This is a genomic window from Streptomyces catenulae, from assembly GCF_000718015.1.
Taxonomy (GTDB): domain Bacteria; phylum Actinomycetota; class Actinomycetes; order Streptomycetales; family Streptomycetaceae; genus Streptomyces; species Streptomyces catenulae.
On the sequence record NZ_JODY01000040.1, the window covers coordinates 1 to 90295 of the forward strand.

The window sequence follows — 90295 nt, forward strand, 5'->3', positions numbered from 1 at the left end:
GCCCCCAACCGGCCCCGGGCACCGCCCCGTCCGCCGCACAGAAGGGCGCCGCACAGAAGAACGCCCCGCAGAAGGACGCCACGCCCCGCGCGGCCCCACCACCCGCACCGGCCGCATCCGGGTCGGCGCCGCCGCCCTCGCCCGCCGCGGCCACGCCGAAGGCGGCCGCACCCCCACCGTCCGCCCCCGGATCCGCCGCGCCCCGGGCCGTCCCCCCACCGGCGGCCCCGGCGCCGCACTGACGGGGAAACGACACCGGGCCCGCACCCCCGGAGGGGTACGGGCCCGGTGTCACCGGAAGGACTGCCGTCAGCCGACGAGGATCTCGCGGGCCAGGCGGGCGGTCTCCGACGGGGTCTTGCCGACCTTGACGCCGGCGGCCTCCAGGGCCTCCTTCTTCGCCTGGGCGGTGCCGGAGGAGCCGGAGACGATGGCACCGGCGTGGCCCATGGTCTTGCCCTCGGGCGCGGTGAAGCCCGCGACGTAGCCGACGACCGGCTTGGTGACGTTGGCCTTGATGAAGTCGGCCGCACGCTCCTCGGCGTCGCCGCCGATCTCACCGATCATGACGATCAGCTCGGTCTCCGGGTCGGCCTCGAAGGCCTCCAGAGCATCGATGTGGGTGGTGCCGATGACCGGGTCGCCACCGATGCCGACGGCCGAGGTGAAGCCGATGTCGCGCAGCTCGTACATCATCTGGTAGGTCAGCGTGCCGGACTTGGACACGAGACCGATCTTGCCGGGCTTGGTGATGTCGCCCGGGATGATGCCGGCGTTGGACTGGCCGGGGGTGATCAGACCGGGGCAGTTCGGACCGATGATCCGGGTCTTGTTGCCCTTGGCCTTGGCGTACGCCCAGAAGGCGGCGGAGTCGTGGACCGCGATGCCCTCGGTGATCACGACGGCGAGACCGATCTCGGCGTCGATCGCCTCGACGACGGCGGCCTTCGCGAACTTCGGCGGCACGAAGATGACGGAGACGTCCGCGCCGGTCTTCTCCATCGCCTCGACGACGGAGCCGAAGACGGGCACCTCGGTGCCGTCGAAGTCGACCTTCTCGCCGGCCTTGCGGGGGTTCACGCCGCCGACGATGTTGGTGCCGTCACCGAGCATGAGCTTGGTGTGCTTCATGCCGGTGGCGCCGGTCATCCCCTGGACGATGACCTTGCTGTCCTTGGTGAGGAAGATAGCCATGGTGGTGTCTGACCTCGTCCCTTACTTCGCAGCCGCGAGCTCGGCGGCCTTGTCGGCCGCGCCGTCCATGGTGTCCACGCGCTGCACCAGCGGGTGGTTGGCGTCGCTGAGGATCTTGCGACCCAGCTCCGCGTTGTTGCCGTCGAGGCGGACGACCAGCGGCTTGCTGACGTTCTCCCCCTTGGACTTGAGCAGCTCCAGGGCCTGGACGATGCCGTTGGCGACCTCGTCACAGGCGGTGATGCCACCGAAGACGTTGACGAAGACGGACTTGACGTCCGGGTCGCCGAGAATGATCTCCAGGCCGTTCGCCATGACCTCGGCGGAAGCGCCGCCACCGATGTCGAGGAAGTTGGCGGGCTTGACGCCACCGTGGTTCTCACCGGCGTAGGCGACGACGTCCAGGGTCGACATGACCAGACCGGCACCGTTACCGATGATGCCGACCTCGCCCTCAAGCTTGACGTAGTTCAGGCCCTTGGCCTTGGCGGCGGCCTCCAGCGGGTTCGCCGCGGCCTTGTCCTCCAGGGCCTCGTGCTCCGGCTGGCGGAACTCGGCGTTGGCGTCCAGGGACACCTTGCCGTCGAGGGCGATGACCTCACCGGAGGCGACCTTGGCCAGCGGGTTGACCTCGACGAGGAGCGCGTCCTCGGCGACGAAGGTCTTCCACAGGGTGACCATGACGTCGGCGACCTTGTCGGCGACCTCGGCCGGGAACTGACCCGCGGCGACGATCTCCTGGGCCTTCTCCTTGGTCACACCCTCGTTGGAGTCGACCGGGATCTTGGCGAGCTTCTCGGGCGTGGTCGCCGCGACCTCTTCGATGTCCATGCCACCGGCGACGGAGGCCATGGCCAGGAAGGTGCGGTTGGTCCGGTCGAGGAGGTACGAGACGTAGTACTCCTCGACGATCTCCGGAGCGGTCTCGGCGATCATCACCTTGTGGACCGTGTGGCCCTTGATGTCCATGCCGAGGATGTCGCTCGCGCGAGCGACGGCCTCGTCCGGGGTGGCGGCCAGCTTGACGCCACCGGCCTTGCCGCGGCCGCCGACCTTCACCTGCGCCTTGACGACCGACTTGCCGCCCAGACGCTCGGTCGCCTCGCGGGCTGCCTCAGGCGTGTCGATGACTTCACCGGCCAGCACCGGTACACCGTGCTTGGCGAAGAGGTCCCTCGCCTGGTACTCGAACAGGTCCACGCGCGTCCGTCCCTTGTCTTCTCAGAATCGCCGTAGTGATCGCGGGTCGTTCTCTGCGATGGGCGTGCCGCGAAGGGCAACGTGACGGCGCTGTCACAGGGGAGGCGTACACGGTTGACCGAATACGCGGCATGTCCGTCTCGCAGGTTATCGCCGCAGGCCGTGCGGCCCTAAATCACAGCTCGTGCTGGAGCGGTGATTACGGTCACAGAATCCCAGGCAGCACCCGTACGGAGGCCGTGGACCGGCGGTTTCCCGGCGCCCGGCCACGTCACTGTGGAACGCCTCACGTCACCGCCCGAACGGCCCCCGCCACGAATTCCGCACCCGATTCCGGCCACCCGCGCCCTCCCGAGGGGCGGACCGTAGGGCGCCCGGCGCGCGGGCCGGTGCGGACGGCGCACAACCGTCCGGTGCACTACCCGCCGCCCGCCTGGGTACAAGGGCAGTGCCCGGCCCGGGGCCGGGAGCCCGCGCCGTCCGGCCCTGTCCGTGACCGGCGCGTGGCCGCCGGAACCGGCCGCCGCACCTCGGCGCGGCGGCCCGGCGACGGCCACATCCACGGCATGGGGGAGATCGATGGCGACACCGCTGACCGCGTCCGACCTGCTCAAGGCGTTGCGCGACGAGGGTCTGACCGTCCACGAGGTACGCGACTGGCGCACCCACAACCGCAACGCGAAGGGCGCCTGGGGACCGCTGAACGGCGTGATGATCCACCACACCGCCACCAAGGGCACCGACGACTCCGTAGCCCTCTGCTACGAGGGCCGGTCGGATCTGCCCGGTCCGCTCTGCCACGGGGTGATCGACAAGAAGGGGGAGGTCCACCTCGTCGGCAACGGCCGCGCCAACCACGCCGGGCTCGGCGACGGCGATGTGCTGCGCGCCGTCGTCCGCGAGACCAGGCCGCCCCGGGACAACGCGTCCGACACCGACGGCAACCCGCACTTCTACGGTTTCGAGTGCATCAACCTCGGCGACGGCGACGACCCGTGGCCCGAGGAGCAGATCCGGGCGATCGTCCGGGCGTCGGCGGCGCTCTGCCGCGCCCACGGCTGGGGCGAGCGCTCCGTCATCGGCCATCTGGAGTGGCAGCCGGGGAAGGTCGACCCGCGCGGCTTCGCCATGGACACCCTGCGCGCCCGTATCCGCGCCCGGCTCGCCCTGCCCGCCCACGCCGACGACACGGAGGCGGGCGGGGAGACCGAGGGCGGCGGGCACCCCGCGTCCTACGAGCCGTTCCCCGGGGCGGACTTCTTCCGGTCCGGCACCCGTAGCCCGGTCGTCACGGCGATGGGCGAACGCCTGGTGGCGGAGGGCTGCGGCCACTACCGGCAGGGCCCGGGCCCGGAGTGGACCGACGCCGACCGCGACTCGTACGCGGCCTGGCAGCGGAAGCTCGGCTTCAGCGGTGACGACGCGGACGGCGTCCCGGGCCGGGTGAGCTGGGACCGGCTACAGGTTCCCGCCTCGTAACACCGGTGGCGGGACCGGCCGCGGGCCCGGTCCCGCACCGGGCGCGACGCCGGGGCCGGGCCGAACGTGTCGGCCCGGCCCCGGACATGACGATGCCGGGTGGCCCTCCCCCACAGAGGGCCACCCGGCTGTTCATGGTGCGATGTCACCCGCGCAGGGGCGGCATCGCGGTGTCACCGTGCCGTCAGACACCCTGGGCCGGGAGCGACGGCACGCCCGCCGGGACACCCGGGACGGAGGGCACGGCCGGGACGCCCGGCAGCGCCGGGATGGATGCCGGGTCGGTCAGGTCGGCGGGCACGGTACCGGCGGGCAGCAGCGTCACGACGACGTTCCGCACGGCGGCCGGGTCCACCCCGTCGACGGTCCGCTCGGCGGCCGGGAGGGCGAGGGTCAGCACACGGTCGAGGACGGAGCCGGAGGCACCGGGCAGCGCGGGCTTGCCGGGCAGCGCGGGCGTACCCGGCAGCGCCGGGACGGACGGCACGGTCGAGGTGGCCGGGACGGCCGGGATCGAGGGAACGGCCGGGACCTCGGGCAGGCCCGGAACCTTGGGCAGGCCCTGCTTCGCGGGCAGCGCCGGGACGGACGGCACCTGACCGGGCAGGTCGGTGAGGTCGGCGGCGTCGGCCACCTTGGCGAGCTTCGTGAGCTTGGTGAGCTTGGTGAGGTCGGCGGACTTGGTCAGCTCGGTGAGGTCGGCCGCGTCGGTCACCTGGGTGGCCTGCGCCGGGTCGGCCAGGTTGGTGAGCCGTGCCGGGTCGGCGGCGCGGGTCAGGTCCTCCTGGAGACGCCCGTACTGGTCACCCTTGGCGATCGTGGTGTGGATACCGCCCAGGGCGTTGAGCACCGGGCCCAGGCCGTCGGTGGCGGGCAGCGCCGGAACCTCGGGAACGTCCGGGGTGGCGGGCAGCGCCGGGACGCCCGGAACGGCGGGCAGGTCGGCGGCGGCCGGAACGCCGGGGGTCGCGGGGAGCGAACCCGTGGTCTTCTTCGCCGCCTTCGAGAGGTCGGCCGGGGCCTTCTTCGCCGCCTTCGACAGGTCGGTCGGGACACCGGGCAGCGCCGGGACGGAGCGCGGCGCCTTCTGCGCGGCGTCCGACAGCTCGGCCGGCACGCCGGGCTGCGCGGTCAGGGTGTCCTGGGCCTTCTTCGCCGCCTTCGACAGACCGGCGGGGAGGTCCTTCCCGGCGGGGACGGCCGGAACGGCGTCCGACACCTTCTTCACCGCGCCGGTCGGCGAACCGACGGCGGGCAGGTCCGAAGTGCCGGGCAGTTCGGCGGCGTTGGCGGAGACGGCGCCGAGAGCCAGCAGCCCGGTGGCGGTGGCGGCGACGGCGATGGAACGACGGATGGCGATACGCATGGAGGGTCCTTCGAATTCAGGGGTGTACGGGCAGACCTGTGCCGCCCCCGCGCGGCAGGTCAAAGACGCGGAACGGTCTGCCCTAGCCCGGGAATTCGAGAATGTCGTGGGGACGGTGACGCGTCGGCGCGCCCTCGGCCCGGTGCGCACCGCCGGGCATCCGCCCGGTGTACGCGGTCTCCGCCACGCAAGCGGCGTGCTGATCGCCACGGGGCCCATGACCGTCGCCGATGCTCGACGAGGCGGGGGCGAACGCCCCTCTGGGCAGCGGCGCCGAGGCACCGTCCGGGCTCGGCGCACCCGGCGCACGAGCGGCGCTGCGCGCCCCCTCGGCATCCTTCGCCCGCACCTCGCCGACGCCCGAAGCGTCCGCCTTCTTCGCAGGTCCGACGCGGTGCGCCGAGCCCTGCGGGGTGCCGTGCGGCGCCCCGCCGTGCTGCGGTCGGCCGCCGTCCCCGGGGTGCCCCGGGTGCGTCCCGGACGGCTGCGGCAGCACGGCACCCGCCGCACCACCCACCTGCCGTACGAGGCCGGTCACCGGGTCGGTGATCTGCCCGGCGCGCTCGGCGGCGGGCCGTACGGCGTCGGCGAGTTCACCGGCCGCGGCCCGTGCCTCACGTCCGGTCGCCGCACCCACCTGGGCCCCCTGCCGCGCGACGGCGGCTTCGGAGGGCGCCAGCCGGTCCGGCGACGCGGTCCGGGTGGCGGCCCGGACCGGTGCCCCCGCCTCGGCCGTGGCCTTGGCGGGCGAGGCCGTCGCGCGATCCACGGGCACGGCCCGGACCTGCGACGACGGCTGGTCGACGGTCGATGTGGCGGTTGCCGGGGAGAGCGTCCCCGGCAACCCCGCCGTGCGGTCGTCCGCGTGGGCGCCGGGGCCGAGGGCGAAGCCGAGGGCCACGAAGCCCACCAGGAAGAGCCCCGCCAGCAGCGCACGCCGCACGGCCACGGTGCGCGGCAGGCGCACGGCGGCAGGCGGAACGAACGCAGCAGACAACGGAGGAGACCTTCCCAGGGGGACGGGGACACCGGGCAGGGGCCACGGCGTCGCTCACGTCACGGGTGATCAAGCGATGAACTGATCCTTGCACGAGGGGCCAGGGCCCCCGCAAGTCCCCTCGGCGCTCCTGTCACGTTCCTCCGCCATGTCCGGTATGACGTGCGAACAGCTTTCGATTTACCGGTGAATGGGCGTCGAGCGCGGGGAAGCGGACGAGGCATGACGCGCGCTCAACATGACGCATGCTCACCTGTGGGTCGGAGCGCGGACCGGCGCCGCGGAGCGCCGGATGTCCGGGACCGGGCACACCGGCCCCGAGAAACGCCGGAGCCGGGTGATCCTCCCCCACAGAGGACCACCCGGCGGTTCGGGGCACCGGTACGCCCAGGCGTACCGGCGGCAGGGCGGCACGGTGTCACGGCCGTACCGCGGGTGGTGCCGCTACCGGCACCGTCGGCGGCGGAGCGCCTTCGCGGGAAGTCAGCCGAGCGGCTGGAGGTGGGAGGCGACGGCGGGGATCGGGTCGACGCGGTCCGTCCAGCAGCCGTCCGCGTCACAGCACGTGCCGTCGGGGTTGCAGACGACCCGGCCGGTGTCACCGGCGGCGGGGGCCGACTGGAAGACCACCGGGTTGCCCTTCTCGGTGGGGTACCAGTCGCTGTCGGCGTGGGCGGCGGTCGCGCCGAAGGCGACCAGGCCGAAAGCGGCGGCGGCGAGGCCCAGGGAACGGCGGACGGGATGACGCATGGTGACGGTCCTTCGCTTCTGAAGCTGACGGGGTGCCCTGCCCGTCCCGTGCACCGGATCGTCGGCGAGCGGGTGGTGCAGGTGCGCAACCGGCCTTCCTCAGCAGCCCGTTGGCGACGGCCACCGACGAAGTCGGATGTGCGTGGTGCGGGTGCGCCGCATCCGTTCGCGCGCCGCTCGCCCCGGCACCGTGCGGACACGGGCAGGGGTGACGGAGGGGACGGAGACGGGGAGTGCTTCCCAGGAGGACGGGGGCGGTCACGGCCCGGAACCGTGGTGCCGCTCACGTCGTGGGCGATACGGCGACCTTGCCCGCCCCGGCAGCCGGGCCGCAAGGACCCCCGGGGCGACCCGTCACCGTTGCTCCGGCATGTCCGGTATGAATAGGGGGCGCTTTTCGATTGCGGCGGCCATGACATCCGGGAAGCGATCAGGTGTGCAGGCGAAGGCCGGTGCGCCCAGGGCCGCCAACGCCGCCGCGTGCTCCCGGTCGTAGGCGGGCGCGCCCTCGTCGGAGAGTGCCAGCAGAGAGATGAACTGCACCCCCGACGCCTGCATCGCGGCCACCCGCCTGAGCATCCCGTCGCGGATCCCGCCCTCGTGGAGGTCGCTGATGAGGACGACGACGGTGTCGGCGGGGCGGGTGATGCGGGACTGGCAGTAGGCGAGCGCGCGGTTGATGTCCGTACCGCCGCCGAGTTGGGTGCCGAAGAGGACGTCGACCGGGTCGTCGAGTTGGTCGGTGAGGTCGACGACGGAGGTGTCGAAGACGACCAGCCGGGTGTCGAGGGACCGCATCGAGGCGAGCACCGCGCCGAAGACGGCGGCGTGGACGACGGACGCGGCCATGGAGCCGGACTGGTCGATGCAGAGCACCACTTCCTTCCGTACGGACCGCGCGGCCCGCCCGTAACCGATCAGCCGCTCGGGGACGACCGTGCGGTGCTCGGGCAGATAGTGCTTGAGGTTGGCGCGGAGGGTGCGGTTCCAGTCGATGTCGTGGTGGCGGGGGCGGGCGGTCCGGGCCGAGCGGTCGAGTGCGCCGGTGAGGGTGGCGCGGGTCCGCGTCGCGAGCCGCCGCTCCAGCTGTGCGACGGCCTTGCGGACGACGGTCCGTGCGGTCTCCCGGGTCGTCTCGGGCATGGCCTTGTGGAGCGTGAGCAGGGTGCCGACCAGGTGGACATCGGCCTCGACCGCCTCCAGCATCTCCGGCTCCAGCAGCAGCGCGGCCAGTCCGAGGCGGTCGATGGCGTCGCGCTGCATGATCTGGACGACCGGGGAGGGGAAGTACGTCCGGATGTCGCCGAGCCAGCGCGCCACCCCGGGCGCGGACGCACCGAGCCCGGCGGCGCGGCGGCCCCCGGCGGCCCGGCCCGCGCCGTCCCGCGCGGCGCCGTCCCGCGCGGCGCCGTCCCGCCCGTAGAGCGCGCCGAGCGCCTCGTCCATCGCCCGGTCCCGGCCCCGCAGTTCGCGCCCGGTGCCGTCCGCCGCTCCCCCGCCGAGCACCATCCGCCACCGCCGCAACCGCTCGTCGGCGGGGAGCCCGGAGGTGGAGGCGGTGTCGTCGGGTGCGGAGATCTCGGGTGCGGCGTCGGTGGGCGGCGGTGCGGTCGCGGGGGCCGGGGTGGTGGGCGGGGCCGTGCGGTCGGTGGCGTTCAACATGCCTTCCCCAAGGGGTCGTCGGCGGGTGGGGCGGGGTCGAGCAGCAGGTGGAGGGTGGGCAGGACGGCGGCGGCGCGGTCCCGGTCGAGGCCGGAGCCGAAGCCCGGCACCGGCACGGCGTCGTCCGGGTCCGCGCCCCGGCCGGGCCCCGCCTGCGGGGCGAGCGCGGCGGGGCCCCGGCGTATCTGCGCGCCGAGGGCGCGGCGCACCCCGGTCCCGTAGGCGGCGAACGTCCGGCGCAGCAACGGGAGTACGTCCGTGAACGCCTCGGGCGACACCCGTGTCAGCCAGCCGTCGACGAGCGCCAGCAGCCGCTCGTCGTGGACCAGCACCATGCCGTCGCCGTCCCCGCCCCCGGCGAACCCCTCGATCCACCCGGCCGCGTCCGCGGGCGGGGCGGCGGGCGACAGGGCGCGCCCCATCAGCCGCTCCGCGCCGTCGTCCCCGAGCCGCCCGTCGTCGCGCAGCAGCCGCACGGCCCGGCCCCGGAGCAGCCCGGGCACACGCTCCCGTTCGGCGACACCGCGCAAGGTCTGCGCCCAGCGATCCGCGGGAGTGGAAGCCGTGGTGCTCTGCCCGGTCCCGGCCCCCTCGGCGGTCTCCGGGCTGCCCTGCCCGGCCCCCGTCTGCTCGGTGATCTCCGGGTCGTCCTGCCCGGCCCCGGGCTCCTCAGCTGTTTCCGGGCTGCCTTTCCCGATCCCGGTCTCCGGGCCGCCCTTCTCAGTTCCGGGCTCCTCGGTGGTCTCCGGGCGGCTCAGCAGGGTGACCGCCCGGTGGGTGGCGTCGAGGTGGGCGCGCATCTCGGTGGCGGCGTCCGCGGCGAGACCGACGCAGGCGGGCGGCAGGCCGACGAAGATCCGCTCGGCCAGGCCCCCGGCCACCTCGCGCAGCGCCGCGGCGTCCGTGCCGCGGACGTCGCCGTAGCGGACGGCGCGGACGAGGGCGGGGAGCGCCCGGGCGAGGCGGCCGACGTCCGTGTCCAGTGCGGCGCGATCCGCCAGGACCCGCATGACCTGCGGCAACGCCTCCGGGAGCGCGGCGAGCAGACAGCTTTCCGCGACGGCGGTGACCTCGGCGAGCGCGGTGGCCGCCGCCGCGTCCGCCGCGGCCTTGGCGGTGGCCGCCGCCTCCACGGTCGTGCCCCAGATCCCGGCCTCGGCGACCTTCACCGACAGCTCGGGCTCCCAGCGCAGCCGCCAGGTCTCCCGGAACGTCCCGGTGGTCGTGCGCGACCGGACCGGCTCGCCCCAGGGGATGCCGAGGAGCCGCAGCCGGTGCAGCAGACGGCTGCGCCCGGCGTCGGTCTCCTTACGCAGATCCAGCTCCACCTCGCGCTCCGCCGCCTCCGGCTTGAGGCGCAGGCCGCGGGCGGTGCGGGTCAGGTCGCGGTGCAGGGGGACGGCCGGTGCGCCGTCGGGCACCTCGCCCAGGACGTCCCCGACCACGAGCCGGTCGTGGATCAGCGCGGCGGGGACGTCGGAGCCGTCGCCCAGTACGGCGCGGATCGCGTCCATGGTCTCGGCGAGCCCGGGAAGCGGACGGCCACGGACCGCGGCGAGCCCTTCGGCGAGGCGTACGGCCTCGATGACATGGGCCGGGGAGACCGCGTGATCCTCCTCCCGGAGCAGCCCGGCGGCCCGGGTCAGCCAGCGTTCGACCGGCCGGTCGGGCGCCCGGAAGAGGTGGCCGTACCAGCCGGGCGAGGCGATTCCGGCGCCGTACCCGCTGTGCCGGGAGAGGCGGCGGTGGGTCCAGGGCACCCAGGTCAGCTCGGTCTTGACCTTGGGCAGGCCGGACAGGAGCCGACGGTCGGCGGTGACCGTCGTCCGGCGGGTCAGCGCCGGGACGTGCCAGGCGCCGCAGACGACGGCGACGCGGTCCCCGAACTCCCGCCGGGCGGCCCGCAGCCGCAGCCGCATATGGGCCTCGCGGACCGGGTCGTGGGGGTGCCCGCCGTCGCCGTACGTCTCGCGGAGGGCGGCCATCGCCTCGGCGACCGCCGCGAACGGCGCCAGGGCGTCCGCCGCCCCGGGGCCGCCCGCCGTACGGTGCTCGACGACGTCCTCCCACCACGCCTCGGCGTCGTCGTACCCGGCCGCCCGGGCGAGCGCCCCCAGCGGATCGGTCCGCAGCGCGGCGCCCGGCGCACCCGGGGCGGGCCCGTCACCGGGTGCGCCCTCGGCGCCGGATTCCGGCTGTCGGCCCGGCTCCGGGCCGGGCTCCGGCTCCGGCATCGCCAGGGAGTGGGCGGCCGGGAGGTCGATGAAGCGGACCGGGAGCTCCCGCTCCAGGGCCCAGCGCAGCGCCACCCACTCCGGGGAGAACTCCGCCAGCGGCCAGAACGCCGACCGCCCCGGGGCGTCCCGGACATGGGCGAGCAGGGCGACCGGCGGACGCATCCCGGGATCCCCGGCGAGCGGCACCAGGGCGTCCGCCTCCGGTGGCCCCTCGATGAGCACCGCGCACGGGTCGGTCCGCTCCAGCGCGGCGCGCACCGCCCGCGCCGAGCCGGGGCCGTGGTGCCGCACCCCGAGCAGCACCGGCCCGGCGTCCCCGTGCGCGGCGCCGGACCCGCCCGCACCGCCGGGCCCGTTCCTTCCGCCGGTCCCGCTCATGCCGTCACCTCCCGGCAGGCGCGGTAGAAGTCCTTCCAGCCGTCCCGCTCACGGACGACCGTCTCCAGGTACTCCTGCCAGACGACGCGGTCCGCGGCCGGGTCGCGGACGACGGCGCCCAGCAGACCGGCGGCCACATCGCCCGGGCGCAGCACGCCGTCCCCGAAGTGGGCCGCCAGCGCCAGGCCGTTGGTCACCACGGAGATCGCCTCGGCCGTGGACAGCGTCCCGGACGGCGATTTGACCTTGGTGCGCCCGTCCTCCGTCACCCCGTCGCGCAGCTCGCGGAAGACGGTGACGACCCGCCGTATCTCGTCCAACCCCTCGGGCACGGGCGGGAGATCCAGTGAACGGCCCAGCTGCCCGACCCGGCGGGAGACGATCTCCACCTCGGCCTCGGGCGTCCCGGGCAGCGGCAGGACGACGGTGTTGAAGCGGCGGCGGAGTGCGCTGGAGAGGTCGTTGACGCCGCGGTCGCGGTCGTTGGCCGTGGCGATGAGGTTGAAGCCGCGGACCGCCTGCACCTCCTCGCCCAACTCCGGGATGGGCAGGGTCTTCTCGGACAGGATCGTGATGAGGGTGTCCTGGACGTCCGCCGGGATACGGGTCAGCTCCTCGATACGGGCGGTCGCCCCGTCCGCCATCGCCCGCATCACCGGGCTGGGCACCAGCGCCTCCCGGCCGGGTCCGTCGGCGAGGAGGCGGGCGTAGTTCCAGCCGTAGCGGATCGCCTCCTCGGGCGTACCGGCGGTGCCCTGGACGAGCAGTGTGGAATCGCCGCTGACCGCGGCGGCCAGATGCTCCGACACCCAGGTCTTCGCGGTCCCCGGCACCCCCAGCAGGAGCAGCGCGCGGTCGGTGGCCAGCGTCGTCACCGCCACCTCGACGATGCGGCGCGGCCCGACGTACTTCGGTGTGACGACCGTGCCGTCGGGGAGCGTGCCACCGAGGAGGTACATCGCCACCGCCCACGGCGACAGGCGCCAGCGCTCCGGCCGCGGCCGGTCGTCGGCGGCGGCCAGCGCGGCGAGTTCGTCCGCGAAGGTCTCCTCCGCGTGCGGTCGCAGCACCGCTCCCCCGGCGCCGCCGTCCGTCCCCTTCGACGCCTGCGCGCGCGGCTCCCGACGCGCTCCGCCCGGCGTCTGCGCCGCCGTCTCTTCCGCCGCTTCTTCCGTCGTCTTCCACCCGTCCGCGGACATGGCTCCCCCTCATCGAACGAACTGCCACCGACGCCCGGCAGGCGGTCGGCCGCTTGCGGATTCCACTCTGCACCCGACCACTGACAACGCCCCTCAAACCGCCTCTGACCTGCGCCTTCACTCCGCTCCCGGTCGATTGTCAGTGGCGGGTCGTAGCGTCGGTGACATGAATTCGCAGGGGGAACGCTGGACGACGGATCAGGTGCTCGCGCTCGCGCCTGACGAGGCATCACGCAGGGCGGGCGGCAGACTCGCCGGGCCCGGGCCGTGGTCGGGGGCGGGCGCGGACGGCGACGGCGTGTGGGGGCTGTGCGAGGGCAGCGGCCGAACGCCGTACCGCGCCGTCGTCGACCTCACCGGGCCCGCGTACCGGTGCAGTTGCCCGAGCCGGAAGTTTCCGTGCAAGCACGCGCTGGGGCTGCTGCTGCTCTGGTCCGGCGGCGGCGACGCGGTCCCGTCCGGCGCGCCGCCGCCCTGGGCGGACGAATGGCTGACGGGCCGCCGGGAGCGGGCCGGTCGCGAGGCGACCGCACCACCGGAGGGCGGGCCGCCCGCGCGCGCCACCGCCGATGCGGAGCCCACGGCCCGGCGGGCGGCGCGGCGGGCGGCCCGGATCGGCGCGGGCGCGACGGAGCTGGAACAGCGGCTGGAGGACCTGCTCCGCACGGGACTCGCCGCCGCGGACGGCGCCGGTCACCCCTCCTGGGACGAAACCGCCGCCCGGATGGTGGACGCCCAGGCACCCGGACTCGCCTCCCGGGTGCGCGAGTTGGGCGCCCTCCCCACTGCGGGCGACGACTGGCCCTCCCGTCTGCTGGCGGAGTGCTCCCTGCTCCACCTCCTCGACCAGGGCTTTCTCGCCGTAGAACGGCTGCCGCCGCCGCTCGCCGCGACGGTCCGCACCCGGGTGGGCCTGACGACGGACACCGCCGAGCTGCTGACCGGCCCCGAGGCGTCACCGGTACGCGACCGCTGGCTGGTGCTGTCCCAACATGACACCGACGAGGGCAGGTTGACCGCCCGCCGCATCCACCTGCGGGGCGAGCGGACCGGCCGGATGGCGCTCCACCTCTCCCACTCCGGAGGCGGCCGCCCCCTGGAGCCGACGCTGCCGCCCGGCCTCCTGCTCGACGCCGACCTCGCCTTCCACCCGGGGGCCCGTCCGCTGCGGGCCGTCCTGGGTGAGCAGCACGCACCGCCGGTCCAGGGCCCGATGCCGTCCGGATGCGGCATCGACGCGGCGCTGCGCGCCTACGGCGAGGCGCTCTGCGACGACCCCTGGCTGGACTCCTGGCCGGTGGTGCTCGCGGACGTCACCCCGATACCGGCGGACGGGGAGTCCGGCTGGCAACTGGCCGACGCGGACGGCGAGTCCGCGCTGCCGCTCGACCCGCGCGCCCTGCCCCGACCGGGCCTGTGGCGGCTGGCCGCGATATCGGGCGGCCACCCCGTCACGGTCTTCGGCACCTGCGGCCACCGCGGCTTCCTCCCCTTGACCACCTGGGACCCGGAGCCGGTCCCCCTGTGAGGCGGAGCCCCGGAGCCGCCCCGCCGTGAGCCGAGGCTCTCGGCCGGTCCCCGTCACGAGCCGGGAGCCCGGAGCCCGTACGGCTCAGGACGGGACGGCCCCGCGCCCGTACGGCGCATGCCCCGAGCACCCCGGACGGCCACCGCCCCGCTCCCCTCTCTCACCACCCGACGGCTCCGGCCCCACGCCACCCGACGACTCCTGGAGTACGGCATGACCTCCGTAAATCCCGCTCCTCCGGCCGCGCCGGTCGCCGCCACCGCCACCGCCACCGCCACCGAGGAGGCGGCCACCCCGCCGAGCGCCACCGCTCCCCCCGCCGCGCCCTGGTCCGCCCTGGTGAGCGCGGCGTTGTTGGGGACGGAGCGGCGGACGCCGCCCGTGGTGGTGCGGCCCGGGCGGAGCGCCGCCGCCGCGCTGCTGGATGCGGCGGCCGTCAGTACGGTGCGCCGCCGCGCCGGGCTGCGGCCCGCGCTCGCCGCCGACCGCCCCGCCCCCGCCCCGGACGACCCGCGGCCGGTGATACCTCCGGCCGCCCGCCGCCGTCTGGCGCTGCTGCTCGCGGACCGCGGCGGGACGGGCGGGAGCAGCCGCCGCGGCGCCGCGCCCGACCTCACCGAGCTGCTGCCCCAGTGGCTGACCGCCGCCCAGGCGCACGGCTACCGCGCCCCCGAGGCGCTGCTGCCCGCACTGCTCGACGCCGCCCGCGCCCGGACCGATCTGCGTCCGGCGGCGCTGGCGCTGGCCGGTCCGCGGGCCCTCTGGCTGGCGCGGTTCCACGCCGACTGGAAGTTCGCCCTGCGCGCCACCGACGCCAGGGCGGCGCCGGGCGCCGAGGACCCCGGGGCGGTGCGGCGCCTGTGGGACGAGGGACTGTTCGCCGAGCGGGTGGCCCTGCTGACCGCGGTACGCCGGAGCGCACCGGACGCCGGGCGGGAGCTGCTGGCCGACACCTGGCCGACGGAGCACGCCGAGGACCGACTGCTCTTCCTCGACGCGCTGCGCGAGGGCCTCTCTCCCTCCGACGAGGCTTTTCTGGAAGGGGCGTTGGCCGACCGCAGCCGCACCGTCCGGGCCACCGCCGCCGAACTCCTCTCCATGCTCCCGGAGTCCGCCTTCGCCGCACGGATGGCGGACCGCGCCCACGGCTGCGTCACCCTCGTCCCCGGGACGGCCGGCCCGTCCGGCCCGCGTATCGGCGTGGCGCCGCCGCGCACCTGCGACGAGGGGATGCGGCGCGACGGCGTGACCGCGAAGGCCCCCGCGGGGCGGGGCGAACACGCCTGGTGGCTCGGGCAGTTGGTGGAGGCCGCGCCGCTCCGCCGCTGGTCCGAGCGGTTCGGCGGACGTGCGCCGGAGGACATCGTGGCCCTCCCGGTGGCGGACGGCTGGCGCACCGAGCTGCACGACGCCTGGTGCCGCGCGGCGGTCCGGCAGCGCGACCCCGCCTGGGCGCGGGCCCTGCTGGGCGCTCCCGGGGCGGCGCCCGAGGACACCGGCGGCGCCTCGGGCGGCTCGTCCCGCGACCCGGCGAAGCTGCTGACCGTCCTGCCGTCCGGGGAACGCGCCGCCTGGGTGGCGGGGTTCATCGCGGCGCACGGTCTGGCCGACGCGTTCCGGATGCTGGGGGTCTGCGCGGTGCCGTGGGCCGAGCCGCTGGGCCGGTCGGTGGTCGACGCGCTGGACATCGCACGGGACGCGGGCAGCTATCCGTGGAGCTTCAGCGGTGTGATGGGCCTGGCCGAACGCTGTCTGGATCCGGCCGCGGCGGACCGGCTGGACATGCTGACGGCGGTCACCGACGAGCCGGAGGGCGCCTCACCGGGGGCCGGGGGTTACTGGGCCGAGGCGTTCCAACGCCTTGTCGGCACCCTCCGGCTACGCGCCACCATGCTCGCCGAACTCGCCGACCCCCCTGATCCCGGGAGCCCCGCCGAAGCCTCGGCCCCCGGTGTCCCGCCCGTCTCCGGAACGGGGTGAGCACCCGTGACGGACGCCCCGCGACGCCCCGCCCGGCGGCGGGCACACCACCCACCACCGCCGGGGCACGCCGTCCTACCTGTCGACGGGCCGGACCCGCGCGCCGTCTCAGGCCGAGAGGGACCGCACGTTCGCGGTCACCCACGCCACGATCTCGGTGGTGGTGGCGCCGGGGGTGAAGATCTCCGCGACGCCCTGTTCCTTCAGCGGGGCGATGTCCGCCTCCGGGATGATGCCGCCGCCGAAGACCTTGATGTCGTCCGCGTCGCGCTCCTTGAGCAGCGCGATCACCTTGGCGAAGAGGGTGTTGTGGGCGCCGGAGAGGATCGACAGACCGATGGCGTCGGCGTCCTCCTGGATGGCGGTGTCGACGATCTGCTCCGGGGTCTGGTGCAGCCCGGTGTAGATGACCTCCATACCGGCGTCGCGCAGCGCCCGCGCGATGACCTTGGCGCCACGGTCGTGTCCGTCCAGCCCCGGCTTGGCCACCACGACGCGGATCGGCCCCGACGTACCGGCCGTGCCGCGGGCGTCCGCCTGCGCCTCGTCATGCCGTGCCACACCCATAACCGCCTCCAAGTCATGCACGGCACGCCGTGTGTGCCGCCGAGCCGACAACCGATCGCGCGGCCGTCCGGTCCGGAGGCCGCAAGTGAACGAACGTTATCGCCAGCATCGCGCACCCGGCGGTCCCGGGACATCCGGGGAGGGGGAAATCACACGCGAACACCCCTTCCGCACCCCGGCATCCGCCCCCTGCCCCCATGCGGAACGGGCACACCACACGGCCCCGCGGCCCGCCCGCCCGCGCGCGATATCCGCATTCGATATCGCCACGAACGGCACGCCCGGTACGCGCCGGATACGGCAAGGGAATTCCGGCCCCGCGGGCCCGGTCACCGCGCGTGCGCCGGGTTCCGCTTCCGTGCGCTCTCGAACGGCATGCCAAGAGAAGGCATGGATGCCCCCGAAAGGCGACCAAATGCCCGCCCCGGTCCCGCCCGAAACCTGGGGAAGATTGTCGGCGTCGCGTACCGCCGGGTACAGTCGCCGCTAATTCTCCTGCTGCCGAGGCGAAAGAGAAGCTGGTGGTGAACGACCGTCACCCGTCGGAGGGTCCACTCCCGACAGGCCCCGCTCCCGACGCCTCGTACGGGCACTCCGCCACGTACGGCCCCTACGGGCAGCAGCACCCCGCGGCCGGATACACCGGTTACGACGGCGGTGATCCGCTCTTCGGTTCGCTGCCCGCCGATTACGGCACCGGGCAGTACCCGACGGCCGGTTACGGCGGCGACCCGTACGGCCCCGGCGCCTACGACACCGGCTCCTACGCCGCGTCCGCATACGGCGCGACCCCGCACGACACGGGTTCCTACGCCACCGGCGGGTACGGCACGACCGGCTACGACACCGGCGCGCACCACACCGCGGCCTACGGGACCGGCTACGGCACGGGCACCCAGGGCGGCGGTTACGACCCCTACGCCCACACCGGCCACGAAGCACCCGTCACCGGCACCCACGGATACGGCTACGACGACGGGTACGGCACCCACACCGGCGCCTACCCGACCGGCACCCACCACGCCGCCTACGGCACCGGCTCCTACGACACGCTCGCCCCCGCCGCGGACGCCCCCGGCGCTTACGACTACGCCGGTGACCCGCTCGGCAGCGGCGGCTTCTCCATCGGCACCGGGCACTACGACACCACCGGGTACGACGACCGGACCGCGTACGGCACCGGCGGCTACGAGGCGACCGCCACGGTCGTGCAGCCCGCCGTCACCGAGGACGCCGGGCACGACGCGTCCGGGCACGACGCCACCGCCGTGTGGCCGACGATCGACCAGGCGGCCACCGCGATCATCCCGGCGCAGAGCGGCCCCCCGGCCGTCGACTCGCTGCCGCACGGGCCCGCCGAACCGCCGCGGCCCGACGCCGGATCCCCGGGGTCCGGTTCGGGGGCCCGCGCCGCCGCGGTCGCCGACGCGATGACCCAGGCGGTCCCGGTCGTCCCGTCCGGCCCCGCCGACGACGCCCCCGACCACGGCCGGGCCGCCGCCCCCGCGGGGCGCGGTCGCAGCCGCCGCCGGACGGCGAAGCGGTCGGCGCTGCTGACCATCGCGGTGCCCTCCGTCGCCGCCCTCGGCGTCTGCGCCGCCGCGGCGGCCACCGTCGGCAGCTTCGGCGGGGACGAGAAGGACGAGGCGGCGCAGGCCGCACCGGAGGCCGGGGGCGTCAAGCCGTCGACGGCCAACAGCAAGCTCGACACCCAGCTCGCCGGACTCAGCGCCGGGGCCGACGACTTCGCCGACCGGGCGAGCCGCACCCAGGAGCGCATCGACCTCAAGGCCCGGCAGGTCGCCGAGAAGAAGCGCAAGGAGGACGAGGCGCGGCGCAAGGAGGCCCTGCGCCCGAAGTTCCTGCTGCCGGTCACCCAGCACGGGCTGAGCGCGCTCTTCGGTCAGGCGGGCGTCAACTGGATGTCCGTCCACACCGGCATCGACTTCCCCGTCCAGTACGGCACCCCCGTGATGGCCGCGACCGACGGCACCGTCCGCACCCAGTGGAACTCCGCCTACGGCAACATGGCGATCGTGACGTCCCCCGACGGTACGGAGACGTGGTACTGCCACCTCAGCAGCACCAAGATCCGCTCCGGTTCGGTCAAGGCCGGGGACCAGATCGCGTACTCGGGCAGCTCCGGCAACTCCACCGGCCCGCATCTCCACTTCGAGGTGCGGCCGGGCGGCGGCTCGCCGATCAACCCGCTGCCGTGGCTGCAGAGCCACGGGCTCAACCCCAACTGACGCCCGGCGCCCGCCGGTCGCTCCGGCAGGCGCCCCACGTGGTGGCCCGGCCCCTTCGAGGGCCGGGCCTTTTTCACAGCTTCTCGACCGGGGCGTACCGCAGCAGCAGCCGCTTGGGCTTCTCGCCGCCGAAGTCGATCGTCGCCTCGGCGTTGTCCCCGCTGCCCTTGACGCCGGTGACCGTGCCGAGGCCGAAGCTGTCGTGGGTGACGCGGTCGCCGACGGCGAGCGCCACCACCGGGCGGTCGTTGCCCCGCCGGGTGGCGAACCCGCTCGGGCCACTCTTGGCGCGCGGCGTACCGAAACCGGAGCTGAGCCCGCCGCCCCCGCCGCCGCCGGAGCGCATCCCGCCCATCGTCGCGGACGGGGTCGCCGGGCCGGTGCGCCGCCAGTCGACGAACGAGGCGGGGATCTCCTCCAGGAACCGCGACGGCGGGTTGTACGACGGCTGGCCCCAGGCGCTGCGCATCGTGGAGCGGGTGAGGTAGAGACGCTCGCGAGCGCGGGTGATGCCGACGTAGGCGAGGCGGCGCTCCTCCTCCAGCTCCTTGGTCTGGCCGAGGGCGCGCATGTGCGGGAAGACGCCGTCCTCCATGCCGGTGAGGAAGACGACCGGGAACTCCAGGCCCTTGGCGGTGTGCAGGGTCATGAGCGTGACGACGCCGCTGCCGTCCTCGTCCTCGTCGGGGATCTGGTCGGAGTCGGCGACCAGCGCGACCTGCTCCAGGAAGTCGGCGAGCGTACCGCCGGAGACGGGCTCCTCCGCCTCGGTGTCCGTGCCCTCCGCGGCGGGACCGGCCACCCGGTCCTGCTCGAACTCCAGGGCCACGGCGGCGAGTTCCTGGAGGTTCTCGATCCGGGTCTCGTCCTGCGGGTCGGTGGAGGACTGCAGCTCGGCGAGGTAGCCGGTGCGCTCCAGGACCGCTTCGAGGACGGTGGCCGGTCCGGCGCCGGACTCGACGACGGTGCGCAGCTCTTCCATCAGGGTGTTGAAGCGGCGGACGGCGTTGGCGGAGCGGGCGGCCATGCCGTACGCCTCGTCGACGCGGCGCAGCGCCTGCGGGAAGCTGATCTTCTCGCGGAGCGCCAGGGCGTCGATCATCGCCTCGGCGCGGTCGCCGATGCCGCGCTTGGGGACGTTGAGGATCCGGCGGAGCGGGACGGTGTCCTCCGGATTGGCGAGCACCCGCAGGTACGCGAGGATGTCGCGGACCTCCTTGCGCTCGTAGAAGCGGACGCCGCCGACGACCTTGTAGGGCAGTCCGACGCGGATGAGGATTTCCTCGAAGACGCGGGACTGGGCGTTGGTGCGGTAGAAGATCGCGACGTCTCCGGCGCGGGCGTCCTTCGCGTCGGTGAGGCGGTCGATCTCCTCGGCGACGAACTGGGCCTCGTCGTGCTCGGTGTCGGCGACGTACCCGGTGATACGGGGGCCCTCGCCGGCTTCGGTCCAGAGATTCTTGGGGCGGCGGTTCTCGTTGCGCTCGATGACGGCGTTGGCGGCGGAGAGGATCGTCTGCGTGGAGCGGTAGTTCTGCTCCAGCAGGATCGTCGTGGCGTCCGGGTAGTCCTCCTCGAACTGGAGGATGTTGCGGATCGTGGCGCCGCGGAAGGCGTAGATCGACTGGTCGGCGTCGCCGACGACGCACAGCTCGGCGGCGGATTCGGCCGGGCCGACCAGCTCGCGTACGAGGGTGTACTGCGCGTGGTTGGTGTCCTGGTACTCGTCGACCATGACGTGGCGGAAGCGGCGGCGGTAGTGGGCCGCGACGTCCGGGAACGCCTGGAGGAGGTTGACGGTCGTCATGATGATGTCGTCGAAGTCCAGGGCGTTGGCCTCGCGCAGCCGTGCCTGGTAGAGCGCGTACGCCTGGGCCAGGGTCTTCTCGAAGCCGTCGGCCGCCTGTCCGGCGAAGGTCTCCTCGTCGATGAGCTCGTTCTTGAGGTTGGAGACCTTGGCGCTGAAGGACTTGGGCGGGAACCGCTTGGGGTCGAGATCGAGATCGCGGCAGACCAGGGCCATCAGGCGCTTGGAGTCGGCGGCGTCGTAGATCGAGAACGACGAGGTGAAGCCGAGGTGCTTGGACTCGCGGCGCAGGATGCGGACGCAGGCGCTGTGGAAGGTGGAGACCCACATGGCGTTGGCCCGCGGGCCGACCAGCTCCTCGACGCGCTCCTTCATCTCACCGGCGGCCTTGTTGGTGAAGGTGATCGCGAGGATCTGGCCGGGGTGCACACCGCGGGCGGCGAGCAGATGGGCGATGCGGTGGGTGAGCACACGGGTCTTGCCGGAACCGGCTCCGGCGACGATCAGCAGCGGGCCGCCGGAGTGCACCACGGCGGCCTTCTGGGCGTCGTTGAGCCCGTCCAGGAGTACGGCCGGGTCGACGGCGGGGCGGGCGGCGCCGTCGCGGTAGTGCGCGTCCCGGGGTACGGGGGCGTCGTACTTCCCGCTGAAGAGGTCGTGCGGGACCTCCTCCGGGGCCGGGCCGTGCTCGTCCTCGGGGGGCGGCGGGGGCTCCTCGTCCTTGGGGGCGAGGTCCGCCAGGAAGCTGTCGTCAAAGAGGCTGCTCATCGCCCACCGAGTCTAGGCCGCCCCACTGACAGTCGGGCCCGGAGCCGGGGAAAGGCCGGAAGTCGGGGCGTTCCGGCCCCGCAGCCCCACGAAACCGGCATTCCGTGCAGATACCCCGCCTTGCCCACACGAACGTCACCTCATGCACACAGGTCACGAAAAGGTTTCGGGCAAATCGAACATCTGCCTTCACAGGAGCCACACGAGTTGGCTAGGTTCACGCTCGGGCTGCCTGCATCCCGTGGACGACAGCGTCCGCACGGGCCGCCTCCGCCGAGTCCGGCCCTGCCCCCCACGGCACCCGGAGCCGGGGACCCACCAGCACCACCGGGGTGAATCGGTCGGTACCGCCGCCGCGCGCGAACGTACGGACCGTAGGGCAAGCCTTCCGTCTGCGACACCGCCCGAACCCGACAGCTAACCCGGTAGGCGGTCCACGGAAGGAGTCGTCGGCCTTGCCGTCGCACCGCAAGCCGCGTACCCGCGTCCTCACCTCGCCCGGCAGCCGCCGGACGGCCGCCGGTCTGACGACCGCGGCGCTCGCCACGGTCACCCTGCTCTCGCAGTCGGCCGAGGCGTCCCCCCGCTCCCCGAAGCCGACCGTCGAAGAGGTCAAGAAGAAGGTCGACACCCTCTACCGGCAGGCCGAGGTCGCGACCCAGAAGTACAACGCCGTCAAGGAGCACGTCGACGCGCGCCGGTCCGAGGTCAGCGACCTCCAGGACGCCGCGGCGCGCCGCACCGGCAAGCTCAACGAGGCCCGCCGCGAGCTGGGCACCTTCGCCGCCGCGCAGTACCGCGGCGGCGGGCTGAACCCGACCGCGCAGCTGATGTTCTCCAAGGACCCGCAGCAGTTCGCCGACCGCAGCCACCTGATGGAACGGCTGACCGGGCGGCAGCAGCAGGCCGTCGACGCCTACCAGGAGCAGCAGGCCGCCGCCGCCCACCAGCGGGCCGAGGCGACCCGCAGCCTGGAGCGCCTCCAGGAGTCGCAGTCCGAGCTGGCCGACTCCAAGCGGACGGTCCAGGGCAAGCTGTCCGAGGCCCGCCAACTGCTCTCCGACCTGACCGCCCAGGAGAAGGCGCGCCTGGCGGAGCTGGAGCGCAAGAAGGAGGAGGCGGCCCGGCGCAAGGCCGAGGAGGAGCAGCGCAAGCAGCGCGAGCAGCCCGGCGGCGGGTCGGACACCGGCTCTCCCGGTACGGGCACCGGCGACTCCGGTACGCCCGACCCGGGTCAGGGCGGCGGACCGGCCGACGGCTCGTACCGCACCAAGGCCGAGAAGGCGCTCGCGTTCGCCCGCGCCCAGATGGGCAAGCCGTACGTCTGGGGCGCCACCGGCCCCAATTCGTACGACTGCTCCGGGCTGACGCAGGCCGCGTGGAAGGCGGCGGGGGTGAGCCTGCCGCGTACGACGTGGGACCAGGTGAAGGTCGGCCAGCGCGTCGCCACCAAGGATCTCGCCCCCGGTGACCTGGTGTTCTTCTACAACGACATCAGCCACGTCGGGATGTACATCGGCGACGGCAAGATGATCCACGCCCCGAAGCCGGGCGCCAGCGTGCGCATCGAGTCGATCTACTACATGCCGATCTACGGCAGCGTCCGCCCCGCGTGACGCCCCTCCGGGCGGCCGCCCGCACCGCGCGGCCGCCCGGAGGGAACGGCTCCGGCCCGGTCCCTCGGTGAGGGGCCGGGCCGGAGGCGTACGCGGGGTGTGCCGGGGGCGCGGGGGACAGGGCCGCGCGCCCCGGTCGGGCTCAGGTCCAGAGCACCGCGATGAAGATGTTGACCATGGTGAGCAGGCCGACCGTGCCGAACAGCGGCTTGGCGATGCTCTCCTCGTCCCGCTTGACGTAGACCAGCCCCAGGATGACGACCAGGACGGCCAGCTTCACGCCGATCTTGATGTTGTCGACGGAGCTGCCCTGGGCCTGGTTCAGGCCGACCAGCGCGATGCCGGTGACCAGCATCGTCAGCGCACCGTGCAGCATCGCCGGCACGAACCGGGCGGTGCCCGCGCTCATCGCCTTCATCTGCGTGAGAAAGCCTCCCAGCAGGGAGGCGATACCGATGATGTGCAGACCGACGAAGATATTGATTACTACGTCCATAGTGCGGATCGTAACGGTCTCCCCCATACCTCCTTCGGGGGGCCTCGTCGCGACTGTTCCTGGCCTGTTCGTGGCCTGTCCGCGCCGTGGGGGCCGGTTCTAGGCTGCGGCGCATGGAACTGGGGAACGGCGGGGACGCCGGTTCAGGGGGCTCGGTGGCCGTCGCCGACCGGGCCGGTCTCGTACGGATCGTCGAGGTCTGGGCGCACGGGTGGGCGCGGGCCCGCACCCACCCGGTGCCGCGGGTGGTCCCGGGCGGCCTCCGCATCGAGCTCGGCCGTCCACGCGACGCCGTGCGGTACATCCTCCCGGACCCCGACCCCGTGGCGCTACGCGATCTGGACCGTACGGCGGCGGCGCCGCACACCTGGATCAAGGTCTTCGCGCCCCACGCCGAGGTCGCGCCGCTGCTCTCCCCCGCCTGGCACCACGCCGGACCGCAGTACCTCATGACGGCCCCGATGCCGCCGTCCTCCCAGGTCACACCGGCACCACCCGGCTACCGCCTGGACACCGAGGAGTGCGACGGGATCCTGGACGTACGGGTGTGGGCCACGGGCGAGGCGGCCGACCGGCCCGCCGCGAGCGGCCGGGCGGCGCTCATCGGCGGCACCGGCGGCGCCCCGCTCTCCGCCGTCTTCGACATGATCACCACCGAGCCGGAACACCGCCGCCGGGGTCTGGGCCGCCTGGTCATGACGGTGCTCGGCATCCACGCCGCCCGGCGGGGCGCCTCCGAGGGCCTGCTCGTCGCCACGCCCTCCGGCCGGGAGCTGTACGCGTCCCTGGGCTGGTGCCTGCGCTCCCCGGCGACGGAGATGGTGTGCAAGGGGTGAGCGGGCGTGCGGCCCCGGGTGGGCCGTGGGGCGCGGGGCGCTCCGTGGGTCCGGTGGGTCAGCTCCGGACCTGGTGGCTCAGCCAGCGGAAGATCTCGGGGACCTGTTCGCGCCACACCGCGCTGGTGTGGCCACCGGCGTTCTTGCTGATGTGCTGCACGGTCACCGTGGTGGGCCGCCGGGCCTCCCGCTGCAGTCCGAGACCGGCCTCGTAGCCGTCGCCGGAGGCGCCGGAGAGGAAGAGCGCGGTACGCGGCGGACGTCCGGCCAGGTTGGCCTCGCGCAGTTCGTGCAGCGGGTTGCTCTCGATCCGCAGCTTCGGGTCCTTGCCCGCGAGCGAGGTGGCCTCGCCCGCCGGGTCGTTGTAGCCGGACATGCCGACCGCCGCGTGGTAGCGGTCCGGGTGGGCCAGCGCGAGCCGGGTCGCGCAGTGCGCCCCGGCGGAGTAACCGGCCAGCGCCCAGGAGTCGGCGTGGTCCTCGGCGCGGAAGGTGTTGATGACCATCTGGCGTACGTCGACGGTCAGCCAGCTGTCGGCGTTGACCTTCCCGGGGATGTTGACGCAGCCCGTGTCGGCGCCCTGGTAGATGTTGGTGCGCGGCGCGACCAGGATGAACGGCTTGATCTCCCCGCGCTCCATCAGCGGCTGCAGCTGCCGACCGGCCGCCAGCGTGCCCAGCCAGGACTTGGCCGAGCCGGGGTAGCCGGGCAGCAACTCGACCACCGGGAACTTCTTGGTGCGGTACGCCGGGTCGTGGTACTGCGGCGGCAGCCAGACGTACACCTCACCGCTGACGCCGGAGATCCGGCCCTGGAGCTCCGTCATCTGCACCCCGGGCCCGACGACCGGATCGTCCGCGGGGTGGAACGCCTGGGCCCGGCGCGGCTCGGCGGAGATCTGGCGGCCGCCCAGCCCGTCGGGCCCGAGGTCCTGGGCCGCCTCGATGTGGCTGCCGGTGCCGAGCAGGTCGTCCCAGGTGTCGTAGAGGTTGTTGGCGTTGTTGACCAGCACGAAGACCAGGGTGATGGCGGTGGCCTGCGCGAACAGCAGCATCAGCAGACGGACGGTGCCGCGCACCAGGCGCGGCCCGGCTATCCGGCTCCACAGCGCCAGCGGCAGGACGATCGCGACGACCAGCAGCAGAAGCGAGGTGAGGAAGAAGGGCGTGCCCGTCAGGCTCATCGGGATCTCGCTTCCAGGACATGTACGGCGTGTACGCGGTCGACGGGGTGGTGGTCGCGCCGACGGCGGCGAGCCTTTCCGCGCCGTTAGACGGCGTTCCACGACGTCCTGGTTGCCCCTCTTCGCGGGCTTCTTTCCTCCTGTCGTCGGACGGATCTTCGTAGCGGTGCCCAGGTCCGGGCCCCGGTGGGCCGGGATCCCTTGCCACAGTGGGCCGGGGTGGGCCGTCCCGGTGGCCCGGCCGGGTGTCAGACCAGGCGGCGGGCGGCGGCCCAGCGGGTCAGTTCGTGGCGGTTGGAGAGCTGGAGCTTGCGCAGCACCGCGGAGACGTGCGACTCCACCGTCTTGACGGAGATGAAGAGCTGCTTGGCGATCTCCTTGTACGCATAGCCACGGGCGATCAGCCGCAGGACCTCGCGCTCCCGCTGGGTGAGGCGGTCCAGGTCCTCGTCCACCGGCGGGGCGTCCGTGGAGGCGAACGCGTCGAGGACGAACCCGGCCAGCCGGGGCGAGAACACCGCGTCCCCGTCGGAGACCCGGAAGATCGCGTCGACCAGGTCCTTCCCGGTGATCGTCTTGGTGACGTAGCCGCGTGCGCCGCCCCGGATGACGCCGATCACGTCCTCGGCGGCGTCGGAGACCGACAGCGCCAGGAAGCGGACCGGCCGCTCCGGGTCGGCCATCTGCGTCATGCTGCGGCGCAGCACCTCCACACCGCCGCCGCCGGGCAGATGGACGTCCAGGAGCACGACCTCGGGGCGGGTGGCGGTGATGACCGTGATCGCCTGGTCGACGTCGGCCGCCTCGCCGACGACCTCGACACCGGTCCGCTCCGTCACCCCGATCTCCGCCTGGACCCCGGTGCGGAACATCCGGTGGTCGTCGACGAGCACCACCCGTACGGTGCGCCGCTCCTCCTCGCCCGCGCCGTCACCGGTCGGGGAGCCGTCCACCGGTCCCAGCGTCGCGGGCCCGTCGGGTGCCGCGGTGGGGTCGGGGGCCGGGGTGCCGGTGCCGACCGGGGTGCCCAGGGGGGTGTCGTCGCCACTCATGCCCTGCTGTGCGCCGTCGCTGTTCATCTCTTCCGTCCGTCCCTCGTGGTCTGCGTCGTCATCATCGCGCGGCCCGGCGGGCCCGGTGCCCGCTGCGGCGTGTGCGGCGCCCGGCGGGCGCGGTGTCGGTCATGGTGGCGCCGGCCATGGGGTGCCGGTCGTACGGATAGGCGTCGGGGTGCTCGTGGGGTGGGCTGTCGGGGCTGCGGGGGCGGCGGCGGGCGGGGTGCGCGGCGGGCCGGAGGAGGGCGTCATTCGGCCCGCTCCATCTCCAGCTCGACCTCGGTGCCGCCGCCGGGCACGGACCGCAGCCGGGCGGTGCCGCCGTGGCGTTCCATCCGGCCGATGATGGACTCGCGGACGCCCATCCGGTCGTCGGGGACCGCGTCCAGATCGAAGCCCGGCCCCCGGTCGCGTACGGAGACGAAGACCGTGCGGCCCTCCACCTCGGCGAAGACCTGCACCGGCCCGCCGTCGCCGCCGTACTTCGCGGCGTTGACCATCGCCTCGCGGGCGGCCTTCAGCTGCGCGCCCAGCGCCTCGTCCAGCGGGCAGTCGCCGACGACCACGACCTCGATCGGTACGCCGTGGTGGTCCTCGACCTCGGCCGCCGCCTTGCGCACCGCGTCGGCGAGGGTCGCGGGCTCCTCGTCCTCCTCCTGGGTGCGTCCCTCGGGCCGGTACAGCCAGGCCCGCAGCTCCCGCTCCTGGGCGCGGGCGAGCCGGGCGACCTCGCGGGAGTCGTCGGCGCTGCGCTGGATGAGGGTGAGGGTGTGCAGCACGGAGTCGTGGACATGGGCGGCGACCTCGGCCCGCTCCTGGGCGCGGATACGCATCAGCCGCTCCTCGGAGAGGTCCTGTATCAGGCGGACGAGATAGGGGCCGACGAGCAGGGCGATGCCGACGACGACGGCGAGCGCGGCCTGGAGCACCGAGCTGAGGTGGCCCACCGAGCCCTGGAGCAGGACGATGCCGGTCACCCCGACGCAGACGAGCACCACCCCGGCGGCGCCGCGCAGCGCCGGGAGGACGCCCTTGCGGCGGCCCAGCTCCAGCCACTGCGCGCGGCGGGCGTTGTCCGCCTGCCGCCAGACGAGGGCGACACCCGCGGCTATCAGCAGCACCGGCCAGAGATAGCCGTTGCCGATGCCCAGCTGGAAGCGGGAGGCGACGAAGGCGGACCCGGCCAGCAGCGCGATCAACGCGATGACCTGGCCCGTGTCCGGTCTGCGGACCCCGGTGCGGCGGGCGCCGTCGGCCGCGGTCCGGCGCTCCTCCACCCCGCCGACGCCGAGCGGGACGAAGAACCAGAACGCGGCGTAGAGCAGCGCGCCCATGCCTTCGGCGAGGAACAGCGCGACGAAGACGACCCGGACCCAGGAGACGGGGAGTCCCAGATGCCCCGCGAGTCCGCGCGCGACACCGCCGAGCAGCCGCCCGTCGGCGCTGCGGTAGAGCTTGCGCACGGGCGGCTCGTCGGACTGCGGCGCGGACGCGTGGTGCGATCCGGCGCGGGGCGGGGCTGTGGTCATGCACCGATCGTCACACGCGGCGGGTCCGGGGACATCAGGGTGGACCCTGACTCGGTCCCTGAGATTTACGGGTGCCACCGACGGCGTCCGGCGCCGGTGCCCGGCTGCCGCGCCCCGACGGTCCCGGCGCGGGCGCGCGCGAGGCTCAGCTCGCGTCCTCGCTCTTGCGGAAGCCGTCCTTCACCTTGGAGAAGAGGTCGCTGAACCTGGCCCAGTCGGCACTCGGCGCGGAGACGTAGATCGCGTACTCCTTCTCCCCCTCGCGGCCGAACCCGAGGTCGATGCCGTGGTACTGCCGCGCCTTTCCCTGGAAGGTGAACTCCCAGATGGCGGCCGGGTCGTTCTGGTACATCGTGTCCTGCAGCCGCTTGCGCGAGTAGCTCGGGTACTCCTTCTGCAGGTCCGCCTCGACCTGCTTGAAGTGCGCCACCTGGTCGCCGGAGGAGAAGTCCAGCACGCTGATCGTCAGCTGCGCGAGCGACGCCTGCGAGATGTAGACGATCTGCCGACCGCCGTCCTTCACCTGTCTCGTCCAGCCGTCCGGCACCGGGTAGGAGACGCCGAGCTCCCGCTCCTCGACACGGTGCATACCGTCCGGGGTGCGCGGGGGCGGCCCTACGGGGCGCTCGGTGGCGGGGGGCCGCCCGGGGGTGTCGCTCGTCGCCGGTTGCCCCGTGCCGCCCGTCCCGTGGAGCGCGTACCAGGCGCCGCCCGCGCCGCCGCCGGTCGCCAGCACCCCGAGGGCACACCAGAGGACGACCCGTCCGCGGCGCTTACGGGGCGGCGGGGTCAGCGCGACCGGGCCCGTCTCGTCGGCACCCGCCACGGTCGCCCGGTTGGCGGCGGGGAGGAGCGAGCCGCCCAGGGAGCCGGTGTCCGCCTCGGCGACCCGTTTGGCCTCCGCCTCCACCTCGGTGAGGCCGCGGGTGGCCGCCACCGCTCCGGTGACCCGGCCGGTGGTGCCGGTGGCCGCGGAATCGGCGGTCGTGGTGTCGGTGCCCGCGGCGGGGCTGCCCAGGGAGGCGGCTATCCGGGGGTCGGCGACCGCCCCGGTGCCGCCCGGCCTCCCGGTGATCCCGGTGGTGGCGCCCGTACCGGTGTTCCCCCGGGCGGACCGTCCGCCGCCCGTGGTGTCCGAGGGCACCACCGGCCGGGTCAGCGCCTCGGAGCCGCTCGCCGTGTCGGAGCCGCGCCCTACGGTGCCCAGGGCCAGCGTCGGCCAGCCGATCAGCGCCGTGTCCACCTCCGCCTCGGCGGTACGCAGCGCCTGCTCGACGACCTCGGCCGTCGGCCGGTCGCCGGGCTCCTTCTCCAGCAGCGCCTCGATCAGCGGCGCCAACGGCCCGGCGTGCGCCGGGGGCTCCAACGGGTCGACGGCGATGGCGTACGCGCTCTCGACCGCGGTGGTCTTACGGAACGGGGGCCGCCCCTCGACCGCCTGATAGAGCGTCGCGCCCAGTGCCCACAGGTCGGACGCGGGCCCGGGGGTGCCGCCCTTGACCCGCTCGGGCGCCAGGTAGTCGATGGATCCGACCAGTTCGCCGGTCTTGGTGAGGGTGGACGTCCCGGAGGCGACGGCGATCCCGAAGTCCGTCAGGACGACGCGGCCCTCGTCACCGAGGAGGACGTTGCCCGGCTTGACGTCCCGGTGCAGCACCCCGGCGGCGTGCGCGGCGCGCAGCGCGGCGATCATGCCGCGGCCGATCCGGGCCGCCTCCCGGGGATCCACGAACCGGTTCTCCCGCGCCGCCTGCTTGATGAGGTCACCGAGCGTCCCGGCGGGGACGTACTCCATGACGATGCACGGCAGCCCGTCGTCGAGGACCACATCGTGGACGCTGACCACGTTGGGGTGGTTGATCCGCGCCGCGGCCTGCGCCTCGCGGGTGGTCCGCTCATGGCGGAGGGCGAGTTCGTCCGCGTCCAACTGGGGCGAGACGTGCAGACGCTTGACGGCCACTTGGCGCGCGAGGACCTCGTCCCGCGCCCGCCACACGGTGCCCATACCGCCGCGGCCTATCCGCTCGATCAGGCGATACCGCCCGGCGACCAGTCGCCCCTCGTCCACCGACGCCGCCTCCGTCACCGCACGCCCCTCCGGAAACCCGTACGTATCCAGGGCGCAACGATAGTCTCCGACCCGGCCGATCCGGCCCTCGCCTGCCGCGCGTGTGCACGGTCCGTCCACGGCGCCGAGGCATCTCGGGGGGATATGCGAACCCGCGGGTGATATCGGGGTTGCTCGGGGTCGATCTCAGGGTTCGACCAGGGTTTCCACGGATGCCGGGAATCCGTCGCGCTTGTCACCATGGGTTCATGAACGAAGCAGCCCCCGCCGAGGAATCGGCAGCGCCCGACGGCACCGCCCCGCCGCGCCCGCCGCTGCGCCGCAGCCGACGGCACAAGGTCGTCGCGGGCGTGTGCGGTGGCCTGGGCCGGCAGTGGGACCTCGATCCGGTGATCTTCCGGATCGTCCTCGCCGTGCTCTCCGTCACCGGCGGCCTGGGGCTGATCTTCTACGGCTTCGCCTGGCTGATCATCCCGCTCCATGGCGAGGAGGAGAACGAGGGCCGTCGGCTGCTCTCCGGCCGGGTCGAGGGCTCGGCGCTGACGGCGCTGCTGTTCGCGCTGGTCGGCTGCGGGCTGTTCCTCACCACGCTGGGCAAGGGCAGCGTCATGTCCTTCGCCGTCCTGCTGACGCTGGCGGTGGCCGGTGCCGCGTACTGGTCGCGCCGCCACCGGGGCGGCGGCCCGGAGGGCCCCGGCGCCCGGGACGCGGCCACCGCCCAGGCTGTCGCCGACGCGCCGCCGGAGACCAAGGCGCCGCCCGGCCCGCAGACGCCGTCGTGGTGGCGGGGGCCGCTCGGCAAGGAGACGGCCGGGCTGATGTATCTGTGGGGTCCGGAGCATGTCGACATCACCTACGAGGGTGGCCACGGTGTGCCCGGTGGCCCCGTGTGGCCGCCCGGTTTCCGCCCCGGCAAGGCGGCGGCCCGTCCGGACGGCACGGCTCCGGCCCCACGGCGGCGGACACGGTCCGGGACGCAGATCGGCGGCCTGGTCTTCCTGCTGGCCGCGCTCGGTGGCACCGGTACGGCGTTCGGCGTCGAGCGGCACGCGCCGTTCTCGCACGCGCTCCAGGCGGGCCTGGCATGTGCGCTGGTGCTGTTCGGGCTGGGGCTGGTGGTCAGCTCCTGGCTGGGGCGGACGGGCGGCGGCACCGTCTTCATGATGGTGCTGACCGCCGCGCTCCTCGCGGTGTCGACGGTGTTGCCGGACAACCTCAGCGCCGAGTGGCAGAACCGTCATTGGACCCCCACCGAAGTCGCCGCCGTTCAGCGGCATTACGAACTCGGCTCCGGAGAAGGCAGGTTGGACCTCGCGGAGCTGTCCGTCAAGGACGGCCGCACGATCCGTACCGGTGCCGAGGTGGGCGCGGGGCGCCTGGAGGTGACGCTTCCGCCGGGGGTGGAGACCACGGTGCATCTGTCGCTGGGTCTCGGCGATGTGCGCCTGCCGGGCGAGCCCGCCGATGACGTACGGATCTCCGCGGGCGACCGGCCACGCACGGTCACGCTGCCCGCGAAGGGCCTGAAGAAGGGGGAGAAGCCGCACGGTTTCCTCGATCTGACGCTCCGGGTCGGCGCCGGGCAGATCGAGGTCCGGCACGCTCCCCCGCCGCCGCCCGCGGAGCCCTCGCCCCCGTCGCCGTCCGGGGCGGCTTCCCCACCGTCGGCCGGTTCGCGGACCGGGGCACTCCCGGCCACCGCGCTCGCGCCGGTCGGCCCGCCGGTCCCCGCCGACGCGCGCATACCCGCCGCGCCCCGCGCCGTCCCGCCCGTCCTCGTCCCCCGGCCGCCCCAGGGAGGCACCTCATGATCCGTCACCCCTTCGAACCGGCACGGTTGATCTGCGGGCTCACCGCGGTGACCGTCGGTGCCGGTTACGGCCTCGACGCCCTCGATGTCTGGCACGCACCCGGGCCCTGGCTCTTCCTGGCGATACCGGCCGGTCTGCTGGTCTCCGGCGTCACCGCCGTCATCTGGGCCGTCGCCCGCCGGGGACGCCCGGGCACGGAGCGGTAGCACCGAGCCGACGGCGGGGGACCCGGGAGCGGGGGAACGGTCATCAGCCGGAGCGGCAACGGGGGCGAGGCGGCCCAGCCAAAGGTGCTGGTCGTCGACGAGTGGTCGAGCGAGGGCGAGTGGCAGGTCAGGAGGGGGTGGAGGAAGTGGCAGGCGAAGGTGAGACCGGTGTCGTCGCCGTCGCCCCCGGCGCGGTGTTACCCGGCGTCGGGAGTGCCGTCCGGCGCCCGGAGCAGGAAGAAGGTGGTCCGCCGCGGTTGCGCCGGGTGCGGGTGGGGCCTGTCCTCGACGGCGATCCGCCGCACCACGGTGACGCCCACCGGACCGACTTCCCCGGCGACCTCCCGCAGGACGGCCCGCTCGGGCCCCTCCCCCGGGCCGGCTCCGCCCGCCGGTCCCCGGGTACCGACCCCCGCCGGGCCGACGCGGTCGAAGACCAGCAGCTCGGGAACAGCGCGGCGGAGGAGCACGTAAGCGACGACGCGGGTTCCGGGGAGGGGCATACGGCGATGCTCCCGTGTCTCCGGGCGGCGCCGGGGTGCTGCCTACTCCCCCACCTCCGCGGTCCAGGGCGCCGACTCCGCGCCGGAGGCGGTGATCACCCGGATCTCGGTGGGGCCCGGGTCGATGTCGGCCGGTACGGGGACGGTCAGGGCGGCGTCCGCCGGGCTGGTGAAGCCGCCCGGGCCGGGCACCAGAGGCACCGGTACATGCACCGTTCCGATGCGTACGACGATGCGGGAGAGCAGGTCAGGGGTGCGGGCGCCCGGCGGGACGAAGCCCGTGCCGCGGATCTCGATGTCGTCGCCGGGGCGGATCGGCGCGGGCAGATCGCCCGGCTCCCGGGCGCGGACCACCGACAGGATGACGGGCCGACCGCCCTCGTCGCACTTGGCGGCCAGGTAGCCCGCGGCGGACACCACGACGAGCGCGGCGGTGACCCAGCCCGCCGACGGCCGGACGAGTCCGGGCGGCCCGAGCACCACGGTCAGGGCGAGCGCCACCACCACCGTGTTCACCAGCAGATACTGCGTGGCGGCGAGGTCGGCGCGGCCCGCGTCGTCGGCGAACAGGTCGACGGCCCGAGGGCGTTCGGCCGCCGGTTTCTGGAGCCGCCCGGTACGGACCCGCGCGGCCACCACGGCGCGCGCCGCCACCGCCGTACCGCCCACGGTCAGCAGGACGAGCAGCAGCGGCGGCGCCAGTGCGGCCCGCCCGGACAGCGCGCCGTCCGCCGCCACCGGCACCGCCCCGCCGGGCAGCACGTTCCCGGTCACCGCCGTCAGCACCGCGAGGACCGCCACGGCGGACCAACCGGCCGCGACCGTACGGGAGGTGGAGAGCCGCTGGTCCTCACCGGTGAGCGGCGCCAGCACCCCGCCGTGCCCGCGGTGCCGCCAGGCCGTCACGGTGCCGCCGAGCGCCAGGGCGACAGCGGCGGTCAGCGTGGCGGTGCGGTGCGCGGTCCAGCCGCCGCCGACCGCGGTCAGCGCCTGGCCGAGGAGGAGCGCGGCGACCGCGCCCCACAGTGTCCGGAGGGTCCCGCGGTGCACGGCGTCGAGCCAGGTCGCGCGGGTGGCGGCGGCGTGTTCCGTCAAGTTCCGTGCGGAGAGGGTGAGTTCGTCGGAGACCCACTGGCGGGCGGCCCCGGCGGAGCGGGTCAGTCCGGCCGGTATGCCGCGCCCGGCGGCGTACTCCTCGCGCAGCGCGACGAACGCCGCGACCGCCTTCCGGTGGGCGGCGCGCGCCCCGTGCCCGCACCGGCCGCAGCGGCACCCCTCCCCTCCGGGGCCGCCACCCGCCCCCGGAACCCCACCTGCACCGGGCGCCCCCATCGCCCCGTCTGCCGCTTCCACCGCCACGTCACCGCCGCTCGCCATGACCCCGCGCCGCCCTCGGGCCGCGTCCGGCGTCAACTTCCGTCCCCTGTAAGGGATTACGTCCAGAGGGCAGTGTGCCGTAGGTGTCGGGTGGTGCGGGAAAACGTCCAGATGGCGGCGGGTGAATGCGCCGCGCCCGGGTTGACGCCCCACCGCGCGTCCGGGGCGGCCGGGCATCCGCCCCGGTACCGGCTCTTCATTAGTCGGGCCGCGCGGCCGATACTGCCGCCCTGTCCCCGCACGGTGGAGGTGGCCGGTGCCGAAGGATCCGCTGATGTATCTGGCGCGGCGGGACGCGTACGCCGCGTTCCTCACCGCGAGCGACGCCGAGGGCGCGGTGATCTGGCGCCGCCTGGACGGCCGTTACGACTCCCTCGACGCCGCCCTCACGGCGACCCGGGAGAGTTACGCGGCGACACAGGCGGCATTCAATGTGCTCGATGTGGAGGGTGTGGGCCCGGTGGAGCAGGCCCGGGAGCTGATGGACCGGCTCCGGGCGTTGCACCGCGTCGATGCGGCGCCGGACGGGGCGTGGGAGACGTACACGGCGGCGCGTGGCGCGTTCGTCACCGCGGCCCGGGCCTTCCTCGCCCGCAACTGACCACGGCGGACAGCCACTTGGCCGGTCCGGATGCCGACGGCGGAGCCGGGGCGGCACCCGGCCAGCCCGAGACCGCACCCGGACGGCCACCGTCGCACCCCGAGACCGCACCCGGACGGCCACCGCCGCGCCCCGGGGCCACCCCCGGGCAGGCGCCTCGGCGCAAACCGGTTGACGCCCCGTCCCCCTCCCACGTTTCCTGCTGCGATGTCCGCTCTCCACCTCGTCCCGCCCGCCGACGACGCCACGCTGTCGGACTGGCTCCACGTCCACAACACGATCATCCCGACCCACGAACTGTCCCTGGACGACGCCCGGGAGCGGGCGGCGCGCCACCGGCTGGAGGTCGCCTACCGGGACGGCGAGCTGGTCGGCTGCTCCACCGTCCGGCCGCCGGTGGACGGCGTGGCGACGGTGATCGCGCGGGTGCTCGCCGCCCACCGGGGCCGCGGCTACGGCACGGAGCTGTACGGCCGCGGGCTGGACCGGGCACGGCAGTTGGGCGCCCGGGCCGTGGAGACGGTGGTGCTGTCGTCCAACGAGGACGGCCTGCGGTTCGCCCTCCGCAACGGCTTCGTCGAAACCGACCGCTACCTGCTGCCCGGCGACACCACCCCCTGGATCGACCTGCGGCTGACCTGACGGCGGGCGCGGAGACGGGGCCGGGCCACCCGGCCGTCACGGGCACGGGCCGGACGCCCGCCACCACGGACGCGAGCCGGGCCGCCCGGCGACCACGACCACGGGCCGGTCCCTGCCACCACCGGCGCGAGCCGAACCGCCACCACGGGCACCGGCCGAACCACCCGGCGACCACGAGCACAGGCACAGGCACGCGCACAGGCACCCGCACGCCCACGGGCCCACCCGCCCACGAACGCACCCCCACCGGCCCGAGCCACCAACGGCCAGCCCCCGCCCACACACCCAGCCTCCAGCACCCGCCCCCACAAGCCGCACCCCCTACCCCCCGCTCAGCAGTTCCACCCCCCGCAGCAGTCCCGAGTGGTCGAGTCCGCCGTCCCCGCGTGCCACCGCCGACGCGATCAGCTGGGCGGCGACGGCGCCCACCGGGAGCGGTACCCCGGCGGCGCGGGCCGCGTCCGTGACGATGCCCATGTCCTTGTGGTGCAGCTCCAGCTTGAAGCCGGGGGTGAAGTCGCGGTCGCGGAAGTTGGCCCGCTTCCGGGTCAGCACCGTCGAACCGGCCAGACCGCCGCCCAGCACCTCCAGGGCCGCGTCCAGATCGACGCCGGACTTCTCCAGGAAGACCACGGCCTCGGCGACGGCCTGGAGACTGACGGCGACGATCAGCTGGTTGGCGGCCTTGACCGTCTGTCCGGCGCCGTGCGGACCGCAGTGGACCACCGTGGTGCCGACGGCGTCGAAGAGCGGCCGGGCCGCCGCGAAGTCCTCCGCCGCACCGCCCACCATGATCGACAGCACCCCCTCGACGGCGCCCGCCTCGCCCCCGGAGACCGGCGCATCCAGGACCCGTACCCCCTTGTCCGCGGCGGCTGCCGCGAGGTCGACGGAGGTCTGCGGGGTGATCGAGGAGTGGTCGATGAACAGCGTGCCGGGCGCCGCGTGCGCCAGGATGCCGTCCGGGCCGTAGGCGACCGCCTCGACCTGCGGGGACGCCGGGACCATGGTGATCACCACGTCCGCCCCGCGCACCGCGTCGGCGATCGACGCCGCCTCCTGTCCGCCCGCCGCCACCAGCGCGGCCGCCCGGCCGGGGCTGCGGTTCCAGCCGCGGACGGTGTGCCCGGCCCGGGCGAGGTTCACCGCCATCGGGCTGCCCATGATGCCGAGTCCGATGAATCCGATCGTGCTCATCGCGCGCCGCTCCTCACTGCTCCACCGGTACGCCACCGCCCCGCGGCCCGTACCGCTCCTCTCCATTCTTATTCCGCATCACGGAGATTCGATACCGTCATACGAAATCTTCGCCGCCATCATGCGAGCCGACGCCGCCGACGTCAACGCCCCCGCCGGACGCCGCCGCACAAACCCACCGGGAACGGACCGGCCACCGCGCCCCGGCCACCAGGCGCGGCGCCCCCGGAACGCGCCGACGCCGCCGCTCACGGGGAGCGACGGCGTCGGCGTCGGGCGTACGGGAGGACCGGCGGACCGGTCAGCGGGTCACTCCCACTCGATGGTGCCCGGGGGCTTGCTGGTGACGTCGAGGACGACGCGGTTGACGTCCGCGACCTCGTTGGTGATCCGGGTCGAGATCTTCGCCAGGACGTCGTACGGCATCCGCGTCCAGTCCGCGGTCATGGCGTCCTCGGAGGAGACCGGGCGCAGCACGATCGGGTGGCCGTAGGTGCGGCCGTCGCCCTGGACGCCGACCGAGCGGACGTCGGCGAGCAGCACGACCGGGCACTGCCAGATCTCGGCGTCGAGACCGGCCGCGGTCAGCTCCTGGCGGGCGATGGCGTCGGCCTCGCGGAGCAGGTCAAGCCGCTCCTTGGTGATCTCGCCGACGATACGGATGCCCAGACCCGGACCGGGGAACGGCTGGCGCTGGACGATCACGTCCGGCAGACCCAGCTCGGAGCCGACCAGGCGGACCTCGTCCTTGAAGAGCTGCCGCAGCGGCTCGACCAGCTGGAACTCGATGTCGTCGGGGAGCCCGCCGACGTTGTGGTGCGACTTGATGTTCGCGGTGCCCTCGCCGCCGCCGGACTCGACGACGTCCGGGTACAGGGTGCCCTGCACGAGGAACGCGACCTCGGGGCCCTCCTCCTGGAGGATCTCCAGCTGGGCCTGCTCGAAGACCCGGATGAACTCCCGGCCGATGATCTTGCGCTTGGTCTCCGGGTCGGAGACACCGGCCAGGGCGTTCAGGAAGCGCTCGCTCGCGTCGACAACCTTGAGGTTGGCGCCGGTGGCGGCCACGAAGTCCTTCTCGACCTGCTCGGTCTCGCCCTTGCGCATCAGACCGTGGTCGACGTAGACGCAGGTCAGCTGGGAGCCGATGGCCTTCTGGACCAGAGCTGCGGCCACCGCGGAGTCCACGCCGCCGGACAGACCGCAGATGGCGCGCTTGTCGCCGACCTGGGCGCGGATGGCCGCGACCTGCTCCTCGACGATGTTGCCGGGCGTCCAGGTGGGCTCGATGCCCGCGCCGCGGTAGAGGAAGTGCTCCAGCACCTGCTGGCCGTGCGTGGAGTGCATGACCTCGGGGTGGTACTGGACGCCGTAGAGCTTCTTCTCGTCGTTCTCGAAGGCGGCGACCGGGACGACGTCCGTGGACGCGGTGACGGTGAAGCCCTCGGGCGCGGCGGAGCAGGCGTCGCCGTGCGACATCCAGACGGACTGCTCGGCGGGGGTGCCCTCGAAGAGGGTGGAGCCGGGCCTGGAGACGGCCAGCGGGGTGCGGCCGTACTCACGGGCGCCGGTGTTGTCGACCGTGCCGCCCAGGGTGGTGGCCATGAGTTGGAAGCCGTAGCACATGCCGAAGACCGGGACACCGGCCTCGAACAGGGCGCGGTCGACGCTGGGGGCGCCGTCGGCGTAGACCGACGAGGGGCCGCCGGAGAGGATGATCGCCTTGGGGTTCTTGGCGAGCATCTCGGCCACCGGCATGGTGGACGGGACGACCTCGCTGTAGACCCGGGCCTCGCGAACGCGGCGGGCGATGAGCTGGGCATACTGCGCGCCGAAGTCGACTACGAGGACGACGTCCGGGGCGGCGGCAGGGGGCGCTGATGGCACTTCGGCGGCCTTCCGGCGGTGTGGAGCAGGGGTTGGACTTTCGATTCTAACGGGCTCATACTGAGCGCCATGTCCAAGCAGCTGACCTTCGACTTTACCTATGGCACCGGCCCGGCCGGCTGCCATGGACGTGCTGCTTGATCATCTGACCAGCGACTTCCCAGGCGCCCCGGGCCGACAAGGCCCGGGGCGCCTGTGTCGTTCCCGGTCCGCCCGTCGGCTCCGGGGGCCACCGACCCCCAGGAGAGAACCGAACATGAGCAACGACGCCACCGTCGCCCCCGCCACGACCGCCGCCGACACCGGGGCACGCACCCCCGAGGCGGTCGGGACGATCACCGACGCACGTGGGCGGATCGACGATCTCGACGGCCGGATCATCGGCCTCGTCCAGGAACGGATGGCGGTCTCCGCCGTGATCCAGCGTGAGCGCATCGCGTCCGGCGGGCGCCGGGTGAACCTCTCCCGCGAGATGGAGATCCTCGACCACTACCGCGGGCAGCTCGGCCGGTCCGGGACCGCGCTGGCGATGACGCTGCTGGAGCTGTCCCGCGGCCGTGTCTGAGGGCCGGACGGCGGGGGCGCACCGGCGCGCGGGCGGGCCGCGTGCGCCGGGCGCAGCGGGCGGATCTGAGTTCGGTTGACCTCTCACCCGTACGGCGCGTGACCGGCCGCGGAACCGCTTCGTTGTGCCGTGTGCCGCGCCAGCCAGGCGCGGGAGGCAGGACTACGCGTAGACGCCGCCCCCGGGGCGGAACGCCGGAGGGATGAGACGCCGGCCGCTCGGCGGCCCGCGTCGTGGGACCTCGCTCCGGTGAGGTGACCGGTCAGCAGGGGACAGCAGCCCGGTCACGTCGATGGGTGGCCGGTCCTGGGGACGCCCGGGACCGGCCGCATCCGGTCCGTACGCGTCCCACCCGCACTCCCGCCTCCCGGCGGCCCCGCTTCCTCGCTTCTCCGCTTCTCCGTCCCGCTCCACCGATCCCGCGGCGCATCCCCCCGGCGCCGCTCCCCGGTGCCCGCGCCGCCCTGACGCCGGCACCGGCGGCAAGGGCCCCGTTGCCGTCCGCCCTCCCCTCTTGCGGACGGCGCCGCGGGGCCCTTCGCACGCCCGCGGCTCAGTCGCCGTCCGGCTCCGTACGCGGCTCGTCGGTGCGCTTCGGCGGGACGACCGGGACGGCGAGCAGCGGCAGTTTCAGGGCGCCGAAGGCAGACGGCGGGACGGCGGGGGCGACCGGCTCGACGGGCGTCAGCCGCCGGTACGCCTCGCCCTGGCCGGGCCGCGGGTCCGCCTCGCCGTTGTTCGGCCAGAACGCCATCGCCCGCTCGGCCTGCGCGGTGATCGTCAGGGACGGGTTGACGCCGAGGTTGGCGGAGACCGCGGCGCCGTCGACGACGGAGATGCCGGGGTGCCCGTAGAGGCGGTGGTACGGGTCGATGACGCCGTGGTCGGCGTCCTCGCCGATGGGGCAGCCGCCGAGGAAGTGCGCGGTCAGCGGGGTGCCCATCAGCTCGCCGACGTTGCTGCCGGGGAAGCCGTTGATCGCCTTCGCCAGGTGCCCGGCCGCCTCGTACGCCTCGGGGATCTGCTCCGGGTTGGGGGCGCCGTGGCCCTGGCGGGCGGTGAGCAGGCCCTTTCCGGGGCCGGAGGGTTTGCGGTACGTCGTCAGGGAGTTGTCCAGGGACTGCATGACGAGGCCGATGATGGTCTTCTCCGACCAGCGGCGGTTGGAGAGCGACTGCGCGGTCTGCACCGGGTGGCGCAGGCTGCGCGCCGCCCAGGCCAGCGCGCGGCGACCGCGGCGGGCGGCGAGCGGCACCTGTACGACGGAGAGCGACCCCATGGCGTTGGAGCCCTTGCCGTAGCGGACCGGTTCGATGTGGGTGTTCTCGTCCGGGTGGATGGACGAGGTGATCGCGACGCCGCGGGTGAAGTCGGGGCGGGTGCCGTACTTCTTGCGGTAGCGGCGGTCGCTGGTCTGCGAGCCGACCAGCGCCTCGGAGTTGGTGCGGGTCAGCTCGCCCAGCCGCGGGGAGATGCCGGAGAGCAGTCCGCTGTCCTTCATGCGGTGCAGCAGCGTCTGGGTGCCGTACGTACCGGCGGCGAGGACGACGCGGCGGGCGGTGAAGACCCGGCCGCGGCCACGGCGCTTGTCGTCGGTGGGCAGCGTGCCGAGGGCGTAGCCGCCGCGGGAGTCCTCGGTGACGGTGACGACGGAGGTCATCGGGTGGATGACGGCTCCGGCCTGTTCGGCGAGGTGGAGGTAGTTCTCGTTGAGGGTGTTCTTGGCGCCGTGGCGGCAGCCGGTCATGCACTCGCCGCACTCGGTGCAGGCGGTGCGGGCCGGGCCCTTGCCGCCGAAGTACGGGTCGTGGACCTGGCCGCCGGGCTCCGCGCGGGCGCGGCCGTCCGCGTCCTCGCCGTCGCCGAAGAAGACGCCGACGGGCGCGAGGTGGAAGGAGTCGCCGACGCCCATCTTCTCGGCGGCTTCCTTGAGATGGACGTCGGACGGGGTGGTCGTCGGGTTGAGCCGGACGCCCAGCATCCGCTTGGCCTGGTCGTAGTAGGGCGCCAACTCGTCCTGCCAGTCGGTGAGATGGCCCCACTGCTGGTCGCGGAAGAACTGCGGCGGCGGGACGTAGAGGGTGTTGGCGTAGTTGAGGGAGCCGCCGCCGACCCCGGCACCGGCCAGCACCATGACGTTGCCGAGGAGGTGGACGCGCTGGATGCCGTAGCAGCCGAGGGCCGGGGCCCACAGGTAGTTGCGCAGGTCCCAGGAGTTCTTGGGGAGCGTCTGGCGGCTGAAGCGGCGTCCGGCCTCCAGGACGCCGACGCGGTAGCCCTTCTCGGTCAGCCGCAGGGCCGAGACCGCGCCGCCGAAGCCGGAGCCGACGACCAGCACGTCGTAGTCGTAGGGGCGGTCGGTCTCCCGGCGCTGCCCGGGGAGCGGGTGGGGGGCGGAGTTCTTCTGCGGCACGGGCTCTCCTGGGGATGGGCGGGCGGGCCGCGCGCGTCGCGGCCCGCCCGGAGGATCAGCGCAGCCGGAACGCCTTCATCGCCTTGAGGCTGCGGGTCATCAGGTCGGCGTACTTCTCGTCGGTCAGGCCGAAGGACGGGCCGAGCGGCATCACCCGCTGCTGGGCGATGGTCTGCGCCTCGGTGTACTTCAGGACGCCCTCGGAGCCGTGGCGGCGGCCGAGACCGGAGTCGCCCATGCCGCCCATGGGCGACTGGGCGCTGCCGTATCCGGCGGCGTACGCCTCGTTGACGTTGACCGTGCCGGCGCGCAGCCGGGCGGCGACGGCGCGGCCACGGCGGGCGTCCCGGGTCCAGACGCTGGCGTTGAGGCCGTACGGGGTGGCGTTGGCCTCGGCGACGACCTCGTCCTCGTCCTCGAAGCGGTAGACGGAGACGACCGGGCCGAACGTCTCCTCGGCGCAGACGGTCATCGCCTCGCCGACGCCGTCGAGGACGGTCGGCTCGTAGAAGTACGGGCCGATGTCGGGGCGGGCGCGGCCACCGGTGACGACGCGGGCGCCCTCGGCGACGGCCTCGTCGACGTGGCGGGTGACGGTCTCCAGCTGGCGGGGTCCGGCCAGCGAGCCCATGTCGGCGCCGTAGGCGAGCTGGGTGCCCAGCCGCATGGCGCGGGTGCGGGCGGCGAAGCTCTCCAGGAAGGCGTCGGCGACGGAGGCGTGGACGTAGAGCCGCTCGATGGAGATGCAGAGCTGACCGGCGGAGGAGTAGCAGCCGCGGACGGCACCGGCGGCGGCCTTCTCGACGTCGGCGTCGGAGAGCACCAACATGGCGTTCTTGCCGCCGAGTTCGAGGGAGACGCCGACGAGGCGGGCCGCGGCGCCCTGGGCGACCTCGCGGCCGGTGCGGGTGGAGCCGGTGAAGGAGACGTAGTCGGCGTGGCGTACGACTTCGGGGCCGACGACCGGGCCCTCGCCGATGACGACCTGCCAGACGTCCTCGGGCAGCCCCGCCTCGATCATCTGCTGCCGGGCCCACAGGGCGGTCAGCGCGGTCTCCGTGTCCGGCTTCATGACCAGGGCGTTGCCCGCGACGAAGGCGGGCAGCGCGTCGCCGACGGACAGCTCCAGCGGGTAGTTCCAGGGGGCGATCTGGCCGACGACGCCGCGCGGTTGGCGCAGCTCGGTGACCTTCGTCAGGACCGGGACGACACCGGTGTGCCCCTTGGGGCGCAGATACGCGGGGCCCTTGCGGCCGTAGTGGCGGGCGGCGACGGCGACCGCCTGCACCTCTTCGTGGGCGTGCAGCCGGGCCTTGCCGGTCTCCAGCTGGATGAGGTCGAGGACCTCGGCCTGGCGTTGCAGCACCAGGTCGTGGAAGCGGAGCAGGACCGCGGCGCGCTGCTTGAGCGGGACGGCGGCCCAGCGCTTCTGGGCGGCGCGGGCGCGGTCGAAGGCGGCGGCGACGTCCTCGGGGGTGGACTCCGGCAGCTCGGCGAGGACCTCGCCGGTGAACGGCGTGTGGTTGGCGGTGCGTCCGCTGCCGCTGACACCTCTGACCAGTTGGGCGACGATCTCCGGGGTGACGACGTCGGCGGCGGTGCGCGCACCGGGCACGGCGGCGGCGACGGGGTTGCCGCCCTCGGGTGCGGCGGGGGCGGGCGCCGCACCTGCGGGCGTCTCCGTCGCGGGGGCGGGCACCTCCGCCGTGGGTGCGGCCGTCTCGGGTGCGGCGTCGACTGTTCCGGTGTCCTGCGAGTCCGTCATGCGGGCGAGCGTAATGCGGGCGCGGCCGCTTTGTGTACCCGGCGGTAATACCTTTTCGGCGCCCACACAAAGCCGCCAGTGGTTGCTGGCTGCAACACGGCTGTTCAGCGACGACGCGGGGGCGCGGGGCCGGGTCCCCGTCCCGTCAGACGCCGTCGATACGGAGCCGGTCGCGGGCGCCCTGGAACACCGCACGGCCGATGTGCTCGGCGGCCGGGACCCGGGGCATCTCCACGTACAGGTCGTAGGCGCGGCCACCCGCCGTGGTCGTCAGCAACTGGAGCCGCCGGGTCCTGGTGGGCGTCTGCGGCGAGAAGGTGTACGTGGCGTCCAGGAGGAGCGCGGGGCGGTCGTGGAAGTGGACCGGCTCGGTGTGCACCTCGGCGTCCGGCCAGTACTCCCGCAGCCGCGCCGCCTCCCGGGCGCCCCAGGCGGTGAGCGACCGGGGGCGGTGGGCGTAGGTGGTGAGCCGCAGCCGGTTGCTGTCGTCGCCCGGTACGACGTACTCGACGATCCGGCTGCCCCGGCGGCGGTACGAGGCGTCGCCGTCGTCGTGCACGACCGTGGCGTACGTGGTGGGGACGGCGGGCCAGGCGCGGAGCCTGCGCTCGTGGTGGACCTCCCAGTCGAGGACGACGGGGGTGGTGGGCGAGGGCGTGGGGGTGGCGCGCGGTGGCCGGGACACGCCGGGGGCGGCCCGGCGCGCGCCCTCCGTGCCGACCGGATCCACCGCGCCGACCAGCACCGCGGCGAGCGCCGCCGCGACGCCCGCGGCGAGCACGCCCAGGGCGATCCGGCCGCGCCGGGTGAGGCGGACGCCGCCGCGGTGCGCGCCCCGGCCGCCCGGTGCCTCCCCCGTTTCCGTCATGGCCGCATCATGCCAGCCGGTGGCGGGAGTTCGCCGTCCGTGGCGAGCGCGGGGGCCGGGCCCGGGGAAGCGGCGCCCGCGCCCCGACACGGCAGGGAACCTCCCCCGCCGCTCCTGCCGTCCTTGGCACAGTGAGGCTGCGGTACGGGACGGTCCGGTTATCGCGGCCGGCGGGCGGAGCGGGGGGTCTGGGGCATGGCGATGCAGGACGACGGCGCGGTGGACGTCCGCCCGGATCCCGATCCGGGCCGCGCCGACCCGGCGCACCGGGGCCGCTACCGCGCCGCGGGGGTGTGCCTGGGGCTCCTGGGGCTGACGCTGGCGGGCTGGACGGTGCGGGGCGTCGCCCAAGGGGGCGGCGGTCTCTGGGACTTCGTCGAGGAACTGTTCCACCCGGCGCTCCCCGGGGCGGTCCCGGTGCTCGGGCCGTACGAGTGGGCGTTCGCGGTGGCGTTCCTGGGTGTCGCCGGTCCGGCGCTGGCCGGTCGGCGGGCGGCGCGGGCGGCGGCGCTGCTGCTCGGCTGGGCGCTGCTGGCGGCCGCGCTACGGGAGGCCGTCGGGCTGTGCGACGAGGCGTACCGCGTCCGGTACGTGACCGCCCCGGAGTGGGGCTGGCTGCTGGCCACCCGGTGCCTGGGGCTGGTGACCGCCCTGGTGGTGCTGGGGGCGCTGCTGCCGGTCGGGGACGGGCGCCGGGGAGCGTACGGCGGCCCGGACGCGCCCCCGGGCACCTGGCGGCGCCGCCCCTCACGGATCTGCGGGGTGCTGTTCCTGGTGATGGGCGTGGTCCAGCTGGCGTGGACGGCCCAGGGGCCGCTGCTCGCCTCCGGGCACCCGGGGCGGTTCCTGCGGGCGGTCGTGGACGCGGCCGCGACGGGGACGGTGGGGCTCGCGACGCCCCCGGAGTTCGCCGCGGCGGGCGCGGCGCTGGTGCTGCTGATCCTGGGGGCGCTGGCCTGGGGCGCCCGGTGGGAGGTGCGCAGCGCGCTGCTGGCGTACGGGGCGGTACAGCTCTATCTGACGGTGCGGTCGGTGGTGCAACTGGCCGTGACCGACTACTTCAACCGGTCGCTGGAGACGCCGCAGGGCGTGCTGTGGCTGGCGACGACGGCGTACGGCCTGGCGGCGATGACGTCGGTGGTGGTGCTCTCCTCGGGGCGGCCGGGCGGGCCGTACGGCGGGGCGCGGGGCGAGAGTTTGCGGACGGCGGCCGCGGAGCGCTGAGGGGCGCGCGGCACCCGGGCGGGCGCCCGGGCCGCGCGCAGAGGCGGCCGCCGCGTGTGGGGGCCGCGGCGGCCGTCGCTGTGAGCTGCACCGCCTCCGGTGCCGGTGGCCCGGTCGGTGGTGCAGCATGAAGGCACTCTGCCGGTGTACGCCCCGGTGAGGCATCGTCCCGAGGTCCCGGGCACACCCCCGCCGCTCGGCGGGGGTACGGGCCCACCGCAGGGCGGCCTCCCCGGGGTGGGCGCGCCCGGTGGGAACGTGCGAGGAGAAAGGGGCGCCCGGTGATCCGTGTCGCTGTGGTGGACGACGAACGGCTCGTCAGGTCGGGGCTGCGGATGATTCTGGGCACCGCCCCGGACATCGAGATGGTCGCCGACTGCGGCGGCGGCGAGGCGGTCGGGACGGTGCTGGACAGCGGCGCCGAGGTCGTCCTGCTGGACATCCGGATGCCGGACGTCGACGGGCTGACGGTGCTGCGGCAGCTGCGCGCCGCCCCGAAGCCGCCGGTGGTCGCGATGCTGACCACCTTCGACGCCCAGGAGTACCTCACCGCGGCGCTGCGCGAGGGCGCCGCCGGGTTCCTGCTGAAGGACTCCGAGCCGGAGCAGCTGGTGCGCGCGGTGCGGACGCTGGCGGCGGGCGGCAGCGTCCTGGACCCCGGGGTGACCCGGGCGGTGATCGGCGGCTATCTGACCGCCGAGGACCAGGCCGCCGCGGCGCGGGCCGTCGCGGGGCTGACGCCGCGGGAGTCGGAGGTGCTGGCGCTGCTCGGCGAGGGGCTGGCCAACGCCCAGATCGCGGACCGGATCGGACTGGCACCCAGCACCGTCAAGGACCATGTCAGAGCCCTGCTGGGCAAGCTGGGCGGCCTCAACCGCATCCAGGCGGCAATCGTCGCCGACCGCGCGGGCCTGGTGGCCCGTATACCCCGCGGGACGTGCTGACGGTGGCGGGGGACGCACGGCGGGCGCCGGGGGCGCGCGCGGACGACGGCGCGCCGGGGGCGCCCGGCGACCGGCTTCCGGTGGTACCCGAAGCGCGGGGGCACGATCCGGTGCCGGGGGCGCGGGACGGGGCCGTCGCGCCGGGGGCGCGCGGTGGTCCGGGTGCGCGGGTGCCGCGGTGGCTGCGCCGGGTCGCCCCGCTGGTCGTCCCGGCGCTGCTGGGGATCGCCGACGCGTTCCTCGTCAACGGGCTCCACCTGCCCCTGGAGCTGGCCGTGTCGCTGGTCGCCGCCGCCGCACTGCTGCTGCGCCGCCGCTTCCCGCTGCTGGTCTTCCTCTTCACGCTGCCGGGCCTGTACATCGGCTACATCTGGTTCGCGCCGATGATCGCGCTCTACACGGTGGCGGCGCGGCGCCCGGGGCGGCCCCGGCTGGGGATCTGCGCGGCGCTGCTGATCGCCGCGCACTTCTTCCCGTATCCGCTCTCGGACCTGGAGCTGACCGCGTACCGGGAGAACACCCTGGTGCTGATCGACGCGTGCGTCACCTCGGCGGCGCCGATCACCCTGGGGCTGCTGGTGCGCACCCGGGGCGAGCTGGCCGCGCGGGTCGAGGAGCTGACCCGCAGCCTGCGCCGCGAGGACCGGCTGCTGGCCGACCGGGTGCAGGCCACCGAGCGCGCCCGGCTGGCCCGGGAGATGCACGACGTCGTCGCCCACCAGGTGAGCCTGATCAGTCTCCAGGCGGGCGCGGTGCAGGTCAGCACGGGCGACGAGGCGGCCCGGGACGGGGCGCGCACCATACGGGAGCTGTCGGTGCGCACCCTGGAGGAGCTGCGGCACATGGTCGGCGTACTACGGACGGCCGGTGGCCCGGAGGAGGTCCGCCGCCCGGCGCCGCAGCCGGATCTGGCGGAGCTGCCGCGGCTGATCGGGATGAGCGGTCTCGATGTGACGTACGAGCCGGGTGTGGTGGCGGGCGGCCGGGGCACGCAGACCGTGGAGCGGGCGGCGTTCCGTACCGTCCAGGAGGCGCTGACCAACGTCCGCAAGCACGCCCCGGGGGCGCGGGTGCTGGTCCGGATCGATCCGCTGGCGGCGCCGGACGCCGGGCGGGCCACGGACGCGTCGGCCGCGGGCGGGCTGCGGGTGGAGATCCGCAACGGGCCGCCGGACGCCTCGGCGGCGGCTCCGGCGCTGCCGGGCGGCGGTCACGGGCTGGTCGGGCTGCGCGAGCGGGCGCAGCTCCTCGGCGGGACGCTGGAGACGCGGCACACCCCCGAGGGCGGCTTCCTCGTCTGCGCGCGCTTCCCGTACCGGGCGGAGTCCTCCTACGGGACGGATTCCCCGTAGGGGCGGTGGCCCTGGGGCGTGTCGCCCAGGGGTGCCGGGATCAGGCCGAGAGCGGGGCGGCGGTCTCGTCGACGGCGGTGTGCAGGTCCGGGTAGACCTCGAAGAGGCGGCGGACGCCGAGGGCGGCGAGGACGCGGTTGACATGCGAACCGTCGACGGCCCCCTGGGCGGGGAGGATCAGCCGGAGGCGGCCCTGGCAGGAGCGCATCAGCCGTCGGGCGGCGATGAGCACACCGACGCCGCTGGAGTCGCAGAACCGGACCTCGGACAGGTCGAGGACGACGTTCCGCCGGCCGTCGGCGACCGCGTCGTGGACATGCTGGCGTACCGCGGGCGAGGTCACCAGATCCATCTCGCCGGACACCTGGAGGACGGCCCATCGGCCCTGTTCGTCTTCTGCCACCTTCAACGACACGCGCTCGAAGCCTTTCGCTCGCTTGCGGACCGGACGCTCCCGGACATATCCGGAACACACCCTTCCCCGGCTCGACTGCCCGGCCTCTCTCCCCTGAAACACTGCGGAATGCGTGGCGCACTGGGCCGTTCCCGTCCAAGGCTATGCCCAGCGCGCGGTCACTCTTTGCCGAATTTCGGTCACACCCCGGTAACGCATTCACCGAAAAGAGCAGGAACGATCTCCTGCGAACCCGCCTGACCGGGCATTCCCACCCCAAAGTGACGACTCCTTTACCATCCGCACCCTTGTTCCGGAGTGGTTTGCCGCAAAGAAGCGTGCACTGTCGGACCCCCCGACTACATTCGATGGCGCGTCCCACCCGCGCGGGCGGGACGCGGGCAAGGAGTTGACCGCACGACGGCGCGTCCGGCCGCGCCTCGGGCGGTCCGTACGACGGGACGGGGCAGAGGCCGATGGCGAGCGACGCACCACCACGCTGGGACAGACGGATGCAGCAGCGGCTCGCCCGCGGTGAGGCCGCCGCGCTCGGCGAGCTGTACGACCGCTTCGCCTCCCTGGTGCACAGCCTCGCCCACCGCGTCCTCGGCGACGAGGACGCCGCCGACCGCGTCACCCGCGAGGTCTTCGGCTACATCTGGGAGAACCCGGACGCCTACGACCCCAAGCAGGGCTCACTGCGCTCCTGGGTCGCCACCCTCACCCAGCGCCAGGCCGTCCACCGGCTGCGCCAGACCGAAGCCGCCCTCGCCGGTGACGGCGGCCAGGAGGCGGCGCCCGCCGAGGTCGAGCGGAAGATCCGCGACGCCTCCACCGCCGCCCGCGCCGACTACATCGTCACCTCCATGCCCGCCCCGCTGCGCGACGCCCTGGAGCTGGCCTACTTCCAGCGGCGCGACTACCGCCAGACCGCCGCCGACCTGGGCGTCACCGCGGATGAGGCCCGCCGCCGACTCCGCCTCGGCCTCCAGCTGCTGTCCACCGCCCACCACCAGAAGCCGCCGTCCGACGGGCCCGGCGCCGGAAACGGAGGCCCCCGGTGAACGGCCCGGAGGAATGGGAGGGGTACGACTACAGGGAGCCCTGCCCGCCGCACCACGACGGCCCCGGCGAGCCGCCCGGCGCCGCCCCGGGCCCGCCCACGGCCCGGCCCCGGATACCGTCACCGCGCGCCGCGGCCGAGGACCGCGGCCCGCTGCCCGACGCCCCGGAGAACGCCGCACCGGACCGCGGCCCCGCCCCCGCCGACGCCGCTCCCCCGCGCACCCCGGCGGCCCCCGGTGACGCCGCCCGCCCCGGTGGCGGACGGCCCGGCGACGGGCGCCCCGAGCTGCCGCACCGCGTGCTGACCTCGCTGCTCGGCGCCTGGGCGCTGGCCGCCTGCTCTCCCGAGGAGACCGCCGCCGTCGAGGCGCACCTCACCGACTGCGCGCCCTGCGCCGACGAGGCGCTGCGGCTGCGGGACGCCGTCGGCCTGCTCCACCCCGCCGACAGCCTCGACCTCGACCCGCTGCTGCGCTCCCGCGTCCTGGAGGGCTGCCTGGGCCGCCGCCCGGCCCGTATCCCGGTGCCCGAGTGGGCCGCACCGTACGACGCGGAGACCGCCAAGCTGGACGCCCTGCTCCGCGACATGGGCGACGCCGAGTGGCGCGCCCCGGTGCGGCTGCGGTGGTTCGACGGTGAGCAGCCGGTGCACCGCGAGACCACCGCCGCCGGGGTGCTCGGCCATCTGCTGGCGGTCGACGGGCTGGTCGCCACGGCCCTGGGCCTGCCCGATCCGCTCGGCGACGCCGCGCCCACCGGACGGGCCGGGCCCGGCGCCCGCACCCGCGCCCTGTGGCGCACCGTCGGCGAGGCGCCCCGGACGCCCGCCCTCCACCGGCCGTGGCGCGAGCAGAGCCACACCCTGATCCGGACGGCCGCGTTCGCCGGTGGCGGGGTCGGCGATCTCGCGGTGCCGTACGGCCCGGTCCAGCTGCCGCTGCGCGACGCCTTCCTCGACCGGGCCTTCGGCTGCTGGCTGCACGCCGGTGACATCGCGGACGCGGTCGCCTACCCGCACGAGGGCCCGGCCGCCGACCACCTGCACAGCCTGGTGGATCTCGCCGCCCGGCTGCTGCCGCGGGCCCTCGCCCACCTCCGGCAGTCCGGTCTCGCCGCGCCGCCGCGGCAGCTGGTGGCGGCCGGAGCCCCGGGCCGGACGCTCCATCTGGAGATCGAGGGGGACGGCGGCGGCCACTGGTACATAGCCCTGGACTCCCCGGCGGCGGTCGGCTCGCCGGAGCACACCGTGGCGCATCTCGCGCTCGACGGCGAGGAGTTCTGCCAGCTGGCGGCCGGTCACATCGTCCCGGACGAGGCCGCCGCCGGTTCGGACGGCGAACGCGAGGCGATCCGCGACGTCCTGTACGCCACCGCCTCCCTCTCCCGGCTCTGAGCGGGAAGGGGAGGCGGCGGGGCGGCTGCGGGGGCGGCGGTCAGGCGAAGACGACCGTCCGGGCGCCGTTGAGCAGCACCCTGCGCTCGCTGTGCCACTTCACCGCGCGGGCCAGCGCCTGGCACTCCACGTCCCGGCCGATGGCGACCAGCTGATCGGGGGTGACCTCGTGACCGACCCGCTCGACCTCCTGCTCGATGATCGGGCCCTCGTCGAGGTCGGCGGTGACGTAATGGGCGGTGGCACCGATCAGCTTCACGCCGCGGGCGTGCGCCTGGTGGTAGGGCTTGGCGCCCTTGAAGCTCGGCAGGAAGGAGTGGTGGATGTTGATGATCCGGCCGGAGAGCGCCTTGCACAGGTCGTCGGAGAGCACCTGCATGTAGCGCGCCAGCACCACCAGCTCGACCCGCTCGGCCCGTACCAGCTCCAGCAGTTCCGCCTCCGCCTGCGCCTTGGTCGCCTTCGTCACCGGGATGTGGTGGAAGGCGATGCCGTACGAGGCGACCAGCTCGGCGAAGTCGGTGTGGTTGGAGACGACGGCGGCGATCTCGACCGGCAGCGCGCCGATGCGGGAGCGGAAGAGCAGGTCGTTCAGGCAGTGGCCGAACTTCGACACCATCAGGACGATGCGCATCTTCTCGTCGGCGCGGTGGATCTGCCAGTCCATCCGGAACGAGTCGCCGACCGCGGCGAAGCTGGCGCGCAGCTTCGCCACGCTGTCCGGGGCGTCCGCCGTGAAGTGCACCCGCATGAAGAACAGCCCGGTGTCGTGGTCGCCGAACTGCTGGCTGTCCTCGATGTTGCAGCCCGTCATGAACAGGAAGCTGGACACGGCGTGCACGATGCCCTGCTTGTCCGGGCAGGACAGCGTCAGGACGTACTGGTCGGTGGGACGGCCCTGACCGGAACCGCTGGGGGCGGACCCGTCGTTCGGGCCGGGCGTGGAGGACTGCGACTCGCTCATGACCTCATAGGGTCGCATACCCGGACACCGCCCGGACGCGGGCCTCGCCCTCGCGTCGGCTCAGGCACCGGCCGGGGCACCGCCGGTCACCTGCGCCAACGCCTCCAGCGACAGCGGCGGCCCGTCCGGATCGTCGCCGTCCGCCCGGGACAGCCGGACGTGCGCCTCGCGCGCCGCCCGGACCGCCTCGGGCCAGCCGGGGTGCTCGACGTACGCGGCGGCGGGTGAGTCCGCGCCGACCTGGTGCATGATCCGCAGCATCTGCACCACGGTGGCGTCGACGAGCGCCGCCTCCTGGGTGTCGCGGAAGATCGTGCCGACGTATTTCTCCGCGGACCAGTTGTCCAGCCAGGTGTCCTCGACGAGCCGGTAGACGGCGTCGGTCACATCGCCGTACCCGGGGCGGCCGGTCAGCCAGGTCTCCCGGTGGAATCCGGGGTCGGAGAGCATGTGCAGCGCGGAGCGCACATTGCTGCGCCAGCGCCACCACGGCATGTCGTTGTGGGGCATGCCGTCCATGGTGGTCGAGCGGCGGCCGCGACGGGAAGACTTCTCCGAACCTTGCACAGCAATCGATCGTACGTTCCTCGCTCCCGATCACCTATCGCCCCCCGGAGTTCACCCCTTCGTCACCCTCCGCTGACCTGGAGTCACTCACGCGTTTCGGGCGGGCCGCGAGGCTCACGGACCATGACCGGACGGCGCCGCCCCTCCCCCCGCCTCTTCCCGACCGCCTCCGCACGGACCACCGCACGGTGGGCAGCCGGTACGGCGGTGATGGCGTCGCTGCTCACCGGATGCGGCTCGCTGCCCGGCACCGGGTCCGCGCAGAAGGCGCCGATCACGGTGATGACCTGGGCGCCGGAGGGCACCGGCGCCACCAACATGCCGGGCATGCCGGCGATGGCGCAGACGTATGCGCGCTGGACCAACGCCACCGGTGGCCTCGCCGGTCATCCGCTCAAGGTTCTGACCTGCAACGATCACAACGATTCGGTGGGCGCGACGCGCTGTGCGCAGCGCGCGGTCGACGCGGGCGCGGTCGCGGTCGTCGGCTCGTACAGCCAGTTCGGCCGGTCGTTCATGTCGCCGCTGGAGGTCGAGGGCGTCCCCTACATAGGTGGCTACGGCGCCTCCGACGAGGAGTTCGAGAGTCCGCTGTCGTACCCGGTGAACGGCGGTCAGGCGTCGCTGCTCGCCGGGAACGGCCGCCAGTTGGCGCGCGAGTGCGACCGGGTCGCCCTGGTGCGGCCCGACACCATCCAGGGCGACCAGATGCCCTCCCTCCTCGACTCCGGTCTCCAGCAGGGCCACCGGTCACCGGCCAACGACATCCGGGCGCCCGAGGACGGCACCGACTACTCCGCCGAGGTGCACCGGGCGCTGGACGCCGTCGGCGCCGACCCCGCGCGCTACGGGACGGCGGCGTACGGCGGCCGGGCGCCGGGCTCCTGTGTGACGGCGTCCCTGGGCGACCACACCGACGCCTTCTTCGACTCCTTCCGCCGCCTCCAGCAGCAGAGCCCGAAGGTGCAGGTCGCCTCGGTGCTGGGCAGCGTCGGGCAGGCGCTGGTCAACCGCACCGGCGGCCGGTCCGGGCCGCTGGAGGGGGCGCTGGTCACCGGCTGGTACCCGGCGGCGGGCGATCCGCGGTGGAACCCGATGCGCCGGGTCGTCAACGAGTACGCCTTCGGCGACAACCGCGTCGACCCCGCCGACCAGGGTGTGCAGACGACGTGGATCGCGTACACGGTGCTGCGCGCGATGGTGGAGCAGCTCGACGCGGACGGGGTCGAGGAGATCACCCCGTACGCGCTCCAGAAGGTGCTGGACCGGGGGAAGCATCCGGTGGACACCGGCGGGCTGACGCCGAAGCTGCGGTGGCGCGCGGAGGACATGCTCGCCGTGCAGGACTTCCCGCGGATCGTGAACGGGATGGTGATGTACCAGACGGTCGCGGACGGTCAGGTGCTCGCCGCGTCCGACGGTTTCGTGAACGTCGCCGGGACGCTGGAGCGGCGGCGCGCGGACATGTGAGGGGCGCGCCCGCGAGTCCGGGCGCCGGGGGCGTACGGAGCGGGCGCGGGGCGACCGCGGGGCGCTCCCCGCAGCCGCGGCCGGGCGGAGCCCACCGCGGCGCCCGGCGGGCCGCCCGGCCGGTGGCTCAGAGGTCGCCGGCCTGGTGCGCCCGCAGGCCGTACTTCTGGGCGATCGGGTTCCAGAGACCGGCCGCCTGCTCCTTGGCCTTGGTGGCCGCGCCGCTGGCCTGGGTGCCCTGGGCGGTCTGGCCGGTGTTGCGGGCGTGCCCCTTGTGGCAGCCGTGCTTCCCGGCGACCTGCCCGGCCCACGCGGCGTAGTGGTTGTCGGCGGCGGCCGACGACTTCCACGCGGTGGTCAGGGCGGCGGTCAGCTCCGCGTGCTGCGGGAGCTTGTCGAGCGGCAGCCCCTGGAGGCGGCTGACCAGCTGGTTGCGCTGGTTGGCGGCGCCCTTGAGGTCCTTCGCCGCGCCCGGCAGGTTGTCGCAGTTACGGATGTCCCGTACGGCGTTGATCACCGCGGAGCGGCTGTTGTTGCTGTCGCCGAGCAGCGCGTCCAGCTTCTTGGCCTGCTCCTGGGCCGGGTCGGCGGTCGGCGACGGCGGCGCGGTGTCCTTGGGGGCCGACCCGGCCGCGTTGGCCTTGGGCTCCTCCTTCTTGGTGTCGTCGCCGCCGCTGAGCGCCCAGCCCAGACCGAGCCCGGCACCGGCGAGCGCCACCACGACGATGCCGATGATCACGGGCGGGCTCAGCCGACGGCGACCGCCCGGCGCGTCGTCGTACCCCGGCTGCCCCTGGTGGCCACCGGACGCGAAGCCCTGCTGACCGCCCCCGGGACCGTACGGCGGCGGCGCCTGGTCGTCGAAGCGTGGCAGTTGGGCGGTGGCGTCGGGGGCCGGGGGCGGGACGGCGCCGGAGTCGGCGCGGAACAGGCCCTCGAACTCGGCCGGGGTGGGCCGCTCGGCGCCCCCGGGCTGCGCCCCGAACGGCGCGCCACCGGGCTGCGGCGCGGGGGCCCCGGCGCCGACCGGCGGGATGAACTGGGTCGCCTCGGAGTCCCCGGCGGCGGGCGGCGCGGCCGCGCGGTTACGGGGCGGCTTGATGCTGCGGAGCATCTGGGTCGACTCGCCGGGCGTCTCGGGGCGCCCCGCGGCCTCGGGCGGCAGCGGCGCGGCGCCGACCGGCGGCAGCACGGTGGTGGAGTCCGCGTCCCCCGAGACGGGCGGCAGCGGCGCGGCCGGCTGCGGGGCGGACTTCACCAGCTGACCGGTGGGCGGCTGCGGGGCGGCGCCCTCGGGCGGCAGCGCGCCGGACGCGCCGATGGGCGGGATCAGCGCGGTCGCCTCGGCGTCCGACGCGGCGGGCGGCATCGGCGGGACGGGCGGCTGCCCCTGCGGCGGAGCCGGGAACGGCGGGGCCTGCCGGGGTTCGTTGTACGACGGGGGCTGCGCGTACGGCTGGGGCTGCGGGGAGCCCTGGGCCGCTCCGTAGCCCTGGTGCTGCTGGGGTGCCTGGCCCTGGTCGTAGCCCTGGTGCTGCGGGGCCTGCTGCGGGGGCAGTCCCTGACCGTGCGTCGGGGACTGGCCCTGACCGTAACCCTGGGGCGCACCCGGGTACTGCCCGGATATCTGTCCCTGAGGCTGCTCGGGGGGCTGCCCGTACGTCGGCGGGCTCTGCTGGTCGGGGCCCCAGGGCTGGCCCCAGGGTTGCCCGGCCGGGGGCGCGGCCTGTGGGGCGGGCGCCCATGACTCGCCGCCCGCGGGCAGCACCACGCCCTCTCGTGCGGGACCGGCCGCAGAATTCTGCGGGTCGTGGCCCTGTCCGCTCTGCGTCACCGGGACTCCTACCTCTGCAGACCTACGGAATCGTCGGCTCACGCTACCGGGTCGCCGAGGCGTTCGACCACGTCCCCCGGTCAGGCCCACCGCCCGCCCCGCAGGCGGCGCCCGGAACGGCGGCCCCGGAGAACGCGCCGCGCACCCCGGGGCACCGGCGCCACGGATCCGTACATTCGCCGCATTCCTCCGGCCCGTTGGCCCTGACACGGAACGGGCCCGCGGCACCACGGGCCCGTCCCCGGACCGGCGTTCTCACACCGCGACGCGCAACTCCAGCCGCGCGCCGAACTCCCGCACCACCGGCTCGTCCCGGTACGGCTCGACGCGCTGCCGGAAGTCGTCGAGGTACTCCACGCCCCGGTGCGAGCGGAGTTCACCGAGCAACTCCGCGGCCTCGGTGGCGGTGTGGCAGCCCTGTTCCACCTCGCGCTGCTGGACCTGCGCCCCGGCCAGCAGCACCATGCCGATGGCGCGGCGGCGCACCTTGCCGCGCGGCAGCCCCTGGAGCGCCAGCCGCGCCTGCTCCTCGGCGGCGGCCGCCTGCCCCAGATCGCGGTGGCAGTGGGCGAGTTCGTCGGCCAGGTAGGCGCGGTCGAAGTGGCCGATCCAGTCCGGGTCGTCGCCCGCGTCGCCCTCCGCCTCGGCGCGTTCCATCGCGGTCAGCGCGCGGGCGGCGACCGACTGGAAGGCCCGGCCGTCCCCCATGAGCGCATGGCCGCGCGCCTCCGCGGCGCAGAACATCGCCTCGGCGCGCGGGGTGATCCGGCCCCGCGCGCCCTCCTGCGCGGCCCGCGCGAGCTGGGCGATCTCACGGGGGGTGCCCAGTTCGGCGGCGAGGTGGCTCATGCTCGCGGCGAGGACGTAGCCGCCGTACGCACGGTCGTCGGCGGCCTGCGCGAGGCGGAGCGCCTGGATGTAGTAGCGCTGGGCGAGGCCGGGCTGCCCGGTGTCGACGGCCATGTAGCCGCCCAGTTCCGTCAACCGCGCGACGGCGGCGAAGAGTTCCCGCCCCACCGACTCCCGGTAGGACCCGGCGAGCAGCCCGGAGACGACGCTGTTGAGGTAGTGCACGACGACCGGCCGGACATGGCCGCCGCCGAAGCGGTGGTCGAGGTCGCCGAGCGCCGTGGTCATGGCGCGCACCGCCTCCACGTCGGCGCGCCCCACCCGGGCGCCCGCACTGCGCGCCACCTGGGGGTCCGCCCCGGTGATCAGCCAGTCGCGGCTGGGCTCGACCAGCGCGGAGGCGGCGACGGAGGAGCCGTTCAGGAAGTCCCGCCGCCCGACGTCGCTCCGCCACAACTCGCTGACCTGCTCGATCGCGCCGAGCACGGTCGGGGAGAACTGCAGCCCCACACCGGAGGCGAGGTTCTTGCCGTCCGCCATGCCGATCTCGTCGATGGTGACCGTGCGGCCGAGCTTGCGCCCCAGGGACTCCGCGATGATGGCGGGCGCCCGGCCGCGCGGCTGCTGTCCGCGCAGCCACCGGGCCACCGAGGTCTTGTCGTAGCGCAGATCGAGGCCGTGTTCGGCGCCGCACATGTTGACGCGGCGGGCCAGACCCGCGTTGGAGCAGGCGGCCTCCTGGATCAGCGCCTGAAGACGCTCGTTGGGCTGACGAGCGACGAGTGGCCTTGCGGCCATGTTTGTACCCCCTGTTGCGGCTGGGTGCGTTCACCGGTGAACGCCGTCCGGAGCGATTGGTTGCGATCAATTCCCCGCGTATTCCCGGATATCCGGGAGATTCCGGATATCGGCGATACGAGTGAGATGTGCCGTGCGGCGGGTGCGTCGGTACGCGGGGCCCGGGTGACGGCGGTGTCCGCACGGGGCGCCGCGGCGCCGGTGTGTCCCGGTGCTCTCCACGGCCCTTCGCCCCCACGGTCCGTATGCCGCGATCCTGCTTGCCCGGAAGGGCGGGTCGCTACCCCGCACCCGGCTCACCACCGCTACGCGCCCCCGCCGATGCCTCGATGCGCCCCACGTGCCGGTAGGTGCGCCCGGGACACGCGTTTCCGCCGTCGCTCGTTCCGGTCCCTCCGGGCGGTATGGGTCGCCCCGGGGCCGTTCATGAGGCAGGGGGCCGGGCGGTTCGTCGCCGCGGACGGACGGGAGCGGCCCGCTGTCGGTGGCGGTCCGTAAGGTGTGGAACGACGGGGGTCGACCGGCCCCTGCGGGGACGTCGAAGGGCTGGACCGGTGGCGAACGGAACGGGGAAGAGCGGCGGGCCGACCGAGCAGGTCGGCGGGGAGACGGTGGCCGCGCCACCGGCTGCGGGGGCGGCCGAGGGCGCCCCGGCGGTGCAGCTGCGCGGGTTGACCAAGCGGTTCGGTGAGCAGACCGCGGTGGCGGGCATCGATCTGACACTGCCCGCGGGCCGCTTCATCGGCCTGGTGGGGCCCAACGGCGCGGGCAAGACCACCACGCTGTCGATGGTCACGGGGCTGCTGCGGCCGGATTCCGGCGAGGTCCTCATCGGCGGACAGGACGTGTGGCGCGACCCGGTCGCCGTCAAATCGCGGATCGGGGTGCTGCCCGAGGGACTGCGGCTCTTCGAGCGCCTGTCCGGCCGCGAACTCCTGGGATACATGGGCCGGTTGCGCGGGCTGGGCGGCGCCGAGACCGACAAGCGCGCCGATCAGCTGCTGGACGTCCTGGGCCTGTCCGGGGCACAGCACAAGCTGGTCGTCGACTACTCCACCGGTATGCGCAAGAAGATCGGCCTGGCCGCCGCGCTGCTGCACAACCCCGAGATCCTCTTCCTGGACGAGCCGTTCGAGGGCGTCGACCCGGTGTCGGCGCAGACCATCCGCGGCGTCCTGGAGCGGTACACCTCCTCCGGGGCGACGGTGATCTTCTCCAGCCATGTGATGGAGCTGGTCGAATCGCTCTGCGACTGGGTCGCGGTGATCGCCGCCGGACGCATCCGGGCGGACGGCCCGCTCGCCGAGGTGCGGGGCGCCGCGCCGTCGCTCCAGGAGGCGTTCCTGGAGCTGGTCGGCGCCTCGAACCGCACCCGCGCCGGGCAGGACCTCGACTGGCTGGGGGGCGGCTCCCGATGAGTGCCGGATTCGCACCGGGCGCCCCGGGGCGGACGGTCTCGCCCGCGCTGACCCCGCTCTTCGTCCGCCTGAAGCTCTCCCTGCTCCGCAACGGACTGCGCCGCTCACCCGGCCGCACCGTCGCCTACCTCGCGTCGATGCTGGTGGGCCTGGTGTGCGCCGCCGGGGCGACCACCGGGCTGGTGCTGCTGCGCGGGGCGGCGCACGTCGACGCGCTGGTGGTGCTGCTCACCGGGCTGCTCACGCTCGGCTGGGCGTTCATGCCGCTGTTCTTCCCCTCCGGCGACGAAACGCTGGACCCGACGCGGCTGGTGATGCTGCCGCTGCGGCCCCGCCCGCTGATCGTGGCGCTGCTGACGGCGTCGCTGGTGGGCATCGGCCCGTTCGTCACCCTCGCGCTCGCCACCGGCGCCGCCGTCGCGGTCGCCGACGGCCCGGCCGCCACCGTGGTCGCGGTCTGCGCGGTGCCCCTGACGGTGCTGGTCTGCGTCGCGCTGGCGCGGACCGTCGCCACCGCGTCGATACGGCTGCTGACGAGCCGCCGGGGCCGCGATCTGGCGGTGCTCGGCGGGCTGTTCGTCGCCCTCGGCGGGCAGCTGGTCAACCTCGCCGCACAGAAGCTGGGCCGGCCCGACGGGCTCTCCGCCCTGGAGCCGGTCGGCGAGGTGCTGCGCTGGGTGCCACCGGCGTCGGCGATGAGCGCGGTGGCGGACGCCGGTCGCGGCGCCTGGGGCCCGGCCGCCGTCGGCCTGGTGCTGACGGCGCTGGCCCTGGTGCTGCTGCTGTGGTGGTGGCAGCGGATGCTGACCACCCTGATGACCTCGCCGGACGGCTCCACGCTCCAGGCGGCGGAGAAGGACGGCGGGCGCGCGGCGAAGAACGGCGCGCGGGGCCTGGCGCGGCTGCTGCCGGACGGCCGGACCGGCGCGGTCATGCTGCGCACCCTCCGCTACGCCTGGCGCGACCCCAAGTCGAAGATGAGCTGGGCGACGTCGCTGGGTGTGGGCCTGCTGATCCCGATCGTCTACGCGGCGCAGGGCAACGGCACGGTCTACACCGCGTTCGTGGGGCCCGCGCTGATCGGCATGCAGATGTACAACCAGTTCGGACAGGACACCTCGGCGTTCTGGATGGTCGCCTCGACCCTCGCCACACCGCGGGACGCCTACCGCGAACTGCGGGCGCGCGCCCTGGCGCTGTGCCTGGTGGCGGTGCCGTACGTGACGCTGGTGGTGGTCGGCACCGTCGCGTTCCTGGATGCCTGGTCGTCGCTGGTGGAGATCTACGGGCTGTCGCTGGCGCTGCTCGGCGCGCTGGTGGCGACGGGCGCGCTCACCTCGACGCTCTTCCCGTACTCCGTCCCCTCCGACGGCAACAAGAACATCGCGCCGGGCCAGGCGTCGATCGCCTGGTTCAGCCTCTTCGGCGGGCTGCTGGCGGGCCTGGTCCTGAGCGCGCCGCTGGTGGCGCTGACCCTCTGGCTCCATCTGGCGGGCCACCACGACCTGCTGTGGACGCTCCTGCCGGTCGGGGTGGTCTACGGCGCGGCGATGGCCCAGCTCGGCCTGCGGATCGCGGCGCCTCTGGTGATACGCCGGGTGCCGGAGATCCTGGCGGCGGTCCGCAAGGGGTGACGTCGCGGGCGCCGGGCGGCCCCGCCCGGCGCCGTACCCCGCCGCGGTGCGCCGAACGGTTGTCCACAGGCCCCGGCGGCGTCCGCGCGCGGGAGGTAGCGTCAGGGCGTCATGCGGAACGAGGGGGTGGGGGCGGTGCGTCGAGGCGCGCTGATGCTGGTCACGGGATGGTTGGCGGTACTGCTGAGCGGCGCCCCGGCGGTGGCGCAGCCCTCGTCCGCGGCGCCCGCGCCCACGGTCTCCGGCCCACCGGCCGCCGGGCACGCCGCCTTGACCCGCGCGGCCGGGACGACCGCCGCCCAGGCGCCCGCGGACGCTCCGTCCGCCGCCTCCGGCCCGGGCGACGCCCCCAGCCGCCAGGCGTACATCGCCTCCCGGCTGCGCCGCGATCCGGTGTACATCAGCGATCAGCTGCCGCGCGAGGCGCCCCGCTCCAGCGCCCCGGTCTTCGCCGCCCAGGCCGCGCGGCTCCGGGTGCCCGTCTACGTCATGGTCCTGCCCGACTCCGCGCTGGGCTCCGACGGCGCCGGGTTCCTCGCCGGTGTCCACGACCGGCTCGGCCGCAAGGGTCTGTACGTCGCGCTGAGCGGACCCGGCATGCCCGAGGTGCAGACGTACGGCGTGGAGCTGCCCGGCGCCCGGGACGCGGCCACCGCCACGCTCTACGAGATGCCGTACGACGCGACGGCCCGCGAACTCTTCCAGCACTTCGTCGACGTCCTCCTCTCCGGGCGGGCCCCTGAACGCGCCGAGGCGGGCCGCACCGCGTCCCGAAACGGCGCCGAGGTGCCGAAGCTCCACCCCGATCTCACCGAGCGGGAGAACCAGAGCTTCGTCAGCGGCATCGCGATCGCCGGAATCCCGCTCTCCGTCCTGCTGCTGGGCCTCTACGTACGCCGTCGGCTCCGGCTGCGCCGGGCGCGCGGCGGGGCGCCGGTCCCGGGCCCGCGTACGGCGCCCGCGCTCTCCCTCCGCAAGCCCGGCGACGCACCGGACGGGAAGCCCGGGTCAGGGACGGCGGACCGCGCCCCGCAGGGCGGCACGACCGGCGGAAAGCGGGGCACCGCCGCCTCGCCCGGGCGCCTCTCCGGGCTGCGGCGGCCACCCCGGGCCGTGACGGCGCTGCTGGTCGTGGCCGTGGTCCTCGCGGGCGGGCTCACCGTCACCGCCGCGCGCCTCTTCGACGACCGCTCCTACGGCGACGACGCCATCCCGACCCCGGCCGATATGCGCGCCCGCGTCGAGCGGGTGGCCGCCGGGCTGCGCCACGACCCGCTCTACACCGACCCGGAGAGCGAGCCGGTCCTCACCTCGGCCGAGCGCACCCGGCTGCACCGGCGCCTCGCCGCGCTCCCCGTCCCGGTGCTGGTCGTCGCGGTCCCCAGCCTCAGTGACGACGAATCGGGCGGCGATCACGACATCTTCGTCCGCACGCTCCACCAACGCCTCCACCGCGATGCGCTCTTCGTCCTCGCCGACCCGCTGTCGGACACCCTCTCCGTCGTCAACCACGGCGCGCCGGTCAATGCCTACGCCCTCCCGACCAGCCTCTTCACGCTTCCCGAGCGGGGCGACACCCGCACCCTCGGCGACCGGCTCGACGCGGTGCTCCGCGCGGTCGCCCGCGCCCCGCGGGACTCCACGGTCACCCGGCCGTACGACCCCGGGCCCGCGGACGACCCGGTCGCGGAGAAGGTGCTGCCCGGCGTGTTCGCGGCGGACTTCGCGCCGGGGCTGATGGTCGGCACGTTCCTCGCGGCGCTGCTGCTCGGGCTGGTGGCGACGGTACGGGCGCCGGTCGCCGCGGTCCGGCGGCGCCGGGCGGCCGACGGCGCGGCATCCGGCGACGCCCCGGTCCCGGTCGAGGCGCCCGCCGAACCGTCCCTCGCCTGGCTGCGGCGCACCGCCCGGCAGGAGGTCGACGCCCTCACCGCCGCGCTGGATGCCCACCCCTCCCTGCCGGAGCCCGCGCACCGCCGGGCCTGGGAGTGTCTGGACGCCGCCGCCCTGCTCATCGACGGTGACGGCGACGGCCGGGTCGACGCGGACGCCACCCCCTCCGCCCTGGCGTGCGCCGTCGCGCTGGCCCGCGCCGGGCGGGCGGCCGTCGCGGAGTCCGCCGCGCCGGAGCGGCTGTGCCACCGCAACCCGCTGCACGGCCCGGCGCACGGCACCCGGCGCGGCTCTCCGGCGGGCGGCGGCCACCCCCGCCCACTGCCGGTCTGCCGACGGTGCCGCGCGGTCCCGGCGCCGGTGCTGCGGCTGGGCCCGGCGGCGGACAGCGGCCGGGCGCGGCGCGTGCCGTACCCCGAGCTGCCCGGGCCGCTGGCCTCGCTCGCCTCCGGCCCCCGGATCGATCAACTCACCCGCGACGTACGGGAGTACTTCGGTGTTCACTGACCTCCGCCCCCGCCGCCCGCGCCGCGCCGGGGCCCGCCGCCGGATGCCCGCCGTGGCCGCCGCCGCGGTCGCCGCGCTGGCCCTGGTGTGGTGCACCGCGTCGCCGGGCGCCGCCGCCGGGAGCCCGGGGCAGAAGATCGCCGATGCGCTGCGCCACTCCCCCGTCTACGTCGATCCGTCGCTGGACTCGGCGGTCGGCGCGGCCGACCGGAAGCGGATGGCCGAGCAGATCCGCCGGACGCAGCTGCCGATCCGGGTGGTGCTGGTGCCGCTGGTCGAGGGCGACAGCTGGGGCGGCGATCCCGGGCAGCTCGCGGAGGTGGTCCACGACCGGCTGGGCAGCGATCCGTCGATCATCATCACGCTCGGCGAGCTCCACGACGACATCGCCGCCCGTGAATGGCCCGCCGACGCCCATCAGGCGCAGCGTGCCGCGGCGGCCGTCTTCCATCAGGACGACATGCGCGGCGCCGGGACGGCCCGCCGGGTCGAGCGGGCCATCGACATCATCGCGGCGGGCGACGGCGAGAAGGAGTACGAGAAGGCCACCGCCGACCTCAACGCCCCGTCCCCGTCGGCCGGTTCGCAGGGCTCCGGGTCCGCGGACCCCTCGGCCGCCGCGCGGCCCTCCGGCTCCCCCGTGATCCGGGCGCTGACGCTGGTGGCCGGGCCGTTGCTGCTGCTCGGCGCGGTGGGGCTGCTGTGGCGGCGGCGTGCCCGGGTGCGGGATCTGGACACGCCATTCGCGCTGCCGCGGTCCGTCTTCGCCGCCGCCCGGCGGGCCGACGAGGCGGAGCTGCGCGAGCGCGCCGCGGAGGAGGTGGTGCGGCTGGGCGAGGAGGCGCGCGCCGCGCAGGGCGATCCGCAGGCCGTCGGGCGGGCGCTCGACGCGTACTCCGCGGCCGGTTCGGTGCTGGACCGGGCGCGGGGACTGCCGGATCTGGCGGGCGTGTTCGCGCTGATAGCCGAGGGCCGCGCGGCGCTCGGCCCCGAGGAGACCGCGCTGCCCCTGTGCTTTTTCCACCCGCTGCACGGACCGGCCGCCCGCGTCCTGCCGTGGCGTCCGCTCGGCCGCCGCGAGGAGTTGCGGGTCGCGGCCTGTGAAGCCTGCATCCGCGCGATACGGTCCCGCCGGGCGCCCGAGGTCCTCACCGACCGGGAGGGCGACCGCCCGGTCCCGTACTTCGAGGTGGACGCCGCACGCAGCCTCTGGGCCGCCACCGGTTACGGCTCCCTGACCTCCGGGGAGCCCGACGACTCCCTCACCGCACGCGTCCGGCGCGGCGACTTCACCCGCACACTGGACGCGTCCTAGCGCGGCGGGCGCCCGGCTCGGGGCCGGGCGCCCCGGGTCAGACCGCGGGCAGCGCGTAGATCTCGTCGCCGTGGGTGGCCAGCAGACGGCGCCCGGCGGCGGTGATGTGCCACTGGTCCAGGCTTCCGGCGTTGTCGTTGTAGTGCCAGCGGGCCTTGCCGGTCGCCGGGTCGAGGGCGAAGATGCCGCCGGCGTCGTCGTAGGAGGCGCCGTAGAGGGTGCCGCGGACGGAGAGGAATTCGGTCGGCGCCCGGCGCGCGCCCGGGTCCTCGCAGAGCCACAGCTTGCGCCCGCGCGCCGGGTCCACCGCCCAGACGCCACCGCTGTGATCGGCGGCGTACACCACGCCGTTGACGACCATCGGCTGGTAGAAGCTGAGGCGTCCGGCGGAGGAGAGCGACCAGTCCGAGGCGCCGGTGTCGAGGTGGACGGCGCGCAGCCGGGGGCCGCCGAGGAAGATCCGTCCGGCGTGGACGGCAGGCCGCCAGGCGATGTCGTCGCCGAGCTTGCGGCTCCACAGCTGACGGCCGTCGGCGGTGTCGCGCACCGTGACGTTGCTCCGGCCGTCGGTGTAGACGAGCCGGTCGCCAAAGACGGTGCCTTCGAGTTCGAAGTCCATCGTCCCCTTGTCGCGCGGCTTGCTCCACTCCTTGCGGCCGGTGCGGAGGTTGATCGCCGCGACGGCGGTCAGCCGCTGGGTGGTGTCCTCGGTGCGGACCGACGCGACGGCGTAGAGGCGTTCCCCGTCGGCCGCGAGGATGCGCTGCACGGTGAGGTCGCCGCCGAGGCGGCTGCGCCACACCTCCTTGCCGGTGTCCGGGTCGAGGCCGATGACATCGCCGTTGTACTCGGTGCTGACGAGGAAGAGTTTGCCGTCGGCGAGGATCAGCGGGGCGCCCGTGGTGACGACGCCCTTGCGGCTCCAGACGGTGGCGCCGGTCGTCGCGCGGCGGGCGACCAGCGGATCGCCGCTGATCAGCAGCAGTCCGTTGTGGACGACGAGCGGCCGGTCGCTGTTGAGGCTGTCGGTCTCGGCGGTGCGGTGCCACAGGACGGCGGGCGCGGTGCCGGGCGGCGGGGTGGTGAAGTCATCGGTCTCCGGGGTGTTGCCGCCCCCGCCGTCGTCCTTGCCGCCCTTGCCGCCCGTCCGGCTGCTCAGCGCCCAGACCCCGGCGCCGCCGAGGGCGGCCACCCCCGCCACGCCCCCGGCGGCCAGCCCGAGGAAGCGCCGCCGGGAGGGCGCCGGGGCGTCACCGGGCGTGAGCGGGGCGGTCGTTCCCCCCGGCGCGGTCGGCGTGCTCGTCGCGGGACCGGCCGGTGCGTACGGCGGGACGGCGGCGGGCCCGGCGGGCGCGGGAACGCCGCCCCCGGGCGTGCCGGTGCCGGGCGTGCCGGTGCCGGGCGTGCCGGTGCCGGGCGCGGCGCCCTGGCCCGCGCCGAGCAGATACGTCGGCGCGGTACCGAACCCCTGCGCCGCGCCGGGCCCTTGCGGCGCGCCGGGGGCCTGCGGGTGCGCGCGCCGCGGGGGCACCCCGGACGGGTCGGCGTCCGGTCCCGCGGGGTGGGGCGTCCCGGTGGTGGACGGCGGCGGGTCGGCGGGGGTTTCCAGGTCGAGGATGCGGGCGGCGTGGGTGGCGATGGTCGAGGCGACGGCGCCGGGCAGCCAGTTGGCGAAGGCGGTGCCGGTGCCCTCCGGGGCGAGCGCGGCCAGCACCTCGGCGGGGGCGGGCCGCCGGGCCGGGTCGCGGTGCAGACAGGAGGCGACCAGCCCGAGAAGCGTGTCGGGCACCCCGCTGAGGTCCGGTTCGCCGTGGACGACCTGGTAGAGCACCGCGGCGGGCGTGGCATCGGCGTACGCGCCGTGCCCGGTGGCGGCGTAGGTGAGGACCGCGCCGAGCGCGAAGACGTCCCCCGCCGTGCCGACGCGTTGGCCGAGCACCTGCTCGGGCGGGATGTAGCCGGGCGAGCCGACGACCACACCGGTCTGGGTCATACGGTTCCCGTCGACGGCGCGCGCGATGCCGAAGTCGATGACGCGGGGACCGTCGGCGGCGAGCAGGACGTTGGACGGTTTGAGGTCGCGGTGGACCAGCTCGACGGCGTGGATCTCGGTCAGCGCGGCGGCCAGCCCGGCGCCCAGGGCGCGGACGCTGTGCTCGGGCAGCGGGCCGTGTTCCTCGACGACCTCGGTCAGCGACGGCCCGAGGACGAAGGCGGTCGCGAGCCAGGGCAGCGGGGCGTCGGTGTCCGCGTCGACGACCGGTGCGGTGTACCGCCCGGAGACGGCGCGGGCTATCTCGACCTCCTGCCGGAACCGCCCCCGGAACCCGGTGTCCTGCACCAGATCGGGCCGCACCACCTTCACCGCGACGGTGCGTCCCCCGGCGGACCGCGCGAGATAGACGCGCCCCATTCCACCGGCGCCGATCCGGCCCAACAGGCGGTACGGCCCGAGGGCTTGCGGGTCGTCCGAAAGCAAGGGGTCCATCGCGGGCCTTCCACGTCGGTCGGGAGATACGGGGAACACTCCGCGCGGGCGCCTCCCCGCGGTTTCCCCACGCGGACGACGGCCGACGCGGCACGGCAGTGCATCGTAGCGTTGGCCGAAATCCGGCACCTCCCAGCTCTCCCGACGAGCCGGACACGGCCCCCGATCCGGCGCGTACACACCCGTGGAACGTCGCCCCTGCCGCACGCCCCGCCCACCTGCCGCCGCCCCGGCTCCCGGCTCCCGGCTCCCGGCTCCCGGCTCCCGGCTCCCGGCTCCCGGCTCCCGGCTCCCGGCTCCCGGCTCCCGGCTCCCGGCCGCCGACCGGCCCGCCGGTCACGAAGCTCCAGCCGACGGCCGCCCCCCGGCCACAACGCATCCGCCGAACGCGACCCCCGCCCCCGCGAGGGCAGGCATGAGTGCCCGTCACGCGGCGGCGCTCACCCCGGTATCGCGGTCCGCAGGAACGGTTCCACGGCGCGCTGCCAGGCGTCGGGGTGTTCCCAGGGCAGCAGGTGGCCCGCGTCGGGTATCTCGGCGTAGCTGCCGCCCGGGAGAACGCGGACCATCTCCTGCGCCTCGGCGCGGCCCAACTCGCCGTCCTGTCCCCGGACGACGAGGGTGGGGCAGCGGACCTCGGCCAGCTCCTCCCAGTGGGCGTCGGTCACCCAGGTCTCGCGGGCGGTGAGCATCTGGCGGCGGGAGAAGACCGGGCGCCAGCCGTCGGCACGTTCGGCCATCACCTCGGCGAAGAACGCCCCGCGCACCGGGCGGGGACGCTCCAGCGACGGGTCCTCCTCACCGAACCAGCGGCGGACGTCGGCGAGGGTGGCGAAGGGCAGCGGCCAGGTGGCGAACCAGTCGGCCCATTCGCGCTGTGAGGCGGCGCCCAGCGCGGACGCCCGCATGTCGCAGATGACCAGCGCGCCGACCAGGTCCGGGCGGCGGGCGGCGAGCTGCCAGGCGGTCAGCGCGCCCATGGCGTGGCCGACGAGGGTCACCGGCGCGAGGCCGAGCTGCTCGATGGCGGCTATCGCGTCCTCGACGTAGGAGGCGCGGTCGAAGGGGCCGTCGGCGGGCTTCTCGCTGCGGCCGTGGCCCCGCTGGTCGAGGGCGACAGCGCGGTGGCGCGCGCCGAGCCAGCGGGCGGTGTCGGCCCAGTGGGACGCGCGCCCCATCAGGCCGTGGAGCAGCAGGACGCCGGGGCGTCGCTCGCCGTCCTCCGGCCCGCCGTCGCTCTTGGGCGGATCGGTGAATTCCCAGGCAGCGAGCCGTACCCCACCGGCCCCTGTCACCTCGATGCGCCGCACCATGTGCCCTGGCACCCCCACTCGTCCCTTGACCCACTCCACACTATCGAATCTTCATTCGAATACGGCGGTCTCGTGCGGAAGTCCCCTCGTTCGGGTGACAGTGCGTAGGGATAGCCGGGGATCCGCACGGGGAGACAGCTACCGGGGGACGGACCCCGCCGGACCGGGGGTCCGTAGCGCGGGGCCTTGAGAGCTCGGGGCTCCAGGTCCTGACGGGGGAGCTGGGGGAGGCGGGGCCCCGGATGCTCGCAGCGCCGGGGCCCCGAGGCATCACCGGGCCTGTGCCGGGTCGCCGGGCGCCGTGGTCCGCAGGTTCTGCGCCCCGCCGCCGAGCGCCGCGTTCGGTCCGGTTCCGCTGCCCCCACCGCGCCTCCTCCCCCGGAAGCCGCCCGTCCACGGCTCCCCCGTACCGCTCCACACCGGGCCGCCGCAGCCCGGACCGGGCTCGTCCGCATACCGGTCGGCACCACGGCGAGCATCCGTGTGGGCGCCAAGGGTGACACGTCCCCGGCCGTTCCGCACCGGTTCGCGCAATTCCTCATCCCGTGCCCGCCTCCCCGGGGCGGCGCCGCGTCCCGGGGCTTCACGCTTCTGTGCAGCTCAGGACGGTGAAACGGGCACGGCGGGCGTTCGGCGGAGGAAAGGGGGCCCGGCCGGAGGAATCGGCGCCGCCCCCGCCCGCGCCCCGTACGACGGGCCGCCGGACGACCGGACCGGACAGGGCGGAAGAGACGGAAGAGGTGGACGTCAGCGACCCGTCCCCGGACACGCCGACGCCCCGTGCCGACCGGCACGGGGCGCACGCTCTCAGCCGTATCCACCGGCGAACCGGCGAACGGCCCGCCACCTCGATCCGCCGCGGCGCCCGCCTCTCCGCGCACCGCGACGCACCGGCGGCGCCGCGCGAGGAGTACGTCGGCGCAGTGCCAACGGGTCCATCGGCGCTTCGCGTCCGTCAGCGCTTCGCGACGAACACGTGCGCGGCGATCTCCGACTCCAGCTCCGCCGCCTCGCCGCTGCTGCCGACGAGGACACCGGCGGGCGCCTCGGTCACGCTGACGACCGCGCCCGGCTGGACCCCGGCGCGCCGCAGCGTGTACATCAGCTGGGCGTCCGCCTGGATGGGCTCGCCGATGCGGCGGACCACGACGGTCTTGCCGTCCGGACCGGCGTCCAGCTCGGTGAGGCTGACCATGCCGGTCTCCAGGAACGGGTCGGCCTCCGCCTTCTCGCCCAGCTCCTCCAGACCCGGGATGGGGTTGCCGTACGGCGACTCCGTCGGATGGCGCAGCAGCTCGACGACGCGGCGCTCGACCGCCTCGCTCATCACGTGCTCCCAGCGGCACGCCTCGGCGTGCACCTGCTCCCACTCCAGCCCGATGACGTCGACGAGCAGGCACTCGGCGAGGCGGTGCTTGCGCATCACGCGCGTCGCCAGCCGACGGCCCTCCTCCGTCAGCTCCAGGTGGCGGTCGCCCGCGACGGACAGCAGACCGTCGCGCTCCATGCGCGCCACGGTCTGGCTGACCGTGGGGCCGCTCTGTTCGAGCCGCTCCGCGATCCGGGCGCGCATCGGGACCACACCTTCCTCTTCGAGTTCGAGGATGGTGCGGAGATACATCTCCGTGGTGTCGATCAGTCCGGACATGCGTGCCCCTAGCTGTGTCGTGCGGGTGGCCCTGGATTCAATTCTGACGCATCCCACCGACAACGGCGCCGCCTCCGCCCACGGCGGTTGCCGCCCGGGACGCACACAAGCCGTCCGGGGGCTGTCGCGTCAGCCGTATTGACAGCGCACTGGTCCAGACCGCAACGTGATCCGCGCCACGGCCGCCCGCCGTCCGGTGCGTCCGCACCCGGGACGGGGCGGGGGAATCCATGAGCTGCGACGAGGGAGACCGCGGGAATGGCTGAGAGCGACCGGCTTGCCGGGGAGTACTTCGATGCCGCGATCGAGCTGCTGCGGCAGGCTCGCGACGACGGGGGTCCCGCCATCGCCGCCGCCGGACGGTTGATCGCGGACACCGTGGAGGCGGGCGGGCGGGTCTTCTCCTTCGGCGCCGGGCACTCCTCGCTGCCCGCGCAGGACACCGTCTACCGGGCGGGCGGCCTCGCGATCATGAACCTGCTGTCGGTGCCGGGGGTGGTGGGCGTGGACGTCCGGCCCGCGACGCTCGGCAGCGCGCTGGAGCGGGTCGACGGGCTGGCCGCCGCGGTGCTGGACACCAGCCCGCTGCGGGCCGGTGACGTGCTGGTGATCATCTCGCTCTCCGGGCGGAACGCGCTGCCCGTCGAGATGGCGATGAACGCCCGGGCGCTCGGCATAAAGGTCATCGGCCTGACCTCGGTCGCGTACGCGGACGCCACCTCCTCCCGGCACGTCTCGGGCAGCTACCTCAAGGACCACTGCGACCTCGTGCTCGACAGCCGCATCCCGGTGGGCGACGCGGAGCTGCGGCTCCCCGGGATCGACGCGCCGTTCGCGCCCGCCTCCACGGTCGTCACCAGCGCGATCATGCAGGCGGTGGTGGCGACCGCCGCGGGGGCGCTGGCCGAGCGGGGCGTCGAACCGCCGCTGCTGCGCTCCGGCAACGTCGACGGCGGCCACGAGTGGAACGGCCGGGTGATGCGGGAGTACGCGGACCGGATCTTCTACCGGCAGTGAGCCGGGGACGGCCCGCGCCCGGTGACGGCCCGGCGTCCGGCCCGCCACCGGGTGCGGGAACCGTTCAGCCGTCGCCGCGGCCGTCGTCCGCCGCCGCCAGGTCCAGGGCGGCGGCGATCCGGGCGGCGACCTCCTCCGCGTAGGCGGCGTCGGCGCGGTCGAAGGGGCGGCGGGCCGGGGTGCGCAGGAAGGTGGCGACACCGAGGGTGCGGGCGCGGCTGCGGAGCACCACGCAGAGCCCGTGGACCGTACCGTCCGGCCACCGGCGGGCCGCCGCCCAGCCGTCCTCGCCGCTCGCCCCCACGCTCGTCCGCACCGAGCCGCCGCGCGCGCAGGCCTGCCGGGCCGGGTGTCCGGCGGCGTACGCGACGGGGACGGCGGACGGCTGCGGCACCGCGCAGGGGCCGGGGGATCCGGCGGGCGAGGCGAGGGCCCGCCGCAGCCGGACGGCGGCGCCGTCGCCGCCCGCTCCCCCGTCGTCGTCCCGGCCGGGCGCGGGCGCGACGAGGTCGACGAGGGCGTGGTCGGCGAAGCCCGCGAGGGCGTAGTCGAGGTGGACGGCGGCGGCCTCCCGCGGGTCGGGGCAGTCGGCGGCGGCGCGGCTCGCGCGCTGGAGTTGCTGGGTGCGGAAGCGGAGCAGCGCGCCGTCCTGTTCGGCCTGTTTGGCGTCGGTGACGTCCTGGAAGAGCCAGGCGACGCCGAGCGGGGCCGGTTCCTCGGAGAGCGGGGAGGCGAGGCGGACGAAGCCGCTGCGCCAGCAGCGGCGGGGGCGTTCGGCGTCGGGGGCGCGCAGCGTCACCCACAGGTCGCTCAGCCCGGGCGGCTCGCCCTCCGCGAGGACGTGCTGGAGCACCGCCTCCACCTCCTCGGCGCCCTGGTCGAGCAGGTCGCCGAGGGGGCGGCCGAGGAGGGCGTCGCGGCCGGATTCCAGGGCGCGGGCGGCGGGGGTGTTGACGACGGCGGGCCGCAGGTCGGCGTCGACGAGAAGGACGCTCCAGGGGGCGTCGTCGCAGAGCGCCTCGCTCAGGGCGAGGGAGCGCTCCAGACCGATCTGGGCGTGCACGGCGGTGAAGACGCAGTAGACACCGGCGGCCCGGCCGTCGGGGCCGCGGACGGCGGAGGTCTGGCCGCGGACCAGGACCCGGCGGCCGTCCTTGGTGAGCAGGGCGTGGTCGTGCACCTGACGGCCGGGGGCGCGCAGTGCGGCGAGGAGGGCGGACTCGATCGCCTCCGCGTCCTCGCCGCGGGCCGCCCAGCCGGTCAGCCCGCGGCGGCCGACGGCCTCGGCGGCGGGCCAGCCCAGGAGCTGTTCGGCCTCGTGGTTCCAGTGGGTGACCGTGCCGTCCGCGGCGAGGGCGAGGAGCGCGGTGTCCATGCCGTCGAGGAGGGCGGCGAGCAGCCCGGTGTCGTCGGCGGGCCCGACCGGGCCGGGCGGTGCGGCGGCCGTGGCCGGGGGTCGTTCCGCCGAGGAACCGTACGAAGCGGAGCCGTACGAAGCGGTCACTGGAACCCCCTACGGACGCGGTGGCGCGTGCTGGACCTGGGCACATTCAACTCGAACGTGACGCAGCACACACCCCCTTCGCGGAAATCCCGGGGCCGTTCGCGCGGTCGGGGCGCCCCGGACGACGCGGGTGCCCCGGGGGCCGCAGCCGCCCCGCGCGTCGCGGGAAATTAATTCGCTTGTACGGATCCGGGCGCGTTCCTAGGCTGGTGTGCACACGAGAAGGGAGGTGGTTCGGCCAATGATTTCTCACCGGACGCGTGAGGTGGCTGCGGCCTAGGGCCGTCGCTTCACACCCAGTGCGGTGCCGGCTCGCGCATACTGCAGATGCGTCACCGGCCAATTCCCAGCAGTCACCCGACCCGTGGGCCCCGGTCCGTCCGACCGGCCGCCGCGCCACCCGGCGCGGCGGAAGCGGCCCACGGGTCGTCTGCGTTTTCCGGGCCCCCGCGCGGGGGCCCTTTTCCCTGTCCGCCCGCCGCCCGGGATCAGCGCGTGCGGGACCAGGGCGGCGGGGATCAGCGCATCCGGCTCACGGTGCGAGGCGTTCCACGGTCCAGCCGGTGGTGGCGCGGACGTAGCGCAGGCGGTCGTGGAGACGGTTCTCGCGGCCCTGCCAGAACTCGACGGTTTCGGGCGTGACGCGGTAGCCGCCCCAGTGCGGCGGTGCGGGGACCTGCTCGCCCTCGGGGTAGCGGGCCGCCAACGCGTCGTAGGAGCCCTCCAGTTCGGCGCGGGAGGCGATCGGGGTGGACTGGTCGCTGGCCCAGGCGCCGAGTTGGGAGCCGTGCGGGCGGGAGCGGAAGTAGGCGGCGGTCTCGTCGCGTCCGATGCGGGCGGCGGTGCCGGTGACGATGACCTGACGGGCCAGCGGATGCCAGGGGAAGAGCAGTGCCAGGTGCGGGTTCTCGGCGAGGTCGCGGCCCTTGCGGCTGGTGTAGTTGGTGAAGAACACGAAGCCGCGGTCGTCGAACGCCTTCAGCAGCACCGTCCGTGAGCTGGGGCGGCCCGCGGCGTCGGCGGTGGAGACGACCATCGCGTTGGGCTCGTGGATCCCGGACGCGGCGGCTTCCTTGAACCAGCGCGCGAACTGTGCGTACGGCTCGGCCGCCAGCTCGGTCTCGGTCAGCCCCTCGGCGCGGTATTGGGCGCGCATCGACGAGGGATCGAGGGTTTCGTGGGCATCGGGGGAAGGCGCGTCGGCGGAGTGCACGGCCTCATCTTGCAGCATCGGTCCGTGCCGGGGCAGGGCGCGGGCCGGGAAGTCTGCCCGTCGTCGCCCGCGCGTAACCCTCTCGTAGGCGAATCGACCAGTGTGCCGGACGTCACGCTTCCTTGCAGGTGGGGAAAGCGCCAAACTTGCGGGTCGGTGCTGTGTGGACTTCGTACATCGGCGACCATCGTGACCGGACCGGCGGGCACCCGCCGTCCCTCGCCGGGGCCGCGCGTCCCGTGGACCACGCAGCAGACCACCCGAACCGCGCCCGAGGGCCGTCCACCCCGGGCCGGGAAGCGCGTCACCATGCCTTAGCGAGGCATCCGGTGACCGGCGCGGACCGCGAGCTGCCGGGCGCAGCCGCGGAACCGTTCCGGCACCGCACACCGAGCCGACCACGGCAACCGGTCACCGACCGTGGGCCGTCCGTACCTTGAGGAGTCGCCAGATGTCCGCATTCGTACCAGGACTTGAGGGTGTCGTCGCGTTCGAGACGGAGATCGCCGAACCGGACAAGGAAGGCGGCGCGCTGCGCTACCGCGGCGTCGACATCGAAGACCTCGTCGGCAGCGTCTCGTTCGGCAAGGTGTGGGGGCTGCTGGTGGACGGCGCGTTCGACCCGGGGCTGCCGCCGGCCGAACCGTTCCCGATCCCGGTGCACTCCGGGGACATCCGCGTCGATGTGCAGTCGGCGCTGGCGATGCTGGCGCCGGTGTGGGGCCTCAAACCGCTGCTGGACATCGACGAGCGGACGGCCCGCGACGATCTGGCGCGCGCCGCGGTGATGGCGCTGTCGTACGTGGCGCAGTCGGCGCGCGGGCAGGGGCTGCCGATGGTGCCGCAGCGGGAGATCGACAAGGCGGAGACCGTCGTGGAGCGGTTTATGCGGCGCTGGCGCGGGGAGCCGGACCCCAAGCATGTCGCGGCGGTGGACGCGTACTGGACGTCGGCGGCGGAGCACGGCATGAACGCCTCGACGTTCACCGCCCGGGTCATCGCCTCGACCGGCGCGGATGTGGCGGCGGCGCTCTCCGGGGCGGTCGGCGCGATGTCGGGGCCGCTGCACGGCGGAGCCCCGTCGCGGGTGCTCGGCATGATCGAGGAGATCGAGCGGACCGGGGACGCGGCGGCGTACGTCCGCAAGACGCTCGACAAGGGCGAGCGGCTGATGGGCTTCGGGCACCGCGTCTACCGGGCCGAGGACCCGCGGGCGCGGGTGCTGCGGCGGACCGCGAAGGAGCTGGGCGCGCCCCGCTTCGAGGTGGCCGAGGCGCTGGAGAAGGCGGCGCTGGAGGAGCTGCACAACCGGCGTCCGGACCGGGTGCTGGCGACGAACGTGGAGTTCTGGGCGGCGATCACGCTGGACTTCGCGGAGGTCCCGTCGCACATGTTCACCTCGATGTTCACCTGCGCCCGTACGGCCGGGTGGAGCGCGCACATCCTGGAACAGAAGCGGACCGGGCGGCTGGTGCGGCCGTCGGCCCGGTACGTGGGTCCGGCGGCGCGCGAGCCGCGGGAGATCTCGGGGTTCGACACCGCGGCGCACTGACGCCGACGGGCCGCGCGCCGGGGCGTCTCCCGGTGCGCGGCCCGTCCGCCGAACCGGATCCGGCTCAGCCCAGCGCCTCGTCCAGCAGTCCGGCCCACTGGTCGACGACGCGTCCCCGGCGGGGTGTGTCGTCGCTGAGCAGGGTGGCCAGGCCCAGACCGCGGGCCATGTCCAGGAGGCCCTGGACGGTTTCGCGGACGCCGGGGACGGACTCGTCGACGCCGAGCAGGTCGACGGCGGTGCGGTGGCACTCCCGGCCGACCCGCGCCTCCAGTTCGGTGACCCGGGTGCGCAACTGGTCCTCGTACGACGCCGCGACCCAGAGGTGGAGGGCGGCGCGGAAGAGCGGGCCGGTGTAGAGGTCGACGACGGCGGCGACGACGGCGCGGCGGTCGGTGGCGGCGCCGGTGCCCGCCGGGAAGAGGTCGCGCAGCGCCTGGGAGCGCTCCTCGGCGACATGCTCGACCGCGGCGGTGAACAGGTCCTCACGGGTGGGGAAATGGTGCTGGGCGGCGCCGCGGGAGACCCCGGCGCGTTCGGCGACGACGGCGACGGTGGAGCCCGCCCAGCCGTGCTCGGCCAGACAGGCCACCGCCGCCTCCAGCAGACCGCGGCGGGTGGCCCGGCTCCGTTCCTGCTGGGGCGCCTTGGCGGCGCGGGTGGTGTTCAGCGTGCCCATCGCGGAGCCCTTCGCTCCAGGAAGGCGGTCATGCCCTCGTGCGCCTCGGCGGAGGCGAAGAGCCGCGCGGACTCCGCGGCCAGCTGCTCGGTGTCGCGGTCGAAGGTGCGCAGCACCTCGGCGGTGACCAGCGCCTTCGAGGCGGCGAGGCCCTGCGGGGAGCCCTGGCGCAGCCCGTCGAGTATCGGGGCGAGGGCGGTGTCGACGTCGTCGGCGGCGACGGTGACCAGCCCGATGCGGGCGGCCTCGGCGGCGTCGAAGCGTTCGCCGGTGAGGTAGTAGCGGCCGACGGCGCGCGGGTCGAGGCGGGGCAGCAGCGGCATCGAGATGACGGTCGGGGCCAGTCCGAGGCGCGCCTCCGTGAAGGCGAAGGTGGCGCCGGGCCCGGCCACGGCTATGTCGCAGGCGCCGAGCAGCCCGGTGCCCCCGGCGCGGACGTGTCCGGTGACGCGCGCGACGACCGGCTTGGGCAGCTCCACCACCGCGCGCAGCAGCCGGACCAGGCCCAGCACCGCATCGAGGGGCGCGCCGCCGGTCGTCTCGGTGAGGTCGGCGCCCGCGCAGAAGGTGGTGCCGGTGTGGGCGAGGACGACGGCGCGCACGGTGTCGTCGGCGGCGGCCGCGTCGAGGGCGGCGTGGAGTGCGCCGACGAGGCGGGTGGAGAGCGCGTTGCGGTTGCGCGGGGAGTCCAGGGTGAGGGTGGTGACGCCCTGGTCGTGGGTGATGCGTACGGACGGATCGGCGTGGTCCGTGGCGGCGGCGGTTGCCGTGGTGTCGGTCATCGGGCCGTGGAACTCCTTTCCCTGGCGCGGAGTTCGCGACGCAGGATCTTGCCGGTCACCGCGCGCGGCACCGTGTCGGTGAACTCCACGCGGCGCACCCGCTTGTACGGGGCGACTCGTCCGGCAACGTACGTGAGAACGTCGTCGGCGCGCAGCGCCGCCCCCGGGCGGCGGACGACGTACGCCTTCGGGATCTCGTTGCCGTCGGTGTCGGTGACGCCGATGACGGCGGCGTCGGCGATGTCGTCGTGGGTGAGGAGCAGCGCCTCCAGATCGGCGGGGGCGACCTGGTAACCCTTGTACTTGATCAGCTCCTTGACGCGGTCGACGACGTAGAGCCAGCCGTCGGTGTCCATCCGGCCGATGTCGCCGGTGTGGAGCCAGCCGTCGGCGTCGATCATGGCGTCGGTGGCCTCGGGGCGGCCCAGGTAGCCCTTCATCACCTGTGGGCCGCGCAGCACGATCTCGCCGTCCTCGCCGGGCGGCAGGTCCTCGCCGGTGGCGAGCGACACCAGCCGCATCTCGGTGCCGGGCAGCAGTCGGCCGACGGTGCCGGGCGGGGCGTCGGCGCCCGGCGGGACGAGGTGGCTGGCGGGCGAGAGTTCGGTCATGCCGTACGCCTGGAGGAGGGAGTCCAGGCCCAGGCGGCGGGCGCAGGCGTCGGCGAGGTGGGCGTCGAGCGGGGCGGCGGCGCAGACCAGGTACTTCAGGGACGAGAGGTCGTAGCGGTCCACCAGGGGGTGTTTGGCGAGCGCGAGGACCATCGGGGGCGCGGCGTAGACGGCGGTGATGCGGTACCGCTGGATCGTGTCGAGGAACCGCTCCAGATCGAAGCGGGGCAGGACGACGACGGTGGCGCCGGTGCGCAGCGGGGCGTTCATCAGGGCGGTGAGGCCGTACATGTGGAAGAACGGCAGCACGGCGAGGACGCGGTCGTCGGGCCCGCCGGTGAGGAACGCGTCGAGTTGCGCGAGGTTGGTGGCGACCGAGCGGTGGGTGAGCATCACGCCCTTGGGGGAGCCGGTGGTGCCGGAGGAGTACGGCAGGACGGCGAGGTCGGTGGCGGGGTCGAGGGCGATGTCCGGTTCGGGCGCGGTGGTGTCGGCGAGGTCGAGGAGGGAGCGGTGGCCGTCGGCGCGGTCGCAGACCAGGATCTCGACGACGTGCCCGGCCCGGCGGGCGGCGTCCCGGGCGGTGTCGAGGAGGGCGGCGACGGTGACGATGCGGCGCGCCCCGGAGTCGGCGAGCTGCCCGGCGAACTCCTCGGCGGTGGCGAGCGGGTGGACGGTGGTGACGGCCGCGCCGCAGCGCCAGGCGGCGTAGCAGACGACGGGGAAGAGCACGCTGTTCGGGCTGTGCAGGGCGAGCACGTCGCCCTTGGCGAGACCGGCGGCGGCGAGTCCGGCGGCGAGGCGGCGGCTGAGGTGGTCGAGGCGGGCGTAGCCGAGGGTGGTGCCGTCGGTGGCGTCGATCAGCGCGGGGTGGTCGCCGCGGGCGGCGGCACCGGCCAGGACGTAGGAGTGGACCGGCTCGGTGACGGGGGCGAGCGGGGGACGGTCGCTGTGGAACAGGTGGGTTGCCATGCCGGGATGTCCTTCCGTGGCAGGAGCGCGGCGGCGGGCGCGGGGGCACCTGCGCGCCGTGCTCGGGGAGGGTGGTCCTGCGGTCCCCCGATCGCCGTCGGCTCGGTCAGTACGACTTGGGGAGGCCCAGCGTCTGGTGGGAGAGGTAGTTCAGGATCATCTCCCGGCTGACGGGGGCGATCCGCGCGACGCGGGCGGCGGTGACGAGGGACGCGAGGCCGTACTCATGGGTGAGGCCGTTGCCGCCGAGGGTGTGGACGGCCTGGTCGACTGCGCGGACCGCGGCCTCCCCGGCGGCGTACTTCGCCATGTTGGCAGCTTCTCCGGCGCCGATGTCGTCCCCGACGTCGTAGAGGTGGGCGGCCTTCTGCATCATCAGGCGGGCGCATTCCAGCTCGATGTGGGCCTGGGCGAGCGGGTGGGCGATGGCCTGGTGGGCGCCGATCGGTTCCTTCCAGACCTGCCGGGTGCGGGCGTAGTCGACGGCACGTCCGAGGGCGTAGCGGCCCATGCCGAGGGCGAACGCGGCGGTCATGATGCGTTCGGGGTTGAGTCCGGCGAAGAGTTGGAGGAGTCCGGCGTCCTCGTCGCCGACGAGGGCGTCGGCGGGCAGCCGGACGTCGTCGAAGGTCAGCTCGAACTGCTTCTCCGGGGCGGCGAGTTCCATCGGGATGGGGCTGCGGCCGAAGCCGGGGGCGTCGCGCGGGACGAGGAAGAGGCAGGGCTTGAGCTTGCCGGTGCGGGCGTCCTCGGTACGGCCGACGACGAGGGTGGCCTCGGCGATGTCGACACCGGAGACGAAGACCTTGCGGCCGGTGAGTATCCAGTCCGTGCCGTCCCGGCGGGCGGTGGTGGTGATCCGGTGGGAGTTGGATCCGGCGTCCGGTTCGGTGATGCCGAAGGCCATGGTGCGGCTGCCGTCGGCGAGCCCCGGCAGCCAGGCGCGTTTCTGCTCCTCGGTGCCGAAGCGGGCGATGACGGTGCCGCAGATGGCCGGGGAGACCACCATCATCAGCAGCGGGCAGCCCGCCGCTCCCAACTCTTCGAGTACGAGGGAGAGTTCGACGATTCCGCCGCCTCCGCCGCCGTACTCCTCGGGGAGGTTGACGCCGAGGTAGCCGAGTCCGGCGGCCTCCGCCCAGAGTTCGTCGGTGTGACGCCCCTCGGCGACGACACGGGTGAAGTACTCCCGGCCGTACCGCTTGCCGAGCGCCGCGACGGCGGCGCGCAGATCACGCTGTTCCTCGGTCTCGATCACGGAGTTGCGCAGGGCGGTGCTCATGGAGGCTCCCTCTGTGCGGCGGGTGAGACGGGTGGGACGGGTGAGTTGGGTACGGGGGCGGGGCCCGGCCGTCGGGTGCCCGGCCGGGCGCGGCGGACGGGCGGGGCGGGCCGGGCGGGCCGGGCGCGGCGGGCCGGGTGTCAGTCGCCCACCACGGCCAGCAGGGCGCCGACCTCCACCTGGGTGCCGACGCGTACCGGCAGGCTGGTCAGCGTGCCGTCGGCGGGGGCGGTGACGGTGTGCTCCATCTTCATCGCCTCCAGCCAGAGCAGCGGCGTCCCGGCCGTGACCCGGTCGCCCTCGGCGAGTCCGGCGGCGAGGCGGACGACGGTGCCGGGCATCGGGGCGAGCAGCGAGCCGGGTTCGGTGCGGTCGGCGGGGTCGGGGAAGCGGGGCAGCGCGGTGAGGGCGTGGCCGCCGGTGGCGGTGTCGACATGGACCCGGTCGCCGTAGCGGGCCACCGTGAACTCCCGCCGCAGCCCGTCGACGTCGAGGACCACGGTGTCCGCCGTGTGCGCCAGCAGCCGTACGCGGGGGAAGTCCTCGGCGTGCAGCGCGCCGCGCACCAGCCGGTAGCGGATCGCGTATGTCTCCCCGTCGGCCGCGTACGTCTTGAGCTGCGGCTGTGAGGGGAGGTTGCGGAAGCCGCCGAAGCGGGAGCGGCCGTGGGCGTCGGCGAGGGCGGCGGCCAGGGCGGCGAGGCGGGTGCGGGCCGTGCGCGCCGCGTCGTGGCCGGTCAGTTCGGCCAGATGGCGGCCGTAGAAGCCGGTGTCGAGGCCGTCGGCGGTGGTGAAGGCGGGGTGGCGCAGGGAGCGGACCAGCAGGTCGCGGTTGGTGACCGGGCCGTGGATCCGGGCGCGTTCGAGGGCGTGGGCGAGGCGGCGGACCGCCTCGGCGCGGGTCGGGGCCCAGGCGATGACCTTGGCGAGCAGCGGATCGTAGTGCGCGGTGATCACGGAGCCGTCGGTGACGCCGGAGTCGAGGCGGACGGCGCCGGGGACGGCGAGGCGGTGCAGCGGGCCGGTGCCGGGGCGCCAGTCGGCCGCCGGGTCCTCGGCGTAGAGCCGCGCCTCGACGGCGTGACCGCGGGGCAGCGGCGGGGCGGCGTCCAGCGGGCGCCCCTCGGCGACGGAGAGTTGCAGGGCGACGAGGTCGAGGCGGTAGATCTCCTCGGTGACCGGGTGCTCGACCTGGAGGCGGGTGTTCATCTCCAGGAAGTGGGCCCGGTCGTCGGCGGTGACCAGGAATTCGACGGTCCCGGCGCCGCGGTAGCCGATGGCGCGGGCGGCGCGGGCGGCGGCTTCGTGCAGTGCGGTGCGGAGCCCGTCGGGGAGCCCGGGGGCGGGCGCCTCCTCGATGACCTTCTGGTGGCGGCGCTGGAGGGAGCAGTCGCGGGTGCCGAGCGTCCAGACGCCACCGTGCGCGTCGGCGAGGATCTGCACCTCGATGTGGCGGCCACCGGTGACGTACGGCTCGACGAAGACCTCGCCGTCCCCGAACGCGGCGGCGGCCTCGGCCCGGGCCGCCGCCAACTCTCCTCCCAGCGCGGAGAGTTCATTGACGATCCGCATCCCGCGACCGCCACCGCCGGACGCCGCCTTGACCAGCAGCGGGAGGTCCGCCTCGGTGGCGGTGGCCGGGTCGACGGGGGCGAGCAGCGGGACCCCGGCCGCCGCCATCAGCTCCTTGGCGCGGGTCTTGGACGCCATCGCCTCGATCGCCGCGGGCGGCGGGCCGATCCAGGTCAGCCCGGCGTCGAGGACGGCGGTGGCGAAGGCGGCGTTCTCGGAGAGGAAGCCGTAGCCGGGGTGGACGGCGTCGGCGCCCGCGTCGAGGGCGGCCTTCACCAGCAGGTCGGCGCGGAGATAGGTGTCGGCGGGGGCGTCGCCCGGCAGCCGGACGGCGGTGTCGGCCTCGCGGACGTGCGGGGCGTCGGCGTCCGCGTCGGAGTGCACGGCGACGGTGGCGAGGCCCAACTCCCGGCAGGTGCGGAAGACCCGGCGGGCGATCTCCCCGCGGTTGGCGACAAGAACACTCGAAAGAGTGAGGGGGGAAGGGGTCGTCGGTGTCCGATCGGTCATTGCTGCCTCACATCCGGAAGACGCCGAAGCCGCCGCGCGCGCCCTCGACGGGCGCGGCGTGCACGGCGGACAGGCACAGGCCGAGAACGGTGCGGGTGTCGCGGGGGTCGATGACGCCGTCGTCGTAGAGCCGCCCGGAGAGGAAGAGCGGCAGCGACTCCGCCTCGATCTGCTGCTCGACCATGGCGCGCAGCCCGGCGTCCGCCTCGTCGTCGTAGGGCTGCCCCTTGGCGGCGGCGGAGGCGCGGGCGACGATCGACAGGACCCCGGCCAGTTGCTGCGGGCCCATGACGGCGGATTTGGCGGTGGGCCAGCTGAAGAGGAAGCGGGGGTCGTAGGCGCGGCCGCACATGCCGTAGTGACCGGCGCCGTAGGAGGCGCCCATCAGGACGGAGAGGTGCGGGACCTTCGAGTTGGAGACCGCGTTGATCATCATCGCGCCGTGCTTGATGATCCCGCCCTGCTCGTACTCCTTGCCGACCATGTAGCCGGTGGTGTTGTGCAGGAAGAGCAGCGGGATGTCCCGCTGATTGGCCAACTGGATGAACTGCGCGGCCTTCTGGGACTCCTCGCTGAAGAGCACCCCGCGGGCGTTGGCGAGGATGCCGACGGGATAGCCGTGCAGCGTGGCCCAGCCGCAGGTCAGGCTGGTGCCGTAGAGCGGTTTGAAGGCGTCGAAGTCGGAGCCGTCGACGATCCGGGCGATCACCTCGCCGGGGTCGAAGGGCGCCTTGAGGTCGCCGGGGACGATGCCGAGCAGCTCTTCCGCGTCGTACTTCGGGGGCGGTGCGGGCGCCGGATCCGGGTGCGCCTTGCGCCGGTTGAGGCGGGCGACGACCCGGCGGGCCTGGCGCAGCGCGTCCGGTTCGTCGAGCGCGAGGTGGTCGGCGAGCCCGGAGACGCGGGCGTGCATCTCGGCGCCGCCCAGCGATTCGTCGTCGCTCTCCTCGCCGGTGGCCATCTTGACCAGCGGCGGGCCGCCGAGGAAGACCTTGGCGCGCTCCTTGACCATGATCACGTGGTCGGACATCCCGGGGACGTACGCACCGCCCGCGGTGGAGTTGCCGAAGACCACGGCGACGGTCGGGATCCCGGCGGCGGAGAGCCGGGTGAGGTCCTTGAAGAGCGCCCCGCCCGGGATGAAGATCTCCTTCTGGCTGGGCAGATCGGCGCCACCGGACTCGACGAGCGAGATCACCGGCAGCCGGTTGGCATACGCGATCTCGTTGGCCCGCAGCGCCTTCTTCAGCGTCCAGGGGTTGGAGGCGCCGCCGCGGACCGTCGGATCGTTGGCGGTGATCAGGCACTCCACGCCCTCGACCACGCCGATCCCGGTGACCAGCGCGGCACCGACCGCGTAATCACTCCCCCAGGCGGCGAGCGGTGACAGCTCCAGGAACGGCGTGTCGGGGTCGAGCAGCAGCTCGATGCGCTCCCGGGCGGGCAGTTTGCCGCGCCCCCGGTGGCGGGTGAGGTACTTCTCGCCGCCGCCCGCCAGCGCCTGCCCGTGGGCCTCCTCGACCTCGGCGAGCTTCGCCAGCATCTCCGTACGCCGCTGTGCGTACGCCTCGTCCGCGGTGTCGAGCGCGGTCGCCAGGACGGTCACAGCAATGCCTCCGGTATCTCCAGGTGTCGGGAGCGCAGCCACTCCCCCACCGCCTTGGCCTGCGGGTCGAAGCGCGCCTGTGCGGCGACGCCCTCCCCCAGCAGCCCCTCGACCACGAAATTCACCGACCACAGACCGGGCAGCAGATGCCGATCGATGGTCAACTCGGCCGTCTCCGGCAGGAGTTCGCGGAATTTCTCCACGGTCAGCGTGTGGGCGAGCCAGCGCCACGCCGTCTCCGTCCGGGCCCAGACGCCGACGTTGGCGGAGCCGCCCTTGTCGCCGCTGCGGGCGCCGCAGACCGCGCCGAGCGGGGCGCGGCGGACCGGCAGCCCGGCGTCCGGCGGCTCCGGCAGCTCCGGGTCGGGCAGCCGGACCAGTTCCCGGGTGGCGGTGGGCGGCGCGATCGGCTGCCGGGTCCCGTCGGGCAGCACCGCGGTGTGCGCCACCTCCGTACGCGCCACCGCCGCCGCCTCGAAGACGCCGTACGGGGCGCCCTTGCCGGGCGGGGCGGTGAGATGGAAGCCGGGGTAGCTGCCCAGCGCCAGTTCGACGGCGGCGCCGCTGACCGCCCGGCCGACCGCCGCCTCGTCCCGGTCGCGGACGACGAGCCGCAGCAGCGCGCTCGCCTCCTCCTGGACCGCGGCGTCGGGGTGGTCGGTGCGGGCCAGCGTCCACCGCACCTCGGCGGGGCGGGCGCCCGCCGCGTCGAACGCCGCCGCCACCTGCTCCTTCACCAGCGCCGCCTTCGCCTCGACGTCCAGCCCGGTCAGGACGAACGTGACCTCGTTCCGCCAGCCGCCGAGCCGAGTCAGCCCCGCCTTCAGCGCGGGCGGCGGCGCCTCACCGCGCACCCCGTCGATCCGCACCCGGTCCGGTCCGTCCCGGCGGAGCCGGACGGTGTCGAGGCGGGCGGTGACGTCGGGTCCGGCGTAGCGGGCGCCGTCGGTCTCGTAGAGGAGTTGGGCGGTGACGGTGCCGGTGGTGACGGCGCCGCCGGTGCCGGGGTGTCGGGTGATCACGGCGCTGCCGTCGGCGGCGATCTCGGCGAGCGGGAAGCCGGGGCGGCGGACGTCGTGCTCCCCGAAGAAGCTGTAGTTGCCGCCGGTGGCCTGGGTGCCGCACTCCAGGACGTGTCCGGCGACGACCGCCCCGGCCAGCGCGTCCAGGTCTCCGGGACCCCAGCCGAAGTGGGCCGCCGCGGCGCCGCTGACCAGCGCGGCGTCGGTGACCCGCCCGGTGACCACCACCTCGGCTCCGGCCCGCAGACAGGCGGCGATGCCGTCGCCGCCGAGGTAGGCGTTGGCGGTGAGCACCCCGTCGCCCCAGCGGGTGCGGTCCCCGGTGGCCAGCAGGTCGTCGCCCTCGACATGGGCGACCCGTACGGGCACCCCGACCCGGTCCGCCAACTCCCGTACGGCGTCGGCGAGTCCGGCCGGGTTCAGCCCTCCGGCGTTGGTGACGATCCTGACGCCGCGGTCGGCGGCGAGCCCGAGGCCGTCCTCCAGCTGCCGCAGGAAGGTCCTGGCATAGCCGCGCCCGGGGTCCTTCAGCCGGTCGCGGCCGAGGATCAGCATGGTCAGTTCGGCGAGGTAGTCGCCGGTCAGGACGTCCAGCGGGCCGCCGGTGAGCATCTCCCGCAGCGCGTCGGACCGGTCGCCGTAGAAGCCGGAGGCGTTGCCGATCCGCAGCACCTCGCCGCTCATCCGGCCGCTCCCCCGCCTGTGCCGGACGGCGCCCGGCCCGGTCCCGGCGGGCCCGCGAACGCCTGGGCGATCGACAGCCAGCGGTCCGCGTCGGCGCCCTCGGCGCGCAGGCTCGGCAGATCGTCGCGGTGCGCCCGCTGGGTCACCAGCAGACAGAACTCCAGCGCCTCACCGGTGACCCGCTGCCCGGCGCCCTCCGGCCCGTACGCCCACTCCGTCCCGTCGGGCGCCCGCAGGACGACGCGGAACTCCTCTTCCGGAGGCGGGAGTTGGCGGGCGGCGTAGGCGAAGTTCCGGGCCCGGAAGCCGATCCGGGCGACGTGCCGGAGCCGGGCGGTGGGTGTCCGGACGACGCCGAGCGCGTCGGCGACGTCCTGGCCGTGCGCCCAGGTCTCCATCAGCCGCCCGGTGGCGGCGGACGCGACGCTCATCGGCGGCCCGAACCACGGCAGCTTCGTCCCGTCCGGCACCGCCCGCAACGCGGTGAGCAGCGCCTCACGCCCGGCCCGCCACCCGGCGAGCAGCGCGGCGGGCTCCAGCCGCACGCCCTCCTCGGCGCCCTCGTCGACGAAGGTGTCCGGCGCCGCGAGGGCGTGGGCGACGGCGCGCGCGAAGGCGTCCGGATCGGTCGCGGCGGCCAGCGTCTGCCGGTCGGTCCAGGCGAGGTGGGCGATCTGGTGCGCGATGCTCCACCCGGGCGCAGGCGTCGGCTCCGCCCACCGCCCGGCCGGCAACGCGGCGACCAGCGCGTCCAGCTCCTCGCTCTCGTCCCTGAGATCCGCCAGTACGGCGCCGGGATCGGCCACGCGACACTCCCTCCCCGGCCCGCCACGGACGGACCCGGATCAGCTGCCCTGCCAGTTCGGTGTGCGACTTGCTGACGTGCTCCGCGTACGCACCCGGGAAGCGCGCGGGCCCCCCGCTCGACGGCGGCGACCCCGGGGTGCGCTCCGAGCGTGGCAGCCCCCGAAGAAACAATCAAGCACGCCTGCATGGTTTTTGGCCGGGTGGGCGGGGCGCTCCGGAGCGCCCAGGGGGTCCGCACACGGCAACGGGGCGCGAGCCGTCCGGCCCGCGCCCCGCGCCTCGTAGGAGGACCGGCTCAGCCGTGCCCGGCGCCCGCGCTCCGTACCGCGCCGACGCTTGCGATGACGACCAGGCCGATGGCGACGATCTCCGCCCAGCCCAGTGCCTGGTGGAGGACGAGGAACCCGGCGGTGGCCGCGGCGGCCGGTTCCAGGCTCATCATCACGGCGAAGCCGGAGGCGGGGAGCTTGCGCAGGGCGAGGAGTTCGAGGGTGTACGGCAGCACCGACGACATCAGGGCGACGGCGGCGCCCAGCCCGAGGGTGACCGGATCGAGCAGGGCGCGCCCGGCGGAGGCGATGCCCAGCGGCAGGCTGAGCAGCGCCGCGACGGTCATCGCCAGCGCCAACCCGTCGGCCTGCGGGAAGCGCTGTCCGGCGCGCGCCGACAGCAGGATGTACGCGGCCCACAGCCCGCCCGCGGCCAGTGCGCACGCGGCGCCGGTGAGGTTCAGCCCGTCGAAGCCCTCGCGTCCCAGCAGCACCACGCCGCCCAGGGCCAGCGTCGCCCACAGCAGGCTCAGCACCCGCCGGGAGGTGGCGACCGACAGGATCAGCGGGCCCAGGAACTCCAGGGTGACCGCCGCGCCCAGCGGGATGCGGTCGATCGCCTGGTAGAAGAGGGAGTTCATACCGGCCAGCGCGACGCCGAAGCCGACGACGGTGGCCCAGTCGCCGCGCCCGTAGCCGCGCAGCTTCGGGCGGCAGGCGATCAGCAGCACCAGCGACGCCACCACCAGCCGCAGCGTGACGACGCCCAGCGCCCCGGCGCGCGGGAAGAGCAGCACCGCGACCGACGAGCCGAACTGCAGCGAGACGATCCCGCCGATCACCAGCGCCACCGAGGTGAACCGGCCGCGCCGCCCGCCCGCACCGCCCGCCGCCTCCGCCGCGGCGACCTCCGGGGAGGGCGGGACGGGGTGCGGGACGCCCGTCGGGTCCGGCGCCGCCGGGTCGGGGCGCGACGCGGCGGCGGAGGGTGCGGAGGCGGGCGCGGCGGCGCCGTCGGGACCGGGGGACGAGGAATTCACGCCACCACGCTAAGGCCCGCCGATCCGGTCCGTGAAATGCCGTTTTTCCTGTTGTTATGCTCCGCGCGTATGAGCATCGAGCTGCGTCACTTCCGCTGCTTCCTCGCCATCGCCGACACCCTCAGCGTCACCCGCGCCGCCGAACGGCTCCATCTGACGCAGCCCGCCGTCTCGCGCACCCTGCGCCAGTTGGAGCAGGAGTTGGGCGTCCGGCTCGTCGACCGCTCCACCCACCATCTGGCGCTCACCCCCGAGGGGCTGCGCTTCCGCGACCAGGCGGCGCTCGCCACCGCCGCCTTCGACCGGGCGCTCCGCCTCGCCCGCGGCGCCGCCTGGCCGCTGCGGCTGGGTCACGCCTGGTCGGCGGCGGGCCCGTACACCCCGCGGCTGCTGCGCCGCTGGCACCAGGAGCACCCGGACACCCCGCTGGAGCTGCTGCGGATCGACGACCGTACGGCGGGGCTGGCGCGCGGGGACGTGGACGCGGCGCTGCTGCGCGGTGAGGTCCGTACGCCGGGGCTCGTCACCGAACGGCTGCTCACCGAGGAGCGGGTGGCGGGGCTCGCCGCCGACGACCCGCTCGCCGCCCGCCCGCACCTCTCCCTCACCGACCTCGCGGGCCGCACCCTCGCCCTGAACACCGTCTCCGGGACCACCACCCTCGACCTGTGGCCGACGGACGCCCGGCCCACCTCGACGGTGACCATCGGCAACACCGACGACTGGCTGGCCGCGATCACCGGTGGCCGGGCGGTCGGCGTCACGACCACCGCGACCGCCCGGATGCACCCGCTGCCGACCATGGCGTACGTCCCGCTGACCGACGCCCCGCCGGTCCCGGTCGTCCTCGCCTGGCGCGACGAGCCGGGCCATCCGGCGCTGCCGGATCTGCGGCGGCTGGCCCGGGAGGTGCTGCGGGAGGGGTGACCGGTCAGGGTCTACGCGGGCGGCGCACCGCCGTCCAACCCCTCGGCCAGCACCTCCGCGAGATGACGGCCCGGCCGGTCGCCCAACTGGGCGAGCTGGGTGCGGCAGGAGAACCCGTCGGCGACGACCGCCGCGTCCTCGGGGGCGTCCCGTACGGCGGGCAACAGCTGTTCCTCGGCGCAGGCGACGGAGACGTCCCAGTGGCCGTCCTCGAAGCCGAAGTTCCCGGCCAGCCCGCAGCAGCCGCCGCTGAGCGCCCCGGTCAGGCCCGCCTTCTCGCGCAGCCGCCGGTCGGCCGCGTCGCCGAGGACGGCGTGCTGGTGGCAGTGGGTCTGCCCGACGACCGGCCGGTCCAGCCGCGGTGGCCGCCAGTCGGGCGCCCGCTCCGCCAGCACCTCGGCGAAGGTCCGGACGGACGCGGCGAGCGCGGCGGCCCGCGGATCGTCCGGCAGCAGCTCCGGCAGATCGGTACGGAGGGTGGCGGCGCAGCTCGGTTCGAGGACGACGAGCGGATGGCCGTCCGCGCGCGCCATCCGGTCCAGGGTGCGGCGCATGACCTTCCGCGCGGTGTCGAGCTGCCCGGTGGAGACATACGTCAGCCCGCAGCAGACGCCGGGCCCGGGCATCGCGATCTGCTGCCCGGCGTCCTCCAGGACCCGCACGGCGGCCCGGCCGACCTGCGGCGCGAGGTAGGTGGTGAAGGTGTCGGGCCACAGCACGACGGTCCGCGCGGCATCGAGCGGCGTCCGCTCCCGGGCGCGCCGGGCGAACCACCGGGTGAACGGTTCCGTCGCCAGCTCCGGGATCTCGCGCTGCGGGGCGATGCCGCCGAGGCGTTTGCCGAGGGCGGCGAGCGGGGTCCGCGCCGCCGCGTTGAACAGCGGCGCGAGCGGCGCCGCGGCCCGCAGCCAGCCCGGCAACCGCCCCATGCTGTAGTGCGCGGCGGGCCGCACCCGCCCCGCGTAGTGGTGGTGCAGGAACTCCGCCTTGTACGTGGCCATGTCCACACCGACCGGGCAGTCGCTGCGGCACCCCTTGCAGGACAGACAGAGATCGAGCGCCTCCCGCACCTCCGGCGACCGCCAGCCGTCCGTGACGACCTCCCCGGCCAGCATCTCGTGGAGCAGCCGCGCCCGCCCCCGGGTGGAGTGCCGCTCCTCCCGGGTCGCCCGGAACGACGGACACATCACCTCCGACGAGCCCGGGGCGACCTGCTCGGTACGGCACCGGGCGACACCCACGCACCGGCGGACGGCGGCCGAGAAGTCCCCGCCGTCGTGCGGGTACCCGAACTCCACCGGCACCGGCTCCCGCGGCAGCACCGCGAACCGCAGGTTCTCGTCCAGCCGCGCGGGCCGCACCAGCATCCCCGGGTTGAGGCCGTCCGCCGGGTCCCACACCGCCTTGAACTCCTCGAAGACCCGGACGAGTTCGCTCCCGTACATCCGTGGCAGCAGTTCGGCGCGGGCCTGTCCGTCCCCGTGCTCGCCGGAGAGCGACCCGCCGTGCGCGACGACGAGGTCCGCGAGGTCGACGGAGAACTCCCGGAAGCGGCGGATGCCCGGCGCGCTCAGCAGATCGAAGTCGATCCGGACATGGATGCACCCGTCGCCGAAGTGCCCGTACGGGGTGCCGCGCAGCCCGTGCCGGGCGAGGAGCGCACGGAATTCCCGCAGATAGGGCCCGAGCCGGGCGGGCGGCACCGCACAGTCCTCCCAGCCGGGCCACGCCTCACTGCCGTCGGCCAACCGCGTCGCCGTCCCGGACGCGTCCTCCCGCACCCGCCACAGGGCACGCTGTCCGGCCGGGTCGGCGACGACGGTGTGCCCGGTGGTCTCCCCGCCCGCCGCCCGGCAGATCTCCTCGGCCCGCGCGGTGGCCTCGGCGGCGCTCGCACCGCCCGTCTCGACGAAGAGCCATGCACCGCCCCGGGGCAGCCCGGCGGCGTCCCGTACCAGGTCGGCGGCCATCCCCTCGACGGTCAACGGCCCGTACGGCAACAGCGTGTGGGCGGCCTCGGCGGCGCCGGACTCGTCCGCGTATCCGAGGACCGCCAGCGCCCGCGCGGCCGGTGCCTCGACCAGCCGTACGGTCGCCTCGGTCAGCACCCCGAGCGTGCCCTCGCTGCCGGTCAGCGCCCGCGCCAGATCGGTCCCGTTCTCCGGCAGCAGCGCATCGAGCGCATAGCCGGAGATCCGCCGCGGCAGCTCCGGGTACCCGGTCCGCAGCAGCGCCAACTCCCGCCCGACGAGCGTCCGTACGCCGTCCGCCAGCCGCGGCGGCAGCCCGGTCGGCGCGCCGTCGGGACCGGCGCCGCGCCCGGCCCGCACCTCCTCCCCGCCGTACGTCAGCAGCGACAGCGCCTCGACGTTGTCGGCGGTGGTGCCCCAGGCGACCGAGTGTGAGCCGCAGGAGTTGTTGCCGATCATGCCGCCGATGGTGCAGCGGCTGTGGGTGGACGGGTCCGGGCCGAAGGTCAGCCCGTGCCGGGCGGCGGCGGCCCGCAGGTCGTCGCAGATCACGCCCGGTTCGACGGTGGCGGTCCGGGCCTCGGGGTCGAGGTCCGCGATGCCCCGCAGATGCCGGGTGAAGTCGAGGACGACACCGGTGCCGGTCGCCTGCCCGGCGATGCTGGTCCCCCCGCCCCGCGGCACGACCGGCACCCCCCGCTCCCGGCAGATCCGCAGCACCTCCGCCACATCCGCCACATCCCGCGGCGCGACCACCGCCTCCGGGACCCGCCGGTAGTTCGACGCGTCCATCGTCACCAACGCCCGCTCGCCGGACGCCCCGGAGACCTCCCCCCGCACCGCCCCCGCCAACTCCCGCACCAGGTCCTGCCGCTGTCTCTCCGTACGTTCACCCATGGGGGCAGCCTGCCCACCCGCACCCCACCCGACCGCCCCGACGGGGCCGAGGCGGGGCGGATGGGGTGCGGGTGGCGTAGTGGGGGTGCCCGCGGGCGGGGGCTTCAGTTCTCCTTCTCCTCCGGCGCCCCCTTCTCCTCCGGCGACCCCGGCGCCCCCGGTGGCTCCGTCGTCCCCGACGGGGAGCCCCGCAGTGTGGTCAGGCGTCTGTGGTACTCCTCCTCGTCGATCTCCCCGCGGGCGTAGCGCTCGGCGAGGATCTGTTCGGCGGGGAGTGGGCGGCCGGGGGTGCCGGGTGGGGGTGGTGGGGTGCCCCAGGTGGGGTGGTGGG

At 74.7% G+C, this 90295-nt stretch carries 67 protein-coding genes, 1 pseudogene and 1 riboswitch; of the genes and pseudogenes, 25 read left to right on the top strand and 43 right to left on the bottom strand.

Annotation, left to right across the window (positions count from 1 at the left end):
• Positions 1-242, top strand: a pseudogene (locus IF23_RS34690) (2-oxoglutarate dehydrogenase, E2 component, dihydrolipoamide succinyltransferase); the annotation flags it as partial.
• 67 nt (positions 243-309) lie between these two features.
• On the opposite strand, the gene sucD reads toward IF23_RS34690, so the two are convergent.
• Both sucD and sucC read right to left on the bottom strand, forming a co-directional pair.
• Positions 310-1194, bottom strand: a complete 885-nt coding sequence (gene sucD, locus IF23_RS0127190) for a succinate--CoA ligase subunit alpha (RefSeq protein WP_030288217.1) — start codon at positions 1192-1194, stop codon at positions 310-312.
• Positions 1195-1215: 21 nt separating this feature from the next.
• On the bottom strand, positions 1216-2394 hold the full coding sequence (gene sucC / locus IF23_RS0127195) for an ADP-forming succinate--CoA ligase subunit beta (RefSeq protein WP_030288218.1): 1179 nt from the start codon (positions 2392-2394) through the stop codon (positions 1216-1218).
• 579 nt (positions 2395-2973) lie between these two features.
• On the opposite strand from sucC, the gene IF23_RS0127200 reads away from it, so the two are divergent.
• Complete coding sequence (locus IF23_RS0127200) at positions 2974-3873, top strand: peptidoglycan-binding protein (RefSeq protein WP_030288220.1); 900 nt, start codon at positions 2974-2976, stop codon at positions 3871-3873.
• A gap of 184 nt (positions 3874-4057) precedes the next feature.
• On the opposite strand, the gene IF23_RS35195 is transcribed toward IF23_RS0127200, so the two are convergent.
• The 6 genes from IF23_RS35195 to IF23_RS0127230 form a co-directional block, all read right to left on the bottom strand.
• Positions 4058-5239 carry a hypothetical protein gene (locus tag IF23_RS35195; protein WP_030288222.1) on the bottom strand — a complete coding sequence of 394 codons (1182 nt, stop codon included), beginning with the start codon at positions 5237-5239 and terminating at the stop codon, positions 4058-4060.
• Between the two features lie 82 nt (positions 5240-5321).
• Positions 5322-6236 (bottom strand): hypothetical protein, encoded by a 915-nt coding sequence (locus tag IF23_RS0127210; RefSeq protein ID WP_169750034.1) that lies wholly within the window; start codon positions 6234-6236, stop codon positions 5322-5324.
• Positions 6237-6719: 483 nt separating this feature from the next.
• Positions 6720-6986 (bottom strand): hypothetical protein, encoded by a 267-nt coding sequence (locus IF23_RS0127215; protein WP_030288227.1) that lies wholly within the window; start codon positions 6984-6986, stop codon positions 6720-6722.
• Between the two features lie 354 nt (positions 6987-7340).
• Positions 7341-8495 (bottom strand): VWA domain-containing protein, encoded by a 1155-nt coding sequence (locus IF23_RS33775; protein ID WP_245655131.1) that lies wholly within the window; start codon positions 8493-8495, stop codon positions 7341-7343.
• A 146-nt stretch (positions 8496-8641) separates the two neighbouring features.
• Positions 8642-11263: a DUF5682 family protein gene (locus IF23_RS0127225; protein ID WP_245655127.1), complete on the bottom strand. Its 2622-nt coding sequence runs from the start codon at positions 11261-11263 to the stop codon at positions 8642-8644.
• Complete coding sequence (locus tag IF23_RS0127230; protein ID WP_245655128.1) at positions 11260-12462, bottom strand: ATP-binding protein; 1203 nt, start codon at positions 12460-12462, stop codon at positions 11260-11262. The genes IF23_RS0127225 and IF23_RS0127230 overlap by 4 nt, the downstream gene beginning before the upstream one ends.
• Before the next feature lie 166 nt (positions 12463-12628).
• On the opposite strand from IF23_RS0127230, the gene IF23_RS0127235 reads away from it, so the two are divergent.
• Positions 12629-13990, top strand: a complete 1362-nt coding sequence (locus IF23_RS0127235; protein WP_030288235.1) for an SWIM zinc finger family protein — start codon at positions 12629-12631, stop codon at positions 13988-13990.
• Between the two features lie 213 nt (positions 13991-14203).
• Positions 14204-15970: a DUF5691 domain-containing protein gene (locus IF23_RS0127240; protein WP_245655129.1), complete on the top strand. Its 1767-nt coding sequence runs from the start codon at positions 14204-14206 to the stop codon at positions 15968-15970.
• Between the two features lie 108 nt (positions 15971-16078).
• Here IF23_RS0127240 and IF23_RS0127245 read toward each other — a convergent pair whose 3' ends face one another.
• On the bottom strand, positions 16079-16537 hold the full coding sequence (locus IF23_RS0127245) for a cobalamin B12-binding domain-containing protein (protein ID WP_051739923.1): 459 nt from the start codon (positions 16535-16537) through the stop codon (positions 16079-16081).
• 524 nt (positions 16538-17061) lie between these two features.
• Here IF23_RS0127245 and IF23_RS0127250 point away from each other — a divergent pair.
• Positions 17062-18786 carry a M23 family metallopeptidase gene (locus IF23_RS0127250; RefSeq protein WP_030288241.1) on the top strand — a complete coding sequence of 575 codons (1725 nt, stop codon included), beginning with the start codon at positions 17062-17064 and terminating at the stop codon, positions 18784-18786.
• Between the two features lie 73 nt (positions 18787-18859).
• On the opposite strand, the gene pcrA is transcribed toward IF23_RS0127250, so the two are convergent.
• Positions 18860-21361 carry a DNA helicase PcrA gene (gene pcrA, locus IF23_RS0127255; RefSeq protein WP_030288243.1) on the bottom strand — a complete coding sequence of 834 codons (2502 nt, stop codon included), beginning with the start codon at positions 21359-21361 and terminating at the stop codon, positions 18860-18862.
• 261 nt (positions 21362-21622) lie between these two features.
• A riboswitch (cyclic di-AMP (ydaO/yuaA leader) is annotated at positions 21623-21808 on the top strand.
• A gap of 8 nt (positions 21809-21816) precedes the next feature.
• Here pcrA and IF23_RS0127260 point away from each other — a divergent pair.
• The gene (locus tag IF23_RS0127260; RefSeq protein ID WP_030288245.1) at positions 21817-22977 is read left to right on the top strand and encodes a C40 family peptidase; all 1161 of its coding nucleotides are present in this window, start codon (positions 21817-21819) and stop codon (positions 22975-22977) included.
• A 142-nt stretch (positions 22978-23119) separates the two neighbouring features.
• Here IF23_RS0127260 and IF23_RS0127265 read toward each other — a convergent pair whose 3' ends face one another.
• Positions 23120-23473 carry a hypothetical protein gene (locus IF23_RS0127265; protein ID WP_030288247.1) on the bottom strand — a complete coding sequence of 118 codons (354 nt, stop codon included), beginning with the start codon at positions 23471-23473 and terminating at the stop codon, positions 23120-23122.
• Between the two features lie 113 nt (positions 23474-23586).
• On the opposite strand from IF23_RS0127265, the gene IF23_RS0127270 reads away from it, so the two are divergent.
• On the top strand, positions 23587-24309 hold the full coding sequence (locus IF23_RS0127270; RefSeq protein WP_051739924.1) for a GNAT family N-acetyltransferase: 723 nt from the start codon (positions 23587-23589) through the stop codon (positions 24307-24309).
• Between the two features lie 58 nt (positions 24310-24367).
• Here IF23_RS0127270 and IF23_RS0127275 read toward each other — a convergent pair whose 3' ends face one another.
• From IF23_RS0127275 to IF23_RS0127290, 4 genes are all read right to left on the bottom strand, one after another.
• The gene (locus IF23_RS0127275) at positions 24368-25492 is read right to left on the bottom strand and encodes an alpha/beta hydrolase (RefSeq protein ID WP_030288253.1); all 1125 of its coding nucleotides are present in this window, start codon (positions 25490-25492) and stop codon (positions 24368-24370) included.
• A gap of 248 nt (positions 25493-25740) precedes the next feature.
• Positions 25741-26544 carry a LuxR C-terminal-related transcriptional regulator gene (locus IF23_RS0127280; protein ID WP_425423889.1) on the bottom strand — a complete coding sequence of 268 codons (804 nt, stop codon included), beginning with the start codon at positions 26542-26544 and terminating at the stop codon, positions 25741-25743.
• A 251-nt stretch (positions 26545-26795) separates the two neighbouring features.
• Positions 26796-28076, bottom strand: a complete 1281-nt coding sequence (locus IF23_RS0127285; RefSeq protein ID WP_030288256.1) for an ATP-binding protein — start codon at positions 28074-28076, stop codon at positions 26796-26798.
• A gap of 145 nt (positions 28077-28221) precedes the next feature.
• Positions 28222-30081 (bottom strand): serine/threonine-protein kinase, encoded by a 1860-nt coding sequence (locus tag IF23_RS0127290; RefSeq protein ID WP_245655133.1) that lies wholly within the window; start codon positions 30079-30081, stop codon positions 28222-28224.
• A gap of 311 nt (positions 30082-30392) precedes the next feature.
• Between IF23_RS0127290 and IF23_RS0127295 the strand changes: the two genes are divergently transcribed.
• On the top strand, positions 30393-31955 hold the full coding sequence (locus IF23_RS0127295) for a PspC domain-containing protein (RefSeq protein ID WP_078654300.1): 1563 nt from the start codon (positions 30393-30395) through the stop codon (positions 31953-31955).
• Positions 31952-32161 (top strand): hypothetical protein, encoded by a 210-nt coding sequence (locus tag IF23_RS0127300; RefSeq protein ID WP_030288261.1) that lies wholly within the window; start codon positions 31952-31954, stop codon positions 32159-32161. The genes IF23_RS0127295 and IF23_RS0127300 overlap by 4 nt, the downstream gene beginning before the upstream one ends.
• Positions 32162-32358: 197 nt before the next feature.
• Here the strand turns inward: IF23_RS0127300 and IF23_RS31645 are convergent, their stop codons facing one another.
• Together IF23_RS31645 and IF23_RS0127310 are read right to left on the bottom strand one after the other, a co-directional pair.
• A complete protein-coding gene (locus tag IF23_RS31645; RefSeq protein WP_245655130.1) occupies positions 32359-32664 on the bottom strand; it encodes an NUDIX domain-containing protein in 306 nt (101 codons plus the stop codon).
• Positions 32665-32706: 42 nt separating this feature from the next.
• Positions 32707-33996 (bottom strand): hypothetical protein, encoded by a 1290-nt coding sequence (locus tag IF23_RS0127310; protein WP_030288267.1) that lies wholly within the window; start codon positions 33994-33996, stop codon positions 32707-32709.
• 301 nt (positions 33997-34297) lie between these two features.
• Between IF23_RS0127310 and IF23_RS0127315 the strand changes: the two genes are divergently transcribed.
• Together IF23_RS0127315 and IF23_RS0127320 are read left to right on the top strand one after the other, a co-directional pair.
• On the top strand, positions 34298-34642 hold the full coding sequence (locus IF23_RS0127315; RefSeq protein WP_030288270.1) for a hypothetical protein: 345 nt from the start codon (positions 34298-34300) through the stop codon (positions 34640-34642).
• Between the two features lie 207 nt (positions 34643-34849).
• Positions 34850-35284, top strand: a complete 435-nt coding sequence (locus tag IF23_RS0127320; RefSeq protein ID WP_030288272.1) for a GNAT family N-acetyltransferase — start codon at positions 34850-34852, stop codon at positions 35282-35284.
• Between the two features lie 321 nt (positions 35285-35605).
• Here IF23_RS0127320 and IF23_RS0127325 read toward each other — a convergent pair whose 3' ends face one another.
• A complete protein-coding gene (locus IF23_RS0127325; protein WP_030288274.1) occupies positions 35606-36481 on the bottom strand; it encodes a 2-hydroxy-3-oxopropionate reductase in 876 nt (291 codons plus the stop codon).
• Between the two features lie 309 nt (positions 36482-36790).
• On the bottom strand, positions 36791-38368 hold the full coding sequence (gene guaA, locus IF23_RS0127330) for a glutamine-hydrolyzing GMP synthase (RefSeq protein WP_030288278.1): 1578 nt from the start codon (positions 38366-38368) through the stop codon (positions 36791-36793).
• A gap of 256 nt (positions 38369-38624) precedes the next feature.
• Here guaA and IF23_RS0127335 point away from each other — a divergent pair, with 256 nt between their 5' ends.
• A complete protein-coding gene (locus IF23_RS0127335) occupies positions 38625-38933 on the top strand; it encodes a chorismate mutase (protein WP_030288281.1) in 309 nt (102 codons plus the stop codon).
• 553 nt (positions 38934-39486) lie between these two features.
• Here IF23_RS0127335 and IF23_RS0127340 read toward each other — a convergent pair.
• The 3 genes from IF23_RS0127340 to IF23_RS0127350 all read right to left on the bottom strand — a co-directional run bounded on the left by IF23_RS0127340 (position 39487) and on the right by IF23_RS0127350 (position 43979).
• A complete protein-coding gene (locus IF23_RS0127340; protein WP_037679891.1) occupies positions 39487-41346 on the bottom strand; it encodes a GMC family oxidoreductase N-terminal domain-containing protein in 1860 nt (619 codons plus the stop codon).
• A gap of 55 nt (positions 41347-41401) precedes the next feature.
• Positions 41402-43111, bottom strand: a complete 1710-nt coding sequence (locus IF23_RS0127345; protein WP_030288284.1) for a succinic semialdehyde dehydrogenase — start codon at positions 43109-43111, stop codon at positions 41402-41404.
• 145 nt (positions 43112-43256) lie between these two features.
• Positions 43257-43979: a hypothetical protein gene (locus IF23_RS0127350; protein ID WP_030288286.1), complete on the bottom strand. Its 723-nt coding sequence runs from the start codon at positions 43977-43979 to the stop codon at positions 43257-43259.
• Positions 43980-44174: 195 nt separating this feature from the next.
• Between IF23_RS0127350 and IF23_RS0127355 the strand changes: the two genes are divergently transcribed.
• From IF23_RS0127355 to IF23_RS0127365, 3 genes are all read left to right on the top strand, one after another.
• Positions 44175-45203, top strand: a complete 1029-nt coding sequence (locus IF23_RS0127355; protein WP_030288288.1) for a hypothetical protein — start codon at positions 44175-44177, stop codon at positions 45201-45203.
• A 281-nt stretch (positions 45204-45484) separates the two neighbouring features.
• Entirely contained in the window at positions 45485-46147 is a 663-nt protein-coding gene (locus IF23_RS0127360; protein WP_030288290.1) for a response regulator, read from the top strand.
• Between the two features lie 170 nt (positions 46148-46317).
• Positions 46318-47499, top strand: a complete 1182-nt coding sequence (locus IF23_RS0127365) for a sensor histidine kinase (protein ID WP_051739929.1) — start codon at positions 46318-46320, stop codon at positions 47497-47499.
• Between the two features lie 40 nt (positions 47500-47539).
• Here the strand turns inward: IF23_RS0127365 and IF23_RS0127370 are convergent, their stop codons facing one another.
• Positions 47540-47914 carry an STAS domain-containing protein gene (locus IF23_RS0127370; protein ID WP_030288295.1) on the bottom strand — a complete coding sequence of 125 codons (375 nt, stop codon included), beginning with the start codon at positions 47912-47914 and terminating at the stop codon, positions 47540-47542.
• A gap of 455 nt (positions 47915-48369) precedes the next feature.
• Here IF23_RS0127370 and IF23_RS0127375 point away from each other — a divergent pair, with 455 nt between their 5' ends.
• Both IF23_RS0127375 and IF23_RS0127380 read left to right on the top strand, forming a co-directional pair.
• Positions 48370-48957, top strand: coding sequence for a sigma-70 family RNA polymerase sigma factor (locus IF23_RS0127375; RefSeq protein ID WP_030288297.1), 588 nt, complete (start codon positions 48370-48372; stop codon positions 48955-48957).
• On the top strand, positions 48954-50351 hold the full coding sequence (locus IF23_RS0127380; protein ID WP_078654301.1) for a zf-HC2 domain-containing protein: 1398 nt from the start codon (positions 48954-48956) through the stop codon (positions 50349-50351). The genes IF23_RS0127375 and IF23_RS0127380 overlap by 4 nt, the downstream gene beginning before the upstream one ends.
• Positions 50352-50391: 40 nt before the next feature.
• On the opposite strand, the gene purU is transcribed toward IF23_RS0127380, so the two are convergent.
• Both purU and IF23_RS0127390 read right to left on the bottom strand, forming a co-directional pair.
• The gene (gene purU, locus IF23_RS0127385; protein WP_030288302.1) at positions 50392-51315 is read right to left on the bottom strand and encodes a formyltetrahydrofolate deformylase; all 924 of its coding nucleotides are present in this window, start codon (positions 51313-51315) and stop codon (positions 50392-50394) included.
• Between the two features lie 60 nt (positions 51316-51375).
• Positions 51376-51888, bottom strand: coding sequence for an SCO4402 family protein (locus IF23_RS0127390; protein WP_211266210.1), 513 nt, complete (start codon positions 51886-51888; stop codon positions 51376-51378).
• A gap of 117 nt (positions 51889-52005) precedes the next feature.
• Between IF23_RS0127390 and IF23_RS0127395 the strand changes: the two genes are divergently transcribed.
• Positions 52006-53352 (top strand): ABC transporter substrate-binding protein, encoded by a 1347-nt coding sequence (locus tag IF23_RS0127395; RefSeq protein ID WP_030288306.1) that lies wholly within the window; start codon positions 52006-52008, stop codon positions 53350-53352.
• A gap of 127 nt (positions 53353-53479) precedes the next feature.
• Here the strand turns inward: IF23_RS0127395 and IF23_RS0127400 are convergent, their stop codons facing one another.
• Both IF23_RS0127400 and IF23_RS0127405 read right to left on the bottom strand, forming a co-directional pair.
• Entirely contained in the window at positions 53480-55186 is a 1707-nt protein-coding gene (locus tag IF23_RS0127400) for a hypothetical protein (protein WP_037679895.1), read from the bottom strand.
• Positions 55187-55441: 255 nt separating this feature from the next.
• Positions 55442-56833, bottom strand: coding sequence for an NsdA family TPR-like regulatory protein (locus IF23_RS0127405; protein WP_030288310.1), 1392 nt, complete (start codon positions 56831-56833; stop codon positions 55442-55444).
• A 611-nt stretch (positions 56834-57444) separates the two neighbouring features.
• Here IF23_RS0127405 and IF23_RS0127410 point away from each other — a divergent pair.
• The 4 genes from IF23_RS0127410 to IF23_RS0127425 all read left to right on the top strand — a co-directional run bounded on the left by IF23_RS0127410 (position 57445) and on the right by IF23_RS0127425 (position 63600).
• On the top strand, positions 57445-58251 hold the full coding sequence (locus IF23_RS0127410) for an ABC transporter ATP-binding protein (protein ID WP_037679921.1): 807 nt from the start codon (positions 57445-57447) through the stop codon (positions 58249-58251).
• On the top strand, positions 58248-59885 hold the full coding sequence (locus IF23_RS0127415; RefSeq protein ID WP_030288314.1) for a hypothetical protein: 1638 nt from the start codon (positions 58248-58250) through the stop codon (positions 59883-59885). The genes IF23_RS0127410 and IF23_RS0127415 overlap by 4 nt, the downstream gene beginning before the upstream one ends.
• Before the next feature lie 111 nt (positions 59886-59996).
• The gene (locus IF23_RS0127420) at positions 59997-62285 is read left to right on the top strand and encodes a hypothetical protein (RefSeq protein ID WP_157848088.1); all 2289 of its coding nucleotides are present in this window, start codon (positions 59997-59999) and stop codon (positions 62283-62285) included.
• Positions 62275-63600, top strand: a complete 1326-nt coding sequence (locus IF23_RS0127425; RefSeq protein ID WP_030288319.1) for a hypothetical protein — start codon at positions 62275-62277, stop codon at positions 63598-63600. Before IF23_RS0127420 ends, IF23_RS0127425 begins: the two co-directional genes overlap by 11 nt.
• 37 nt (positions 63601-63637) lie before the next feature.
• Here IF23_RS0127425 and IF23_RS0127430 read toward each other — a convergent pair whose 3' ends face one another.
• The 3 genes from IF23_RS0127430 to IF23_RS0127440 form a co-directional block, all read right to left on the bottom strand.
• The gene (locus IF23_RS0127430) at positions 63638-66088 is read right to left on the bottom strand and encodes a protein kinase domain-containing protein (RefSeq protein WP_030288321.1); all 2451 of its coding nucleotides are present in this window, start codon (positions 66086-66088) and stop codon (positions 63638-63640) included.
• 440 nt (positions 66089-66528) lie between these two features.
• Positions 66529-67401 carry an alpha/beta fold hydrolase gene (locus IF23_RS0127435; protein WP_030288322.1) on the bottom strand — a complete coding sequence of 291 codons (873 nt, stop codon included), beginning with the start codon at positions 67399-67401 and terminating at the stop codon, positions 66529-66531.
• 955 nt (positions 67402-68356) lie between these two features.
• On the bottom strand, positions 68357-69049 hold the full coding sequence (locus IF23_RS0127440; RefSeq protein ID WP_030288323.1) for an iron-dependent transcriptional repressor DtxR: 693 nt from the start codon (positions 69047-69049) through the stop codon (positions 68357-68359).
• Positions 69050-69307: 258 nt separating this feature from the next.
• Here IF23_RS0127440 and IF23_RS0127445 point away from each other — a divergent pair, with 258 nt between their 5' ends.
• Entirely contained in the window at positions 69308-70066 is a 759-nt protein-coding gene (locus tag IF23_RS0127445; protein WP_030288324.1) for an SIS domain-containing protein, read from the top strand.
• Between the two features lie 64 nt (positions 70067-70130).
• Here the strand turns inward: IF23_RS0127445 and IF23_RS0127450 are convergent, their stop codons facing one another.
• Together IF23_RS0127450 and pdxH are read right to left on the bottom strand one after the other, a co-directional pair.
• Positions 70131-71570: a PAS domain-containing protein gene (locus IF23_RS0127450; RefSeq protein WP_078654305.1), complete on the bottom strand. Its 1440-nt coding sequence runs from the start codon at positions 71568-71570 to the stop codon at positions 70131-70133.
• 532 nt (positions 71571-72102) lie between these two features.
• Positions 72103-72801, bottom strand: coding sequence for a pyridoxamine 5'-phosphate oxidase (pdxH, locus tag IF23_RS0127455; protein WP_030288327.1), 699 nt, complete (start codon positions 72799-72801; stop codon positions 72103-72105).
• A 433-nt stretch (positions 72802-73234) separates the two neighbouring features.
• Here pdxH and IF23_RS0127460 point away from each other — a divergent pair, with 433 nt between their 5' ends.
• On the top strand, positions 73235-74335 hold the full coding sequence (locus tag IF23_RS0127460; RefSeq protein WP_030288329.1) for a citrate synthase 2: 1101 nt from the start codon (positions 73235-73237) through the stop codon (positions 74333-74335).
• A gap of 64 nt (positions 74336-74399) precedes the next feature.
• Here IF23_RS0127460 and IF23_RS0127465 read toward each other — a convergent pair whose 3' ends face one another.
• The 9 genes from IF23_RS0127465 to IF23_RS0127505 all read right to left on the bottom strand — a co-directional run bounded on the left by IF23_RS0127465 (position 74400) and on the right by IF23_RS0127505 (position 86170).
• Positions 74400-75014 carry a TetR/AcrR family transcriptional regulator gene (locus IF23_RS0127465; protein WP_030288331.1) on the bottom strand — a complete coding sequence of 205 codons (615 nt, stop codon included), beginning with the start codon at positions 75012-75014 and terminating at the stop codon, positions 74400-74402.
• Positions 75002-75796: an enoyl-CoA hydratase family protein gene (locus IF23_RS0127470; protein WP_030288333.1), complete on the bottom strand. Its 795-nt coding sequence runs from the start codon at positions 75794-75796 to the stop codon at positions 75002-75004. The genes IF23_RS0127465 and IF23_RS0127470 overlap by 13 nt, the downstream gene beginning before the upstream one ends.
• Entirely contained in the window at positions 75793-77379 is a 1587-nt protein-coding gene (locus IF23_RS0127475; RefSeq protein ID WP_030288334.1) for a 4-coumarate--CoA ligase family protein, read from the bottom strand. Before IF23_RS0127475 ends, IF23_RS0127470 begins: the two co-directional genes overlap by 4 nt.
• A gap of 106 nt (positions 77380-77485) precedes the next feature.
• A complete protein-coding gene (locus IF23_RS0127480) occupies positions 77486-78661 on the bottom strand; it encodes an acyl-CoA dehydrogenase family protein (RefSeq protein WP_030288336.1) in 1176 nt (391 codons plus the stop codon).
• 140 nt (positions 78662-78801) lie between these two features.
• Positions 78802-80742, bottom strand: coding sequence for an acetyl/propionyl/methylcrotonyl-CoA carboxylase subunit alpha (locus tag IF23_RS0127485; RefSeq protein WP_051739925.1), 1941 nt, complete (start codon positions 80740-80742; stop codon positions 78802-78804).
• Positions 80743-80749: 7 nt separating this feature from the next.
• Positions 80750-82348, bottom strand: a complete 1599-nt coding sequence (locus IF23_RS0127490; protein WP_030288339.1) for an acyl-CoA carboxylase subunit beta — start codon at positions 82346-82348, stop codon at positions 80750-80752.
• A complete protein-coding gene (locus tag IF23_RS0127495; protein ID WP_030288341.1) occupies positions 82345-84054 on the bottom strand; it encodes an acyclic terpene utilization AtuA family protein in 1710 nt (569 codons plus the stop codon). Before IF23_RS0127495 ends, IF23_RS0127490 begins: the two co-directional genes overlap by 4 nt.
• Complete coding sequence (locus IF23_RS0127500; RefSeq protein WP_030288342.1) at positions 84051-84860, bottom strand: TIGR03084 family metal-binding protein; 810 nt, start codon at positions 84858-84860, stop codon at positions 84051-84053. Before IF23_RS0127500 ends, IF23_RS0127495 begins: the two co-directional genes overlap by 4 nt.
• Positions 84861-85156: 296 nt before the next feature.
• Positions 85157-86170, bottom strand: a complete 1014-nt coding sequence (locus IF23_RS0127505) for an EamA family transporter (RefSeq protein WP_078654306.1) — start codon at positions 86168-86170, stop codon at positions 85157-85159.
• A gap of 69 nt (positions 86171-86239) precedes the next feature.
• On the opposite strand from IF23_RS0127505, the gene IF23_RS0127510 reads away from it, so the two are divergent.
• Positions 86240-87097 (top strand): LysR family transcriptional regulator, encoded by an 858-nt coding sequence (locus tag IF23_RS0127510; protein WP_030288345.1) that lies wholly within the window; start codon positions 86240-86242, stop codon positions 87095-87097.
• Between the two features lie 11 nt (positions 87098-87108).
• Here IF23_RS0127510 and IF23_RS0127515 read toward each other — a convergent pair whose 3' ends face one another.
• Positions 87109-89964: an FAD-binding and (Fe-S)-binding domain-containing protein gene (locus tag IF23_RS0127515; RefSeq protein ID WP_030288347.1), complete on the bottom strand. Its 2856-nt coding sequence runs from the start codon at positions 89962-89964 to the stop codon at positions 87109-87111.
• Positions 89965-90068: 104 nt separating this feature from the next.
• On the bottom strand, positions 90069-90295 hold a 227-nt coding region (locus IF23_RS33170; RefSeq protein ID WP_211266209.1), incomplete at its 5' end, for an SHOCT domain-containing protein.

Excerpts from the sequence above, each read along its gene's own strand:
- sucD (WP_030288217.1), bottom strand. The coding sequence starts at position 1,194 with ATGGCTATCTTCCTCACCAAGGACAGCAAGGTCATCGTCCAGGGGATG.
- IF23_RS0127200 (WP_030288220.1), top strand. The coding sequence starts at position 2,974 with ATGGCGACACCGCTGACCGCGTCCGACCTGCTCAAGGCGTTGCGCGAC.
- IF23_RS35195 (WP_030288222.1), bottom strand. The coding sequence starts at position 5,239 with ATGCGTATCGCCATCCGTCGTTCCATCGCCGTCGCCGCCACCGCCACC.
- IF23_RS0127215 (WP_030288227.1), bottom strand. The coding sequence starts at position 6,986 with ATGCGTCATCCCGTCCGCCGTTCCCTGGGCCTCGCCGCCGCCGCTTTC.
- IF23_RS33775 (WP_245655131.1), bottom strand. The coding sequence starts at position 8,495 with ATGGTGCTCGGCGGGGGAGCGGCGGACGGCACCGGGCGCGAACTGCGG.
- IF23_RS0127225 (WP_245655127.1), bottom strand. The coding sequence starts at position 11,263 with ATGAGCGGGACCGGCGGAAGGAACGGGCCCGGCGGTGCGGGCGGGTCC.
- IF23_RS0127230 (WP_245655128.1), bottom strand. The coding sequence starts at position 12,462 with ATGTCCGCGGACGGGTGGAAGACGACGGAAGAAGCGGCGGAAGAGACG.
- IF23_RS0127235 (WP_030288235.1), top strand. The coding sequence starts at position 12,629 with ATGAATTCGCAGGGGGAACGCTGGACGACGGATCAGGTGCTCGCGCTC.
- IF23_RS0127240 (WP_245655129.1), top strand. The coding sequence starts at position 14,204 with ATGACCTCCGTAAATCCCGCTCCTCCGGCCGCGCCGGTCGCCGCCACC.
- IF23_RS0127245 (WP_051739923.1), bottom strand. The coding sequence starts at position 16,537 with ATGGGTGTGGCACGGCATGACGAGGCGCAGGCGGACGCCCGCGGCACG.
- pcrA (WP_030288243.1), bottom strand. The coding sequence starts at position 21,361 with ATGAGCAGCCTCTTTGACGACAGCTTCCTGGCGGACCTCGCCCCCAAG.
- IF23_RS0127265 (WP_030288247.1), bottom strand. The coding sequence starts at position 23,473 with ATGGACGTAGTAATCAATATCTTCGTCGGTCTGCACATCATCGGTATC.
- IF23_RS0127270 (WP_051739924.1), top strand. The coding sequence starts at position 23,587 with ATGGAACTGGGGAACGGCGGGGACGCCGGTTCAGGGGGCTCGGTGGCC.
- IF23_RS0127275 (WP_030288253.1), bottom strand. The coding sequence starts at position 25,492 with ATGAGCCTGACGGGCACGCCCTTCTTCCTCACCTCGCTTCTGCTGCTG.
- IF23_RS0127280 (WP_425423889.1), bottom strand. The coding sequence starts at position 26,544 with ATGAGTGGCGACGACACCCCCCTGGGCACCCCGGTCGGCACCGGCACC.
- IF23_RS0127285 (WP_030288256.1), bottom strand. The coding sequence starts at position 28,076 with ATGACCACAGCCCCGCCCCGCGCCGGATCGCACCACGCGTCCGCGCCG.
- IF23_RS0127290 (WP_245655133.1), bottom strand. The coding sequence starts at position 30,081 with ATGGGCACCGTGTGGCGGGCGCGGGACGAGGTCCTCGCGCGCCAAGTG.
- IF23_RS0127295 (WP_078654300.1), top strand. The coding sequence starts at position 30,393 with ATGAACGAAGCAGCCCCCGCCGAGGAATCGGCAGCGCCCGACGGCACC.
- IF23_RS0127300 (WP_030288261.1), top strand. The coding sequence starts at position 31,952 with ATGATCCGTCACCCCTTCGAACCGGCACGGTTGATCTGCGGGCTCACC.
- IF23_RS31645 (WP_245655130.1), bottom strand. The coding sequence starts at position 32,664 with ATGCCCCTCCCCGGAACCCGCGTCGTCGCTTACGTGCTCCTCCGCCGC.
- IF23_RS0127310 (WP_030288267.1), bottom strand. The coding sequence starts at position 33,996 with ATGGGGGCGCCCGGTGCAGGTGGGGTTCCGGGGGCGGGTGGCGGCCCC.
- IF23_RS0127320 (WP_030288272.1), top strand. The coding sequence starts at position 34,850 with ATGTCCGCTCTCCACCTCGTCCCGCCCGCCGACGACGCCACGCTGTCG.
- IF23_RS0127325 (WP_030288274.1), bottom strand. The coding sequence starts at position 36,481 with ATGAGCACGATCGGATTCATCGGACTCGGCATCATGGGCAGCCCGATG.
- IF23_RS0127335 (WP_030288281.1), top strand. The coding sequence starts at position 38,625 with ATGAGCAACGACGCCACCGTCGCCCCCGCCACGACCGCCGCCGACACC.
- IF23_RS0127345 (WP_030288284.1), bottom strand. The coding sequence starts at position 43,111 with ATGACGGACTCGCAGGACACCGGAACAGTCGACGCCGCACCCGAGACG.
- IF23_RS0127350 (WP_030288286.1), bottom strand. The coding sequence starts at position 43,979 with ATGACGGAAACGGGGGAGGCACCGGGCGGCCGGGGCGCGCACCGCGGC.
- IF23_RS0127355 (WP_030288288.1), top strand. The coding sequence starts at position 44,175 with ATGGCGATGCAGGACGACGGCGCGGTGGACGTCCGCCCGGATCCCGAT.
- IF23_RS0127375 (WP_030288297.1), top strand. The coding sequence starts at position 48,370 with ATGGCGAGCGACGCACCACCACGCTGGGACAGACGGATGCAGCAGCGG.
- purU (WP_030288302.1), bottom strand. The coding sequence starts at position 51,315 with ATGAGCGAGTCGCAGTCCTCCACGCCCGGCCCGAACGACGGGTCCGCC.
- IF23_RS0127395 (WP_030288306.1), top strand. The coding sequence starts at position 52,006 with ATGACCGGACGGCGCCGCCCCTCCCCCCGCCTCTTCCCGACCGCCTCC.
- IF23_RS0127405 (WP_030288310.1), bottom strand. The coding sequence starts at position 56,833 with ATGGCCGCAAGGCCACTCGTCGCTCGTCAGCCCAACGAGCGTCTTCAG.
- IF23_RS0127415 (WP_030288314.1), top strand. The coding sequence starts at position 58,248 with ATGAGTGCCGGATTCGCACCGGGCGCCCCGGGGCGGACGGTCTCGCCC.
- IF23_RS0127420 (WP_157848088.1), top strand. The coding sequence starts at position 59,997 with ATGCGGAACGAGGGGGTGGGGGCGGTGCGTCGAGGCGCGCTGATGCTG.
- IF23_RS0127430 (WP_030288321.1), bottom strand. The coding sequence starts at position 66,088 with ATGGACCCCTTGCTTTCGGACGACCCGCAAGCCCTCGGGCCGTACCGC.
- IF23_RS0127435 (WP_030288322.1), bottom strand. The coding sequence starts at position 67,401 with ATGGTGCGGCGCATCGAGGTGACAGGGGCCGGTGGGGTACGGCTCGCT.
- IF23_RS0127440 (WP_030288323.1), bottom strand. The coding sequence starts at position 69,049 with ATGTCCGGACTGATCGACACCACGGAGATGTATCTCCGCACCATCCTC.
- IF23_RS0127445 (WP_030288324.1), top strand. The coding sequence starts at position 69,308 with ATGGCTGAGAGCGACCGGCTTGCCGGGGAGTACTTCGATGCCGCGATC.
- pdxH (WP_030288327.1), bottom strand. The coding sequence starts at position 72,801 with ATGCTGCAAGATGAGGCCGTGCACTCCGCCGACGCGCCTTCCCCCGAT.
- IF23_RS0127460 (WP_030288329.1), top strand. The coding sequence starts at position 73,235 with ATGTCCGCATTCGTACCAGGACTTGAGGGTGTCGTCGCGTTCGAGACG.
- IF23_RS0127465 (WP_030288331.1), bottom strand. The coding sequence starts at position 75,014 with ATGGGCACGCTGAACACCACCCGCGCCGCCAAGGCGCCCCAGCAGGAA.
- IF23_RS0127470 (WP_030288333.1), bottom strand. The coding sequence starts at position 75,796 with ATGACCGACACCACGGCAACCGCCGCCGCCACGGACCACGCCGATCCG.
- IF23_RS0127475 (WP_030288334.1), bottom strand. The coding sequence starts at position 77,379 with ATGGCAACCCACCTGTTCCACAGCGACCGTCCCCCGCTCGCCCCCGTC.
- IF23_RS0127480 (WP_030288336.1), bottom strand. The coding sequence starts at position 78,661 with ATGAGCACCGCCCTGCGCAACTCCGTGATCGAGACCGAGGAACAGCGT.
- IF23_RS0127485 (WP_051739925.1), bottom strand. The coding sequence starts at position 80,742 with ATGACCGATCGGACACCGACGACCCCTTCCCCCCTCACTCTTTCGAGT.
- IF23_RS0127495 (WP_030288341.1), bottom strand. The coding sequence starts at position 84,054 with ATGAGCGGCGAGGTGCTGCGGATCGGCAACGCCTCCGGCTTCTACGGC.
- IF23_RS0127510 (WP_030288345.1), top strand. The coding sequence starts at position 86,240 with ATGAGCATCGAGCTGCGTCACTTCCGCTGCTTCCTCGCCATCGCCGAC.
- IF23_RS0127515 (WP_030288347.1), bottom strand. The coding sequence starts at position 89,964 with ATGGGTGAACGTACGGAGAGACAGCGGCAGGACCTGGTGCGGGAGTTG.